The 113,327-nt window shown below is 59.0% G+C and carries 116 protein-coding genes, 2 tRNA genes, 1 other RNA gene and 2 riboswitches (2 of these 121 running past the window's edge); of the genes, 73 read left to right on the top strand and 46 right to left on the bottom strand.

What is annotated here, in order from left to right; all coding sequences use genetic code 11:
* The 9 genes from J9789_RS10260 to J9789_RS10220 form a co-directional block, all read right to left on the bottom strand.
* Positions 1-571, bottom strand: the beginning of a protein-coding gene (locus tag J9789_RS10260) for an NADH-quinone oxidoreductase subunit NuoF (protein ID WP_209345052.1). The gene continues 1,232 nt to the left of window position 1, outside the view; 571 of the gene's 1,803 nt are visible here — the first part of the coding sequence; its start codon is at positions 569-571; its stop codon lies beyond the left edge, outside the window.
* 15 nt (positions 572-586) lie between these two features.
* Entirely contained in the window at positions 587-955 is a 369-nt protein-coding gene (locus tag J9789_RS10255) for a (2Fe-2S) ferredoxin domain-containing protein (protein WP_209345050.1), read from the bottom strand.
* On the bottom strand, positions 952-1,509 hold the full coding sequence (locus J9789_RS10250) for an ATP-binding protein (RefSeq protein WP_209345049.1): 558 nt from the start codon (positions 1,507-1,509) through the stop codon (positions 952-954). Before J9789_RS10250 ends, J9789_RS10255 begins: the two co-directional genes overlap by 4 nt.
* Positions 1,510-1,540: 31 nt before the next feature.
* A complete protein-coding gene (nuoE, locus tag J9789_RS10245) occupies positions 1,541-2,035 on the bottom strand; it encodes an NADH-quinone oxidoreductase subunit NuoE (protein WP_087187457.1) in 495 nt (164 codons plus the stop codon).
* A gap of 274 nt (positions 2,036-2,309) precedes the next feature.
* Positions 2,310-3,029 (bottom strand): PHP domain-containing protein, encoded by a 720-nt coding sequence (locus J9789_RS10240; protein WP_209345047.1) that lies wholly within the window; start codon positions 3,027-3,029, stop codon positions 2,310-2,312.
* Positions 3,030-3,067: 38 nt separating this feature from the next.
* On the bottom strand, positions 3,068-3,397 hold the full coding sequence (locus J9789_RS10235; protein ID WP_209345045.1) for a DRTGG domain-containing protein: 330 nt from the start codon (positions 3,395-3,397) through the stop codon (positions 3,068-3,070).
* 74 nt (positions 3,398-3,471) lie between these two features.
* Positions 3,472-4,797: a [Fe-Fe] hydrogenase large subunit C-terminal domain-containing protein gene (locus J9789_RS10230; protein WP_209345043.1), complete on the bottom strand. Its 1,326-nt coding sequence runs from the start codon at positions 4,795-4,797 to the stop codon at positions 3,472-3,474.
* A gap of 35 nt (positions 4,798-4,832) precedes the next feature.
* Positions 4,833-5,258, bottom strand: coding sequence for an ATP-binding protein (locus tag J9789_RS10225; RefSeq protein WP_209345041.1), 426 nt, complete (start codon positions 5,256-5,258; stop codon positions 4,833-4,835).
* Positions 5,245-5,601, bottom strand: a complete 357-nt coding sequence (locus J9789_RS10220) for a DRTGG domain-containing protein (protein WP_209345039.1) — start codon at positions 5,599-5,601, stop codon at positions 5,245-5,247. Before J9789_RS10220 ends, J9789_RS10225 begins: the two co-directional genes overlap by 14 nt.
* A 268-nt stretch (positions 5,602-5,869) precedes the next feature.
* Between J9789_RS10220 and serC the strand changes: the two genes are divergently transcribed.
* The 11 genes from serC (at position 5,870) to J9789_RS10165 (ending at position 15,044) form a co-directional block, all read left to right on the top strand.
* Entirely contained in the window at positions 5,870-6,955 is a 1,086-nt protein-coding gene (gene serC, locus J9789_RS10215) for a 3-phosphoserine/phosphohydroxythreonine transaminase (RefSeq protein ID WP_209345037.1), read from the top strand.
* A 17-nt stretch (positions 6,956-6,972) separates the two neighbouring features.
* On the top strand, positions 6,973-8,142 hold the full coding sequence (locus J9789_RS10210; protein ID WP_209345035.1) for a phosphoglycerate dehydrogenase: 1,170 nt from the start codon (positions 6,973-6,975) through the stop codon (positions 8,140-8,142).
* A 31-nt stretch (positions 8,143-8,173) separates the two neighbouring features.
* Positions 8,174-8,280, top strand: a riboswitch (TPP riboswitch).
* Between the two features lie 112 nt (positions 8,281-8,392).
* A complete protein-coding gene (thiD, locus tag J9789_RS10205) occupies positions 8,393-9,211 on the top strand; it encodes a bifunctional hydroxymethylpyrimidine kinase/phosphomethylpyrimidine kinase (protein ID WP_209345033.1) in 819 nt (272 codons plus the stop codon).
* Positions 9,208-9,720: an energy coupling factor transporter S component ThiW gene (thiW, locus tag J9789_RS10200; RefSeq protein WP_209345031.1), complete on the top strand. Its 513-nt coding sequence runs from the start codon at positions 9,208-9,210 to the stop codon at positions 9,718-9,720. Before thiD ends, thiW begins: the two co-directional genes overlap by 4 nt.
* 5 nt (positions 9,721-9,725) lie before the next feature.
* The gene (gene thiM, locus J9789_RS10195; protein ID WP_209345029.1) at positions 9,726-10,562 is read left to right on the top strand and encodes a hydroxyethylthiazole kinase; all 837 of its coding nucleotides are present in this window, start codon (positions 9,726-9,728) and stop codon (positions 10,560-10,562) included.
* Entirely contained in the window at positions 10,543-11,202 is a 660-nt protein-coding gene (gene thiE, locus J9789_RS10190) for a thiamine phosphate synthase (RefSeq protein ID WP_209345027.1), read from the top strand. The genes thiM and thiE overlap by 20 nt, the downstream gene beginning before the upstream one ends.
* On the top strand, positions 11,195-11,833 hold the full coding sequence (locus J9789_RS10185) for an HAD family phosphatase (protein ID WP_209345025.1): 639 nt from the start codon (positions 11,195-11,197) through the stop codon (positions 11,831-11,833). Before thiE ends, J9789_RS10185 begins: the two co-directional genes overlap by 8 nt.
* Positions 11,830-12,489, top strand: a complete 660-nt coding sequence (tenA, locus tag J9789_RS10180) for a thiaminase II (RefSeq protein ID WP_209345023.1) — start codon at positions 11,830-11,832, stop codon at positions 12,487-12,489. Before J9789_RS10185 ends, tenA begins: the two co-directional genes overlap by 4 nt.
* Positions 12,486-13,247, top strand: coding sequence for an ABC transporter ATP-binding protein (locus J9789_RS10175; RefSeq protein ID WP_209345021.1), 762 nt, complete (start codon positions 12,486-12,488; stop codon positions 13,245-13,247). Before tenA ends, J9789_RS10175 begins: the two co-directional genes overlap by 4 nt.
* A complete protein-coding gene (locus J9789_RS10170; RefSeq protein WP_209345018.1) occupies positions 13,244-13,999 on the top strand; it encodes an ABC transporter permease in 756 nt (251 codons plus the stop codon). Before J9789_RS10175 ends, J9789_RS10170 begins: the two co-directional genes overlap by 4 nt.
* Before the next feature lie 25 nt (positions 14,000-14,024).
* Positions 14,025-15,044 carry an ABC transporter substrate-binding protein gene (locus tag J9789_RS10165; RefSeq protein ID WP_348633672.1) on the top strand — a complete coding sequence of 340 codons (1,020 nt, stop codon included), beginning with the start codon at positions 14,025-14,027 and terminating at the stop codon, positions 15,042-15,044.
* Positions 15,045-15,083: 39 nt separating this feature from the next.
* Here J9789_RS10165 and J9789_RS10160 read toward each other — a convergent pair whose 3' ends face one another.
* Positions 15,084-16,472: a D-alanyl-D-alanine carboxypeptidase family protein gene (locus J9789_RS10160; protein WP_209345015.1), complete on the bottom strand. Its 1,389-nt coding sequence runs from the start codon at positions 16,470-16,472 to the stop codon at positions 15,084-15,086.
* Between the two features lie 90 nt (positions 16,473-16,562).
* Here J9789_RS10160 and J9789_RS10155 point away from each other — a divergent pair, with 90 nt between their 5' ends.
* The 8 genes from J9789_RS10155 to J9789_RS10120 all read left to right on the top strand — a co-directional run bounded on the left by J9789_RS10155 (position 16,563) and on the right by J9789_RS10120 (position 25,010).
* Complete coding sequence (locus J9789_RS10155) at positions 16,563-16,976, top strand: ComEA family DNA-binding protein (protein WP_209345013.1); 414 nt, start codon at positions 16,563-16,565, stop codon at positions 16,974-16,976.
* A 26-nt stretch (positions 16,977-17,002) separates the two neighbouring features.
* Positions 17,003-17,689: a response regulator transcription factor gene (locus tag J9789_RS10150; protein ID WP_209345010.1), complete on the top strand. Its 687-nt coding sequence runs from the start codon at positions 17,003-17,005 to the stop codon at positions 17,687-17,689.
* Positions 17,682-19,154: a HAMP domain-containing sensor histidine kinase gene (locus J9789_RS10145; protein ID WP_209345008.1), complete on the top strand. Its 1,473-nt coding sequence runs from the start codon at positions 17,682-17,684 to the stop codon at positions 19,152-19,154. Before J9789_RS10150 ends, J9789_RS10145 begins: the two co-directional genes overlap by 8 nt.
* On the top strand, positions 19,147-20,064 hold the full coding sequence (locus J9789_RS10140; protein WP_209345006.1) for a GerMN domain-containing protein: 918 nt from the start codon (positions 19,147-19,149) through the stop codon (positions 20,062-20,064). Before J9789_RS10145 ends, J9789_RS10140 begins: the two co-directional genes overlap by 8 nt.
* Positions 20,065-20,173: 109 nt before the next feature.
* A complete protein-coding gene (locus tag J9789_RS10135) occupies positions 20,174-21,457 on the top strand; it encodes an O-acetylhomoserine aminocarboxypropyltransferase/cysteine synthase family protein (RefSeq protein ID WP_209345004.1) in 1,284 nt (427 codons plus the stop codon).
* A 3-nt stretch (positions 21,458-21,460) separates the two neighbouring features.
* Positions 21,461-22,018, top strand: a complete 558-nt coding sequence (locus tag J9789_RS10130) for a prolyl-tRNA synthetase associated domain-containing protein (RefSeq protein ID WP_209345002.1) — start codon at positions 21,461-21,463, stop codon at positions 22,016-22,018.
* 12 nt (positions 22,019-22,030) lie between these two features.
* Positions 22,031-23,068 (top strand): alcohol dehydrogenase, encoded by a 1,038-nt coding sequence (locus tag J9789_RS10125; RefSeq protein WP_209344999.1) that lies wholly within the window; start codon positions 22,031-22,033, stop codon positions 23,066-23,068.
* A gap of 133 nt (positions 23,069-23,201) precedes the next feature.
* Complete coding sequence (locus J9789_RS10120; protein ID WP_209344998.1) at positions 23,202-25,010, top strand: substrate-binding domain-containing protein; 1,809 nt, start codon at positions 23,202-23,204, stop codon at positions 25,008-25,010.
* Positions 25,011-25,129: 119 nt separating this feature from the next.
* Here J9789_RS10120 and J9789_RS10115 read toward each other — a convergent pair whose 3' ends face one another.
* From J9789_RS10115 to ilvA, 6 genes are all read right to left on the bottom strand, one after another.
* On the bottom strand, positions 25,130-26,128 hold the full coding sequence (locus tag J9789_RS10115; protein ID WP_209344996.1) for a hypothetical protein: 999 nt from the start codon (positions 26,126-26,128) through the stop codon (positions 25,130-25,132).
* Positions 26,121-26,603, bottom strand: coding sequence for a sigma-70 family RNA polymerase sigma factor (locus J9789_RS10110; RefSeq protein WP_209344994.1), 483 nt, complete (start codon positions 26,601-26,603; stop codon positions 26,121-26,123). The genes J9789_RS10115 and J9789_RS10110 overlap by 8 nt, the downstream gene beginning before the upstream one ends.
* Positions 26,604-26,728: 125 nt before the next feature.
* Positions 26,729-27,331 carry a recombination mediator RecR gene (gene recR / locus J9789_RS10105; RefSeq protein ID WP_209344992.1) on the bottom strand — a complete coding sequence of 201 codons (603 nt, stop codon included), beginning with the start codon at positions 27,329-27,331 and terminating at the stop codon, positions 26,729-26,731.
* Positions 27,332-27,355: 24 nt separating this feature from the next.
* Positions 27,356-27,817: a cupin domain-containing protein gene (locus J9789_RS10100; protein WP_209344990.1), complete on the bottom strand. Its 462-nt coding sequence runs from the start codon at positions 27,815-27,817 to the stop codon at positions 27,356-27,358.
* 2 nt (positions 27,818-27,819) lie between these two features.
* On the bottom strand, positions 27,820-28,467 hold the full coding sequence (gene rpe / locus J9789_RS10095) for a ribulose-phosphate 3-epimerase (RefSeq protein ID WP_209345500.1): 648 nt from the start codon (positions 28,465-28,467) through the stop codon (positions 27,820-27,822).
* Between the two features lie 257 nt (positions 28,468-28,724).
* Positions 28,725-29,945, bottom strand: coding sequence for a threonine ammonia-lyase (gene ilvA, locus J9789_RS10090; protein ID WP_209344988.1), 1,221 nt, complete (start codon positions 29,943-29,945; stop codon positions 28,725-28,727).
* 160 nt (positions 29,946-30,105) lie between these two features.
* Between ilvA and J9789_RS10085 the strand changes: the two genes are divergently transcribed.
* The 4 genes from J9789_RS10085 (at position 30,106) to J9789_RS10070 (ending at position 34,555) form a co-directional block, all read left to right on the top strand.
* Entirely contained in the window at positions 30,106-31,269 is a 1,164-nt protein-coding gene (locus J9789_RS10085; RefSeq protein ID WP_209344986.1) for a toxic anion resistance protein, read from the top strand.
* Positions 31,270-31,371: 102 nt separating this feature from the next.
* Positions 31,372-32,043 carry a response regulator transcription factor gene (locus J9789_RS10080; protein ID WP_209344984.1) on the top strand — a complete coding sequence of 224 codons (672 nt, stop codon included), beginning with the start codon at positions 31,372-31,374 and terminating at the stop codon, positions 32,041-32,043.
* A gap of 1 nt (position 32,044) precedes the next feature.
* Positions 32,045-33,676: a HAMP domain-containing sensor histidine kinase gene (locus J9789_RS10075; protein ID WP_209344982.1), complete on the top strand. Its 1,632-nt coding sequence runs from the start codon at positions 32,045-32,047 to the stop codon at positions 33,674-33,676.
* Positions 33,677-33,730: 54 nt separating this feature from the next.
* Complete coding sequence (locus J9789_RS10070) at positions 33,731-34,555, top strand: DUF975 family protein (RefSeq protein WP_209344980.1); 825 nt, start codon at positions 33,731-33,733, stop codon at positions 34,553-34,555.
* Positions 34,556-34,638: 83 nt separating this feature from the next.
* Here J9789_RS10070 and J9789_RS10065 read toward each other — a convergent pair whose 3' ends face one another.
* From J9789_RS10065 to J9789_RS10055, 3 genes are read right to left on the bottom strand one after another with little or no spacing between them, the layout of a single operon-like run.
* Positions 34,639-36,273 carry a carbohydrate-binding domain-containing protein gene (locus J9789_RS10065; protein ID WP_209344979.1) on the bottom strand — a complete coding sequence of 545 codons (1,635 nt, stop codon included), beginning with the start codon at positions 36,271-36,273 and terminating at the stop codon, positions 34,639-34,641.
* 12 nt (positions 36,274-36,285) lie between these two features.
* A complete protein-coding gene (locus tag J9789_RS10060; RefSeq protein ID WP_209344977.1) occupies positions 36,286-36,981 on the bottom strand; it encodes a DUF4956 domain-containing protein in 696 nt (231 codons plus the stop codon).
* Entirely contained in the window at positions 36,974-37,690 is a 717-nt protein-coding gene (locus tag J9789_RS10055; protein ID WP_209344975.1) for a polyphosphate polymerase domain-containing protein, read from the bottom strand. The genes J9789_RS10060 and J9789_RS10055 overlap by 8 nt, the downstream gene beginning before the upstream one ends.
* Before the next feature lie 202 nt (positions 37,691-37,892).
* On the opposite strand from J9789_RS10055, the gene J9789_RS10050 reads away from it, so the two are divergent.
* The 4 genes from J9789_RS10050 to J9789_RS10035 all read left to right on the top strand — a co-directional run bounded on the left by J9789_RS10050 (position 37,893) and on the right by J9789_RS10035 (position 41,226).
* Entirely contained in the window at positions 37,893-38,567 is a 675-nt protein-coding gene (locus J9789_RS10050; RefSeq protein ID WP_209344973.1) for a response regulator transcription factor, read from the top strand.
* The gene (locus J9789_RS10045; protein ID WP_209344971.1) at positions 38,564-39,820 is read left to right on the top strand and encodes a HAMP domain-containing sensor histidine kinase; all 1,257 of its coding nucleotides are present in this window, start codon (positions 38,564-38,566) and stop codon (positions 39,818-39,820) included. Before J9789_RS10050 ends, J9789_RS10045 begins: the two co-directional genes overlap by 4 nt.
* Positions 39,821-39,989: 169 nt before the next feature.
* Complete coding sequence (locus J9789_RS10040) at positions 39,990-40,322, top strand: hypothetical protein (RefSeq protein ID WP_209344969.1); 333 nt, start codon at positions 39,990-39,992, stop codon at positions 40,320-40,322.
* Positions 40,323-40,449: 127 nt separating this feature from the next.
* Positions 40,450-41,226, top strand: a complete 777-nt coding sequence (locus J9789_RS10035) for a sulfite exporter TauE/SafE family protein (RefSeq protein ID WP_209344967.1) — start codon at positions 40,450-40,452, stop codon at positions 41,224-41,226.
* 42 nt (positions 41,227-41,268) lie between these two features.
* Here J9789_RS10035 and J9789_RS10030 read toward each other — a convergent pair whose 3' ends face one another.
* Positions 41,269-41,646, bottom strand: coding sequence for a hypothetical protein (locus J9789_RS10030; RefSeq protein WP_209344965.1), 378 nt, complete (start codon positions 41,644-41,646; stop codon positions 41,269-41,271).
* A gap of 214 nt (positions 41,647-41,860) precedes the next feature.
* Here J9789_RS10030 and J9789_RS10025 point away from each other — a divergent pair, with 214 nt between their 5' ends.
* The 4 genes from J9789_RS10025 to J9789_RS10010 all read left to right on the top strand — a co-directional run bounded on the left by J9789_RS10025 (position 41,861) and on the right by J9789_RS10010 (position 46,257).
* Positions 41,861-42,244, top strand: a complete 384-nt coding sequence (locus tag J9789_RS10025; RefSeq protein WP_209344963.1) for a RidA family protein — start codon at positions 41,861-41,863, stop codon at positions 42,242-42,244.
* Positions 42,245-42,420: 176 nt separating this feature from the next.
* Entirely contained in the window at positions 42,421-43,092 is a 672-nt protein-coding gene (locus tag J9789_RS10020) for a response regulator transcription factor (RefSeq protein WP_209344961.1), read from the top strand.
* Between the two features lie 2 nt (positions 43,093-43,094).
* Positions 43,095-45,080 (top strand): HAMP domain-containing sensor histidine kinase, encoded by a 1,986-nt coding sequence (locus J9789_RS10015; protein WP_209344959.1) that lies wholly within the window; start codon positions 43,095-43,097, stop codon positions 45,078-45,080.
* 283 nt (positions 45,081-45,363) lie between these two features.
* Complete coding sequence (locus J9789_RS10010) at positions 45,364-46,257, top strand: LysR family transcriptional regulator (protein WP_209344957.1); 894 nt, start codon at positions 45,364-45,366, stop codon at positions 46,255-46,257.
* A 61-nt stretch (positions 46,258-46,318) separates the two neighbouring features.
* Here J9789_RS10010 and catA read toward each other — a convergent pair whose 3' ends face one another.
* Positions 46,319-46,957 (bottom strand): type A chloramphenicol O-acetyltransferase, encoded by a 639-nt coding sequence (gene catA / locus J9789_RS10005; protein ID WP_209344955.1) that lies wholly within the window; start codon positions 46,955-46,957, stop codon positions 46,319-46,321.
* Between the two features lie 163 nt (positions 46,958-47,120).
* Here catA and J9789_RS10000 point away from each other — a divergent pair, with 163 nt between their 5' ends.
* From J9789_RS10000 to J9789_RS09985, 5 genes are all read left to right on the top strand, one after another.
* Positions 47,121-47,966 (top strand): tyrosine-type recombinase/integrase, encoded by an 846-nt coding sequence (locus J9789_RS10000; protein ID WP_209344953.1) that lies wholly within the window; start codon positions 47,121-47,123, stop codon positions 47,964-47,966.
* A gap of 271 nt (positions 47,967-48,237) precedes the next feature.
* A complete protein-coding gene (locus J9789_RS17070) occupies positions 48,238-48,603 on the top strand; it encodes a zinc-ribbon domain-containing protein (protein WP_348633677.1) in 366 nt (121 codons plus the stop codon).
* A gap of 120 nt (positions 48,604-48,723) precedes the next feature.
* Positions 48,724-49,161, top strand: a complete 438-nt coding sequence (locus J9789_RS17065) for a zinc-ribbon domain-containing protein (protein WP_348633671.1) — start codon at positions 48,724-48,726, stop codon at positions 49,159-49,161.
* The gene (locus J9789_RS09990; protein WP_209344951.1) at positions 49,130-49,384 is read left to right on the top strand and encodes a hypothetical protein; all 255 of its coding nucleotides are present in this window, start codon (positions 49,130-49,132) and stop codon (positions 49,382-49,384) included. Before J9789_RS17065 ends, J9789_RS09990 begins: the two co-directional genes overlap by 32 nt.
* The gene (locus J9789_RS09985) at positions 49,384-50,847 is read left to right on the top strand and encodes an NlpC/P60 family protein (RefSeq protein ID WP_245185219.1); all 1,464 of its coding nucleotides are present in this window, start codon (positions 49,384-49,386) and stop codon (positions 50,845-50,847) included. Before J9789_RS09990 ends, J9789_RS09985 begins: the two co-directional genes overlap by 1 nt.
* A gap of 250 nt (positions 50,848-51,097) precedes the next feature.
* On the opposite strand, the gene J9789_RS09980 is transcribed toward J9789_RS09985, so the two are convergent.
* From J9789_RS09980 to J9789_RS09970, 3 genes are all read right to left on the bottom strand, one after another.
* Complete coding sequence (locus tag J9789_RS09980) at positions 51,098-51,886, bottom strand: type II toxin-antitoxin system PemK/MazF family toxin (protein WP_209344949.1); 789 nt, start codon at positions 51,884-51,886, stop codon at positions 51,098-51,100.
* Positions 51,887-52,125: 239 nt separating this feature from the next.
* Positions 52,126-52,323 (bottom strand): helix-turn-helix transcriptional regulator, encoded by a 198-nt coding sequence (locus J9789_RS09975; RefSeq protein ID WP_245185200.1) that lies wholly within the window; start codon positions 52,321-52,323, stop codon positions 52,126-52,128.
* 158 nt (positions 52,324-52,481) lie between these two features.
* Positions 52,482-52,754: a helix-turn-helix transcriptional regulator gene (locus tag J9789_RS09970; RefSeq protein WP_209344947.1), complete on the bottom strand. Its 273-nt coding sequence runs from the start codon at positions 52,752-52,754 to the stop codon at positions 52,482-52,484.
* Positions 52,755-52,912: 158 nt separating this feature from the next.
* Between J9789_RS09970 and J9789_RS09965 the strand changes: the two genes are divergently transcribed.
* The 3 genes from J9789_RS09965 (at position 52,913) to J9789_RS09955 (ending at position 58,230) form a co-directional block, all read left to right on the top strand.
* Positions 52,913-53,464: an SLOG family protein gene (locus J9789_RS09965; RefSeq protein ID WP_209344946.1), complete on the top strand. Its 552-nt coding sequence runs from the start codon at positions 52,913-52,915 to the stop codon at positions 53,462-53,464.
* Positions 53,465-53,693: 229 nt separating this feature from the next.
* Entirely contained in the window at positions 53,694-56,165 is a 2,472-nt protein-coding gene (locus tag J9789_RS09960; protein WP_209344944.1) for an S-layer homology domain-containing protein, read from the top strand.
* Positions 56,166-56,577: 412 nt separating this feature from the next.
* Entirely contained in the window at positions 56,578-58,230 is a 1,653-nt protein-coding gene (locus J9789_RS09955) for a recombinase family protein (RefSeq protein WP_245185199.1), read from the top strand.
* A 26-nt stretch (positions 58,231-58,256) separates the two neighbouring features.
* Here J9789_RS09955 and J9789_RS09950 read toward each other — a convergent pair.
* Positions 58,257-58,333, bottom strand: a tRNA-Ala gene (locus tag J9789_RS09950).
* Between the two features lie 290 nt (positions 58,334-58,623).
* Between J9789_RS09950 and ffs the strand changes: the two genes are divergently transcribed.
* From ffs to J9789_RS09870, 16 genes are all read left to right on the top strand, one after another.
* Positions 58,624-58,888: signal recognition particle sRNA large type (gene ffs, locus J9789_RS09945), an RNA gene on the top strand.
* A 97-nt stretch (positions 58,889-58,985) separates the two neighbouring features.
* Positions 58,986-60,698 carry a DNA polymerase III subunit gamma/tau gene (dnaX, locus tag J9789_RS09940; protein ID WP_209344939.1) on the top strand — a complete coding sequence of 571 codons (1,713 nt, stop codon included), beginning with the start codon at positions 58,986-58,988 and terminating at the stop codon, positions 60,696-60,698.
* A gap of 15 nt (positions 60,699-60,713) precedes the next feature.
* Positions 60,714-61,061 (top strand): YbaB/EbfC family nucleoid-associated protein, encoded by a 348-nt coding sequence (locus tag J9789_RS09935; protein ID WP_087337609.1) that lies wholly within the window; start codon positions 60,714-60,716, stop codon positions 61,059-61,061.
* Between the two features lie 91 nt (positions 61,062-61,152).
* Entirely contained in the window at positions 61,153-61,821 is a 669-nt protein-coding gene (locus J9789_RS09930; protein WP_245185198.1) for a YoaK family protein, read from the top strand.
* 82 nt (positions 61,822-61,903) lie between these two features.
* Positions 61,904-61,979 (top strand) — tRNA-Ala (locus J9789_RS09925).
* A 318-nt stretch (positions 61,980-62,297) separates the two neighbouring features.
* Complete coding sequence (locus J9789_RS09920) at positions 62,298-62,978, top strand: hypothetical protein (RefSeq protein ID WP_087187188.1); 681 nt, start codon at positions 62,298-62,300, stop codon at positions 62,976-62,978.
* Positions 62,975-64,312 carry a DNA adenine methylase gene (locus tag J9789_RS09915; protein WP_087187187.1) on the top strand — a complete coding sequence of 446 codons (1,338 nt, stop codon included), beginning with the start codon at positions 62,975-62,977 and terminating at the stop codon, positions 64,310-64,312. Before J9789_RS09920 ends, J9789_RS09915 begins: the two co-directional genes overlap by 4 nt.
* A gap of 267 nt (positions 64,313-64,579) precedes the next feature.
* Positions 64,580-65,047 (top strand): hypothetical protein, encoded by a 468-nt coding sequence (locus tag J9789_RS09910; RefSeq protein ID WP_087187186.1) that lies wholly within the window; start codon positions 64,580-64,582, stop codon positions 65,045-65,047.
* A 63-nt stretch (positions 65,048-65,110) separates the two neighbouring features.
* Positions 65,111-65,296, top strand: a complete 186-nt coding sequence (locus J9789_RS09905) for a hypothetical protein (RefSeq protein WP_087187185.1) — start codon at positions 65,111-65,113, stop codon at positions 65,294-65,296.
* A gap of 284 nt (positions 65,297-65,580) precedes the next feature.
* Positions 65,581-65,922 carry a sigma factor-like helix-turn-helix DNA-binding protein gene (locus J9789_RS09900; protein ID WP_087187184.1) on the top strand — a complete coding sequence of 114 codons (342 nt, stop codon included), beginning with the start codon at positions 65,581-65,583 and terminating at the stop codon, positions 65,920-65,922.
* Between the two features lie 596 nt (positions 65,923-66,518).
* The gene (locus J9789_RS09895) at positions 66,519-67,247 is read left to right on the top strand and encodes an SH3 domain-containing protein (protein WP_209344937.1); all 729 of its coding nucleotides are present in this window, start codon (positions 66,519-66,521) and stop codon (positions 67,245-67,247) included.
* Between the two features lie 70 nt (positions 67,248-67,317).
* Positions 67,318-67,980: a hypothetical protein gene (locus J9789_RS09890; protein WP_209344935.1), complete on the top strand. Its 663-nt coding sequence runs from the start codon at positions 67,318-67,320 to the stop codon at positions 67,978-67,980.
* Between the two features lie 25 nt (positions 67,981-68,005).
* Positions 68,006-69,544 carry a hypothetical protein gene (locus tag J9789_RS09885; protein WP_209344933.1) on the top strand — a complete coding sequence of 513 codons (1,539 nt, stop codon included), beginning with the start codon at positions 68,006-68,008 and terminating at the stop codon, positions 69,542-69,544.
* Between the two features lie 51 nt (positions 69,545-69,595).
* Positions 69,596-69,775: a hypothetical protein gene (locus J9789_RS09880; RefSeq protein WP_209344931.1), complete on the top strand. Its 180-nt coding sequence runs from the start codon at positions 69,596-69,598 to the stop codon at positions 69,773-69,775.
* Between the two features lie 748 nt (positions 69,776-70,523).
* Positions 70,524-70,811 carry a hypothetical protein gene (locus J9789_RS09875; protein ID WP_209344929.1) on the top strand — a complete coding sequence of 96 codons (288 nt, stop codon included), beginning with the start codon at positions 70,524-70,526 and terminating at the stop codon, positions 70,809-70,811.
* 13 nt (positions 70,812-70,824) lie between these two features.
* Positions 70,825-72,057 (top strand): site-specific integrase, encoded by a 1,233-nt coding sequence (locus J9789_RS09870; protein ID WP_209344927.1) that lies wholly within the window; start codon positions 70,825-70,827, stop codon positions 72,055-72,057.
* Positions 72,058-72,296: 239 nt separating this feature from the next.
* Here the strand turns inward: J9789_RS09870 and J9789_RS09865 are convergent, their stop codons facing one another.
* Positions 72,297-73,046 carry a carboxymuconolactone decarboxylase family protein gene (locus J9789_RS09865; RefSeq protein WP_209344925.1) on the bottom strand — a complete coding sequence of 250 codons (750 nt, stop codon included), beginning with the start codon at positions 73,044-73,046 and terminating at the stop codon, positions 72,297-72,299.
* Between the two features lie 191 nt (positions 73,047-73,237).
* Here J9789_RS09865 and J9789_RS09860 point away from each other — a divergent pair, with 191 nt between their 5' ends.
* From J9789_RS09860 to J9789_RS09845, 4 genes are all read left to right on the top strand, one after another.
* A complete protein-coding gene (locus J9789_RS09860) occupies positions 73,238-74,107 on the top strand; it encodes a radical SAM protein (protein WP_209344923.1) in 870 nt (289 codons plus the stop codon).
* 79 nt (positions 74,108-74,186) lie between these two features.
* On the top strand, positions 74,187-74,807 hold the full coding sequence (locus J9789_RS09855; protein ID WP_209344922.1) for a TetR/AcrR family transcriptional regulator: 621 nt from the start codon (positions 74,187-74,189) through the stop codon (positions 74,805-74,807).
* Positions 74,808-74,966: 159 nt separating this feature from the next.
* On the top strand, positions 74,967-75,452 hold the full coding sequence (locus J9789_RS09850) for a hypothetical protein (protein ID WP_209344919.1): 486 nt from the start codon (positions 74,967-74,969) through the stop codon (positions 75,450-75,452).
* A 40-nt stretch (positions 75,453-75,492) separates the two neighbouring features.
* The gene (locus J9789_RS09845; RefSeq protein WP_348633670.1) at positions 75,493-75,642 is read left to right on the top strand and encodes a hypothetical protein; all 150 of its coding nucleotides are present in this window, start codon (positions 75,493-75,495) and stop codon (positions 75,640-75,642) included.
* Positions 75,643-75,708: 66 nt separating this feature from the next.
* Here J9789_RS09845 and J9789_RS09840 read toward each other — a convergent pair whose 3' ends face one another.
* Positions 75,709-78,165, bottom strand: a complete 2,457-nt coding sequence (locus J9789_RS09840) for an S-layer homology domain-containing protein (RefSeq protein ID WP_209344916.1) — start codon at positions 78,163-78,165, stop codon at positions 75,709-75,711.
* A gap of 201 nt (positions 78,166-78,366) precedes the next feature.
* Here J9789_RS09840 and J9789_RS09835 point away from each other — a divergent pair, with 201 nt between their 5' ends.
* The gene (locus J9789_RS09835) at positions 78,367-78,990 is read left to right on the top strand and encodes a TetR/AcrR family transcriptional regulator (RefSeq protein ID WP_209344914.1); all 624 of its coding nucleotides are present in this window, start codon (positions 78,367-78,369) and stop codon (positions 78,988-78,990) included.
* 53 nt (positions 78,991-79,043) lie between these two features.
* Here the strand turns inward: J9789_RS09835 and J9789_RS09830 are convergent, their stop codons facing one another.
* The 8 genes from J9789_RS09830 to J9789_RS09795 form a co-directional block, all read right to left on the bottom strand.
* Positions 79,044-81,485 (bottom strand): transglutaminase domain-containing protein, encoded by a 2,442-nt coding sequence (locus tag J9789_RS09830; RefSeq protein ID WP_209344912.1) that lies wholly within the window; start codon positions 81,483-81,485, stop codon positions 79,044-79,046.
* Between the two features lies 1 nt (position 81,486).
* On the bottom strand, positions 81,487-82,851 hold the full coding sequence (locus J9789_RS09825; protein ID WP_245185197.1) for a leucyl aminopeptidase: 1,365 nt from the start codon (positions 82,849-82,851) through the stop codon (positions 81,487-81,489).
* Between the two features lie 280 nt (positions 82,852-83,131).
* A complete protein-coding gene (locus J9789_RS09820) occupies positions 83,132-84,100 on the bottom strand; it encodes an ABC transporter ATP-binding protein (RefSeq protein ID WP_209344911.1) in 969 nt (322 codons plus the stop codon).
* Positions 84,093-85,094 carry an ABC transporter ATP-binding protein gene (locus tag J9789_RS09815; protein ID WP_245185196.1) on the bottom strand — a complete coding sequence of 334 codons (1,002 nt, stop codon included), beginning with the start codon at positions 85,092-85,094 and terminating at the stop codon, positions 84,093-84,095. Before J9789_RS09815 ends, J9789_RS09820 begins: the two co-directional genes overlap by 8 nt.
* Positions 85,095-85,103: 9 nt before the next feature.
* The gene (locus J9789_RS09810; protein WP_209344907.1) at positions 85,104-86,045 is read right to left on the bottom strand and encodes an ABC transporter permease; all 942 of its coding nucleotides are present in this window, start codon (positions 86,043-86,045) and stop codon (positions 85,104-85,106) included.
* Between the two features lie 2 nt (positions 86,046-86,047).
* Complete coding sequence (locus tag J9789_RS09805; protein ID WP_209344905.1) at positions 86,048-86,986, bottom strand: ABC transporter permease; 939 nt, start codon at positions 86,984-86,986, stop codon at positions 86,048-86,050.
* A 167-nt stretch (positions 86,987-87,153) separates the two neighbouring features.
* The gene (locus J9789_RS09800; RefSeq protein ID WP_209344903.1) at positions 87,154-88,815 is read right to left on the bottom strand and encodes a peptide ABC transporter substrate-binding protein; all 1,662 of its coding nucleotides are present in this window, start codon (positions 88,813-88,815) and stop codon (positions 87,154-87,156) included.
* A 75-nt stretch (positions 88,816-88,890) separates the two neighbouring features.
* Positions 88,891-90,060 (bottom strand): ROK family protein, encoded by a 1,170-nt coding sequence (locus J9789_RS09795; protein WP_209344901.1) that lies wholly within the window; start codon positions 90,058-90,060, stop codon positions 88,891-88,893.
* Between the two features lie 178 nt (positions 90,061-90,238).
* On the opposite strand from J9789_RS09795, the gene J9789_RS09790 reads away from it, so the two are divergent.
* From J9789_RS09790 to J9789_RS09780, 3 genes are all read left to right on the top strand, one after another.
* On the top strand, positions 90,239-90,991 hold the full coding sequence (locus J9789_RS09790; protein WP_209344899.1) for a copper homeostasis protein CutC: 753 nt from the start codon (positions 90,239-90,241) through the stop codon (positions 90,989-90,991).
* 149 nt (positions 90,992-91,140) lie between these two features.
* Positions 91,141-92,271 (top strand): aldo/keto reductase, encoded by a 1,131-nt coding sequence (locus J9789_RS09785; RefSeq protein ID WP_209344897.1) that lies wholly within the window; start codon positions 91,141-91,143, stop codon positions 92,269-92,271.
* Positions 92,272-92,317: 46 nt separating this feature from the next.
* A riboswitch (cobalamin riboswitch) is annotated at positions 92,318-92,509 on the top strand.
* A 146-nt stretch (positions 92,510-92,655) separates the two neighbouring features.
* Entirely contained in the window at positions 92,656-93,303 is a 648-nt protein-coding gene (locus J9789_RS09780) for a hypothetical protein (RefSeq protein WP_209344895.1), read from the top strand.
* Between the two features lie 40 nt (positions 93,304-93,343).
* Here the strand turns inward: J9789_RS09780 and J9789_RS09775 are convergent, their stop codons facing one another.
* Both J9789_RS09775 and J9789_RS09770 read right to left on the bottom strand, forming a co-directional pair.
* Positions 93,344-95,098 carry an aryl-sulfate sulfotransferase gene (locus J9789_RS09775; protein WP_348633669.1) on the bottom strand — a complete coding sequence of 585 codons (1,755 nt, stop codon included), beginning with the start codon at positions 95,096-95,098 and terminating at the stop codon, positions 93,344-93,346.
* A 214-nt stretch (positions 95,099-95,312) separates the two neighbouring features.
* Positions 95,313-96,101 (bottom strand): hypothetical protein, encoded by a 789-nt coding sequence (locus J9789_RS09770; RefSeq protein WP_209344893.1) that lies wholly within the window; start codon positions 96,099-96,101, stop codon positions 95,313-95,315.
* Between the two features lie 220 nt (positions 96,102-96,321).
* On the opposite strand from J9789_RS09770, the gene J9789_RS09765 reads away from it, so the two are divergent.
* The 8 genes from J9789_RS09765 (at position 96,322) to tsaD (ending at position 103,275) form a co-directional block, all read left to right on the top strand.
* A complete protein-coding gene (locus J9789_RS09765) occupies positions 96,322-97,182 on the top strand; it encodes a carboxypeptidase-like regulatory domain-containing protein (protein ID WP_209344891.1) in 861 nt (286 codons plus the stop codon).
* Positions 97,183-97,271: 89 nt separating this feature from the next.
* The gene (locus tag J9789_RS09760; protein ID WP_209344889.1) at positions 97,272-97,544 is read left to right on the top strand and encodes a hypothetical protein; all 273 of its coding nucleotides are present in this window, start codon (positions 97,272-97,274) and stop codon (positions 97,542-97,544) included.
* A 122-nt stretch (positions 97,545-97,666) separates the two neighbouring features.
* Positions 97,667-100,327, top strand: a complete 2,661-nt coding sequence (polA, locus tag J9789_RS09755; RefSeq protein WP_209344887.1) for a DNA polymerase I — start codon at positions 97,667-97,669, stop codon at positions 100,325-100,327.
* Positions 100,328-100,339: 12 nt separating this feature from the next.
* Positions 100,340-100,936, top strand: coding sequence for a GNAT family N-acetyltransferase (locus J9789_RS09750; RefSeq protein WP_209344885.1), 597 nt, complete (start codon positions 100,340-100,342; stop codon positions 100,934-100,936).
* A 40-nt stretch (positions 100,937-100,976) separates the two neighbouring features.
* Positions 100,977-101,210, top strand: coding sequence for a DUF6199 family natural product biosynthesis protein (locus J9789_RS09745; protein ID WP_209344883.1), 234 nt, complete (start codon positions 100,977-100,979; stop codon positions 101,208-101,210).
* A 12-nt stretch (positions 101,211-101,222) separates the two neighbouring features.
* Positions 101,223-101,675, top strand: coding sequence for a ribosomal protein S18-alanine N-acetyltransferase (gene rimI / locus J9789_RS09740; protein WP_209344881.1), 453 nt, complete (start codon positions 101,223-101,225; stop codon positions 101,673-101,675).
* Positions 101,668-102,261, top strand: coding sequence for a GNAT family N-acetyltransferase (locus J9789_RS09735; RefSeq protein WP_209344879.1), 594 nt, complete (start codon positions 101,668-101,670; stop codon positions 102,259-102,261). Before rimI ends, J9789_RS09735 begins: the two co-directional genes overlap by 8 nt.
* 3 nt (positions 102,262-102,264) lie before the next feature.
* On the top strand, positions 102,265-103,275 hold the full coding sequence (gene tsaD / locus J9789_RS09730; protein ID WP_209344877.1) for a tRNA (adenosine(37)-N6)-threonylcarbamoyltransferase complex transferase subunit TsaD: 1,011 nt from the start codon (positions 102,265-102,267) through the stop codon (positions 103,273-103,275).
* A gap of 55 nt (positions 103,276-103,330) precedes the next feature.
* Here the strand turns inward: tsaD and J9789_RS09725 are convergent, their stop codons facing one another.
* The 5 genes from J9789_RS09725 to hpdB form a co-directional block, all read right to left on the bottom strand.
* Positions 103,331-104,371, bottom strand: a complete 1,041-nt coding sequence (locus J9789_RS09725) for a hypothetical protein (protein WP_209344875.1) — start codon at positions 104,369-104,371, stop codon at positions 103,331-103,333.
* A gap of 13 nt (positions 104,372-104,384) precedes the next feature.
* Complete coding sequence (locus J9789_RS09720) at positions 104,385-105,494, bottom strand: hypothetical protein (RefSeq protein ID WP_209344873.1); 1,110 nt, start codon at positions 105,492-105,494, stop codon at positions 104,385-104,387.
* A gap of 191 nt (positions 105,495-105,685) precedes the next feature.
* Positions 105,686-106,624 carry a 4-hydroxyphenylacetate decarboxylase activase gene (gene hpdA / locus J9789_RS09715; RefSeq protein WP_209344870.1) on the bottom strand — a complete coding sequence of 313 codons (939 nt, stop codon included), beginning with the start codon at positions 106,622-106,624 and terminating at the stop codon, positions 105,686-105,688.
* Between the two features lie 3 nt (positions 106,625-106,627).
* Positions 106,628-106,894 (bottom strand): 4-hydroxyphenylacetate decarboxylase small subunit, encoded by a 267-nt coding sequence (gene hpdC, locus J9789_RS09710; protein ID WP_209344868.1) that lies wholly within the window; start codon positions 106,892-106,894, stop codon positions 106,628-106,630.
* A gap of 15 nt (positions 106,895-106,909) precedes the next feature.
* The gene (hpdB, locus tag J9789_RS09705) at positions 106,910-109,612 is read right to left on the bottom strand and encodes a 4-hydroxyphenylacetate decarboxylase large subunit (RefSeq protein ID WP_348633668.1); all 2,703 of its coding nucleotides are present in this window, start codon (positions 109,610-109,612) and stop codon (positions 106,910-106,912) included.
* A gap of 171 nt (positions 109,613-109,783) precedes the next feature.
* Between hpdB and J9789_RS09700 the strand changes: the two genes are divergently transcribed.
* Together J9789_RS09700 and J9789_RS09695 are read left to right on the top strand one after the other, a co-directional pair.
* Positions 109,784-110,485 (top strand): Crp/Fnr family transcriptional regulator, encoded by a 702-nt coding sequence (locus J9789_RS09700; RefSeq protein WP_209344864.1) that lies wholly within the window; start codon positions 109,784-109,786, stop codon positions 110,483-110,485.
* Positions 110,486-110,499: 14 nt separating this feature from the next.
* Positions 110,500-111,159, top strand: a complete 660-nt coding sequence (locus J9789_RS09695; RefSeq protein ID WP_209344862.1) for a DUF6198 family protein — start codon at positions 110,500-110,502, stop codon at positions 111,157-111,159.
* A gap of 73 nt (positions 111,160-111,232) precedes the next feature.
* Here J9789_RS09695 and J9789_RS09690 read toward each other — a convergent pair whose 3' ends face one another.
* The 4 genes in view from J9789_RS09690 to J9789_RS09675 are tightly spaced (at most 48 nt apart) and all read right to left on the bottom strand, a layout consistent with a single transcriptional unit that may run on beyond the window.
* Positions 111,233-111,436 carry a hypothetical protein gene (locus J9789_RS09690; protein ID WP_209344860.1) on the bottom strand — a complete coding sequence of 68 codons (204 nt, stop codon included), beginning with the start codon at positions 111,434-111,436 and terminating at the stop codon, positions 111,233-111,235.
* 28 nt (positions 111,437-111,464) lie between these two features.
* Positions 111,465-111,971, bottom strand: coding sequence for a nucleoside recognition domain-containing protein (locus tag J9789_RS09685; RefSeq protein ID WP_209344859.1), 507 nt, complete (start codon positions 111,969-111,971; stop codon positions 111,465-111,467).
* A 6-nt stretch (positions 111,972-111,977) separates the two neighbouring features.
* Positions 111,978-112,634, bottom strand: a complete 657-nt coding sequence (locus tag J9789_RS09680; protein ID WP_209344857.1) for a nucleoside recognition domain-containing protein — start codon at positions 112,632-112,634, stop codon at positions 111,978-111,980.
* Between the two features lie 48 nt (positions 112,635-112,682).
* Positions 112,683-113,327: the 3' portion of a M20 family metallopeptidase gene (locus J9789_RS09675; RefSeq protein ID WP_209344855.1), read on the bottom strand. 534 nt of this gene lie beyond the right edge of the window; only the last 645 of its 1,179 coding nucleotides appear in the window; its start codon lies off the right edge, out of view; its stop codon occupies positions 112,683-112,685.

Below are 113,327 nucleotides of genomic sequence, written 5' to 3'. Positions count from 1 at the left end.
CGCCGTCGGGGCTCACCGCGTCATGGGTGAACTGCCACTTCAGGCCGGTGGGGAAGCCGGCACCGCCGCGGCCCCGGAGGCCGGAGGCCAGCACGGTGTCGATGACCTTCTGGGGCGGGATCTGCTCGGTGAGGATCTTGCCAAGGGCGGCGTAGCCGTCCACGCCGATGTATTCGTCGATGCTCTCGGGGTTGATGACGCCGCAGTTGCGCAGGGCGATGCGCTGCTGGTGCTTGTAGAACGGGGTGTCGGTGAGAGAGGTGACCGCGCCCTCCTCGCCGGTGTTCTTGTTGAGCAGGCGCTTGACGATGCGGCCCTTGACGATGTGCTCGGAGACGATCTCCTCCACGTCGTCCACGGTGACGTGGGTGTAGCAGGCACCCTCGGGATAGATGGTGACAATGGGACCCAGCGCGCACAGGCCGAAGCAGCCGGTACGTACCACCTTGGCCTCCTTGTCCATGCCCTGAGCCACCAGCTGCTTCTCAAACTCCTCAATGACCTTCTGGCTGTTGGAGGAGGAACAGCCGGTGCCGGTGCAGACCAGAATGTGGGAACGGATAAAACTCATCTTGTTTCCCTCCCTTTATTCCGCCGCGCCGATGGTGTACTCTTCCACCACCCGGCCGTTGACCAGATGCTCACTGACGATGGAGGCAACCTTGTCGGGGGTCATCTTCACATAGGTGACCTTCTCCTGACCGGGCACATAGACCTCTACAATGGGCTCCAGACGGCACACGCCGATGCAACCGGTCTGGGACACCGTGACGTTCTTCAGATCACGCTTGTTGACTTCTTCCAGCAGGGCGTTGAGGACCGGGCGGGCGCCGGCGGCGATGCCGCAAGTGGCCATGCCTACCACCACACGGATGCGGTCGTCCCCGGCATCCCGGAGATCGATCTGGCTGCGCATCCGGTCCCGGATGGCCTGCAGTTCTGCAAGAGTTTTCATGCTTTCATCCCCTTATGTTCTCGTAACAGCGTTTCTTGTTCCTGTAAATACTCCCGGAGCCAGAGAATGATCTCCGGTTCTGCCAGGGAGATCTCGGGTCCCAGCTGGGCCCGGATTTCTTCTGTGGTCAGTTGGAAAGAGGCCCCGTCCACGGTGCAGGTATAGTGCAGCTCCAGCTGAGGGGCCCCCTGCAGCAGGAGGGTGATGGTACCGGCCATGTCGCCCACCGGGGGACAGTCGATGTGGCCGGCACAGAAGCGGGCGGTGACGGTGGTGCCCACCCCTTCGGTGCTCTCAATGGTCAGGCTGCCGCCGGTCTGCTCCACTGCCATGCGCAGCAGCGGGATACCCAGACCCATCTTCCGGGTGGTGCGGGTGGTGGTGAAGGGATCGCTGACCCGGGCCAGCAGTTCAGGGCTCATTCCCTTCCCGTTGTCCGCGATGGTAAAGACGATGGTTTCTGCCGTCTCCGACAGGGCGATCTCCAGCACCGAGGCGTTGGCGGTGATGGAGTTCTGAACGATGTCTAAAACATAGAGCGCGATCTCTTTCACATTCCTTCACCTCTTAACGGGCTGCCGGAAATTATTTATACATATCCAGAATGGGACCCACCTGGTCGGGGGTAAGGCGGCCGTAGACGTCGTTGTTGATCATCATGACCGGGGCCAGGCCGCAGGCGCCCACGCAGCGGCAGGAGTCCAGCGAGAACTTGCCGTCGGCGGTGATGGAGCCGGGGACGATGCCCAGCTTCTGCTCCACCGCGTTCAGAATGGCGGCGGCGCCCTTGACGTAGCAGGCGGTGCCCAGACAGACCGAGATCTGGTACTTACCCTTGGGGTTCAGGGTGAACTGGGCATAAAAAGAGGCCACCCCGTACACCTCGGACAGAGGGATCTCCAGACCTTCCGCCACAATGATCTGCACTTCTTCCGGCAGATAACCAAAAATCTCTTGGGCGGCTTGGAGAACAGGCATGGTAGCGCCTGGCTGTCCTTTGTGCTCGGCGATGACCTTCCGCAGGCGTTCTTCCTGCTCAGGGGTCCCACGGTAGGGAACCACAGTCTTGCAGTTTGGCATGGATGCGTCCTTCCTTTCTGGAACGATTAGTTTAGTTTCACTTTCTTAAGGCACTATTATAGTCAAAAAAGAAGATTTGTAAAGACTTTCCATTGTTAAAAATATAAAACTATATAGTTTAAATTGAAGTATTGCACAAAGTGGGCGGGTGTAAAAAAGACCCTGTTGACACATCAGTGCTTTTTCGCGGAATGGGAAAAGACGGATGGAACCAACAGGGAGGGTAGTTACTTTGTGGAAAGTATAGCACATCTAACTTTGTTTGTAAAGAAAGTTATCCCATGGAGGGGTGGCAGGCCAGGTGCCGGATGACCTCCTGAGGGGTACATTCCGGCAGATCCAGGGTGCGCTCTGCGCCCCAGACCTGGTCCAGATAGTGGGCGTCTGAGCAGGTCAGCAGCTTCAGTCCGGCCAGATCGGGCCGATGGGCGAACTCCGGCGGACAGCGGTGGGACAGCTCGGCGGCGGTAAAGCCCAGGTCGGGGTCCCACAGGCCCAGTACCCCCAGCAGGGAGAAGGAGGGGCGGTCGATGTGGGCGGGGAAGGCCGCCCCACCCCAGCGGGTGACCAGCTGGGGCACCTGGGCCAGAGGAATGTCCGTGGAGCCCGCCAGGAAGGCGGTCTCCTCGCCCAGAATCCCGTCGCCGTCGTCCATCCGCAGCTGCCGGCCGAAGCGTTCCGGGTTGTTTGGGATAGGGGGAAGGTGGCGGGCAATTTCCCGGGAAAAGTCCTCGGCGTTTTCCGGATCGGCAAAGAGACAGACCACATGGATCTCCTCCTGGGTACACAGCTCCATGCCGGACAAGGCAATCAGGCCGTTGGCCTGAGCCGCTCGGCAGAAGGCGGCGCAGTTGCCGCAGGTGTTGTGGTCGGTGAGGGCCACGATCTGGAGCCCGGCCAGGGCGCACATGGCGGCCAGATTGGCGGGGGTCATCTCGTCGCTGCCACAGGGCGATAAACAGGAGTGAAGGTGAAGATCATAGTAAAACTGCAAGGAGACAACCCCCTTTCCTCAAAAATTGTTTGATAAACTCAGGCCAGCACCTTTCCCAGCTGGCAGGCGGCGGAGAAGGTATCTGAACCAATCCCCAGCAGATTGACCTCCTTGTCCTGAGCGCGGCGGAGCAGGTCGGCGTCCGGCTGGACGCCCTCGGTGAGGATCACGCAGGATACGTCCGCCATCAGGGCTACGGCGGCCACATTCTGATTGGACATGATGGTGAGCCAGGCGCAGTCCTGCCCGGCCCGGCCCATGACCCAGCTCAGCAGGTCGCCTACGTAGCAGCCGGAGATGGGCCGTTCCGGCTGGGCCAGGTGAAAGACCGTCAGATCCATGGCTGAAATCAATTCTTGTACCGTCATTGTTGTCTCCTCCTCAGCAGATTGAAACAAAGGGCGCGTCACAGACTTTGAGTTCTGCAACGCGCCCAACAGGCTTACTTTTTGACGGGATCGCTCTGACAGCGGCGGAAGGGGGGCGGCAGATAGTCGTCGGCCTCTTCCTTGCCGGCCATGGAGCGCATACGCTCCCGCACTTTGAAGATGCAGTCGTCCACCGAAGCCCGGCCCAGTATCACATCCTCCGCAAAGGCGTGACAGGAGGGGGCGCCGCAGGAGCCGCAGTGGAGCCCGGGCAGATGGGATTCCAGCTCCTGAATGCGCAGCTGCTTGTTCAGCGCGGCCCCCAAGTCCTGGTCCAGCACAAAGGTGGGTAAGTACTGTAGTTCCTTATCCCGGCGTACCACATCCCGGGCCTCGCCCTGAAGCTGGAAGCGGTTGCGGGAAACCGGCTGCCCCTTCATCAGGCTCTTCAGCCGCATCTTGGCGGCGTATGGATTTTCCACGGTGAAGCAGCCGCCCACGCACCCCTGGGTGCAGGCGGAGAGCTCCAGGAAATCCGCCTCCGGAAGGCGGCCGTCTTCGATCTCCTCCAGCATGCGGATGACGTTGTTGATGCCGTCCACCGAGACGCAGCGGTTGCCCAGACGGGCAGCGCTCTCGCCACCGCAGGAGGCCCACCCCATACCGATAATACCGGCGGAGGACATGGGCTCCACATTTTCCAGGTGCTTCATGGGACTGAGCAGCCGCAGATAGATGTCCCGGATGGCAAAGGCACCGTCCAGCACGGTGTGGTTCAGTCCCTCGGACTCCCGGGCAGCCGTCACCTTGGAGGAGCAGGGGACAATGGCAAAGACGCCGATCTTCTCCGGAGGCAGGCCGGTTTCCTCCATCGCCTCCCGGCGGGCCAGAATGGCCGCCAGTTCCATGGGCAGGATGGTGCATGCCACGTGGCCCATCAGCTTGGGAAAACGCATGCGGATAAGCCGGAGCACGGTGGGACAGGAGGACGAGATCTGCGGGGTGACCTCAGGGGGGCCCGAGCAGATACACTGCCGCTCAAAGTCAGAGAGCATTTCGGCGGCCTTGGCCACCTCAAAAACCTTATGGAAGCCGATCTCCAAAAGCGCGTTGAGGATGATGTCGATGTTGTCCAGATTGTGGAACTGGCCGTAGAGGGCCGGTTCCGGCAGGGCAACGCAGTACTCATACCGGGTCAGCACGTCCAGCCCGTCGCCCACCGACTTGATGGCCTTGTGGGGGCAGATGCGGATACATTCGCCGCAGTCGATGCATCGGTCGGGCAGAATGGTGGCCTTGCGGCCCCGGACGCGGATGGCCTCAGTGGGACAGCACTTGATGCAGGAGGTACAGCCCCGGCAGCGCCGGCTGTCCAGTACCACGGAATGCCTCATAGCCATGGGACTTTCCTACCTCCCTTCGCCAGAGACAGGGCTCATTGGGGAACCTTGATCTTGACCGTAACGGTAGTGCCCTTGCCCACCTCGGTGTCGATGGTCATTTCGTCGGAGTAGCGCTTCATGTTGGGCAGACCCATACCGGCGCCGAAGCCCAGTTCACGGGCGGTGGAACCGGCGGTGGAGTAGCCCTCCTGCATGGCCTGCTCCACATCGGGGATGCCGGGGCCGGTGTCGATCATGCGGATGACGATCTGATCGGCCTCAACCTCCACCTCGGCCTGACCGCCGTCGGCGTGGATGACCATGTTGATCTCGCCTTCATACATACAGATGGAGGCTCTGCGGATCACGTCCTGGGGCAGACCCAACTTTTTCAGGGTCAGCTTCATTTTGCTGGAGGCTTCACCGGCTTCAATGAGGTCGCCGCCCTCCACAGGGTACACAAGTCTAATCGTTTCCATCGCAATTCCCTCGCAATCCATTGTAATAAAGCAGACCACAGGCCTCATACATACGCTTGGGGCAGGTCATGACCACGATATCCCGCTCCTCAGCCAGGTTCAGGATATCTTGTCCGGGTACTTTGCCCCGGACAAAGACGATGCATTTCATCTCCACCATGTCTGCCGTGCGCACCACCTGGGGATTGACCAATCCGGTGAGCAGCAGGGCCTGATTTTTGACAAAGGCCAGCACGTCACTCATGAAGTCGCTGCCGCAGGCGGACATGACCTCACGGTCCAGGTGCTCCTCCCCCCACAGTACTGTGGCGTTCAGAATCTTCTTGATGTCGGAAAGCAGCATTGCCTTCTCCCCTTCCGTGGGAAAACTAAACTCTCAGTTTATGGGCATTGTACCACAAAACAGGCTGAAGTGCAAAGGGTTCCTTGAAACATTCACAAACTTTTTCTGACCGACCAGTCGGTTTTGGTCATTACACGCTATTGACATTTTGGGTGGTTCATGGCTATAATGTGCTTTATTAAGATAAAGCATTTAAGCGCTACAGTGCGCGTAAAGTGCTTTATCCTGAGGGTTTATTTTAAAATTGGAATCAAGGAGGCCATCTATCATGGGTAACGAGCGAGTGTACAATTTCTCCGCGGGCCCGTCCATGCTGCCGCTGGAAGTACTGGAGCGCGCCGGATCTGAAATCACCAACTATCAGGGTTCCGGTATGTCAGTCATGGAGATGAGTCACCGATCTAAGGTATTCCAGAAGATTTTTGACGATACCCAGGCCAAGTTCCGCAAGCTGATGAACGTGCCTGAGGGATATAAGATCCTGTTCCTGCAGGGCGGCGCCTCCACCCAGTTCTCCATGGCGCCCCTGAACCTGATCGGCAAGACCGGCAAGGCCGACTATGCCGTCACCGGCAACTTCTCCAACATTGCATATAAGGAGGCCAAGAAGTACGGCGAGATCAATCTGGCCGCCTCCTCTGCCGATAAGAACCACACCTACATCCCCACCCAGGACCAGCTGAAGCTGGATCCTGAGGCCAGCTACTTCTATTACTGCGCCAACAATACCATTTACGGCACCGAGTGGCAGTATGTCCCCGAGACCAACGGGGTGCCCATCGTGTGCGATATGTCCTCGGACATCCTGTCCCGTCCGGTGGACGTGAGCAAGTACGGCATCATTTTTGCCGGCGCCCAGAAGAACATGGCGCCCGCCGGTCTGACCGTGGTCATCATCAAGGAGGAGCTGGCCGGCAACGAGCTGCCCTACACCCCCCTCATGATGAACTACAAGACCATGATCGACAAGGATTCCATGTACAACACCCCGCCCTGCTGGTGCATCTACATGCTGGGCCTGGTGCTGGACTGGCTGGAGTCCAAGGGCGGCATCCCCGGCATGGAGGCCATCAAGCACGCCAAGGCCCAGATGCTGTATGGTGTCATTGACAACTCCAAGCTGTTTACCTGCGCCGTGGAGCCCGGCTCCCGTTCCGACATGAACGTGGTGTTCCGTACCGGCAACGACGAGCTGGACGCCAAGTTTGTGAAGGAGAGCGTGGAGGCCGGCTTCACCAACCTGAAGGGCCACCGCTCCGTGGGCGGTATGCGCGCTTCCATCTACAACGCCATGCCCACCGAGGGTGTGGAGAAGCTGTGCGACTTCATCAAGGCCTTTGACAAGAACAACTGACAGGAGGCAATATTGACATGTTTCGTATTAAAACATTGAATAAAATTTCCCCCGCCGGCCTGTCCGTGCTGGATCAGACCCGTTTCTCCGTCAGCGAGGATGTGGAGAACGAGGACGGTATCCTGGTCCGCTCCGCCGACATGCACGAGTATCAGTTCCCCGACTCCCTGCGGGCCATTGCCCGGGCGGGTGCCGGTACCAATAACATCCCCATCGACCGCTGCTCCGAGGCAGGCATCGTGGTCTTCAACACCCCCGGCGCCAACGCCAATGCGGTGAAGGAGCTGGCCCTGTGCGCCCTGCTGCTGGCCTCCCGTAAGATAACTGCTGGTGCTGAGTGGGTCAAGGCCCAGGCGGGCGCCGGTGCCGACGTGGAGAAGGTGGTAGAGAAGGGTAAGAGCCAGTTTGTGGGTCCCGAGATCGCCGGTAAGACCTTGGGCGTCATCGGCCTGGGCGCCATCGGTGTGCAGGTGGCCAATATCGCCACCAAGCTGGGCATGACCGTGTATGGCTACGATCCCTTCCTGTCCGTGGATGCCGCTCTGTCCCTGTCCCGCATGGTCCACCGGGCCATGGATCTGGAGACCATTTATAAAAACTGCGATTACATCACCCTCCATGTGCCCCAGACCCCCGAGACCCGGGGCATGATCAACGAGGATGCCATCCACATGATGAAGGGCGGCGTGCGCATCCTCAACCTAGCTCGCGGCGGCCTGGTCAACGACGACGATATGCTGGCGGCTCTGGATACCGGCAAGGTGGCCGCCTATGTCACCGACTTCCCCAACAACAAGATCCTTCAGGGCAAGAATGTCATTGCCATCCCCCATCTGGGCGCCTCCACTCCCGAGAGCGAGGAGAACTGCGCCGTCATGGCCGCCCAGGAGCTGAAGGACTACCTGGAGAACGGCAACATCAAGAACTCCGTCAACCTGCCCACCCTGGTGCAGGAGTGGAGCGGTGTGGCCCGTCTGTGCATCATCCACCGGAACGTCCCCGGCGCCATCGCCAATATCACTGGTCTGCTGTCCAAGGACGGGGTCAACGTGGAGAACATGACCAACAAGTCCAAGAAGGACTACGCCTACACCGTGGTGGACGTGGGCAGCCGCATCAGCGAGGCGGTGGCCGACGAGATCCGCGGCCTGGACGGTGTGTTCCGGGTGCGGGTGCTCAATCATTAAGGATTGACAATCCCGTCGAATGGGAATAAAATGAAGCGTGCAAGGGAGCTCCCGCGAGGGGGCTGAGAGGAGGGGCCAGTCCCTCGACCTTACCTGATTTGGGTAATGCCAACGTAGGGACGCAGCACCATTTCCGTGCGGAGTCTCCTCCGGACGGAGGAGTATCTTTGACGTACAGAGAAGCGGCAGGTCCCGTTGGGACCTGCCGCTTTTTGCGTGCCTACCCACCAAGAGAAAGAAGGAACAGAACATGAAATGTGTATTGACCATCGCCGGCAGTGACTCTAGCGGCGGCGCCGGGATCCAGGCGGACCTGAAGACCATGACCTGTCTGGGCGTGTACGGCATGAGCGCCATCACCGCGCTCACCGCCCAGAACACCACCGGCGTCCGGGACGTGCTGGAGGCCACCCCGGAGTTTGTAGGGGAGCAGCTGGACTGCATCTTTGAGGATATCCGGCCCCAGGCCGTCAAGATCGGCATGGTGTCCTCCGCCCCTATCATCAAGGTCATCGGCGCCAAGCTGCGGCAGTACGGAGCTGAGAATATCGTGGTGGACCCGGTGATGGTGTCCACCAGCGGCTCCGCCCTCATGCAGGACAGTGCCCTCACCGCCCTGATGGAGGAACTCTTCCCCCTGGCCGCCATCATCACCCCCAACATTCCGGAGGCCCAGCGGTTGTGCGGCTTTGCCATTGAGACCGAGGACGACATGCTGCGGGCCGCCGAGACCATCGGCAAGACCATGCAGGGTGCCGTGCTGGTAAAGGGCGGACACCGGACCGACAACGCCGACGACCTGCTGTGGCAGAATGGTCAGGCTCACTGGTTCCATGCCCCCCGGGTGGACAACCCTAACAACCACGGCTCCGGCTGCACCCTGTCCTCCGCCATCGCCTCCTTCCTGGCCCTGGGTGAGGATCTGCCCGGCGCGGTGGTCAAGGCCAAGGGCTATATTACCGCCGCCATGGAGGCCAAGCTGGATCTGGGCCAGGGCAGCGGCCCCCTGTGGCACAACTACGCCGTCCCGGCGGGCGGCGGTTTCTGCCAGGGGAGGGAAGAGGCATGAAACAGCAGACCGCAGTGAAAAAGCTGGCCATCGCCAGCCTGCTCACCGCCGTGGCGGTGGTGGGCAGTCTCTTCTCCTTTCCCATCCTGGGTTCCCGGTGCTCCCCGGTGCAGCACATGGTGAATATCCTGTGCGCTGTCTTCCTGGGTCCCTGGTACGGCGTGGCCTGCGCCTTTGCCGCCAGCCTGCTGCGCAACCTGCTAGGCCTGGGTACCCTGCTGGCCTTCCCCGGCAGTATGGTTGGAGCCCTGCTGTGCGGCCTGACCTATTGGGGCACTCGCAATCTGGGGGCCACCTGTGTGGGTGAGGTCTTTGGTACCGGTATCCTGGGCGGCCTGGCCGCCTGGCCCATCGCTACCCTGATCCTGGGTCAGACCGCGGCGGTGTACGCCTACATGGGTCCCTTCCTGGTCTCCACCATCGGCGGCTCTATCATTGCCGGTGTGGTGCTCTTTGCCCTGAAGCGCTCCGGCGGCCTGGATGTGATGCAGACCGTGGTCAGGCGGTGAGGGACATGGAACGGATGGAATTTGCCGCCATGCTGGGCGCGGTGCGGGAAAAAGCGCCGCTGGTCCAGTGCATTACCAACATCGTCACCGTCAACGACTGCGCCAATATTCTGCTGGCGGCGGGAGCTTCCGCCACCATGGCCCACCACCCTCTGGAGGTGGCCGACGCGGTGGCCGGGGTCCAGGCCCTGGTCCTCAACCTGGGGGCCGTGGGGGACCGGGAGGCCATGCTCATCGCCGGAAAAGAGGCCAATAAGCTGGGCGTGCCGGTGGTGTTTGACCCGGTGGCCGCCGGTTTTACCGGCCTGCGGCGGGAGACCGCCCGCAAATTGCTGGAAGAGGTTCAGTTTGCCGTGATCCGGGGCAACGCCTCCGAGATTCGGGCCCTCACTGAGGACAAGGAGGGGGGCAGCGGAGTGGACGTGGCACAGGCCGACGCGGTTACCGAGTCCGGCCTGCCCCGCGCGGCGGAGCTGGCCCGCACCCTGTCCAAGCGGACGGGGGCGGCGGTGACCCTCTCCGGGGCGGTGGACGTTATTGCCCAGGGGGAGTGGGTGCTCTTCCTCCGCAACGGCAGCCCCACCATGGCCCGGATCACCGGCAGCGGATGCATGCTGTCCGCCCTCACCGGTGCCTTCTGCGGGGCCAGCCCGGACAAGCCTTTTGAGGCGGCGGCGGCCGCCGCCGCGTCCATCGCCCTGGCGGGCGAGCGGGCGGAGGAGCTGCGCCTTCAGAAGGGGACGGGGAGCGGCACCTTCCGGGTGGACCTCATCGACAGCGTGTTCAACCTGACGGAGGAACAGCTGATGCAAGGAGTGCGTTATGAAATTTACCAGGGATGAGATCAGGCGGGGCATGACCCTGTACGCCGTGACCGACCGGAGCTGGCTGGGGGAGCGCACCCTGCCCCAGGCGGTGGAGGCGGTGCTGAAAGGCGGGGCGACCTTCCTCCAGCTGCGGGAAAAAGAGCTGGATCAGGGGGCGCTCCTGGCGGAGGCCAGGGAGCTGCGGGCCATCGCCGGGCGGTATCATGTGCCCTTTGTGGTCAACGACAGCGTGGAAGCGGCTCTGGCCTGCGGCGCCGACGGAGTCCACGTGGGGCAGAAGGACCTGATGGGCCGGGACGTGCGGGCGATCATCGGCCCGGACAAGATCCTGGGCATCACCGCCAACACCGTGGAGCTGGCTGTGGCGGCGGAGCGGGCCGGAGCCGACTACATCGGCGCGGGGGCGGTGTTTGGCACCACCACCAAGCAGGACGCCAAAAACCTGAGCCTGGAGCGGCTGGGGGAGATCTGCCGGGCGGTGAGCATCCCGGTGGTGGCCATCGGCGGGGTCAACGCCGACAACCTGCCCCGGCTGGCGGGGACGGGCGCGGCGGGCGCCGCCGTGGTGTCCGCCCTCTTCGCCCAGCCGGACCCGGAGGACGCCGCCCGGCATCTCCGGGCCCTGGCGGACCAGATGGTGGCCGCCCGTGGATAAACGCTTCTGTATTTTTGACATGGACGGCACCCTGGTGGACTCCATGCACTACTGGAAGGGGCTGGGCCGGGCTTATCTGGAGCGCCGCGGCATCCGCCCGGACCGGCGGCTGCTGTGGATGGTGCAGGCCATGACCATGCTGGAGGGGGCGGCCTATTTCATGGACGCCTTCTCCATCCCGGGTCCGCCGGAGCGGATCGTGGCGGAGATGGAGGAGATGATGGCCGGACACTACCGCGCCGACGTCCCCCTGAAGCCGGGAGTCCAGGACTATCTGGAGCGCCTGCGGGCGAAGGGGGTCCGGATGTGCGTGGCCACCGCCACGGCGGAGCCGCTGGCCCGGGCCTGCCTGGAGCGGCTGGGGGTGGCGGGATATTTTGCGTGCATCCTCAGCTGCGAGAGCCTGGGGCGCAGCAAGGACAGCCCGGAGATCTATCTGGAGGCGGCCCGCCGCCTGGGGAGCGCCCCGGGGGAGACCGCCGTATTTGAAGACGCGCTCTATGCCGCCCGCACCGCCAAAGCGGCGGGCTTTTATACCGTAGGCATACCGGAGGCGGCCTATGCAGAGGACTGGCCCGCCCTGTCCGCCCTGGCGGATGAAACCATATTGGATTGGAGGAACGCCTTATGACCGTGACCCAGCGGCTTTATGAAGCGGCAAAGCCCATCTGGCAGGCCTGCCACGACCACCCCTTTGTGAAAGGCATCGGGGACGGCACCCTGGACCAGGAAAAGTTTCAGTATTTTCTGCTCCAGGACTATCTGTATCTCTTTGACTATGCCAAGGTATTTGCCTGGGGCGTGGTGAAGGCCAAGAATCCGGAACTGATGCGCTTCTTCTCCGCCAACGTGGACGCCATCCTGGGCGGCGAGATGAAGACCCACCGGGCCTATATGGCCAAGCTGGGCATCACCGAGGAGCAGGTATTCCAGGTGAAGCCTGCCCTGTCCAACCTGTCCTACACCCACTATATGCTGGCGGTGGCCGCCGCCGGCAGCCCGGCGGAGATCGTGGCCTCCATCCTGGCCTGTTCCTGGAGCTACGCCGAAATCGGCACCCGGCTGGCCCAGATTCCCGGCGCGGCGGACCACCCCTTCTACGGGGAATGGGTGCGGGGCTACTCCAGCGAGGAGTACCAGAGCACCAATGACGCCCTGGTGGCCCGGATGGACCAACTGGCCCAGGGCTGCATCGAGGAGGAGTACCAGCGGCTGGAGGACATCTTCGTGGCCTGCAGCAAGTACGAGCTGGGCTTCTGGGAGATGGCGTGGAGGCTGGAACCGTGAGCGCCCTGGAATTTCGTCAGGTGTCCTACCAGTACCCCTCGGAGGACTTTGACATCATCGACAAGCTGTCCTTCCAGGTGGAGCCGGGCTCCTTCCACTGCGTGCTGGGGGTGAGCGGCTGCGGCAAGAGCACCATCTTCCGCATGACCAACGGCCTGCTCCAGCCCAAGGGCGGGGAGATCCTGGTGGACGGCGCGCCCATCGGCGGGCGGAAACGGTACTGCGGCTATATGCCCCAGAAGGACCTGCTCTTCCCCTGGCGTACCGTGGGGGAGAACGTGGCCCTGCCCCTGGAGATCGCCGGAGGGATGTCCAGGGAGCAGCGGCGGCAGAAGGCCGAGGAGGCCCTGGCCGACGTGGGATTGGAGGGTTGCTGCGACAAGATGCCGGACGAGCTGTCCGGCGGCATGCGCCAGCGGGCCGCCTTTGCCCGCACCATGCTGACGGGCAGCGACCTGCTGCTGCTGGACGAGCCTTTCTCCGCCCTGGACTTCCTGACCCGCATCTCCATGCAGGAGTGGCTGCTGGACCAGTGGCAGCGGCACAAGAAGACCATCCTCTTCATCACCCACGACGTGGAGGAGGCGGTGTTCCTCTCCTCCAGCGTGCTGGTGGTGGAGTCCACCCCCATCCACACCCTGACGGAGATCCCGGTGCCCGCGGCCTTTCCCCGGGACCGGTCCTGCCTGAAGCAGCCGGAGATGGTAGAGCTGAAGGAGCGGCTGATCACGCTGCTGAGAAAGCAGGTGACGGTATGAAGAAAGCCTGCAAAGCCAATCTGCCCGCCCTCATTTTCCTGCTGGCCTTAATCATGATTTGGCAGGCGGGGGCCATGGGCATGAACGCCTCCTACATCCTGCCCACACCCATCCAGATCCTTCAGCGGATGTGGGAGCTGCGGGAGCCCCTCTTTACCGTCCATCTGCCCGCCACCATGACGGTGACCGGCATCGGCCTGGTCATCTCCCTGGTGCTGGGCCTGGCCCTGGCAGTGGCCATGGATGCCAGCGATATGGTGCGGCGGATGCTCTATCCCGTGGTAGTGGTGTCCCAGACCATTCCCACCACCGCCATTGCGCCGCTGTTTGTGCTGTGGTTCGGCTACGGCATCTGGAGTAAGGTGCTGGTGACGGTGCTCATCACCTTTTTCCCCATTACCATTACGGTGTACGACGGCCTGCGCTCTGCCAAGACCGAGATGGCCGAACTGCTCCAGACCTACGGCGCCACCCGCCGGGAGATTTTCTGGAAGATCAAGGCCCCCTGCGCCCTGCCTTACTTCTTCTCGGCCATCAAAATGGCGGTGCCCATGAGCATCATCGGCGCGGCCATCGGCGAGTGGCTGGGGGCCCAGAGCGGTTTGGGCTACTTCTCCCGCCGGATGATGACCCAGCTGGACGGCGCAGGTGTCTTTGCCCCCATTGTGATCCTGTCGGTCACCGCCATGGTGGCTGTGGGGATCGTAGCCCTGCTGGAGCGGAAGTTTGTCCGCTGGCGGGGAGAGTCCTAATAAAGAGATCAACAGGAAAGGAAAGATGGATATGAAGCGAATTGCTACCCTTGCCCTGGCCGGTGCCCTGCTGCTGGCCGGCTGCTCCGCTCCCGCCTCCGACGAACAGGAGACCACCACCGGCGGCCAGGAACTGCGGGAGATCAGCGTGGTGCTGGACTGGTACCCCAACGCCCTCCACGCCTTCCTCTACGACGCCATCGAGAAGGGCTATTTTGAGGAGGAGGGTCTGAAGGTCAACATTCAGTTCCCCTCCAACGCCAACGATGCCATTTCCCTGGTGGCTGCCGGACAGGCGGAGATCGGCCTGTACTACCAGCAGGACGTGATCATGGCCCGTGCCAACCAGGATGTGCCGGTGAAGTCCATCGGCGCGGTGGTCCAGGGCCCCCTGAACATCGTCCTCTCCCTGAAGGATAAGAACATCACCTCCCCGGACGATCTGGTGGGCAAGACCATTGGCTACGCGGGCACCGAGCTGTCCGAGGCCCTGATCCGCTCCATCATGGCCAACGTGGGGGCGGACTCCAGCGACGTGACCATGATCGACGTGGGCTTTGATCTCATGAGCTCCATGACCACCGGCAATGTGGACGCTACCATCGGCTGTCTGGTGAACCACGAGGTGCCCCAGATGGAGGAAGAGGGCTTTGAGGTCAACTACTTTGAGCTGGACGACTACGGCGTGCCCACCTACTACGAGGGCGTGTTCCTGGCCAACGACACCATGATCGAAGAGGAGCCCGAGGTGCTGAAGGGCTTCCTGCGGGCCTGCGAGAAGGGCTTTGACGACATGCAGGCCGACCCGGACGGCGTGCTCCAGATCCTGCTGGACAACCAGAACGAGGAGAACTTCCCCCTGTCCCAGACGGTGGAGCAGAAGAGCATGGCCACCCTGCTGCCCATGATGGAGACGGAGGATGCCCCCTTCCTGTCCCAGACGGCGGAGTGCTGGCAGGAGAATGTGGACTGGCTGCTCAGCGAGGGCCTGATCGACGAAGCTCCCGCTCTGGATCAGCTGTATGTGGATCTGCTGAGTGAGTAAACAAAAACGCCTGCTGCGCAAGCAGCAGGCGTTTTTTTCTTATCTTCTTCTGCGGCGTCCGCTGTAGTGGGAACCACCGCTGTAGGAGTAGCCGCCCCTGCGGCTTCTCCGCCGCCCGCCGAAGAGACGGCGGACGATGAGCAGTACAATGACCACCAGAAGGATCACCAGAATGATCTTGACCCACAGCTGGGAGAAGAACTTCTGGATGCGGTCTACGTAGTAGAGAAGGGGATCCGCCTCCACGTTGATGCTGGCCACCAGGGGAAGGGAGCCGTACTCCTTGTCGTTAAAGGTGGCGGTGATGGTGCCCAGCACCTGGCCCTTTTCCACGGGAGCCTCCACCGTGTCGGCGTTCAGGGTGTAGGAGAACTCAAAGTCCTCGGGGGAGACGTCGTTGGGCAGCAGGGCGGTGATCTCGCCCTGAGGTTCCAGGGTCACATAATTGGTGCCCTTGCCCAGAGTGACCTCGATCTCAGGGATGTCCCGCTTGGTGGAGTCCAGAATGGTCTGGGTGGAGAAGTTCTTGAAGCCCCACTCAAACATGCGGATGGTTTCCTTGAAGTAGATGAAGCCGTTGCTGCCGGTGGTGCCCGGCTCACGCTCACAGCCCATGACCACGGAGATAAGGCTGCGGTCGTCCTTGGTGGCGGAGGCCGCCAGGCAGTAGCCGGACTCGTTGGTGTGGCCGGTCTTGATGCCGGTGGCGTAGGAGTAGAGGTAGCCGGCCACGTTCCAGTTGGAGATCAGGGCGTTGGTGGAGTGGACGGTGCGCACCTCGGGATGCATGTTGGTGGCGGGCATATCGTAGCTCTTGGAGGAGACGATGGTGCGGAAGGTCTCGTGCTTCATGGCCTCCTGGCACATGAGGAAGATGTCATAGGCGGAGGTGTAGTGATCGTCGTCATGGTAGCCGTGGGTGTTGGCAAAGTGGGTGTCCGCCATGCCCAGTTCGGAGGCCCGCTGGTTCATCAGCTCCACAAAGCTGGCCACGTCACCGGCCACCGCCTCGGCCATCACGTTGCAGGCCTCGTTGGCGGAGGGGATGAGGGCGGCATAGAGCAGGTCGATGATGCGGATCTGCTCCCCCTCCTTGATGTCGGCGGTGGAGGCGCCGGCGCCGATGCCGGTATGGAGGGCGCTGCTGGCAGTGACGGTCTGCTCCAGGGTGAGCTTGCCTTCATCCACCGCCTCCAAGGTGAGCAGACAGGTCATCACCTTGGTGATGGAGGCGGGATACATCTTCTCGTGGGCGTTCTTCTCGTAGAGGACCTCGTTGGTATTGGGGTCCACCAGGACAGCGGCCTTGGCGTTGACGTCCATCTCGTCCAGAATGGCGCTGCCGCTGCTGGCAGATGCGAAGGTGGTGAGCAGGCCGGCGATCAGTGCCAGAGCCAGCATCCAGGAGAGCAGGCGTGATTTTTTCATAGGAAACTCCCTTTTTCTATGGTATAATAAATGCAAAACCATTATAGCAAACCCTACACCTGGAAGCAACGGGAAGGCGGTTACAAAATCATGAAGATTTCCAAACTGGAACTGATCTCACTGCTGCTGGCCGCCGCCTTTGCAGCTTTCGCGGCTGGCTGGTTCCTCCGGGGCGCCTCCAGTGCTCAGCCGGTGCGGGTGGAGACGGAGGATCTGCTGGCCCAGAATACCGCGGTGGTGGTCCAGACCGTCCCGTCGGTAGAGCCGACGCCCCAGACCTCTCCGGAGGCGGCTACGCCGTCGGCGGAAGGAAAGATCGATCTGAACACGGCCACCAAGGAGGAGCTGATGACCCTGCCCGGTATCGGAGAGAAGCGGGCGGAGGATATCATCGCGGACCGGGAGGCCAACGGCCCCTTCCGCATCCCAGAGGATCTGACCCGGGTGAGCGGCATTGGCGAGGGTATCCTGGAGGGGCTCATCGATCTGGTGACGGTTTCTTGAAGTATGGACGCAAAGGAGGATATACCTTGAAGATACTGGTTGTAGACGACGAAAAAGTACTGGTCAAGGGCATCAAGTTCAACCTGGAGAGCGAGGGCTACCAGGTGGAGGCCGGCTATGACGGGGAGGAGGCGGTGGAGCTGGCCCGCAGCGGCAGCTTCGACCTCATCATTCTGGACCTGATGATGCCCAAGATCGATGGCCTGCAGGCCTGCATGCGCATCCGGGAGTTTTCCAACGTGCCCATCATCATGCTTACCGCCCGCAGCGAGGATACCGACAAGATCATCGGCTTTGAGTGCGGCGCCGACGACTATATTACCAAGCCCTTCAACATTCTGGAGCTGAAGGCCCGGGTGCGGGCCCTGCTCCGCCGGGCCGGCATGGCGGCCCAGCAGAAGGGGGGCAGCGGCAAGCTGGTCATGGGCCACATCACCCTGGACCCCGACGCCCGTGCCGCCTGGAAGGACGGCAAGAGCGTGGATCTGACGGCCAAGGAATTTGACCTGATGGAGCTGCTCATGCGCAACCCCGGACGGGTGTACAGCCGGGAAAACCTGCTCAACGTGGTGTGGGGCTATGAATACGCCGGTGACTACCGGACAGTGGACGTCCATGTCCGCCGCCTGCGGGAGAAGCTGGAGCTGGACCCGGCCAACCCCCAGTATATCCTCACCAAGTGGGGCGTGGGCTATTATCTGAAGAATGGATAAGAGAGAAAAGGAGGAGCAGGTCCGCCGTGTGCCCTTCTGGCGGTCTTTGCAGACCAAGTACGCCCTGACCTATCTGGTTATTGTGGCGGCAGTGGTGGTGCTGCTCAACACCTACCCGCTGAAGGTGTCCCAGACCCTGGCCTACCAGTCCAAGCAGACCTCCCTGCAAAATCAGGCCTCGGTGCTGGCCTCCGCGCTGGCCACCGGGCCGGAGGCCCTGACCCAGGAGGGCGCCACCCGGACGGTGAGCCTGCTGCTGGGCAGCCTGGGCGTGACCCGGGTGGTGGTCACCGATACCAACGGCATGGTGCTGTGCGACTTCCAGGAGGGCAGCCAGCGCTCCGACACCGTGGGCCAGTACGCCATGATCTGGGAGATCGTCACCGCTTTGCAGGGCAACGATGTGTTCCGGTCGGAGTATACCGGCGGTGCCCTGTGCAGCCGGGCGGCGGTTCCCGTCACCTACCGCTCCATGACCCAGGGTGCGGTCTACCTCTATGAGTACGACGCGGAACAGGGGGCGCTGCTCCAGGGCATCCAGACCAATCTGCGTACCCTCTCCATCGTGATCTGTGTGGTGACGGCGGCCATGGGTATTGTGTTCTCCAAGGCCCTCACCCGGCGGATCGCCCAGCTGCTGCGGGGCATCCATACGGTGCGCCAGGGCGAGTACAGTCACCGGGTCACCGTCAGGGGCGGGGACGAGCTCAGCCGCCTGGCCGACGAGTTCAACGAGCTCACCGGCCGCCTTCAGACCACGGAGGAGGTGCGCCGCCGCTTCGTGTCCGATGCCTCCCACGAGCTGAAAACCCCGCTGGCCTCCATCCGCCTGCTCACCGACTCCATCCTTCAGGCCGACCATATGGACAGCGAGACGGCCCGGGAGTTTTTGACCGACATCGGAGATGAGGCCGAGCGGCTGACCCGCATCACCGAGAAGCTGCTCACCCTCACCCGATTGGATACCGCCCATGAGCTCCACACCAGTCCGGTGGACGTAAAGGCCGTGGTGGAGCGGGTGGAGCATATGCTTTCCCCCCTGGCCCGGGCGGCCAATGTGTCCCTGGAGATGGCTCTGCAGCCCGGCTGCATCATCAGGGCCACCGAGGACGATCTGTATCAGGTGGCCTTCAACCTGATGGAGAACGCGGTCAAATACAACCTGCCCGGCGGAACGGTGACCGTGACCCTGAAGCGGACGGCGGAGCAGGTCATTCTGCTGGTGGAGGACACCGGTGTAGGTATCCCGGAGGACGACCTGCCTAAGATCTTCGACCGCTTCTACCGGGTGGACAAGGCCCGCTCCCGGGCCGCCGGCGGTACCGGCCTGGGCCTGTCCATCGTGCGGGATACGGTGCGCCAGCACGGCGGCTCCGTGACCGCTACGCGGCGGGAGCAGGGTGGGACCTGCTTTACCGTCACATTCCCGCTTTGGACGGAGAAGGGAGGGGCAGACCATGGGTAAACGAGGCGCTGTGCTGCTGCTGTGCGCCGCCCTGCTGGCGGCAGGGGGGTGTGCCTCCCGGGAGAGCAGCGGAGGAACGGGCCAGACCTACCTGGTCTATTATTCTGCCCTCTCCAACCAGCAAAGCGAGTCGGCGGTAGCGGGAGAACGCCGTACCCTGTCCGGCGGGCAGGAGGCCGTGACCGCTTTGATGGACCTGCTGCTGTCCCAGCCCCAGTCTGCCGGGCTGACCTCCCCCTTTCCCAGCGGCCTTCAGCTGCTGGAGTGGCAGCTGGAGGAGGGACGGCTCCACCTGGATCTGTCCGACCACTACTACAGCCTGTCCGGCGTGGACCTGACCCTGGCCGATGCCTGTCTGGCCCTGACTTTCTGCCAGCTGGAGGATGTGGACTCGGTCTACGTCACCGTGGAGGGTCATGAGCTGCCCTACCGCACCACCCAGCAGCTGTCGATGGAAAATATTCTGCTGGCCGGCGGGGCCGATGAGCCTATGTCGCTGGGCGTGGACCTCTGGTACCTGAAGCCCGGCGGCCGCGCGCTGAGCGTGGAGCGGCGGCAGATCGTCAAGACCGTGGACCAGACCCTGGTGCAGGCCGTTCTGGCGGCCTGGGCCGACGGACCGGAGGGCGAGCTGCTCTCCTGCCTGCCCGAGGGCAGCCAGATCCGCTCGGTGGAGCTCCAGGACGGGGTCTGCGTGGTGGACCTGTCCCAGGAGTACATCGACGGCCTGCCCAGGTCGGAACAGACTGCCGCCCTCACCGTGTACGCCATGGTGAACACCCTGTGCGAGCTGGACGGGGTGGAGGCGGTACAGCTCTACATTGACGGGGAGCCCGCCCCGGCGGTGGGCGGCCTGCCCCTGGACCGGGCGCTCATCCCGGACACCTCCCTGTCGGAGACCGGTTCTTGACAACCGGACCGGCCGGGTGTAACATACCACATATTGTTTCACACGTTATAGCATTACAGCGATACAGGCATCCTTGCCCGCCCCTCGCAAAGAAAGGAAGAATCACGCCATGAGCCAGCACCGTATCAGTACCCAGTGTATCCACGCCGGCTATACCCCCGGAAACGGAGAGCCCCGGAATATCCCAATCGTCCAGTCCACCACCTTCCGGTACGCCACCGGCGAGCAGATGGGGGCCCTCTTTGATCTGGAGGCCAGCGGCTATTTCTATACCCGCCTGCAGAACCCCACCAACGACCACGTGGCCGCCAAGATCTGCGCCCTGGAGGGCGGCACCGCGGCCATGCTCACCTCCTCCGGACAGGCGGCTTCCTTCTATGCCATCTTCAACATCGTCTCCTGCGGCGAGCATGTGGTGTGCTCCTCCTCCATCTACGGCGGCACCTACAACCTGTTTGCCGTCACCATGAAGCGGATGGGCATCGACTTCACCTTCGTGGACCCGGACTGCACCGAGGAGGAGCTGAACGCGGCCTTCCGGCCCGAGACCCGGGCGGTGTTCGGTGAGACCATTGCCAACCCGGCCCTCACCGTGCTGGATATTGAGAAGTTTGCCAAGGCGGCCCACGCCCACGGCGTGCCCCTCATTGTGGACAACACCTTCGCCACCCCGGTGAACTGCCGGCCCTTTGAGTGGGGCGCCGACATCATCACCCACTCCACCACCAAGTACATGGACGGCCACGCCAACGCGGTGGGCGGCGCCATTGTGGACTCCGGCAAGTTCGACTGGAACGCTCACGCCGACAAGTTCCCTGGCCTGACCACCCCCGACGAGAGCTACCACGGCGTCACCTACACCGAGCGCTTCGGCCTGGAGGGGGCCTACATCACCAAGGCCACCGTTCAGCTCATGCGTGACCTGGGCGCTATCCCCTCTCCCCAGAACTGCTACTACCTGAACATCGGCCTGGAGACCCTGCCCCTGCGGGTGGCCCGGCACTGTGAGAACGGCCTGGCTGTGGCCAAGTTCCTGAAGGATCATCCCAAGGTGGCCTGGGTGCGCTATCCTGGCCTGGAGGGTGATCCCTACTATGAGCGGGCCCAGAAGTACATGCCCAACGGCACCTGCGGCGTGGTGTCCTTCGGCGTGAAGGGCGGCCGTGAGGCGGCCTCCAGGTTCATGGCCGGTCTGGAACTGGCCTCCATCGCCACCCACGTGGCCGATGCCAAGACCTGCACCCTGCACCCCGCCTCCACCACCCACCGCCAGATGACCGACGAGGAGCTGGCCGCCGCCGGCGTCTCTCCCGATCTGGTGCGCCTCAGTGTGGGCATCGAGGATATCAACGACATTCTGGAGGACGTGGCCCACGCCCTGGAGCAAGTGTAAGCGATGGTGGTGGATCCTAACGTATACAGCGGCCCGCCGGCGGAGGAGCGCCACCCCAACGAGATGGCGGTCTACGCCTTCCTGGACCAGCTGGGCATCTCCTACCAGCGGTGCGACCATGAGTACGCCAATACCATGGAGGACTGCAAGGCGGTGGAGCAGGTGCTGGGCGCCCCCATCTGCAAGAACCTGCTGCTGACCAACCGGAAGCAGACCGACTTCTATCTGCTGATGATGCCGGGAGACAAGCCCTTCAAGACCAAGGATGTGACCGCCCAGCTGGGCTGCGCCCGGCTGTCCTTTGCCACGCCGGAGCACATGATGGACCTGCTGGGGGCAGCCCCCGGCTCGGCCAGCGCCTTTGAGCTGATACATGACAAAGAGGGCAGGGTACAGCTGGTGATGGATCGGGAACTGCTGGAGGGGGAGTTTATCAGCGGACACCCCTGCTTCTCCACCACCACCCTGAAGCTGACCCGGTCTGATTTTCTGGACCGCTTCCTGCCGGCGGTGGATCACAAGCCCATTCTGGTGGATCTGCCCTGGCCGGAGGCCGAATAAGGAGGGAGGGCCATGCTGGCCTATACCTATGTGGAGCGGGGAAAGTTTGCCCTGCAGAACAAGCCAAAGCCCCAGCTGCTGGACGACGGGGATGCCATCGTCAGGGTCACCCTGTCCAGCATCTGTACCAGCGACCTGCACATCAAGCACGGTTCGGTGCCCCGGGCGGTGCCCGGTATCACCGTGGGCCATGAGATGGTGGGCGTGGTGGAGCAGGTGGGGGCCGGGGTGTCCACGGTAAAACCCGGAGACCGGGTGACCGTCAACGTGGAGACCTTCTGCGGCCACTGCTTCTTCTGCCAGCACGGCTGGGTGAACAACTGCACCGACCCCAACGGCGGCTGGGCCCTGGGCTGCCGCATTGATGGCGGACAGGCCGAGTATGTCCGGGTGCCCTATGCCGACCAGGGCCTGGACAAGATCCCGGATGGGGTATCTGACCGGCAGGTCCTCTTCGTAGGGGATATCCTGGCCACCGGCTACTGGGCAGCAGATATCTCCAACATCACAGCGGAGGACACGGTGCTCATCATCGGCGGCGGGCCCACCGGCCTGTGTACCCTCCAGTGTGTCCAGCTCCAGAGCCCCCGGCGGATCATCCTCTGCGAGCGGGCCCCCCTGCGCCGGGCCTTTGTGGAGGCCCATTACCCCGGCGTGCTGACGGTGGGGCCGGAGGAGGCGGAGGCCTTCGTGCTGGCCCACAGCGACCACGGCGGCGCCGATGTGGTGCTGGAGGTGGCGGGAGGACCAGATACCTTCCGCCTGGCCTGGCAGTGCGCCCGACCCAACGCCGTGGTGACGGTTGTAGCCCTGTATGACGACGACCAGGTGCTGCCCCTGCCCCAGATGTACGGCAAGAACCTGACCTTCAAGACCGGCGGCGTGGATGGCTGCAACTGTGCCCGCACCCTGGAGCTCATCGGCCAGGGCAGGCTGGACACTACCGCTCTCATCACCCACACCTATCCCCTGGACCGCATTGAGGAGGCCTACGACCTCTTTGAACACCGGCGGGACGGGGTCATCAAGGTGGCGGTCACAGGTCTGTAAAAAGATGGAAAATCTCCGGGAGATGGATTTCTCCCGGAGCTTTTGTTACCTTTGGATCTGTTTTGTGATAAAACTGTCACTTCTTTTCCTAATGCCTGTGCTATGATGAAACTATGGAAAGGAAGTGGAGCAAATGAAACGACTGCTTGCGCTGACCCTTTGTCTGGCGCTGCTCTGCCCCGCTGCCCTGGCTGCGGAGGGAGAGGAGACGTGGAGACGGACTGAGCCGGGCGGACATTATGTAACCATCCGCCTGGACTATACCCGGGATGACAACATGGACTGGACCATGCTCCGCAGAGTGGGCGTGCGGTACGCCGACACCAAGGAGCCGGTGCCCCTCAGCAGCGACCTAATATGGGGGGATGCGCTCTATGCCACGGTGCCTGCGGATGATGCAGACCGGCCCCTGGAGGTTTTCCTGGGAGAGGAGCACCGGTTCCCAGACTGCGTTGAGGTCTGGCAGGGCCATTCCTACTATTATCCCCCCGGCGGTACGGAGGAACTCTATTTGCGTGGTGTGGTCAAGGGGGATGGAGCCGGTAACCTGAACCCAGACCAGACCATCACCCGGGCGGAGGCCTTTACCATGGTGTGCCGTCTGCTGAGCCTGAAATCTGCCGGTGACCCTGGCTATGAGGACGTGTCCCCCGATGACTGGTACTATGATGCCGCTTCTGCCGCCAGGGCGGCCGGCCTTGCTGCGGCGGATACCAACTTCAACCCCACCCGCATGGTGACCCGGGGAGAGTTTACCGTCATGCTGGCCCGAGCCATGGAGTATGTGGGCTGGGTCACCATTCCGGAGAATGGGAACCGGTCCCAGCTGACACTGGGGGACGCGGACCAGATCCCCGACTGGGCTCTGGGGGCCTACCTGGCCTTTGAGGACGAGTATTCCAACGGGATTTATACCATCCAGGGCACCGGGGAGACCGACGAGCTGTATGGAGAGGAGAAGACCGAGCGGCTGGCCCAGTGGGACCTGGGGGCCACCCGGGGCGAGGTCATTACCTTTATGGACAACGTCCGCCAGTGGACCACTTGGTACCCCAAACAGACCGCCATCGACCTGGGCTTTGACCGGGAGATGCCGGTGGTGGATGGGTCCACCTCCACCTATCCCTATACCACCACCCTGTACGGGGCCCTGTTCACTAACTATGAGCGCCATCCCCAGTTCCCGGAGAGCCACTCCAAGAGCCATGAGTCCTATGAGCGGCTTATCAGCGGGGAGGTGGACGCCCTCTTTGCTGCCACCCTGCCCTCGGAGGATCTGAAGGACCTGGCCAAAGAGGCCGGGGTGGAGCTGACGTGCATCCCCATTGCCTACGATGCCATGGTGTTCTTCACCAATGCGGAGAACAGCATCACCGGCCTTACCCGCCAGCAGATCCAGGACATCTATGTCTGGGGCAAGTACGACAACTGGAGCCAGGTGGGCGGTCCGGACGCCGGACTGCTGCCCTACCGCCGCAACGTGGACAGCGGCTCCCACGCCCTGATGGAGCAGTATTTCCTGGAGGGGGGCAAGCTGTCCCTCAGCCCCGACGTGCACAATGTACTTACCTCCTATGCCATGTCCTCCGCCCTTACCGATGTGGCCGAGGCCAAGACGGCCGATCCGCTGGCCTATGCCATGGGCTACAGTGTGTACTACTATTATGTAAACAGCTATTGGCTGCTGCTGGATTCCAGCGGCGGGGACCTGAAGCTGCTGGCGGTGGACGGCGTAGCGCCTTCGGAGGAAACGATTGCCGATGGCAGCTACCCTCTGGCAGGGTACAACTACCTGGTATTCTGCTCCGATGAACCGGCAGATTCTCCTGCCCGTAAGCTGGCCGCCTTCCTGCTTACCGAGGAGGGCCAGACCCTGGTGACCAACGCCGGTTTCGGTGCCCTGAGCCAGAGCGATCTGGCCAAGGCCAAAGATCTGCTGTAACAGAGAAATAGGTTTTGCTGCAGCTATTATGTAAAAATGGCCGCCCAATGGGCGGCCATTTTTTATGACGATCTATCCTTATCAGCTTCAGAAGCCGGTCAGGTTCTGACCACTTCGACTCACTCATACATCACGCCGTTGATTTCTACGGATGCAATGCTGTTTGTATCCACGATCCGGTTGAAGGTATAGGTGAGGATGCTGCCTTCCAGGTCGAGCAAGCCGTAGGTTTGGTTCGAAACAAAGTCGGCCTCGTTCTCCACCACATATTTGGAGCCGTCCACATAATACAGTGTGACGCTGTCAATGGAATCACCGTCCACCCCAAGGGAAGCCAGATCCATTTGAATGCTGACGGGGGAGATGTAAACCGCACCGTCGGCCAACTCAACGCCTGCGATGCCTATGTCGCCGGGCAATTCCATGGAAATGTCATTCCTTTTGGTCCAGTCATCCCCTGAGCCGATCCCCACACAGATGGTTTTCTGAGACGGGTCTGCAATAAAATAGGTGCAGATGTATAACTTTGTTTTACTGCTCATGGCCGTATCCAGATAGTCGCGGCTGGCGCTCTGCACGATTGTAAAAACAGGTGTCTCCGCAGGCCACCACAGCTCCCCGTTGGGAGATACTTCATAACCGCTGACCCCATTGCTGTTTTCCACCGTGTAATAGAGCATCCCTGCCCGTGTTGCGGCGTCATATAGGAGCGCTTCCACGTTTAACGTGTAGTCGCCGCATGCCGTACTTTCCCCTACGGCAAAAATGTACGGTGCGATCAATTCCTGGGCCAGGGTCTCATCCACCGGCACCCGCTCCCAGGCGGGGAGGTTTGTTATCAGTTTTCCATACTCGTTATACTCCACGATGCCGTTTCCGGAGCTTACATTTTCCCCAAACAGCGCACGCAGCATGGCCGCTGGGTTTTCATAACGGAGAAAGCCTACCGCAGCGGCGGCTGTGACGATGCCGCACAAAACAGCAGCTGCTACGGCAGCGGTTCTGGACCATTTTGCACGTTTTCTGCTCTTGTGTGTCATATTCATTACCTCCACAAGCACATCTTCGGAGGCGTGAAGGGAGGAAAAGGTCTCCTGATAGGTTTTTTGATCAAACATGACTGTCTGCCTCCTGAAGATTGGATTTAAGAATCTCCCGTCCGCGTCTTAATCTGGTGCGGACAGTTGCGTTGGGAATTTTGAGGAGTTTGGAGATTTCCTCGCAGGAGTACTCCTCGTAGTAGTGCAAAAAGATTGGAACACGGTACTTTTGAGGCAGCTCCATGACCGCATAGAACAGCTCGCTATGCTCCGGGGATGGAAAAGAGAGTGTCGAAGCATAATCCTCAATGGGCTCCGTTCGTTTCCACGGAGATAAAAATGCTTTTTTACATTCGTTGATGGTAACACGAATCAGCCAATGCTTGATATGCGCCTCACTGTCAAACACTTTATCCACGCGATAGAGCTTAATGAGCACATCCTGCGTGATGTCATCTGCCTCTGATCGGCTTTTTGTGTAGTTGAACGCCAATCGGAATACCATATCCATATACAATTTTGCAAGGCAGCTAAATTGTTCATCATTCAACATAGTTTGTACTCCCTGAAAAGCTTTTCACTAATAATATCATTGAATGATCAAAATTGTTTCACCGATTGCAAAAAAACGGCCGCCCACTGGGCGGCCGTTTTCCTTAGAATAACATGGTTTTGTACTCAGATCTCCCGGCGGCCCTCCAGGGCACGCATCAGGGTGGCGTCGTCGGCGTACTCCAGGTGGCTGCCCACCGGGATGCCGTAGGCTAGCCGGGTTACCTTCACGCCGAAGGGACGCAGCATGCGGGAGAGGTACATGGCGGTAGCCTCACCCTCGGTGTCCGGGTTGGTGGCCATAATGACCTCGCTGACGCCGCCGGCCGCCACACGGCTCACCAGCTCCTTCACCCGCAGCTCGTCGGGGCCCACGTGGTTCATGGGGGAGATGACGCCGTGGAGGACGTGGTACACACCGGGATATTCCCGGGAGCGCTCCATGGCCGCTACATCCTTGGGATCGGCCACCACACAGATCACCGACTGGTCCCGCTTGGGGTCCTGGCAGATGGGGCACAGCCCGTCCCCCTGGGAGAAATTCTGGCACACGGGGCAGCAGTGGATGGCGGCCTTGGCCTCGGTGATGGCCTGAGCAAAGGCGGCGGCGTCCTCCTCCGGCAGGGAGAGGACGTAGAAAGCCAGCCGCTGGGCGCTCTTCCGGCCAATGCCGGGCAGCCGGGCAAACTGCTCCACCAGCTGCTCCAGGGCGGGGGGAAAGTATTGCATAAATGAAACATCCCTTCTTAGAGATCAATCCCCTGGGTGCGGGGTGGGGGAACACGCCTGGATGAGGGCCTCCACATTCAGGGCGCGGCAGCGTGGGTCCAGCTGCGGACAGGCGACCCAGTCCACGTCGGGGAGAGCCTGTCCATATTTTACCGTGTGGGCCACCGTGCCCGGCAGCATGTAGGAATTGTGGGGCACGTTCAGCGGGCAGAGGTAGAAGTCACCGGTGCGGAGCACCCGGGGAACCAGGGCCCCATCCCGCTCCTCCACCACCAACATGGTACCCTGCTGGATGACGTTCAGCTCATGGACGTACCGGTGGAGGTGGCTGTTCTGCCAGCCGCTTTGGTCGCTGGCCTCGGTACGGATGTAGGAGCTTCCGTCGGAGGCGCACAGGCGGAACCGCAGCTCACCGTTGTCCATCCGTTCATGGCGGGTGGTGACACCCAACTCTTTTGCCTGCTGGTCGGTGATGGGTGCAGGCATGCTTACTCCTCCCGCAGGGCGGCAATGGTGGCGGCGGGGTCGGCCGCGCCGTACACCGCAGAACCGGCCACCAGGGTATCAGCACCGGCGGCAATGACCTTGCCGGCGGTCTTGGGGCTGACGCCACCGTCCACCTCCAGCCGGCAGGCGGGATTGTACTTGTCAATGATGGCGCGCACCTGGCGGATGGTGTCCAGCTGGTGCTCCATAAAGGCCTGGCCGCCGAAGCCGGGCTCCACGGTCATCACCAGCACCATGTCCAGATCCTCAATATAGGGCAGAACGGCGTTGGCCGAGGTGATGGGGCGCAGGGCCACCGCCTTCTGTACGCCGCACTCGCCCATAAGGCGGAGCGCCTCAGCGATGCGGGTGGGGTGGTCGGCCTCCAGATGGACGCTCAGCAGGTCGGCGCCTGCCTTGGCAAAGGCCTCGATGTAGCGCACCGGCTTGTCGATCATCAGGTGGACGTCCAGGAACATGTCGGTACACTTGCGGATGGATTGCACCACAGGTACGCCGATGGTAATGTTGGGCACAAAGCAGCCGTCCATTACGTCCACATGGAGCCAGTCGGCGGAGGACACTCGCTTGATGTCCCGCTCCAGGTTTACAAAATCAGCAGAGAGGATGGAAGGGGCGATTTTGATCATCATTTACCACTCCATAGTCAAAAAGATAGGCCGAACCGGTACAGGAGCCTGTCCGGGGCCGCATTGGGGACCGGGGCAAAGTGGGAGGCGGACACATAAGATACAGCAAGCGGATGTCGCCCGGGGCCCCGCCGCTCCCTCAACGCGCCCACGGGCTGCCGGCCCGGCGGTCCATGCCCTGGAATCGCGTGCCGCATCATATAGTGTCCGGGGGAGAGCTTCTCCCCCGGACACAGCTGGTTTACAGGAAAGTCCGCTTAGTTGTAGAAGTCGTTGGTGTGGCACTCCCGGGCCTGATAGCCGGCGGAGCACATGGCGTCCAGAATGGCCCGCTTGTGGGTGTGGCCGAAGGCCTCCAGGGTGACCCGCAGCTCCACGCCGCTCTGGCGGTTGATGTTGATGAACTGGTTGTGCTCCAGCTTGATGATGTTGCCGTTGGCTTCGGCCACGATCTGGGCCACCCGCAGCAGCTCGCCGGGGCGGTCTGGCAGCTGCACAGAGAAGGTGAACACCCGGCCCCGGTTGATGAGGCCGTGCTGCACCAGGCTGGCCACGGTGATCACATCCATGTTGCCGCCGGAGAGGACAGGAACCACGTTCTTGCCCTTGCACTTCAGGTGGCTCAGGGCGGCGATGGGCAGCAGACCGGCGTTCTCCACGATCATCTTGTGCTTCTCCATCATATCCAGGAAGGCGTCCACCAACTCATCGTCGTCGATGGTGATGATGTCGTCGATGTTCTGCTGGATGTAGGGGAAGATCTGGTCGCCGGGGGTCTTGACCGCCACACCGTCGGCAATGGTCTCCACCTTGTCCAGGGTGACCACGTGTCCGGCCTCCAGGCTGGCCTTCATGGAGGCGGCGCCGGTGGGCTCCACGCCGATGACTGTGACGTTGGAGTTGAGGAGCTTGGCCAGGGTGGACACGCCGGTGGCCAGTCCGCCGCCGCCAATGGGCACCAGAATTACGTCCACGTCGGGCAGGTCCTGGAAGATTTCGTAGGAGATGGTGCCCTGGCCGGTGGCAATGGCGGGGTCGTTGAAGGGGTGGACGTAGGTCAGGCCTTCCTCCGCGGACAGCTTGGCAGCCAGCTCGGCGGCATCGTCGAAGGTCTCGCCATGCAGCACCACCTTGGCGCCGTAATCCTTGGTGTTGTTCACCTTCACCAGGGGGGTGGTGGTGGGCATGACGATGGTGGCGGCCACACCGGCCTGCTGGGCGGCGTAGGCCACGCCTTGAGCGTGGTTGCCGGCGGAGGCGGTGACCAGACCTTTGGCCTTCTCCTCCTCGGAGAGGGTGCTGATCTTATAGTAGGCGCCGCGAATCTTGTAGGCGCCGGTCACCTGCATATTTTCCGGCTTAATGTACACGTGGTTGCCGGTGGCCTTGGAGAAGGCGGAGCTGTAGACCAGATTGGTGTTGCGCAGGACGCCGGACAGTACGCTGCGGGCCTCCTTAAACTCTTTCAGGGTGAGCATGGAACAGACTTCCTCTCTTTTCTGGGATACATACTTTATTATCATAATGAGTTTTTGCGCTAAAGTCAACGTGTTCTTGACATGGGAAGGAGGGGGGCGGTACAATGATTTGGAAAGAACGCTCCGGCGCTGCCGGCGTGAACGATGGAGGAATACAGGTATGGCTGACAACATGGACTTTACTCCGGAGCTGACCCTGACCCCGGATTTAGGCGCCGCCGCCGCGGAGGCCCCTGCCGCGCCCCAGCTGAATACAGACCCCGCCGTCAGTGAGGAGGCCAAGGCCATCCAGCTGGACGAGAGCAAGCTCACTGAGGCCGAGCGCAAGATGGTGGACGACTTTGCCCAGAAGATCGACCTGACCGATACCAACCTCGTGCTCCAGTACGGCGCGGCGGCTCAGAAGAACATCGCCGGCTTCTCGGAGAGCACCCTGAACTCCGTGCGCACCAAGGATCTGGGTGAGGTGGGAGATGCCCTGTCCGCTCTGGTGGTGGAGCTGAAGGGCTTTGGCGGCGAAGAGGAGGAGAAGGGCCTCTTCGGCTTCTTCAAGAAGAAGCGCAACCAGCTGGAGGCCATGAAGACTTCCTACGCCAAGGCCGAGACCAACGTGAACAAGATCGTGGAGGTACTGGAGGCCCACCAGGTGACCCTGATGAAGGACATCGCCATGCTGGACCAGATGTACGACCTCAACACCAAATATTATAAGGAACTGACCATGTATATCCTGGCGGGCAAGAAGCGCCTGCACCAGGTGCGCACCGGTGAGCTGGAGCAGCTGCGGCAGAAAGCCGCCCAGAGCGGGACCCAGGAGGACGCCCAGGCCTACAACGATCTGGCCAACATGTGCACCCGTTTTGAGAAGAAGATCCACGATCTGGAGCTGACCCGGATGATCTCCATCCAGATGGGTCCCCAGACCCGCATGATCCAGAACAACGACTCCCTGATGCTGGAGAAGATCCAGTCCTCCCTGGTGAATACTATCCCCCTGTGGAAGAGCCAGATGGTGCTGGCTCTGGGTCTGGAGCACTCCCGTCAGGCCACCGCTGCCCAGAACGCGGTGACCAACATGACCAACGAGCTGCTGCAGAAGAATGCCGACATGCTGAAGATGGGCACGGTGGAGACCGCCCGGGAGGCCGAGCGCTCTGTGGTGGATCTGGAGACCCTCCAGCACACCAACCAGCAGCTCATTTCCACCCTGGATGAGGTCATGCACATCCAGCAGGAGGGCGCCCAGAAGCGCCGGGAGGCCGAAGTGGAGCTGGGCCGCATCGAGGGCGAGCTGAAGCAGAAGCTGCTGGAGCTGCGGGGCTGATCAAGAAAAGCCAAAGGGCGCTGCAATACCATTGCAGCGCCCTTTTTGACATCAGACGGACACAACTTTCTGCTATTCTGTGTGTGAAAGGAGGGGAGGACCATGTCGGACCGCATTCTGGTGGTGGAGGACGAGGACCGCATCCGCAACATCGTCCGGGACTATTTGACTGCCCACGGCCTGGACTGCGACCTGGCCCGGGACGGGGAGGAGGCTCTGGACCTGCTGCGGGACCACGACTACGATGCCATTTTGCTGGATGTGCTCATGCCTAACCTGGACGGCTTTTCGGTGTGCCGGGCGGTGCGGGCCAAAAGCCGGGTGCCCATCCTCTTCCTCACCGCCCTGGGAAGCGAGGAAGACGTACTCCAGGGCTATGCCTTAGGGGCGGATGACTATGTGACCAAGCCCTTCTCTCTGGCGGTGCTGCTGGCCAAGACAAAGGCGGTGATCCGCCGCAGCCGGGGCGAGGGAGGGGGCGACACCCTTACCTGCGGGGCTATCTCTCTGGATACGTCAGGGCGCACCTGCACCGTAGGGGGAAAGCCGGTGGATTTGACGCCCCGGGAGTACGACCTGCTGCTCTGTCTCATCCGCAACAGGGGCCAGGTGCTCAGCCGGTACCAGCTGCTGGACAAGGTGTGGGGCATCGACTTTGAGGGCGGTCAGCGGGCGGTGGATGTGCGCATCAAAAGTTTGCGGGCGGCCCTGGGAGGCGCCGGAAAGCAGATCAAGACGGTGTTCAAGGCGGGCTATCGGATGGAGGGCGGCTGATATGAAAGATAGACGGCTGTTTTTCGGATGTTTTGCCAAGTCGCTGCTGATTTCCGTATTGCTTTGGGGGGCGGCTGTGGGGGCTATGCTATGGCTCAATTACCGCTGGAGCCAGGAGGATATCATCAGACAGCAGAATGAACTGCCCAATGCCATCGTCCAGGGTGAGACGAAGTTTACTTTTCCCACGCCGTCAGAGGAGGGATATTCGACCTGGGAGAAGGATGAAACCTCTGTTATGTTAACCATGAACAGCTGCGATACCCTGAAGGACTACGGCGGGCAGCTCTTTGTGCGGGTGTATGATGAGAAGGGAGAACGGCTGGGGCAGAGTCAGATGCTGGCGGGCTGCAGCTCGATCTTCCAGGAGAACGGGACAGCGGATGGCTGCTTTCTGGTGTTTGATCCGGCGCTGACGGATGACCAGCAGGCGGAGGCTGCCCGTATCCTGAACCGCTATTCCGACCATTGCTTCTGGATCGGCGAAGAAAAGAACGGTGTCCAGCTGGACGAGATCGAACTGACCGGCTGGAAGGAGGGGGAGGTGATCTATGTCCGGATGCTGACCCTTCTCTACGGAGAAGAACGGGTGGTGCTGGTGGATTCCGATGCAGACCTCTTTCCCGGCAGGTCCCCACAGGAATTCCGTGCCTACGATGTGGAATTTTTCTCCACGCTGACGGGCCGGGGTGGGCCGGAGAAGCGGCTGGAGCAGTACCGGGGCTTGGAGGCAGGGGTGGATGCCGTAGAAGCGGACAATCCACAGTGGATGCTGGGACAGTCCAGCATCATCTATTGTGGAACGGACAATGCCCGTCTGCGGGATTATGGGGAACATCCCGTTGCGTCCAACGATTACCTGCCCGGTGATTATCTCCTGGCCGGTCTGGAACCCGCGGCCTTGGCGACCCTGGCGGCAGCGGTGGCCCTGGCGCTGTTTACCGCCTGGCTGGAGACCCGGGCCATCCGGCGGGAGCGGGCCTTCACCCGGGCGGCCGCCCATGAGCTGAAAACCCCGCTGGCGGTGCTGCGCACCCACGCCGAGGCCCTGCGGGAGGACATCGACCCGGACAGACGGCAGGAATACCTGGGTATCGTGGTGGAGGAGAGCGACCGGATGGCGGCCCTGGTGGGCAGTCTGATGGACCTGTCCCGTCTGGAGAACGGCGGAGTGCTCCAGCGGGAGCCGCTGGACCTGACTGTCCTGGTGGAAAACTGCGCCGCCCGGCTGACACTTCCGGCGGAGCAGAAGGGACTCCGGCTGGTCACCCGGCTGGACCCGGCGGCTGTACTGGGGGATCAACTGCGGCTGGAGGAGGCGGTGGACAATCTGCTGGACAACGCCCTGCGCCACTGCACACCCTACGGCACGGTGACCATCACCCTGACCCGGAAGGGGCGGGGCATCCAACTGACGGTGGACAACGACGGTGAACCCATCCCGCCGGAGCAGCTGGACCGCCTGTTTGAGCCCTTCTACCGGGGAGACCAGGGCCGCAGCCGATCGGACGGCGGCACAGGCCTGGGCCTGGCTATCGTCCGGGCGGTGACAGAGGCCCACGGTGGACGCTGCTGGGCGGTCAACCGCACGGGGGGCGTGGCCTTCACGGTTCAACTGCCCGGCTTGCAATGAACAAAGTGATGTGGTATGATTTCCTCAATAATCGAACGAATGTGAGGGAATATTATGGGCTATAACCGTCCGGAGGCCAAATGGCTGGCCCGGGATTCCATGCGGGGGGCGTATCCCCACCCCATGCTGGTTTCGCTGGTGTATATACTGATGACCAGCGTACTCAGCACCGTCATCATGAACTATGTGGCCGATCCGTTTCAATCGGCCTATTACTACCTGACTCATACCGATTACGGGGTGGAGGAGATCCTGAGCGCCTTTTTTACCCCCTCTCAGATCATGATTATTCTGGTGATGGAGCTGCTGACCAACCTCTACTACTGGGTGGTAAACTACGGCTACACCTCCTACTGCCTGCGGCTGTCCCGGCGAGAGGGTCCTGGTTATCGCAACCTGCTGGATGGCTTTTATAACATCGGCCGGGCGCTGGCAGTGAACTTCCTGGTAAGCCTGTTCACCGTCCTGTGGAGCCTGATCGGCATTGTGGTCTATGTGGCTGCGGTGTTCCTGGCGGTGATCAGCGGGCTGACGGTGCTGATTATCCTTGGCGCGATCTTCATGGCGGCTTGGACCATCGCCGTGTCCTACCGGTACCGGCTGTCGGTCTACTTCCTGCTGGATCACCCGGAGATGGGGGCTCTGGAGGCCATTGGCCACAGCAAGGCCGCCATGCGGGGGCACATCATGGACCTGTTTGTGCAGGACCTGTCCTTCCTGGGCTGGGCGCTGCTCTCCGTCTTTACCTTTGGTATCCTGGGTCTTTGGCTGAACCCCTACATGGGAGCGGCGGAGGCCAACTTCTACCACTGGGTGGTGTACGGGACCTTCCCCGGCGCGCCCACCGGTGGTTGGAAGGCGCCCTATGGCGATCTGTAAGAAGCGTTGAATGAAAAAGCGGGAGCACAGTCCGCCGATGGTGCGGAACTGTGCTCCCGTTTTTGTATATTAGGGTAAGCGGCTCATGCCGCGGGGGGTGTCTCCTCAGGCATGGAAGGAGGCTGCCCGCTGCCCCGGTCAGGGCGTTGACCGCCCATTCCGCCACCGCCGCCGCCCGTCATACCGCCGGGATTGGATTCGGAGCCGTCGTTGGTGGTGACATCGCCGCCGTTGTTGGTGTAGGTGCCGTCGCAGTCCAGGGCGGTGTCGCCGTTGCCGTTGCAGGTCAAGTTCAGGGTGCCGCCGTTGATGGTCAGATCGCCGTTGGAGTCCACGCTGTCACCGCCGGATACGATGGTAATGGTGCCGCCGTTGATGATGATAAAGCTATCGGAGTCGGAGGCAAAGGTGTCCTGGGGGCGGCCGCCGAAGCCGCCGAAACCGGAACTGTCGGCCCCACCAGCGGCATTCAAACCGTCATCGTTGGAGGTGATGTCAAATACGCCGTCCTCAATGGTGATGGACAGACCCTCGATACCCTCGTAGCAGTAGGGGATGGTGAAGGTGCCGCTCTGGATGGTGAGGGCATCGTCACAGTGGACGGCGTCGTCGCCGCTGCTCAGATCGAATTCACCAGCGGCCAGGACCATGACGCCCCCGGCGTGGAGACAGTCGTCGGCGCTGTCGATGGTAAAGGTGCCGCCGTTGATGGTGTAGGAGCTCTCACCCTTGATGCCCTTCTGGCTGGTGGTGTCCTCCTCAGTGGAGGTAGTCTCCTGGGTGGCGGTAGTGCCGGGGCGGCCGGGCGCAAAGCTGTCGCTGGTGGTCATGTCCACGCTGGCGCTTCCGTCACCGGTGGTCAGATCAAAGGTGCCGCCGTCGATCTGGAGGGTGCCGCTGGCGCTGATGGCGTCGCCCTGGGCGTGGATGGTATAGGTGCCGTCAGCGATGTAGAGGGCACCCAGAGTGGTGTCCTCCGTGTTTTCCGCATGGATGCCGTCCTTGCCCGAGGTGATGGCAAAGGTGCCGCCGGCAATGGCCGCGCTGTCTTTGCCGGTCATGCCGTGGCTGGCGGCGGTGATGGTGTAGCTGCCGCCGGTCACCACCAGATCGTCCTTGGACACTACGCCATGTCCAGCCTCAGCCTGGATGGTCAGGCTGCCGGAGCCGTTGAGGGTCAGGTCGGTTTTGGCGAAGATCACCGAGTCGATGTTGTTGTCGTCAATGGCCACATAGGAGCCGCCGTTGGATAGGGTGTTTTCAGATCCCTCCGCCAGAGTGACAAAGACCTTGTCGGCCTCCAGTGCGTAGATGGCGGCGGAGGTGGCACTGTGGATGGTCACGCCGTCCAGCACCAGCTGGACCTTGTCCGTATCGGCGGCGTTGACCACGATCTGGCCGTCCTCCAGGGCGCCGGAGAGCCGGTAGATCCCCTCGGCGGAGATGACCACCTGACTGCCGCTGATGGCCACCCCGTCGGCGTCACAGGAAGCGGAGGTGCCATTGAGGGTGATGTCGATGGCCTGGCTCTCGTCGTAGCTGCCCTCCAGGTCCCGGTCGCTGAACCAGGTGGAACTGGCCTGGGTGATGGATGTGTCCGTCTGAGCCGGTGTGGCACTGGCGGTGGCGGAACTGTCGGGGCTGGCGGTGCAGCCGCTGAGCAGGAGCAGGCCGCAGAGCAGCAGGGCACAGGGGCCCGATGTGTGGATATGGTTCATAGGGATTCTCCTTTACAGTGTGGCTGCGGTGGTGTCCTGGTGGCAGAGGGAGATCTCCAGGTTTCCGTTCCGGAGCCGCAGCGCGTCGATCAGGCCCTTTTCCTGGGCCGAGGCCTTTAGGGTCAGGTCGTAGGTCAGCTTGAACAGGCTGCCCATATTGGTGGTCTTGACCTGGGTGAGGGAATACTGGGTGGTGTAGCTCTCCAGCACCGGGTCAAAGACACCGGCGTAGTCCAGGTCCTCCGGGATGGTGATGTGCAGGGTACGGAACCGGGCGGAACGGGAGCCGCCGCCCAGCCGCAGGGCGGTGTAGAGCATGATGGCGGCTCCCAGGATCAGGGCGAAGAGCAGAGCATAGGCCAGATAGCCCATACCGGCCATAAGCACCGTACCCATGGCCACGAAGATGGCGCCGATCTCCCGGGCAGAGCCGGGGGCGGAGCGGAAACGCACCAGGTTGAAGGCGCCTGCCACCGCCACGCCGGTGCCCACATTGCCGTTGACCATCAGGATGACCACGCACACCACGGCGGGCAGAATGGCCAGGGTGACGGCAAAGCTCCTGGTGCAGTTGGAACGCCACAGGGTCATAGCGCACAGCAAAAGTCCGATGAGCAGGGACACCCCCACACATAATACAAAGGCGCCGGGGGTGATGGCAGTAGTCAGGGCGGTGTCAAAGAGACCGCGAAACAGAGTATCAAGCATAGCGAAGCATACCTCCTTGGGTTGTGGTCAGCATGATTTGATAGGCGCTGCCGTATTTGGAGAAGGAGGTTTTGAACAGCTTCTGCTCTGACAGGACCCGCGCCATCCAGAGGGGGAGACCGCCGGAGACCTTCAGCTCCATCAGCACCTGGTCCGGACCCAGCAGGGGGATGCCACTGGTGTCCGAGTCCAGCGTGAGCCGATCCCGGCGGAAACGGATGTCCGTGTCAAAAGTCACCCGGAAGTCACCGGCCTCTCCGTCGTGGTAGGCGTCCCGCTCATAGGAGAGGAAGACTGCGGGAGACAGGGAGCCGTAGTATGCCATGGTATAGGCCAGCTCCCGACCGATCTGGCTGTCCGGCCAGGCTTGGCTGCCGGACACGCAGGCCAGGGCCTGGGACTGGGGCAGGGACAGGCGGCGCTTGTAGACCACCGAGCGGTATTTCTTTTTCAGTTCCGCAAAGACCGGGCTGTCCATGCCGGCCCGGCCGTAGCTGCGGATGCGTACCTTCTCCTTATAGACCGGTTTGTCCAGACTGCGGCGGATGAGCAGGAACTGAGGGGTATCCAGGTAGAGATTGCGAATGGAGCTGTGGCTGTAGTCGTCGGCCACCATATAGGGCTCCATGGCCCGCAGAACGGCTTCCTGCTGTCGGCGGGTCATCAGGTACTTAAATTCATAGCGTTGAAACACCATTTGAGCGTTCACGGTGCTGTGCCTCCTTGTCGGGAATGTAAGCATACTGTAAAGGCTCAAACATAATTGAACTTAAAAGAGCCGCAAAATTCCAGCTATTTCATATTGGACGGCTGACAATCCACCGGAGGCGTGGTATTCTTTTAATTAAAATTAAGGTGACGACCGCAAAATAGAGCGCAGATTGGAACCCTAAGAAAGGAGGGAGTCAGCCTTGCGCATTTTATTGGCCGAGGACGAACGCTCCCTGTCCCGGGCCCTGGTGGCCCTTCTGGAGCGCAGTAACTACTCCGCAGATGCGGTTTATGACGGGGAAGAGGCGCTGGCCTACCTGGAGGCAGGCAATTATGACGCGCTCATCCTGGATATCATGATGCCCAAGGTGGATGGCCTTACGGTATTGCGACGGCTGCGGGAGAAAGGCAATCCCATTCCGGTGCTGCTGCTCACCGCCAAATCGGAGGTGAGCGACAAGGTGCTGGGTCTGGATACCGGGGCAAACGACTACCTGACCAAGCCCTTTTCCACCCAGGAGCTGATGGCCCGCATCCGGGCCATGACCCGTACCCAAACCGGCCAGGTCAGCAGCCGCATCACCTTTGGCAACATCACCCTGGATCAGGCCACTTTTGAGCTGTCCTCTCCCACGGGCAGCTTCCGGCTGGCCAACAAGGAGTATCAGATGATGGAGCTGCTCATATGCAATCCACGGCAGCTCATTCCCACCGAGCGGTTTCTCGAGCGGATCTGGGGCTATGACAGCGATGTGGAACTCAACGTGGTGTGGGTGTACATCTCCTATCTGCGGAAAAAGCTGACCGCCCTCCACGCCGACATTCAGATCAAGGTGACCCGCAACGCGGGCTATTCTCTGGAGGGACTGTCATGATCAAGTCTCTGCGGCGCAAGCTGATCGCGGCATCCATGTTTTCTCTGGCGGTGGTGCTCTTCCTGATCCTGGGGGGCGTCAACCTGATGAGCTACCACAAGGTGGTGACCGATGCCGATTCCATTCTCACCGTGCTGGGGGACAACGACGGTGGCTTTCCCATGCGGGAGCCGCCTGACGGACCGCAGCCGACCAGACCCCAGGCGGAAAGCGGAGGAAAACGGATGCCCGGCCTGTCCCCCGAGACCCCCTATGAATCCCGGTACTTCTCGGTGCTGGTGGATGACAGCGGCCAGGTGATCCAGTCGGACACAGGACAAATCGCCGCCATTGATGAAGAAGAAGCGGCGAACTATGCCCTGGCGGTGTGGAACGCAGGCCGTGAGCGTGGATTTCTGGGCAGCTACCGCTACCTGCGCTGTGAGGAGGCGGAGGGTACCCGCATCATCTTTCTGGACTGCAGCCGGAGCCTGTCCGGCTTTTACAATACTCTGTTTGCCAGCGTGGCTTTGGCGCTGCTGGGACTGGCTTCGGTGCTGGTCCTGCTGCTCCTGCTCTCCCGGCGGATCGTCCGCCCGGTGGCGGAGAGCTATGAAAAGCAGAAGCGGTTCATTACCGACGCGGGTCATGAACTAAAAACACCCCTGACCATCATCAGCGCTGACGCGGATCTGGTGGAGCTGGAGTGCGGGGAAAATCAGTGGCTGACCGACATCCGCCGCCAGGCGGAGCGGCTGACGAGGTTGACCAACGATCTTATCTATCTCTCCCGCATGGAGGAGGAGAATCCCAACTTGCAGCCCATTGAATTTCCCATCTCCGACGTGGTGGAGGAGATGGTCCAGTCCTTCCAGGCACCGGCCAAGAGTCAGGAGAAGGAGCTGACGGTCTCCATCCAGCCCATGCTCTCCTACACGGGGGATGAGAAGCCTATCCGTCAGCTGGTCTCCATCCTGATGGACAACGCTCTGAAATACTCGCCCCCGGGCGGAACCCTGTCCGTTCAACTGGAGCGGCGGGGACGGGCCGTGCAGCTGACCGTGTCCAACACCACGGCGCAGCCCATGGAGAAGGATCGGTTGGAGCATCTGTTTGACCGTTTCTACCGCATAGACCAGTCCCGCAGTACCCAGACCGGCGGTTATGGGCTGGGGCTGTCCATCGCCAGGAGTGTGGTGGCGGCCCACAAGGGCAAGGTCCGAGCGGAGAGCCCGGACGGTAAATCTTTGACCATTATAGCAGTTCTTCCATAAACGAGGAAAGACCCATGGCTCTGGAAACACCTTGCCGGAGCCATGGGTCTTGTTGGCAAAAAAGATTCTTTATCTTAAGATTTTTTAATGTTACAACTATTTGAGGCGGTCGTGAGTCTTATATAGGAGCAAGGGCGGTAAGCCCGCTGCATAGAAAGGAAGAACGACTATGAAACGTATGGTATGCTTTGTGATGGCTGTGATGCTGGCGGCCTTGAGTTTGACGGCCTGCGGCACGACCGGGGGCGGCAAGGTGGACAGCAAGCCTGGTGCCAGTACAGCGGCTCAGGCGGAAGGAAAGACCGTCCACGGCGTGATCAACCGGAAGGGCGACTTCCTGGTGCTGCTGACCGATGATGGTGATTATCAGATCATGGACTACGGCAAGGGCGTCAATGCGGATGATTTTGCCGAGGGTGACAAGGTCAATATTACTTATACCGGCGAGCTGGGTGTGGAGGGGTCCACCCCGGTGATCGTGGCGATTTCCAAGGCGGAGTAAGTCTGTGATCGTCCAGGGGCCGCGGCAGATACTGCCGCGGCCCCTGCTGCATTTGGAAACAAAATCAAAAAAAGGTACCCGAAGTGCGCCAAATGTTATATAATGGGCAGCATGGAGGTGCACCCTGTTGGAAGAAATAGCCTTTCGGATCTTGATTTGTTTTCTGGCCAGCGCAGGGGCAGGCCTCGGAACCGGTTTTGCCGGTATGAGCGCCGCCACCGTGATCAGCCCCATGCTGGTGACCTTTTTGGACCTGCCCGCCTACGATGCCATCGGCATCGCATTGGCCAGTGATGTGCTGGCCAGCGCGGTCAGCGCCCGTACCTACGCCAAAAGCGGAGCCATTGACCTGAAAAACGGCTTCGTTATGATGTGCGGCGTGCTGAGCATGACCCTGGTGGGCAGCTGGCTGTCCTCTTTCGTGCCCGACGGCACCTTGGGCGGCTTTTCGGTGTTCATGACCTTGGTGCTGGGCCTGAAGTTTCTGCTGCTTCCGTCGGTCAAGCCCAGGCATACCATGCAGGACAGCAGCCGGGTGATGCAGATCGTCAAGGGTGCGGCGGGTGGCTGCTGCATCGGTTTGATCTGCGGCTTTTTCGGCGCCGGTGGCGGCATGATGATGCTGATGGTGCTCACTATGGTGCTGGGCTACGAACTGAAGACGGCCGTGGGTACCAGCGTGTTTGTCATGACCTTCTCCGCCCTCACCGGAGCGGCCAGCCACTTTGCCCTGGGCAATATGCCCAGCCTGGACCTGCTGCTGCTCTGTGTGGTGTTCACTTTGATCTGGGCCCAGATCGCGGCTCGGATTGCCACCCAGGCGACTCCGGAACTGCTCAACCGCCTGACCGGTTTGATCCTGACGATCATCGGCATTGTGCTGGTGACCATATCCCTGCTGTAAAGAAAACCCCCGAGGAAATGCTCCTCGGGGGTTCTTACTGTACTACGGGTTGCAGCGGCCGCAGGGGGAGTAGCCCCGGGCGATTACGTCCTCCCGCAGGCCGGTGTAGGCCTGCTTGTTGGACTCCTTCATCTGATCTACGCTGGAGCAGCCGGGCTTGTGGAATTTCCCGGTGTTGGTGTTGAGAATGTAGTCGTTCAGTTCCACATCCTGTGTCACAGGCTGGACGCTAGGCTTCGGCGTGGAGGTTGGGACCGCTGTGGGAGTGGGTGTAGGCGTAGGTGTGGGGGTGGCAGTGGGTGAGGGGCTGGGTGCCTCCACCACATAGGGCGAAGGGGATGGGGTGACCTGCGGGGCGGGGGCTGCTCCGCAGCCTGCCAGCAGCAGCGCCAGGCCCAGTGCCAAAAGCTTTTGTTTCATGTGATCTGACCTCCTGCTCACCGGATAGGTGCAAATTCGGGCTTTTTTCTCATTGTATCCCGCCCGGCGAAAGAAAGCGGGCGAATCTAGTCGAATGGGGGAGGGCGGGGACACAAACTGGCGATTGATTCCGAGGTAGCCTTGTGAGATAATAGCGGTGACTCCAAAGAGGGGCAGGAAGCTGCCCAATGAAAAAACAGATGAGGTGGACCAAATGGCAAACGAGTACATTCGCTTTACCGACGATATGAGCGCTCCCTATTCCGATCTGGTGGTGGTGGACGGGAAGTTCCTCTTCCTCTCCGGCCTGGTGTCGGAGGACCTGAACACCGGGGATCTGGTGTGCGGCACCATCACCGAGGAGACCCGCCAGGTACTGGACAACCTGAAGGTTCTGTTGGAGCGCCACGGCTCCGACATGGACCACGTGGTGCGCATCGACGTGCTGCTGCGGGACTTTGCCGAGCGGGACGAGATGAACGCCGAGTATGTGCGTCACTTTGATCCCAAGCTCATGCCCGCCCGGCTGTGCTATGGCAACGTGGGCCTGGCGGACCAGTGCAAGATCGAGATCGCCGTCACCGCTGTCAAGGCGTAAGAGCATAAAGCGCTGAAAGGGGCGCGCCGCATGGGGCGGCGCGCCCTTTTTTCAGACCAAAAGTGTGGTGACATCCCGGCCCGCCCATGCTAAACTGGAATTACAGAAATCCTTCGGAATGACACAGAACGTACACATGCCCGCGGTAGGATAGGGGCGAAAGGGAGGGAGCGGCCATGAACAGCAGGGTACTGATCGTGGAGGATGAGGCCAGACTGCGGGAGGTGCTGTGCGACTATTTCTCCAGCAAGGGGGAACTGCCAGTGGAGGCGGAAAACGGGGTGCAGGCCCTGGCCCGTCTGGAGGAGGAGCCCTTTGACGCCGTACTCATGGACATTATGATGCCCGAGCTGGACGGACTGTCGGTATGCCGGGCGGTGCGCAGGACCAGCGATGTGCCCATCCTCTTTCTCACTGCCCTCTCCGACGAGGAGGACAAGCTGCTGGGCTATGAGCTGGGGGCAGACGACTATATCACCAAGCCCTTTACCCTGTCGGTGCTATACGCCAAGACCATGGCCCTCATCCGGCGCAGCCGGGGTACCATGCGTTCCGGCGACCGGCTGGAGGTGGGCGGCATCGCCCTGGAGCTGTCGGCTCAGAAAGTTTATGTCAACCGGAAAGAGGTGGCCCTGACCCCCAAGGAGTTTGCCCTGCTGCGCTGCCTGATGCAGAACAAGAACATGGTCATGAGCCGGGAGCAGCTGCTGGTGAAGTGCTGGGGCTATGACTACGAGGGGGAGTCTAGGGCGGTGGACACCCACATCCGACGCCTGCGGGACAAGCTGGGAGAGGAGGCCGGACGGATCAAGACTGTCATCAAGGCGGGATACCGACTGGAGGGGTGAGCATGAAAAAGCCGTTTCGGATCAAATCCCTGACTGCCGTTACCCTGCTGTTGGCCGGGCTGGCCCTCATCCTCTGGCTGGTGGGCATGTATCTGCTCACTGCCCTGACGGCAGAGCTGGCGGCTGACCGCTATTTGGAAGACAGTGAGGACCGGGCGGTGCTTTTGGCCGGAAACGCCAGGCTCTCCCAGGCCTGGAAAGATCCGGACCGTGACCAGAACTTCTGGGAGCGAGCGGTGTGGGAAACGGTAGCTATAGGAGAATTTGCCTTAGGTGACCCCATTATCAGCGGGAACAGCGGATTTCTCCAGCGGCGCAATAACGAAGAGATCTTTTGGGCCAACGCCGTTTATGACGCTCAGGGCAACTGCCTGGCCGGCAGCTGGGAGGACTTCTTCTATTTCACCGTTTTGACCGAGGACCAGTGGAAGGCGGGGGAGGAGCTGTCCAGATACTCTGCCAGGGCACCGTTCCGGCGGGACAAGCTGGTGGAGGGTGGGCTGGAACTGGTCAAGTATGGGTTCCACTTTGATGCAGCCGCCATGCGATTTACCGGTACCTTTGCCGGGACGGAGATGACCCTGACCCGGGCGGAATATATCTCCCGGGATGAGCTTTGGGACGTGCTGCCCCGGAACAGTTCCTATACGGTGTCCAATTTGGTGGAGGAGGCGGGCCTGACCTGGCACCTGCTCTATGAGGACCCGGAGGCCGTGCCTGCCGGGACGGAGCTGGTGACACTCTACACTGACAACTTTGATGTATGCTGTCAGGATCGGTCTCCCTCCTTCTCCTACCGGGGGAACCGGTATGACAGTGTGGCCGGCCTGGTGGAGGAGGTGGGCCCAACGCTGGCGGAGAGCAGCCAGAACCTCAGCCGGTACGAGGGAGGGGACCTGCTTATCGTCAGTACCGCTTATTATGAGAAACATGAGAGTGAGAACTATCTTGTTGATTACCATTATGAGGCGGATGTATATGCGGGGGATCAGCTGGAGCTGCAATTCTATGTGGTCAGTGCGGTGTGGTGCTCCCCTTGGGATACCGCCATGGGGGAACTGCGGAACATTTATCTGATCACCTTTGGCCTTGCGGTCCTGCTGGTGCTCTGTGTGCGGGCCATCCTGAACCGGCAGCTCATCCGTCCGCTGCGTGAGGTGAGCCGGGGGCTCAACCACCCGGAGGAGCTGGTGGATGCGCCCCGGGCGGGAGCCGGCTGGCTGGAGCCCACGGAGTTGTGCCGGGGCTTTAATGACCGGATGGAACAGATCCGGCTGACCCGGAACGAGCTGACCCGGCTCAAGACCGCCCTGGATTACGCCAAAACGGCGGAGGCCAACCGGCGGCAGATGACCTCCAACATCGCCCATGAACTGAAGACTCCCCTGGCGGTGATCCACAGCTATGCCGAGGGACTGAAGGAGCACATCGCCGAGGAGAAGCGAGACAAGTACCTGGACGTGATCCTGGCCGAGACCGGGCGGGTGGACGCCATGGTGCTGGAGATGCTGGACCTGTCCCGGCTGGAGGCGGGCAAGGTCAAGCTGGCCCGGGACACCTTCTCTTTGACCAAGCTGACCCAATCCATCTTTGACCGGCTGGAACGGGCGGCGGAGGAAAAGAATCTCAAGCTGACTCTGGATCTGAAAGAAGAGTGTATTGTCAACGCCGACGAGAGCCGCATGGCCCAGGTGGTGGAGAACCTGGCCAGTAACGCGGTAAAATACACCCCGGAGGGAGGCTCCATCTGGGTACAGATGTGGACCAGCCAGGGAGCCACCTGGTTTACCATTGAAAATACCTGTACCCCCCTGTCCCAGGAGGAGCTGGACCACGTGTGGGATACCTTTTTCCGGGGGGATCAGGCCCGCTCCGGCGGTGGTACCGGCCTGGGTCTGGCCATTGTGAAAAACATTGTGGAGCTCCACGGAGGGAAATGCTTTGCACGCAGTACCAGCAGCGGTGTGGTATTTTCCTTCTGGATCTGATCACCCAAAACGACGATAGGACCGATCTGACGGCTATTTTAGATGTAAAGTGAATCTACTGTTCATCACTCGGGCTCGACAAGGAAATTTGCTATACATATATTCTGCTGCAAGGGAAAGCTGGAGATACCTATAGGCGCCTGCGCAATGCCAATCCTATGGTTGATGCCCGCCTGTGATACGTGAGTCAAGCGGCTGTCGGTCTTGTGCAGAACCCTTCCTTCCGGTACAATAAAAGAAATCAGACCTATCAAAGATGGACAAAAATGGAAAGGAAGTGCCTATGGAGCTGCGTGTGTTGCGGTATTTTCTTGCGGTAGCCCGGGAGGGGAGCATCTCTGGAGCGGCCAATTACCTGCACCTGTCTCAGCCGACTTTATCCCGCCAGCTGATGGAGCTGGAGGAGGAGCTGGGCAAGAAGCTGTTTGTGCGGGGGAGCCGCAAGGTCACCCTGACCGAGGAGGGACGTCTGCTGCGCAAGCGGGCGGACGAGATCCTGGCACTGGTGGACAAGACCCAGGCGGAGCTCCACAGCGAGGATCACATGATCTCCGGCGACATCTATATCGGCGGCGGTGAGACGGAGGCCATGCGTCTGCTGGCCAGGACGGCCCGCAAGCTGCGCAGCCGGTGTCCCGGTGTCCGCTACCACCTGTACAGCGGAAACGGAGACGCGGTCTCGGAGCGGCTGGACAAGGGACTGCTGGACTTTGGCGTGGTCATTGAGCCCTTTGACCGCCGGAAGTACGACTTCCTCCGCCTGCCCCATACGGACCGGTGGGGCGTGCTGATGCGTCGGGATAGCCCACTGGCCAATCGGGAGCAGATATACCCCGAGGACCTGCGGGACCAGCCCATCCTTCACTCGGGGCAGTCCAGGATCCGAGAGAGCCTTCAGGCCTGGTTTGGGTGTGATGTCAATCAGCTGAACATTGTGGGCACCTACAATCTGGTCTACAATGCCTCCCTTATGGTAGAGGAGGGGCTGGGATATGCTCTTTGCCTGGACGGCCTCATTAACACCACGGGAGACAGCCTCTTGTGCTTCCGGCCGCTGGCCCATCAAGAGACGGCGGAACTGGACCTTGTGTGGAAGAAATACCAGGTATTCTCCAAAGCGGCGGAGCGTTTCCTGGAGCTGCTGCGGGAGGAGATAGCCAATGAGAATGAAAAGTAACTGTAGTAAAAAACACCCGGTCTCTCCGGAAAAACGGAGGGGCCGGGTGTTTTTTCGTATTTCAGGTGTTGTCGCTCAGCTTGTCCACCAGCTCCTGCACTTCATTGACCAGCCGGCACAGATGAAAGCCGTCGCATACGGCGTGGTGGGCCTGTACGGCCAGAGGCAGCAGGATCTTGCCGTTGTCCTCATAAAACTTTCCCATGGTGAAAATAGGGGGGAGGTAGTCATAGCCCTTTTGCAGGTTCAGGTTGAAGCCCTCAAAGCTGGCCCAGGGGACCATGGACACGGGGAAGGTGTTTTCAGGGGTGTCCGGCCGGGAAATCAGACCCTGATGGTCTCCGTAGGCGACCATATCGTGCTCAAAGCCTGCGCGGAAGGCGGCGTAATCAGGGGTGTAGGCGGTCCACAGGTTGGAAAAGGTCTCGGTGTCCCGGTGGAAAATGGTATAGCAGGGATGGACCTGATCGTAAAAACCAAGTTCGCCCGCCTCGTTGATGGCCATACGGAACTCTTGGTGGCGGTTTACCACCGTGGAGAGGGCATACAGCATGGCGGGATACAGCTTCTGCCCGCTTTGCCGCAGCTTGGTGATATCCAGCTTGAACACCGCACTGTAGGTGCAGGGTACCTGAGTAAAGTAGTGGTCAAAATAGGCTCTGCGCGGCCAGTTTTCAAGGTCGATCTTGGTGAAGGTCATAGCCCATTGTCCTCCTTTGCCTGTGTCAAAAAGCATTATACAGGAGGAAGGCAGACCGGTCAACGGATAAGGAACGGTCAGGCCACGGCTTTTTGTGCACTGCATAGTATGCCTGATCCAAGGTAAAATATTGTCATTCTCTTTTAAAACGGGGGTATGACGGATGAAGCAATATAGATTGACGTCACAACAGATTTTGGATTATGGAAACTATCTGCGAGGAGAAGAGAGAAGCACCGGGACCATCGACAAATATCTGCGGGATACGACGGCTTTTGCATGTTGGCTGAACGGAAGAAATGTGACAAAGGAACGAGCGGCGGAATGGAAGGCCTACCTTTTGGAGCAAGACTACGCGCCAGTCACAGTCAATGCCATGCTTTCCGCAGTGAACGGACTGTTCCGGTTTCTGGGTTGGGATGAATGCAGGGTCAAGTTTTTGAAGATTCAGCGAAAGCTGTTCCGCGATGTAAGCCGCGAATTGACCAGAGGGGAGTATGAGCGGTTGCTGACCAGTGCGAAGGAGCAGGGACGGGAACGGCTGGCATTGCTGATGGAGACCATCTGTGCTACCGGCATCCGGGTCTCCGAAGTGCAATATATCACCGTGGAGGCGGCTCAGCAGGGCAAGGCGGAGATTTCATTAAAGGGGAAGATTCGGGTAATTCTGCTGTCGTCCAAGCTCTGCCGCAAGCTGCAAAAATATGCGAAAAAACAAAAGGTCGCTTCCGGCGCAATTTTTCGTACCAGAAGCGGAAAGAAGATCAGCCGTCGCCAGATCTGGGCAGAGCTGAAGGGATTGTGCAGGCAGGCTGGTGTGGAACCTACCAAGGTGTTCCCACACAACCTGCGGCATCTATTTGCCACACTTTTTTATAAGGCATGCAAAGACATTGTCCGGCTGGCCGATGTACTGGGCCATTCCAGTATTGAAACTACCCGCATCTATCTGATTACCTCCGGTGAGGAGCACCAGCGACAGATCGAGAGCTTAGGTCTGGTGTCATAGACAAAATCAACATTTTGCCTCAGAAATCAGTCTGGGCAAGCTCCCTTGTCTACATAATATATAGAAATTATATCATAGGATTGCCAAAAAAGCAATGTAGATTCCGATTTTTGGGTGCAAAAAGTCAGACCGCAAAGAATGATATTTTTGCGGTCTGGTTTTGTGCGCCCTGATACGCTTATTTTTAGTCAGAAACAAGGGCATTCCATGCTTCTGATCCCTTAACGATACTCAATATAAGTTTTCGAGGAGACGAAATGTTGATTTTGTGATGGAAGGTGACAGGGTGCGGGAATCGTTGAAAGCCTATTGTGAGCGGATGGACATGGGCGAATTGCTGAAGCAGTGGGATGATCAACGGAATGCGTTACTGACTCCAGAGCAGGTCTCTTACGGGAGTAAACGCAAAATCTGGTGGTGCTGTGAAAAGGGGCACGAATGGCGGGCAGCGGTGTATACCCGTACAGGCAGCGGGACCCACTGCCCGGTGTGTGCCGGGAGGACTGCACAGGCAGGTGAGAATGACCTTGGAACGTGCTGCCCTGAGCTTGCAAAGCAATGGCATCCGGTCAAAAACGCGCCTTTGACTCCGGAACAGGTGTTGCCTGGCAGCCACAAAATGGTCTGGTGGATCTGAGAAAAAGGTCATGAATGGCGGACCCAGATCAAATCCAGGGCTGCCGGCTGCGGTTGCCCCGTCTGCGCTAACCGCGAGGTCCGCCCGACTCAAAATGATTTGGCGGCCCACTTTCCTGAAGTGGCCAGGCAATGGCATCCTTACAGAAACGGAAGTATAACGCCAGATAAGGTGGCACCGGGCAGCAACCGTAAAGTATGGTGGCGCTGTGAAAAGGGGCACGAATGGCAGGCGGCAGTGGCATCGCGGGTCTCGGGTGGAAATGGCTGCCCAGTCTGTGCGGGGAAAAAGGTAGTGCCTGGGGAAAATGATCTGGCCACCCGGTTTCCAGATATTGCGGCCCAGTGGCATCCGGACAGAAATGGTACACTCACGCCCCAGGAGGTGACGTCTTACTCCAACCGAAAGGTTTGGTGGCAGTGCAGAAAGGGACACAGCTATCAGGCCGCGGTAGGAGCCAGGACTATGCAGGGAAGTGGCTGTCCCTACCGGCGCGGAAAATGCCGAGGCGCAGGCGGTCAGCCGCGTGGAATCCGCTGCGGAATGGGCAGCCGATGAGCTGCGGGAGCGTGTGCCGCAGGCACCGAAGAAAAAGCTGCCGGTCAAGGAAAGACCTTCGACCTATGATGAGGCCGGGCATGAAACGGAGTCACCGTCAGAGCGGCGGGAAAAGACGCCTGCGGAGCGTGCTGCTCAGAACGGCACCGGCACGGAGCAGGCAGTTGACCACATCGCGTGCCAACAGAGAAGCAGCAGCTTGAGGCCCGCCGTCAATTCGTGATGGACAAGCAGGAAAAGAAGTGGAGGGCAGAGCGGCAGGCTCCGCCATCCGCCGCAGACCCGCTTGCGGTCTATGAAGCAGATTGGGAGCCTGTGTCCCCTCCGCGCTCAGAAGTGCAGAGCAAAAGTCCATTCAAAGAGCGCAGGCCGCGCTCTTTGCAGAGATATGGCGGACAGGGCAAAACGGAAAAGCCGCCCAATGCGCCCAAGGTCAGACGCACCTTTTCCAAGGCGGCAAAGCCTGTACCGTCAGCCGTAAAACCTTCCCAGCAGGCGCTTCAGCAAAGGATAGTGCAGACGAAAAAAACTGCAAAGACGGCGTTTGAGGCGTTCAAGCGTACTGCCGTGATGGTACGCCGTGCGGCTGCCACGCTGATTTCTGCTGTGACCGGCTTGATCGGCGGCACAACGCTTTTGCTTGCGCTTGCGATCATCATCGTCATCGCAGCTGTGGCCAGCTCACCCTTCGGCCTGTTTTTCGCCGCGGAGCGCAATGCTCCCGATACCGTGTCGGTGGCAGAGGCCGTAACGCAGGTGAATATCGCCTATAATACAAAGCTGGAAGAATTGCAGACCGGGAACTATGACAGCATCCAGATCCACGGACAGGCCCCGGACTGGCCGGAGGTGCTGGCCGTGTTTGCCGCAAAAACCGCAGGAGCAGACGATGGCGTGGATGTGGCCACACTGGACGCTGACCGGGTAAGCCGTCTGACTGCGGTGTTCTGGGATATGACCGAGATCACAACGGAAGTGGAAACGATAGAGCATTCTGGAAGTGGAGACGATGATGGCTGGACGGAGTACATTTTGCACATCACCATCACGCCAAAAACAGCGGATGATATGCGGACGGCCTATGCCTTCACCCGTTATCAAAACGATGCTCTGGACGAGCTGTTGGCTGACCGTGCGGCGCTGGCTTCACTGGCCTCCAGTCTGACGATCACCAATGCGGATGCGGCGGAAGTCCTTCAGAACCTCCCGGATGACCTCTCACCGGAGCGTCGCGCCGTGGTGCAGAACGCGCTGACGCTCTACGGCAAGGTCTCCTACTTTTGGGGCGGCAAGAGCCTTGTTCTCGGCTGGGACTCCCGCTGGGGACAGCTGCGGCAGGTCACGGCGGCGGGCAACTCCACCACCGGCACCTACCGGCCCTACGGGTTGGACTGCTCTGGCTTTGTCGATTGGGCCTTTTACAATGCCACAGGCGGAAGCTATATCATCGGACATGGTGGCGGGGCCACCATGCAGCACGGCTATTGTACTGATATAAGCTGGCAGGATGCCCAGCCCGGTGACTTGGTATTTTACCCGGACAATTCTCATGTTGGCATCATCTGTGGACGAGACGAAACCGGAAATCTGCTGGTGATTCACTGCGCCAGCGGCGCGAACAATGTGGTCATCACCGGGACAAGCGGCTTTGTGTCCGTTGCCAGACCGGAGTATTACGGAGAATAACCCACTGTCGAAATGTGTCTCAAATTGAGCCACATTATTATTCAGGCCCACACTGCCTTTCCTGGCGGTGTGGGCCTGCTTTTTTATAAAAAGATGGAGACGGAACATAAAATGCTCCGTCTCCGCAGTTTAAGCATAAAGTTGAGTGTCTCACTCTTTCGAGCTGACAAGATAGACCTTTTTGCTAATTGTATTTTAGCAAATTCTCTATGCCATGTCAATGTCTATCCGCAAATATTATATGCAGAGTTCAATCGTTCTGACATTGCTTTTCGGAAGAAGTTTTTTCAAGCTGAGCGGTCAGTTCCGCAATTTTCTGCTGAGCGGCTTCAAGAGCGGTTTGCAGTTGGCTGATTTGCTGGCGTCCGTTCAGTATCTCTGTATTCTTAGACTGTATTTGAGGGACCGCGAGGATATATGCCAGCTTTGTTCGGATGCAGTCCAGCAAATCCATGCCATCTGTAAAGGTATCTGCACCGTGGATTGCATTTTGCCGTGCAATTTCCTGCCTGTCCACGATATAGCTTTTTACATTGCAGCGCAGATTGCTGATGATACGGTCTTTGTGTACGGATTTGATTTGATGGAGATTGATGATCGTGTCTTTCGGAAATACGGTGCCGTCTCTTTTGGCTTTGATGATGACCTCTTCAATGTCGGCAGAAAAGCTATTGGGGCTGTCGTCAGAGGTGGTCGGTGCAACGATCACTGTGTTTGCAAAGTTGTAAAGAACAATGGCTGGGTGTGGGAAGGATAGCTCCGTCTGGATATTGCCGCAACCGAAGTCCACAAAGACTTTATCTCCCCACTTATAACGGTAAGATTTCTTCTTGCTTTTAGGAGCAAGGATGCCGGCAGAATTATAAAAGTCGTTCCAAAGTATAAATGGAATTGCCTGAACATTCTGGCAGGATCGAACCAGCGACTCCGTATCTGACAATGTAGAGCCTAACTCAGCGGCGCTGTCCGGGCTATCCGCACATTTCTTGAATTTTTCAGTGGCTAACAGCTGCCTCAGTAATTGCTTATCAATCGGCATAACAGCACCTTCCTTTGTGCTTTGTTTGCATTATTATATGGAAAACTGTCTGCTATGTAAAGGCATTTGGAGGTATTGTCGAGGATTGTAGAAAATAGTAAGAGAACAACCCACTGTCGAAATGTGTCTCAAATTGAGCCACATTATTATTCAGGCCCACACTGCCTTTTCGGGTGGTGTGGGCCTGCTTTTTTGCGCTCAAAAGAAACAGCGGCCACCGGCACAGACGCCAGCAGCCACTATTTGAACTCGATCACATCATTGGGCGTACAGCCAATGATCTTGCACAGCTTCTCCAAGGTAAGCATAGTAATGTTTCGATTTTTCTTGAGGGAATCCAGCGTGTGATTATCAATGCCGCTCTGCAAAAGCTGGTATTGCGTCACATTGTTTCTCTTCATGGTTTCCCACAACGGCCCGTAATCGACTATCTCCATCACCACATTTCCTGTCTGATAAAGAAATTATATGTGGTATTCTGAGAAAACCATATTGTGATTATACCCACAATGCAGTAAAATGAGAGGTAAGTCAGATACGGGGCTTGGCGCACAAATCGTCGAAAAATGCGTCTCAGTTTGAGACGCATTAAAAGCTATTTCGATTTTATGATCCTGTCCGGGAATACGGAAGCGTTGATAAGGTCAGCGGGATCGACCTCCAGCGCATCGGCAATATCGAAGAACACATCCAGCGAGAAGCTGTGAGCCATGTTCGGCGCTTCAATCGTGCTGATGAGTGAGCGGCTGACACCGGCCTTCTCGGCCAGCTTCTCCTGTGACAGACCACGCATTTTACGGAGCGCCGCAATGGCGATCCCAAGCTGTACGAAACGGTCACGATTTTTGAAGGAAACTTCTTTGCTCATGCGGTGTCCTGCCTTTCTGATGATAAGCAAATTATACGGTTTCCCAAATCTCTTTTCTGTATGCATCAGAGTGCTATTGATTTAATTAGTGAGCAATATTATAGTATAGGAAAGCATATGACGGAATTTGTGAGTTGCAAGATAGAGAGGGCACAGTCATGGAGAACTATCGTTGTGCGATTATAGGCCAGCATCCCATGCGGTTTCCGTGGGGCTTTGACGAGGAAGATACCCAATGCCGTCGAATGAAACTGGAACTGGCTCAGTGTATTATGGAACTGCGTCAATGTGGAGTGACAGAATTTCAAGTTGCCTGTGACCCCGGCGTGGGACTGTACGCCGGAGAGATCGTCAATATCACAAAGCAGAATGACGAGGCCATGCGCCTTGTTTGCGTAACCCCTTTTGAAGAACAGGCTACCAAGTGGACGCCGCAGCTGCGTGAACGCTATTTCGATATGCTGGCGGACTGCACCGACCTTTCCTGTGTAGACTATCAGGAGACACCCAACGCACAGCTTATGGCCTATCGGCGGATCGTCAAGCAGTCTGATATGCTGGTGGCCGTATATGACCCTGAACTTGCCAGCGGTAGCGCAGAGGACAAGGCTATGGCCTATGCCCTTGCGTTGGGGAAGCCAACCCTGCTGATCCACCCTAATACATGGAAAAAGAAATGGCTGAATGTTGTAAAACGTGAAGGCGAGTAGCATATTCAAAAATTTTATCCATCCTCATACTTTAGAACGATTTACATTTCGTAAAGTTGCGGATATAATTATTATGAATCAGTATGAAGCGAAAAACTTATGATGAGGGGCGCGCCCCTCATCCCGTGGGTACCCACGGGATGATACCTCTCTGTGACCTGTGGACTTTGCCCGCTGCGGTCAGGCGGGCATGAACAAAACCTGACCACCATATAGAGGAGGATATACCATGAAAAAACGCATCGGAAGTTTGCTTCTTATTTTGGCATTGTGCTTTACGCTGCTGCCCACGGCGGCTTTTGCCGCAGAGGACAGCGGCAATACCGCTTCCACCAAAAAAATATCTGTTAGAATGAATGCGAAAAATGGCACTTTTACAGATTCTGTGTCTGGCGGAGTCCCAACAGCGTATGGAACGACCCATACGCTTACTGTTACACCCCAGACAGGGCGTTATGTAATTGCCGGATATTTTGCCGGAACAGATTATTACAAAACAAATCCAGCGAAGTATCAGTACAGTAACATGACTTTGGATAAAATTAGTGAAGCCGATCCGCAAACGGGAGCCGTTCAATACCAATTTACTGCAACAGAGGTTATTCCCATCAGCAATGATCCGAACTATGATTATATTTGCCTGTATTTCCACTGTGCCAAACTACCTACGCTCCTCTGGACATTGGGAAATATTAGTGGGGAGGCAACGGCTCCTTCGACCGATGGAAATACAGCAGCAATACCGTATGTCAGCCAAAAAGAACTTTGCGGTGATCCCAATGAATATACGGGTTATTATAGCTTGGCTGATAAAAAGGACAGGCCGTATCTTGACTGGCAAGTTATCTCTATTACTGATAAAGAAGGAAAAACAGCGGGCGGCACTGTTGCTTTCGATAATAACCACCTGACATACACGCCAACAGCCGATGAAGCTGGAAAGACCGTAACCATTACAATTCGACCCAAATTAGGCTATGTAGAAGAGGCAAACACACCGCTGTCTTTTGAGATCGAAGTTAAGAAACCCGTAGTAGAACAGAGTGAGTTTAATGTAACAATGGTGATAGACGGTTATGGAAATGCTGTTGCAAGACCAAATTCGGCAAAAGAAGGAGAAGAAATACAACTGACCGCAATACCAGATAAAGGACACCACTTCAAGGAATGGCAGGCCACTTCGGGTAACATAAGGATCACCAATGATAAATTTACCATGCCAGCCGGAAATGTGACTGTGAAAGCAATCTTTGAAGCCAACACCTACACCGTGAAACTGTATGCTAATGGCGGCACGATTGCCAGCGGACAAGATGTGACCAGCTATACCTACGGCGTGGGCGCAACGCTTCCGACAGCCGACGATATGACCTATACAGGCCACACGTTCAAGGGCTGGTATGGCAACGAAAATCTGACTGGCTCTCCCATTGCGGCAATCGGCGGTGCAGAAACGGGTAATAAAGAGTATTGGGCGAAGTGGGAGATCAATCAATATACCATCACTGTCAAACCCGAAAACGGCAAAGCGGATATTACCATAACGCAGGATTACGGCACACCAATTACCGCTCCGACCCTGACAAGAGAGGGCTATCAGTTCAACGGTTGGGATAAAACATTCCCGACAACCATGCCTGCCGGGGATATGACCATCACGGCACAGTGGACGCTCAATCGGTACACCATTTCCTACAACCTGAACAACGGTACAGCGACCGGGAACCCGGATTCCTATACCGTTGAATCGGATGCCATCACCCTCAATACCCCCACACGCCCCGGTTACACCTTCACCGGTTGGAGCGGCACAGGGCTTGACGGCGAGAATAATATGACCGTCACCATCCCAACGGGCAGCACTGGCGAGCGCAGCTATACGGCACACTGGCGCTACAATGGTGGAGGCTCCGGCGGCTCGTCCAGCTATCCCATCACCATCCCCGGCAAGACCGAGAACGGCACTGTGACCGTTAGCCCGCGTTCTGCGGAAAAGGGCGATACTGTGACCATCACTGCTAAGCCTGACAGCGGCTATCAGTTGGATGACCTTACCGTGACCGACAAGAATGGTAAGGAACTGAAACTGACCGATAAGGGCAACGGCAAATATACCTTTACCATGCCCGCCAGCAAGGTCGAGGTTAATGCTACCTTTGTCAAGGAAGTTGAGACAAGCCCGTTCAGCGATGTGTCCACCAGCGCCTATTACTATGAGGCTGTGAAGTGGGCGCAGGAAAAGGGCATCACCGGCGGTATCGGCAACGGCCTCTTTGGGCCGAACCAGCCTTGCACCCGTGCGCAGATCGTCACCTTCCTGTGGCGTGCTGCCGGTTCTCCCGAACCCAAGGCTATGAGCAGTTTCGCCGATGTGTCCACTGATGCCTATTATGCAAAGGCGGTTGCATGGGCGGTAGAAAACGGTATCACCACAGGAACGGGCGATGGCAAATTCAGTCCTGACGCCACCTGCACCCGTGCCCAGAGCGTGACTTTCCTGTTCCGTGCCATTGGTAAGCTGGTCGATAGCAAGGCAGAGTTCAGCGATGTTCTTACCGATAGCTACTATGCAAACGCTGTGGCATGGGCGGTGGAGAACGGCGTCACAAACGGCATTGGTGATGGCCTGTTCGGGCCGGACAATAGCTGCACAAGAGCGCAGATCGTGACCTTCCTGTATCGAACCTATCAAGGAAAGTAAAAAACAGGACGGTAACGAGCCGTCATCAAAGAATTTATAACAGAAACCGCAAGGCGGCTCCTTCACGGAGTTTCCTTGCGGTTTTCTTATATACAAGTCGGTCATAAAGTTGCAAAAGGCGACATTTAATGGCATTATGCGGCATTTATCGTATCGACGCACGAAACGGCGCAAACGCAGACGATCTATGTAGATGGCTGCAAGGTTACAGTCCGGTATTCCGGCCATAAAAACCCCGATGCCATCCGCGGAATCAAGGAAATCCTCCTCACAAATATTGCGAAAAAGGCGTAAAATTTTGCACTATTTGATGAAATATGAGATAATAATGGTGTAGAGATGCACCTTGATAATTGAAACAAGGCCATATACACCGTTCCAAAGATTGTTAAGAACAACAGGAGTGATGTATATGTTAGAAAACTTGATGGCTGATTTGCGGCGTGTTTATTGCCTGTACCGTGTTTCGACGCTGGGACAGGTTGAGAAAGATGATATTCCCATGCAGAAGCAGTATTGCCGCGAGTTCGTCGGGCAGCATCCTGGTTGGGAAATCATCAAGGAATTTTCGGAAAAAGGCGTTTCCGGTTTTAAGGTCTCAGCAAAAGACCGGGATGCCATTCAGGAAATTCAGCGTGATGCCTTGCAGAACAAATTCGATATTCTGCTGGTATTTATGTTTGACCGACTGGGGCGCAGAGAGGACGAAACGCCTTTTGTTGTGGAGTGGTTTGTCAAAAACGGCATTGAGGTGTGGAGCGCCAAGGAAGGGCAGCAGCGGTTTGATACTCATGTGGACAAGCTGCTGAATTATATCCGTTACTGGCAGGCGTCCGGCGAAAGCATCAAAACCTCTGTCCGCACCAAGACCCGAATGGAGCAGCTGACACAGGAAGGTCATTTTACCGGCGGCTGTGTTCCATTTGGTTATCGTCTGGAGCATAAAGGACGCACTAATAAGCGAAATCAGGATGTGGGCGACCTTGTGATCGACCCGGACGAAGCGGAGATCGTGAAACTGATTTTTCAGAAATATCTCTGCGAAGGGTATGGAGCGCAGCGCCTTTGCCGGTATCTTGCCGAACAGGGGATTACAAACCGAAAAGGGCGCAACATACCAACTACTTCGATCAACCGCATCATCAAGAATCCCATTTACACTGGAGTCATCCGGAATGGAGAAAGCCAATCAGAGGTGCTGCCGGAGCTTCAGATCATTGATACTGAGACTTATGAACGGGCACAGCAAATGATGGAGAAGCGTGTGACACATCACGGCGATGTACCGCTCAACACCAAGGGACGGTCTTTGCTGGTAGGCAATGTCTACTGCGGACACTGCGGAGGCCGCCTGACGCTGACCACCAGCGGACGAAAGCGTGTCCGAAAAGACGGGACTATCGTGCGGGAAACGAGAGCAAGGTATCAATGCCATTACAATGTCAGGCATCCCTGCGAATGCGACGGCCAATCTGGATATGGCGTAGAAAAGCTGGATAAATTGGTAGACCAAATCATTCGTATCCAGCTTGGGCGCATTCAGAACTCACCATCTCAAGAACTGATCGAAAAGCAGCAGGCCAAGGAGGTTGAACTCGTCAAGTCCAGACTAAACCTCTTAAATGAGCAGTATCGGCAGAAGCAGCGGGAGTATCAAGACCTGCGCGCTGAGACGATCAAGGTCATCCAAGGCACCAGCCGCTTGAATGCAGACCTGCTGAACAGCCTTGTCAGCGAGACTACGGAACAAATCAAACAGCTGGGAGTACAAATTCAGACCACCACAGCCGAGTTGGAAGAAACCGTACAGACGGCCAGCCAAGTGTTGCGGGAATATGATCAGCTGATAAGCTGGGCCGAGATGTATGACCACTGCACCTTTGAGGCAAAGAAAATGATCGTAGCCAAGTTTGTCAAGGCCGTTCGTGTGCGGCGTGATTATGAGATTGACATAGAGTTCAATGTGTCGTTTGAGGAATTTCAAGCATTGTATCTGGAGGGGGAGCCGGAAGAGGCAAAAAGGCCCGGAACAAATACAATTCTGGCAATGGAAACAAAAAAGTAAGGCAAGCATGACGCTTGCCTTACTGCTGGTGGACTCGAAGGGGATCGAACCCTCGACCTTACGGATGCGAACCGTACGCTCTCCCAAACTGAGCTACGAGCCCGGATATGAAATTTTTGAGATGGGAACCGCTTGCGGGCAACTGAGTTAGACTACCGAAAAAGAGGGGCTATAAGCAACCCGCTTCTCCTCCCAACTGCGCTACAGGCCCATATATGAAGTTTTCTGTGGGTATCATGCCCAACACTCAAGTATTATAGCATAATTCGGAGCGTTGTAAAGAGGTTTTTGAAAAAAAGTGAAAAGTGATATTGATAATTTGCCGGAAATGATGTATGATATCAAATACAGCCTTCCAGCGGACGGCGCTGACGCGTCCGGTCCGAGGCAAGGCCGCACTAGTCGGGGAGTTAGCGGTGCCCTGTACCTGCAACCCGCTACAGCAGGGATGAATCCCGGCCCCCGGATCTGCGTTGTGTCGTCTGACCCTGGTAAGTAGTGATGATGGATCGGTCCCGCGCAAGGTTGCACCGTGAACCGTGTCAGGCGGGGAACCGAGCAGCACTAAGCGGACCGTGATCTGTGCCGCGGGGGTCCCGCTCCTGAGCCGGCTGCCGGGGTAACGGACGTAGCGCTGATTCCAAAGGCCGGTGTGCGGTCTTGCCATGTGCCGGACAATTAAGGGAGGGGTGAAGCGACGCGGCTTTCCGCATCCTCCGCCCCTCCTTTTTCATTTTTATGGCGAGGTGACCGGTGTGTATCAGGCACTGTACCGAAAATGGCGGCCCCGTACCTTTGACGACGTGGTGGGGCAGGCCCATATCACCGATACATTGAAGCGGCAGGTGGAGACCGGACGGCTCTCCCATGCGTATCTGTTTACCGGTACCCGGGGGACCGGAAAGACCACCTGCGCCAAGATCCTGTCCCGGGCGGTCAACTGTGAGCACCCGGTGAACGGCAACCCCTGCAACCAGTGCCTCTCCTGCCTGGGCATTGAGAACGGCTCCATCCTGGATGTGCTGGAGCTGGACGCCGCCTCTAACAACGGCGTGGACCAGGTCCGCGCCCTGCGGGACGAGGCGGTCTATACCCCGGCGGCGGTGCGCAAGCGGGTGTACATCGTGGACGAGGTCCACATGCTTTCCACGGCGGCCTTTAACGCCCTGCTGAAGATCCTGGAGGAGCCGCCCGCCCATCTGATGTTCATTCTGGCCACCACCGAGCTCCACAAGGTGCCGGCCACCATCAAGTCCCGGTGCCAGCAGTTTTCCTTCAAGCGGATTTTGCCGGGAGACATCGCTGCCCGGCTGGCCTATGTGGCCCGCCAGGAGGGTCTGGAGCTGAGAGGGGAGGGGGCCGAGCTGCTGGCCCGGCTGGCCGACGGCGGTATGCGAGACGCCCTGTCCCTGCTGGATCAGTGCGCCATCCCCGATGGCCCCATCGGCGCTCAGGAGGTGCTGGACGCCCTGGGCCTGGCGGGTAACCTGGAGACCGCCCGCCTGATGGAGCAGATCGGAGCGGGGGATACCGCCGCCGCGCTGGAGACCCTGGCCCGGCTGTATGGCGCGGGCAAAGAGGTGGGCAGCCTGCTGGGCGAGCTGTCCGCCCTGGTGCGGGATCTGCTGGTACGCAAGACGGCACCCAAGGGCGGAGCGGCCCTGCTCACCGGCGGCTATGATGAGAATACCATGCGGAAACTGTCCAATCTGTTCCAGACGCCCCGCCTGGCCCAGATGCTGGGCGTACTTCAGTCCACCATTGCGGACCTCTCCCGCAGCGGCAACCGCCGCACTGACGCGGAGCTCTGCCTGATCCGGCTGTGCGACCCGGCGCTGGATGAGAGCCTGGCCGGACTCAATGCCCGACTGGCCCGGGTGGAGGAACTGGTGGCCGGTGGAATCCCCGCCGCCTGTTCGGTGCCGCCTGTGGCTCAGAAGCGGGTCCAGGAGAAGCCTCCGGTACAGCAGAAGCAGCCGGTGGATATCCCCCCCTGGGAGGAGGAACGGCCTCCTCTGCCCGAGGAGCCCGGCGAGCCGGTGGGCTACGACATGGAGCCTGCCCCCGCTGTGACGGAGCCTCCGGTGCGGGAAGCGCCCGCCCCTGCGCCTGCGGCGGCCCCGGCGGCGGATCTGTGGCCGGGTCTTGTGGCGGGACTGCGCAGCCGGTTCCCGGCGGTGTATCCCTTCCTGAGCAATCCCTCCGCGGTGCAAGGCGTGCTGGAGAACGGCACCTTGACTCTGTGGGTGGATACGGAGTTCACCAAGAGCATGGTAGGCACGGCCGCCCTGCTGTCTGCGCTGGAACAGATGGCCGGCAACCAGACCGGCGGTCCAGTGCACTGCGCGGTCAAGGTAGGCACGCCGCCCAAGGCGGCGGAGCGGCCCCAGGCACCTGCCGAGCACGACAATTTAGACGATCTGCTGGCCATGGGTCAGCAGTTTGACAACATTATTATTCAGGAATAAAAGGAGTTGCGACCTATGGCAAAAGGATTTAACAGCCGCGGATTTGGCGGCATGGGCGGCGGCATGAACATGAATATGATGAAGCAGGTCCAGAAGATGCAGCAGGACATGATGAAGATGCAGCAGGAGCTGGAGAACAAGACCTATACGGCTGCCGCCGGCGGCGGTGCGGTGAGCGCCACCGTGACTGGTAAGCGGGTGCTGGAGAGCGTCACCATCGACCCTGACGCTGTGGACCCCGAGGACGTGGAGATGCTGCAGGATATGATCGTGGCGGCTGTGAACGAGGCGCTGCGGGCCGCGGAGAGCGATTCCGCCTCCTCCATGCAGCAGCTGACCGGCGGTCTGAACCTGCCCTTCTAAAATAATCAACTGACAGGGACTGGCAGCATACGCGGCCAGTCCCTGTGTTGCGGTATACGGAAGATCAGAATGCTGGATGGAAGGTGACACTATGGCGACGGAAAAATCTGTCCAGATGTCCGAGCGATTCCGCATCGGCGCCCTGCTGGCGCTGACCGGTGGCCTGCTGGACGCCTATACTTATGTGATGCGGGGCGGTGTCTTTGCCAACGCCCAGACCGGTAATATTGTGCTGCTGGGTGTGCGGATGATCGAGGGGGATTGGGGCGGCATGGCCCACAGCTTTCTCCCCATTGTGGCCTTTGTGGCAGGGGTGATCGCGGCGGAGTTTATCCGGGCCCGCTATCAGCAGGGCCACGAGGTGCACTGGCGTCAAGTCACCGTGGGGCTGGAGCTGGCAGTGCTGCTGGCGGTCTCCTTTTTGCCGCAGTCGCTGAATGCAGTGGCCAATGTGGCGGTCTCTTTTGTGTGCGCGGTGCAGGTGGAGAGTTTCCGAAAGGTGCGGGGCAGTGCCTTTGCTACCACCATGTGTACAGGCAATCTGCGCAGCGGAACAGAGCAGTTTTATCAGTTCCTGCGTACGTCCCAACGGGAGCATCTTGTACGGGCCATGCGGTACGGCGGCGTGATCCTGTTCTTCATTGCCGGAGCGGCGCTGGGTGCCTGGTGCAGCCGGACGCTGGGCCTGTATGCGGCCGCGGTGGGATGCGTGCCTCTTCTCATTGCGCTGTTTCTGATGTGTGTTCAGGAAAAATCCTGAGAATAACGAAAAAAGTGCTTGACAATTATAGATGTGTCTGATACAATACAATGCGTTCGGTCGAGAAAACCGCAACGCATATGGGGGTATAGCTCAGCTGGGAGAGCGCTTGAATGGCATTCAAGAGGTCAGCGGTTCGATCCCGCTTATCTCCACCATGAAAGTACTGGGAAAGTACACGAGAAAGCCTTGAACCCGTAAGGGTTCAGGGCTTTCCTTGTTACTTGGCTAAGTGTCGTGAGGTATTGGCTTTGTAGCCAATACCTCGTGTCTTTTCGTGCCTAATCTTGGCTTTTGATGGGGAGTTCGGAGCGTTGGCTATGGATTTGGCTCCTGGCTACGAGCCAAAAATCGGGGAAATTCCTCATTTTTTAAGTTCATTTGACAACCGTGGACAAAGTTTCTGACCTGTGATAAAGTGTAACTAATCTAGCGGTGATGATTTTGACAAAAAATAGTCACAGGGGGAAATGACCATGGCAGCACCAGTATGGAGCATAGATAACAAAGAGCTGGCAGAACAGCACGTAATAGAAGGCAACAGCTTTCGGCTGGAAGTCGAGCGACTGAAGGATAGATGGAATAACGAAGAAAAAGTTTCAGTCACGGCGTATCGTTTGGGAAACGCTGAACCTGCCCTTTTGGGGACGACACAGCTGGAACCAGTAGACCTTGAGGGCGGCTTGGCAGCGTTTAAGAAATACGGTGTCATGCTCTCCCGATCTGATTGTATCGAAATCGCAAAGTGTATTCGGGAAAACTATTATAGTTTCCATCCCCTCCCCTGCTACGATGGCAGTACCATTGACGAGAGCTGCTTACAGGATATTCTTGAACTGCTGGGCAACATGATTGAGGGCAACCATATTGAAGCTGCCACCGTAAAGCCCCGGCATCTGCCTGACAGCTGCATCATATACCCTATTCCCGTCAAACTCTTTAATGAGGAGATACAGCGGAGCCAGTTTCAAGCGATCACCCCGAAAGCAATCCAGGAGTACCTATATCAAGGCGGATTTACACTGGTAAACCGGGGCAGCTTGGATTATGTGGCCTCCACAGGAGACGGAAAAAGCAAGCAAAAGTGTGTTTGCCTGTATAAAGAAAAAATGAAAGATTTCGTCGAACAAGCTGGGCAAGAAGGGCCGCAGGCATGAGAAACCAGACATTGAGCGCCTTTCCCTACTACGGCGGGAAAGCGGCCCTGGCCCCTGTCATCTGTGATATGCTGGACTACACCAACACAGAAATATTTATTGAGCCCTTTGGGGGCGGCGCCCGTGTCCTGCTCAATAAGCCGAGGCACCCTGTTGAAATTTATAATGACGCCAGCGCCGGTCTCTGTGCGTTTATGCGGTGCATGAGCGACCCTCAGAAAGCTCAGGAGGTCATTTACCGGCTTTATGATACCGACTATACCCCTGAGACCTTCTATGCCGCTGTGAAGCTCAGAAACGAGGAAGAGGACGACTATTTTTCCGAGTTAAAACGCCAGTTCAAACAATATCTGAGCCTGCTAGGCAAGAAATATACAGCTACGGATATGGTTGAAAACTTCCAGTTGCTTCGACAAAGCATAAATAAATGTACGGTACAAATGGACTGGTCACCCCTCCAGCGGCTAAAGTTGAGAGGGACACTGACAGAAACAGAAGTTGCCCAGCTTACCCAGTTTCAGAAGGAGACTGAGGATTTTTTGACACTACTCCGCCCCATCTATGCGGATGTACTACGGGAGCAAAGCGATGAGCTTGCGCCTGAGGCTGTCCATACTTATATTCAAAGACTGTCGGCCCAGGTGAAAAAGTTATCAGCCGAGGTAGAACCTGAAAAGCTTGCCCGGAAAGCTGCATTGGAAAAGAGAATACAAACAATTCAGCATGGGAAGCCAAACCGGATTGACGCAAAGCGGATAGAGGAACAATTCAGACAGCAGCTCTATCAGTCTGCCTACTTCCATACACTTAACAATCATGAATTCAGTTTTGCGGATGATGTTAGTTTAGCGGTTGCAACATGGATCGTTTATACCATGAGCCGTGACGGAATGGGGACTGCATTCAGCCCTCAGAAATTCAAAACCAATGAACAATACCATGCACAAATCAGCAGACTGTATGATGTGGCAGAGCGTATGAATGGCGTACAGGTCAGCCAGTCAGGTGCATTGATGTATCTGATGGAATGTAGTTACTTAAATGACAAAACCGCTTGCTTTTACCTGGATCCTTCCTACCTAGATCCGGAAGATGAGCAAAAGAATTTGGGGAGTGTATATAAACTCTCCTCCGATTACGCAAACCATGAATTGCTGCTCAAAACCATTTGTAACGCAAAGGCAAAAATTGTAATCAGTAACTATGATGTTCCACTATACAACGCATATCTCCAAGCGCCCCAATGGAAGAAATACGAGGTTGATACCAAGACAAGCGTGGGAGGTAAGGCCGACAACTATCGGACGGAAGTAATCTGGAAGAATTTCGATTGACTTTGAACGGCAAGTGTAGTATTCTGATTATGATAATAGTAGCTTTAAGAAAGTTACCGAGTTACTAAGTTACAGATAATCAACACAAAATCCTGTACTCATTTATATGGGTACAGGACTTTCTGCTTTTACCCCTCCCATCTCACCAATCCATAGGTGCATATTCCGGCTATTTCGTCAGCATTCAAGAGGGCTGTGTCAGCGTTATAGTTTAGTTGTGGTTGAGAGATAGAACTTGACCGATAACTAATTTAAGGAGTGTGTACTATGGATAAGAAGTTCATCATTAACCGGGTTGACCTGGGGCAGAGAGTGACTGGGTATGAGGTCTTTAACCCCGGTGTGAATGGCGGCGAGGTGATTGGTATGACCGCCAAGCAGTTGAGTGAGGCGGTCAAGTCCGGTGAGGTGCTGGGGATGGTGCTGGACGGTAGCGGGGCCTTGAAGCTGGACGAGGCCAAGGGGTTCCGGGCCATCATGGTCAAGACGGGCGTGGGGACTCTGACCAGCACCGACCCGGCAGCGGTGGCAAATCTGATGTACACGGTGTACCACCGGGACGGAGAGAACTACAAGGTAATTTCCTCCCGGTTTGGCCGTCAGACCTTCTGCGCCGATAAGATCAAGGCTCTGCTTGACCTGGGAGCTGTGAATGGTGTGGTGCTGGACGGTGACACCATCAAGTGTGCCTGGGAGTGGGAGGAAATGCCCCAGGGCAAGACAGTGAAAAAATAAGGAAACAGTAAGCGGGTCACCCGGTCAGGGTGGCCCGCTCAGTTTAAAAGGGAGGTGAAGCAGATGTGCCATATTGCAGAGCTGGTGATTGGGGGTTGTGTACTGATTGCCATGACCACCCTGGGAGTGGTGGCGATCCTGGGGGTTCTGGGGGTGCTGGAGAGGACTTTTGGGGTGCTGGGGGGTATGTGGTATGCAGAGGAGGAAAAGGGGGTGAAACAAGCCCCAGAGGGTGAGGAAAAGATGTAAGGGGGCCTTTGGAGCGGCGTAGCCCGGCAGTGAGCAAAAAATAGGGATACTCTGCTGTTCCCAGCATTTTTATATTATAATATTGAGGAGGTGAACAAGTACAAAAGATAAGAAAACTGGTTTTTACATTTGAAAATTAGGATAGACAGTAAGCGATACATGGCTTAGAAGAGTGGGGATACAGTAGAGGCGGTTTGACCAAATTACCAAATTACCAAAAATTTTGTGATAAGAGAGGCGTAGAAAGATAGTGACAACAAGTTTTATGGAAAGGGGGTGTGAAAATGTTTGAAAATTATATTGATAGTAATGAGCCATGGGGAATTTCCAGTACCCAAGAAGATAGTTGGGACCCCAATGCACCGGAAGAGGTGCAGGATGATCTCGAAGACCGTTATGCTAGGATGCTTGATGAACTGGAAAAGAAGGAGCGACTTGAACAGGAGCGGCGGGCATTTGAGGGGAAACGCTTGCAAGGGAAAAATGCCCATGCATATAAGCACGGCTTAGATAATCAAAAAATATACAGTTTAAAAGTAGAAGGAAAATCATACCGTGAAATTGGGCGGCTATTGGGGTGTTCTCCTAATACCGTAAGAAATCGGCTCAATAAGTTTCGCAAGTAAATAGAACATAGGTCCCGAATCTGCACAGACGTATTTTGCACAGGAAATACATAGGTATTTTCAAAGAGAACAAGGCTATATAGAAGAGTTTACAACTAAAAAAATTCTTCTACCGCTACGCCTACATTGGAAATATGGGAGATAGGGATGCACACAGATGTACCCTTCAAATATAAAAAAAGAAAGGAGACTTGATGTTAAATTTAAAAACAGATGTTAATGCCTTGGCTTGCATTTTCTACCTATATGGTTTAGAATGAGGTTACGAGGCAAAAAAATAGTGCGGCAGGGATAGAGGGCGGCAACCCTCTATCCCCTGTACAGGTGTCGTGACCACCATGCACAACTGCGTCAGCAGTACCACATCCACAGTATAATGCAATCTTGTTGAATTAGCAAGGTGCGTTATACGAGTTGTGTAAAGCACATAGCAAGATCATTTCGTGCGTGCATGGGTATCTTTATACCTGTGTGCGCTCTTTTTGTCTCGGCGGCAGAAGCTCAAGGGGAGACAGATTGGCTCTGTCCCCCTTGGGTGGAAGCTGTTGAGAGTCAATAAAAAAGCCGTCACTGTGACGGCACGGGAGGAAAACGTAATGAAAAAGGCGATCATATATGGTATGTCCCTGGCCCTGATTTTATCCATGACAGCCTGCGGTGGTTCCAATGAAAACGCCGCTGATAAGAGCCAGGAAACCAGCACCCCCGAAGTCTCCCAGTCCATGGAGAGCAGTACCCCCACCCCAGAGCAGACCACCCAGACCGCACCCGAAACCACCCCCACCCCGGAGAGCGTTTCCACTCCTGCCCGGGATGATACCACGGAACAGGAGCAGCTTTTCACCGATTGTAGCGAGACCATGTATGCAACCACCACAGTCAATGTACGTTCCAGTTATAGCACCAACAGCGATAAGTTGGGTAGCTTAACCAAGGCTCAGTCCGTTAAGCGCACTGGTATTGGTACTGGAGCTGCAGCAGGATGGAGTAGAATAGAGTTTAATGGTAAGGTAGCCTATGTATCTAGTGACTATCTCAGTGCAACCAAGCCACAAGTAAGCACTGGAAGTAATGGTGGTAGTTCTAGTGGTCAGACCAGCAAGCCCAGCACAGGTGGTTCTGGTGGTAGTTCTGGCGGTCAAACCAGCAAGCCAAGCACCTCAACAGGCGGAAGCACATCTAGCGGAGGTAGTGATCAGGTAGGTCAACCACCGGCTAGCGGTGGGTTAGGTGGTCTTATAAACAGAGAACCACCTTCTAATTCTAATCCAGACGCATTTAATGATACTAGTGTTAAAGAGAACGCAGGCATCAATGTAAATTAAATATACAGTACATGAAGAGGTGGCTAAATGCCATCTCTTCAGCACTTATTAGGGTTAATTGGAGGTTGAAATGATGAATATACCAAGTTATTCAAATCAAGACACTAGTAAAAGTGCTAATAACAAGAATAAGATAGTAATTATTGCTGGAGTTGCAATTGCTGTTGTGATAATTGGTGCAGTGATAGCTGCTATTTTACTGGGATCAAGTGATAATAGTATTAATCAACCAACAAATACTGCTAATACAGAAGATAATGAAATATATGCACCAGAATTTGATTCTAGTGGACCAGAAATAGAAATAGACGAATCTCCTATTTTAGATGTACCACCTGAGGTTGATTGGGAGGAGCCACCAGTTTTAACTTACTATAATGAAGATGCTGACACAAACTCTGATGGTCATGTAGACAAGGCTGAGTGGGAAGTATGGGTATCCGAGCATACTGAGGACCTCAACCAAGATATGATTATATCTGATGAAGAAAAATCCGTTTATGAGTCTAACGACGAAGAGGCTAAAGAAGAATACCAGCCAACTAAGGCTGAGGATATAAAGGAGCCAACAGAGGAAGAGTTAGATGCAATCAATGAAGCAGGCAGAGAAGCAGCCGAGGCAGCTGGACAGGGTTTGGCAGGTCTTATAAACAGAGAACCACCTTCTAATTCTAATCCAGACGCATTTAATGATACTAGTGTTAAAGAGAACGCAGGCATCAATGTAAATTAAATACTAAACATTGGAGGTGATAAGCATGAAAGTAGCTTTGAAATCTAGGCTATTAGCTTTTTTATTAACTATTGTAACAATAATGTCATTATTAAGTACAACTGCAAGCGCTGTTGATTATGTAGATGTTTGGCAGTCTGCAGGTGGATCTGGTGCAAATAATGCTTCTGTTACTTCAGGAGGAGTTTGGGCACCAAGATACCAAGGATTTAGAATAGCTATACTAGACTATGCAGGAAAACCAGCGTTTACGTTTGCTGGGAAAGATTACTTAGACTTGTTATTTTCTTACCCATATAATTGTAGCTACTATGGGTTGGAGAATAAGACAGATGGATATAGAAAAGCTAGTATATATAGATCTGACTGGGAGTCTAAGTGTTATGCAGTTACAATAAGTGACTTATATTCAGCTATCAATTCGGGGCAACTTGGATTTAATACAAACGGAACAATGGCTGAGACTAACTCAAATTTAAAGAACATACCTTATCATCTAGATAGGCAAAACGGATACTGGTACAAACAAGGGACAAAAGTTAAAGCAAAGATGTATGGTGCATCTGATGATAAAATAGATATAAATGCAGCTCTATTTGCTATACTAAACTTAAGAGATGAATATTCATATTTTTGGCAGCCTAAAAGTGATATATTTGTTGGTCAACCCTATTCAAGTGCAGAGCTTAATGCTTTAGCAAATAATCAAACAACTCCAATGGACCTTATGGGTTCTAGGAAGCTAGTAATATCAGTAGAGCCAATAATATGGAACCAGTTAAGAATAAGTGCATCACAATTCAGCAGATATTCAGTTTATGGAACTCAAACAGACATAGGGTTTATATGCAAAAAGTTGATTGAGTGGGGAACTGACTTTGCTGGGTCAGATGGTGGTGGAAAGAATGGTGGTTACGACTGGTCTCTATTCGGTAAAGTAGGTCGTAAAGCAATGGTCTTAACTAAAGGTATAAGAATACACTATTATCATAATGGAACTGAAGATATTCAACAAACTTGGGTTATAGACCCACCAGTAGATAACGGAAAAGCAGTTGACAATGACACTGTTGCTGCTATGCAGCCTGGATGGTCACTTCATCTTTACCAATTAAGAGGTAGTGACGACCAAACTCATACTTATGATAGCCATAATTATCCAATAACTGATCCTGGGCCTCATGGAGATAATCCAAACTATAAAGAGCATCCAGCACCAGATCCAAAGACAGACCCATGCACATCTGACAAAATAAACAGTCTATTAGATAAAGCACATTACAGAATAGTAAAAGTATATGACCAAGAAGTCCTATATGTGCATTATGATGATGAAGGATACCCTTATTTTGAAAAGGGGGTTGAGCATATATCAACCCATGTAAGAGAGCAAACACTTCCAAAAATAGAAGTGCAAGATGAGATGCCAGAGTATAAGCTGGTTGAGTGGAAATACACTTATGACCAATATGTCCCAGTAACAGAGGGTGGAACAGAGAGTACAAAGTGGGAAGATGAGCCAATAGCAGGTAGAACAGTTGTTAATAGTGATATAGCCGCTTGATATACTCCATTTACAGATGGAGTATATTTTTTATTGGGAGGGAATTTAGCCATGATGAGTGGTATGTATGTGGTTCAGCGGGGTCAGCAGTATGCAATATTCACGCCCCAGGGAATACAGATCGGTCTTCTGTTCTTGGGACAGGATGGCCAGTACGCCAAGGATGTGGCCACTCTTGGCCCCATTACCAAGGCACTGGCGAAGCGTTGGGGTGTGAATCCAAAGGATTAAAAACACATCCGACCAGGGGGGCAGCGTATTGTGCTGCTCCCCTACTTTTTGTGCTTTTTCAAGCACTTTTTTTGATACGTAAGTTAGGCTAGTTGTAATGATGTATTTGACCTATTTTATAAATTTGCTGTTTTAGTTGCTGGAAAAGCAAGAACGGGCAGAGGGCTAGTTGAGATCGAGAAAGATACACGCACTATTAAATACGTGGATGAGTTGATGGTTTATCTAGGATGTTTCAATAAAAAATGACACAAGAAATGATACAGACAACGATAAATCTTATTGTTTGAAGGTGTTTGAAAGAAAAATATCTAGGTCAAGACGAAAAAAGGAAGTAGAGAATTTTTCCTTGTGAGAGTAGGTAAAATGGATGGATTTTTAAAATAGAAAAATCGAGTAGGGAGAGTTAGAAAAAATAGGAATCTTACATGAAATAGGCTAGTTGAGAATGTGGGCGGGAAATGTTCCAAATGTTCCCAAGTGCCTGAAATGACACAGATAAAAGCATAAACGCTCAGACCTGTTTCATTGAACTTAACTATCATATAGGGCTTGAATGAGTTTATTGGGTTCCGGCCCATTCTGGATAATCGTCTAATTACAAGGGAGATATTCTGGCTATTCTCGCCGCTGACACCCATATTTCATGGCGTTATAATGTTCAAAAATTAGATCGTGTATGAAAGGACTTAGTATTTAAGCAGTTTTGTATTCCATGGTGAAAGACATATCTAGGGAGGTTTTTACCATGGATCGCATTTATACAGGGGTGCTTTTCAACAAGAAGAAACATGAAGAAATTGGCCAACCTCAGCAGATAGATGTTGGCCGTTTAGTTGAAATTCAAGCCAGGCAACTCCGTGATACTTATAAGGTGGACTGCCTAGACGCAAAGCAGTTGCAGGCTGTCCTCAATGTCGGGGAGAGCAATGTCTACGACTGGCTGAAGAAGTGCCGCTTTGTGCGGACAATAGGCCGCCGCAAAGTGGTGCCAATTATAGCGGTTGCCAATTATTTAGTTACCGGAATTTGTTAAGGAGGGCATAAAAATGAGTAAGAGTAAGAAAATTGTTAGACGGCCAAACGGTGAGGGCAGCGTTTACCGGATGAAAGACGGGCGGTACGGTGCGGCTTACAGTCTTGGAAAAGATGAAGGCGGCAAGCGGCTCCGTCATGTGGAGACAGGTAAAACGGAGCAAGAAGCCCTGGACAAAATGCACCTCTGGCTCAGTAAGAATGGGTACTTAGAGGAGGAAAAGGTGGTTATTAACGGACAGGCCACTGTGGAGGAATTTGTGGAGGAGTTCAAAAAATATGGTTTGAAGGACAGCGGCATTTCTGATGTGACCTATGATAACTACTGTAATATGTTGCGTCCCTTTGCTTCTGCTTTTACTGGGTGGCATATAGGTGAGATAGACACTGACGAGATAAACAAGTTTTTTGCTCGCATGTCAAATGAAACGGTAAATGGGCATTATCAGTATGGGCAGACGAGCTTAAAACGCACTGCATATTTGGTCGGCAGAATGTTTAAGAGGGCTGTTCGTAAGAACTATCTGCCACATAATCCAATGGACAATGGTGAGTTCAAAAAGCCTAAGGCAAAAAAGGTTTCTAAGGAGATTACGGCTTTAGCTGCTGATGAACTGTCCGAGATCATGTCTGCATTGAAACAGCATGACACAATATATCCTGTTGTAAATGTTATGATTCATACAGGTATGAGAACACAGGAGGCATTAGCGCTTAAATGGGGAGATATAGATTTTGAAAGTGCTTGTATTAGCATTAGCCGTGCCCTTACAAAAAAGATGGTGTTTGATGAACACGGCAATCGAACATCTGCGGAAACAGTAGTTGGCTTGCCGAAAACTAAGGCGGGTACAAGAGAAATTCTTGTACCTGATAGTTTAATTGAGTATCTGATGGAGTGGAGAAAAAAAGCACCTACAGTTAGCAAAACAAAAACCTCTGATGAAGATTTTGTTTTTGGAACGGTTAAGGGGCCATCGTGGACTTGTGACGGCTTCCGAACTGCTCTTAATCGTTATTTGAAGAAGTCAGGAACTGGAGTGGATAGGTTACGGCCTCACCGTCTGCGGCACACCGCTGCAACCTTGTTAAGTAATCAGCCTGATGCTACGGTCTTTCATGTTATGCAACTATTGGGCCATGAGGATAGTCGTATGGCTCAGAAGTATGTAGATAAACAGAGAGAAGAGAGGGCAAAAAAGAATAAAGAGATGTTGGAGCAGATTTCAAAAGGGTTAGTCTTTTAAATGGCTAATTGGGGGTGGCTCCCGATTTGGCTAAAATTTATCTAATTAAAGTGAATGGGATTTGGGTAGCATAGTTTAGTTTTGATGTGGCATTTTTGCTTTTTTGGTGGTACATAAAGTAATGTTGAAATTGGGGTAAAATTCAAATTATTTCCATGGCATTCAAGAGGTCAGCGGTTCGATCCCGCTTATCTCCACCAAAAAGACCTGAAATCATAAGATTTCAGGTCTTTTTTCTTTTATTTGGCAGCTTCGTTGACGCAGCGCAGGGCATTCAGGCTGCGGGGGTAGCCGATGTAGGGCAGACACTGGGAGATCACATCGATGAGGAAGAGCTTGTCGTTGCCGATGCGCAGGTTGGCGGCGGCGTGGCTGATCAGCTGGGGCTCGCACCCGCCCTGAGCGGCCAGAAAGCAGAAGGTGATCAGCTCCCGCTGGCAATAGTCCAGTCCGCCTCGAGTGTAATAGTCGCCGAAGCAGTTACCGGCCAGCCAGCGGTTGATGTGGCGGCTCTCCTCCGGGCCGCTGTCCTGGAAGCCCCGCATCTGGTCGCCGAAGATATCCACCTGAGCCTGGTTGCCTGCCTTGATCCGGGTATCCGGCGTGGTGGTGCCCTGCTCCGGAAGGGGAATGGACATGCCCTGCTCCTGCAAGACCGCATTGGTTGCATACAGGAAGGGGAGCGTCCGGCCAAGGCCCAGATAGGCGGTTCCCTGGTAGACCACTTCCCGGAGTTCCACAGGCGTCATACCGCTTTTGAGGGCGCCCGGTACCATGGCACGGAAGGTGTCCAGCCCCTGACAGCCCATAAGGGCGGCCAGAATAGCCATAAAACGGGTTTTGTCGTCCAGTTTGCTCTGACGAATTACTTCATCGAAGGCAAAGTTGGAAAAGAACACGGAAAATTCCGAGGCGCTCTGTGCCAGCCCGAAGGGGTCTTGGTCAAAATGCGCCTCACAATATTCCTTTGTAGACAGAGATACTTCCATAGGATGACCTCCCATAAGAGACTCTTTTATGGCACTATTGTAGACCCAGTTTTCGTCCCTGTCTAATGCCTGTTTGCTTCCGGTAAAAATGCCTTTTGTGCATAGATGGATGTAGCCGGTTGTGCCTGTTCAAAACGTGGGAAACATGCTATGATAAATTCACGGTCCATAAAAAGAAATGGGGAAGACAAATGCGATACGAGGGTACCATTTACCGCCCGCCGGGAGAGCGGCACAGCTATCTGCTCCAGGTGACGGTGGGCTGCTCCCACAATGCCTGTACCTTTTGCGGGATGTATAAGGATAAAGTGTTCCATGTGCGGGATATGGCGGATATTCTGGAGGATATCCGCATGGCCAAAGCCTATTACGGAGATGTGACACGGGTTTTTCTGTGCGACGGCGACGCCATCGGCATGGAGACGGAGGACCTGCTGCGCATACTCCGGGCGCTCTATGAGGCCTTTCCGTCCCTGACCAAGGTGGGCGTCTATGCTGGTCCCCGCTCCACTTTGAGTAAGACGCCGGAGGAGCTGCGGGCCCTGCGGGTGGCGGGCCTGACCCGGGCCTACCTGGGGGTGGAGACGGGCAGCGATGCGCTGCTGAAGCAGATCGGAAAAGGGGTGGATGCCTCGCAGATGCTCCAGGCGGGGACCATGCTGAGGGAGGCCGGACTGGACCTGTGGGCCATGGTGTTGCTGGGGCTGGCGGGCAGCGGAACCGGCCTGGTCCACGCCCGGGATACCGCGGAACTCATTAACCGCATGAAGCCCCGCCATCTCTCTCTGCTGACCCTGGTGCTGGAGCCGGGTACCAAGCTGTATGCTGACTGGAGACAGGGAAAGTTTGTCCCCTGCACGCCGGAGGAAATCTTGCGTGAGGTGCGTTATCTGGTGGCCAACCTGACGGTGGACCCGCTGCATTTCACCTGCGACCACGCCTCCAACTACCTTCCCCTGAAGGGGACCCTAGGGGAGGAGCGGGAGCGGTTCCTAGCTGCCCTTGACGCTGCGCTGGAAGGGAAGCGGCGCATTCGTCCGGAGAACAGTCGCCGGGTGTGAGCCAAGATTGACTTCCAGGCCAGGCTTATGGTAAAATAAATACAAGATAGTAAATTTATCTTTATTTTGGGAGGGCACAATGCCGAAGGTCGCCTATTCAGAGGAGGAGCGGGAACAGATCCGGGGCAGGCTGATGACCACAGCCCTGGAGCTGATGGCCAAGCAGGGGATCCAGCACACCACGGTGGAGCAGGTCTACACCGCGGTAGGGATCTCGCGCACCTTTTTTTACTCCTTCTTTGCCAGCAAGGAGGACTTGATCGTGGAGGCCCTCTACCTTCAGCAGTCCAGGGTGGTGGCCTATGCCCGCCGCCTGATGGAGGACCCCGCCCTCAGCTGGCGGGAGGGGGTGCGGCAGTTTCTCCATGCCTGCTGCTATGGCGAGCGCAGCGGCATTGCGGTCATGAACATGGAGGAGCAGAAGCAGCTTTTTCGGCGGATGTCTCCCGAGAGCTATCAGACCTTTCGGGAGAAGCAGGCCCTGCTCTTTGGCCGTCTGCTGGAGTGCTTCGGCGTTCCGGCAGATGCGGCCAATATCCAGCTGTTTACCAACCTCAGCCTGGCAGCCATTATCATCCGTCGGGCGATTCCGGAAAGTCTGCCTATGCTGGTACCGGAGGCGGTGGACCGCACCGTGGAGGTTCAGATCAACGCCATTGTGGACTGCCTGGCGGATATGCGCCGGGAAACGTCCCAATAATCCGTCCGAATGCAACGGTTTTGCCCTGGATTCAGACGGATTTCTTTTTCCATATAATAAAAACAAAATTAGAAAATTATCTTTATTTTGTGCTGGGGATTGCGGTCTGCCTGAGGGCGGAGCGAACCACATACAATCATCAAACAGGAGGAAGCAGGTATGGGTATTTTCAGCAAGCTGTTCAAGGGTCCGGAAGTGGACGTGGAGAAGAGTAACGCCAACGCCAGAAAGATGCGGCTGCTCTTTGATCAGGTGGTGGAGAACGGCGGGGATTACCGCATCATTTTCGGCTACACCGAGGACGTGGCGCGGTTCAACTACGGCTTTGTCCACGGCAGCAAGACCAGGATCGGGAACCTGATCGTGGGATGGAATGAGGCCCCCCAGACCATCGTGGTGGTGCCCACGGTGCCCGACCTCTCCGGCTGCGGCGATCCTACTTACTACCGCCGGTCCGAGATTTTGAAGGCCTACCGCAACAAGTACCCCACTGATGCCTTCATCATCTATCCGGACAAGAAGAGCTATATCGGCATCAATGCTTACGACTGGCTGGAGGACGAGAGCCTGTACGTCTATGTGTCCCAGGAGGGAGAGCTGTCGGCCTTTACCGAGTTCTTCATGAACCAGTTTGCCAAGAAGTGAGGGAGCGGACATGTCCCTTGGCACCATAGGAGCCTTTTTGGTGGTCCTGCTCCTGGTATTTGTGGTGGGTAACCTGTGGTTCCACCTGGTGGAGGGGGTACTGAAGTGGCTTAAAGGTCTGTTCCGGGGCCGTAAGGAGCCCCCGGCGTGGCATCCTCTGCCCCCGGAGCAGGAGGACGATAACTCCTGAAACAGAACACTCCCCCGGTGCCGCTGTCTGTTCCAGCGGTGCCGGGGGAGTTTCCTTGGGAAAGGGTTATGCCTCAAAGCTCTGGCAGAAGCGCATCAGAATGGTAGCTACCTCAGCGCGGGTGGCGCTGCTGGCAGGGGAGAGGGTAGATGTACCGGTGCCCTGGATCAGGCCCTGGGCCACCGCCCAGGCCATGGCCTCCTGGGCAAAGGAGCTGATGGAGCCGCTGTCGCTGTAGCCGGACAGATCGGCGGCGGAGGTGGTGTCCCAGCCCTTGTACGCGGCGTAGCGGTAAAGAAGGGTGGCCAGTTGCTCCCGGGTGATAAGGTCGTCGGGACCGAAGGTACCGTTGCCGTAGCCCAGCAGAAGCCCCTCCTGAGAGGCCCAGAGGATGGCCTCGGTGTCATACCGGCCCTCCGCCACATCGGAGAAGGAGATGGTACCGTCCACAGCGGGGGAGCCCTCCATCCGGTAAAGAGTGGTGGCCATCATGCCGCGGGTGGAGGTGGTGGACGGGCTGAAGGTGGTGGTAGAGGTACCGGTCATCAGCCCCTTCTCATAGACGTAGTGCACGGCGCTGTCGTACCAGGACCCTGCCTCCACGTCGGTGAAGAGCGTGGTGGACTGACTGTCGTAATCGGACACGCCGGAGAAGTCGTTGACCTTATCGGTCATGGTAAAGTAGATGGAGGCGGTCTGATTGGTCTGTTCACCGGAGCCGCCCATGGCGCCGGGATCAAAGCCGCCCGGCCGTTCCATCTGGGAGGGATCGAAATCCTCCGGAAGCTCCGGGCGGTCCTGGCCGTCCTCCGGAGGCTGGCCGGGTGTCATACCGTCAGCAGGAGGCGCACCGGGGAAATCACCCTCCGTGGGCGGTTCGCCGGGCATGGTGCCGTCGTCCGGTCTGCCGCCGGGTCGGCCAAAGCCTACGTCAGTGCCGGTGTAGCACTGCTGCTTGGCCTCATCGGTGAAGCCGGTGACGGTGGTGATGTCATAGACACCGGCGGTCTCCGCACCGGTCACATCGCCGCCCACGTAGACGAAGTACTGCTCACCCACCGTCAGATCGGCGCAGGAGAGGACCGCGCCCTGGTACCAACGGGCATTGGAGCCGGCCACTTCATCCTTGTCCGGGTCGTAGGCAAAGACCACATTGCCGTCGGTGTCGGTGACGATGATGGCCTCGTCGGCACTCTGAGAGGAGGAGAACTGCAGGTTCATGGTGACCTGGTTGGAGTCATTGGAGTCATCAGCCTCTGCCCAGTCCATGGTGGAGCCCAGAGCCAGCACGGTGCCCCCGTTCACATAGGAGCCCCGGTCGGAATCCAGGCCGGAGTCAGAATTGGGATTGGCCATAGCCACCACGGTACCCCCGTTGATGACCAGATAGCCGTTGGAGTCGATGCCGTCGCCCTCATTGCCCAGGCCGGCCAGGATATGGAGGGAGCCGCCGTTGATGGTGACCACAGAGACCCCGTCCTCATTGACGTTGATGCCGTCGTTCTGGGAGTAAATGTTGACCTGGCCGCCGTTGATGGTCAAATGGAGTTCGGTGTCCAGACCCTCATAGCCGGCGGTGATGTTGAGCACGCCGGTGCCCTCCTCCTGGCCGTCGATGTTCATAGACTGGTAGGAGTAGAACGCGCCATCGATTTTCATCCGCTTTTTCTGAAGGGCCACGCTCTGGGAACTGCTGCTCTCACCGCTCTTGTACTTGGCCTCCAGCATGCGGTAGATGTTTTCACCGCTGAAGTTGTTTACGGTACCGTCTGCCAGAATCACGTTGGCGCCTGCGTCGGCGGTGTCTACCGTGTGGGACCAGGCGGTCTGGTCCTCCCAGGTGTTGTCGCATTCATACACGCTGTAGAACACCAGGGCGGGGGCCACGGTGCAGGTCACGTCCACCCCGTTGAGAATCAGGGTGACTTTGGCGTCAGGGTCGGTAAAGGTATCGTTGGAATCCCCCAGATCGATCCAGATCTGACCGTACCATTCTCCCTCCAGCACATAGGTGCCCGGCTGGGTGATGTGGAGGACCGCGTTCTCATAAGCCTCCTCCGCCGTGTGCATCATGTCGGTGGGTACGCTGCTGCCGCTGACGGGGAGGGTGGCAAAGATGTAGTCCTCATAGCCCTCAGCAGTGTAGTAGTAGGCCCACTCCTGGTCGCCGTCGTAGTTGACCTTGACGAACTGGTCCGGGTCCAGCTCCGGATAGTAGTAGATGTCGTGGGCAATGTAGACGGCCTCGTCTCCCGGCTGGGTGCCGGTGTAGTATTCGGCGGGGGCGTCATCCACCTCGTCGTGGACCTGGCTGGGGTCGGCGTGCCAGGTGTAATCGTATTCGTTCACTGCCGCCCCGTCCAGGGAGGCGGAGTGGCTGTAGGTCCCGTCGTCCTGCTGAACGGAGTCCAGCACGATCACATGGGTGTCTTCATCCTCGTCCGCCGCCGACGCCGCCGGCGCTATGGCGGCCAGCAGACAGAATGCCAGCAGCGGGGATAAAAACCGATGGAACTGTTTCATCAATCGTATGCCTTCTTTCCAAGTGATTTGGATAGGGAATCATCCATCCTGTCTCAGCATACGCCCCCAACCTAAAGCCAACTTAAAGAACCGGCCAAATCCGGCAGCCCTCCCTTTGTGGATTGCATTTTTGCGGGCCCACCTTTATAATTGAGATAAATACTGATTTTCTTTTTCGGTTTTATAATGATGGTGGTTACTATGGCGCGAAAATCTTATTCGGATGAGGAGCGGGAGCGCATCCGGGAGGCATTACTGACCACGGTGCTCCAGTGCATCGCGGATCGTGGACTGACCCACAGCAGCATTAACGTGCTGTGCCGGAAGGTGGGTATCTCCAAGACCTTCTTCTACAGCTTCTTTTCTTCCAAGGAGGAGCTGGTGCTGCAGGCCCTCCGCTGCCAGCAGCCCAAGCTGCTGGCCTATGCCAGGGAGCTGATGGAGGACCCCGCCCTCAGCTGGCGGGAGGGGGTGCAGATCTTTCTCAGCACCTGCTGCTATGGCGACAGAAGCGGTGTCGCCGTCCTGTCCCTGGAGGAGGAGCAGGAGGTCTACCGCTGCCTCTCCCCGGAAAGCGTTCAGGCCTTCCGGCAGGAGCAGGTGGACTTCTATGCGCAGCTGCTGTCCATCTTCGGGGTTCCCGCAGGGAGCATTGACCCGCGGCTGTTCGGCAATCTGGCGCTGGCCATGATGATGGTCCACAGAGCCATCCCTGATACCATGCCCTTTCTGTTCCCCGAGGTAGCCGACAGCATGGTGGAGTTCCAGATCCAGGCCATGCTGAACGAGATGCAGCGGGTACGGGACGCGGCAAGGATGGTGTAAATTCACAAAAAAGCAAAAAGGACCCGCTGTGTTTGCCACAGCGGGTCCTTTTGTTATGCGTTTTGTTCCACCAGATGGGCGGCAATGCGGGTGAGCAGCTCCACCGAGCCCACATGGTAGCCGCTGACGCCGTAGACGGCATGGCCCTTGCCGGTGCACACCACCGCCAGCGGGGGGCGGTCCGGGTCACAGGCCAGGTGGCGGGCGGCGGTCTCCAGGTCGAAGCTCCAGTCGTCCAGCAGCACGTGGATCTCCGGCCAGCTGTTGAGCACCCCGGCCATGGTGCGCTGGTTCAGGCTTTCACGGCTGCGCACCAGGAACACCAGGTTCACCGGCAGGGCCTGGAGGGCCTCCTTACCGGCGGCCAGCTCGTTGAGCACGTGCTCGGTGGGCTCGTTGCCCTCCTCCATCCAGAAGAGCAGGGAGGGACGGCCGTCCAGCCGGCAGAAGTCGGGGATCTCCTTGCCGTCCAGGGTGCGGGCGGACATGACTGGCATGTCCTGGCAGCCCAGCAGGTCCTCCAGGGCGTAGGACCGCAGCCGTAGGTCGGACTGGACGGTCTCCCCGGCCTTCACCAGCACCACCCGGCTGGAGGCAAACTGGTTGCCGTTGGGCATCCGCACCGAGGTGGTGAGCCGGTACTGCCCGGCGGGGAGGGAGAGGGTGCGCACGCCGTCCTGCCAGCCCTCGTCGGACAGCTGGAGCAGTTTCCAGCTGCCGCCGTTCCACAGAGACAGGGACCAGTTCTGGCGGTACAGAGGATTCTGGTCACACCGGAGGGTCAGCTGGCCCTCCGCCTGGGGATGGAGGGGACGGAACGCGCCGTTCTGCCAGAACTCCGGCATGCCGTCCAGCGTCCGCAGGCGAGCGGGCACGTCCAGGGTACGCAGCAGGGCCACGTACAGGATGCGCAGGCTGCGCTCGTCGCACCGCCCGGCCTGCCAGGCCTCCACAGGGGGCCACACCAGACCGGTGATCTGCCCGGCGTACACCCGGGACAGGTTGGTGTCCATCCGGCGGCACAGGGCGTCCCACAGGGCGGCGGGGTTGGCCCGATAGGCCTCCTGCTCCGCCGGGGTAAGGGCCTGACCCAGGGCCTGCCGCCAGGGGGTGAGCAGCTCCAGCTCGATGCGGGGGCAGAGCACCCAGGCGGTGTAGACCTCCTGAGGCAGCTCAGGCAGCAGGGGAGTGTGGGTCAGGTGGTCGTTGAGCACCTCCAGCGTCACGTCCCGCAGGTCCTTCTGGGTGATGGAGCGAAGGATGGCCTCCCGGCGGGGGTCATCGTCATGGGCCAGGAAGGAAGCAATGAGGGCGCTGTTGCCACGGGCGGCCTTGATGAGGTCACGCCAGGACTCCTGCATCTGGGCGGAGCAGTCCAGGCCGTCCAGCTTGCCCTCCCGGTGGGCGGTGCCGGAAGCCAGCACGGCGGCCCGCTCCTCCTTCTGGCCGGGATTGAGCACAGCGGGGTGGATGGGGGCGTCCTTGGGAGCCACCATGTCAAAGTCCTGCCAGTCCGTGTCGGTCTGACCGGGCCGTTCCAGGGTCAGGGTGAGGGAAGGAGCGGAACAGTCGGCCTCCGCCGTCAGGCCATCCAGCTGGACCAGCACATGGAACAGCCCCAGGCCCAGCTCCGCCTGAGCCATGCCCTTCTCATCGGTAGTGAGGGTGGCAATGGTGTGGAAGCTGGCCTCGTTGAGGACCTGGATGTGGACCGCAGCCCCGGCGGCGGGGACGCCCTCCCGCAGGACCTGGAAGGTGTAGGTCTGGGTGTGGGCGTAGCGGCTGGTCTGGTTGTACCAGCACACCGCCCCGGTGCGGCCCAGCAGGGTGCCGTGGAGGGGGGAGGTGCCCACGCCGAAGAGTCGGGAGTGGACCAGGATGGCCCGGGAGGCGGCGGTGTTGAACCAGCCCCGGTCCAGGATGGGCTCGGGCTCGCAGGCGCCCAGGAAGCGCCACTGGCCGTTGCACAGGGCCTCCACCCAGGCGTGGTTGTCGTCGCAGTGGGCCCAACGGGGGGAGTAGACCTGCCGGGCGGCGATACCTACGCTGCGCAGGGCGGACACCAGGAAGGCGGACTCCTCGCCGCAGCGGCCGCTGCCGTTGCGGAAGACGGTGAGGGGGGAGGCGGTGCGGTCGTCCTGGAACTGATAGGAGGCCTCCTCATGGCACCAGCGGTTGACCTCCAGCACCATCTCCTCCTGGGAGGGGAGAGCGGCGATCCGGTCCCACAGGGCGTCGTGGAAGAGGACTCGGTGGAAGGACAGGTCCTCGTCGTTGACCCGGGGGAAGAGAACGTAGTGGAGGAAGATCTCCTCGTCCAGCTCCTTGCACCAGGGGGCCTGCTGACGCAGGGCCAGGGCGTGGTCAACAAACTGGAGGAAGAGGGAGAAGGGGTAGCAGTCCAGATCGCTCTCAGGCAGGTGGGTCAGCAGAAATTCCATGGCCTGCCGGCGGTCGGGGGAGAGTTGTTCCAGTTCCGTGGTCCAGTGTTCCATGTCAGTCCTCCTTGGCGTAGCCCTTGCACAGCTCATACAGGGTGGTGACGCCGGCGCCGGTGGCCCCCTTGGTCTGGTACTCGAACCGGGGAGAGTCCACCCAGGCGGTGCCGGCGATGTCGATGTGGATCCAGGGCTTGTCCTCGGCAAAGGCACCGATGAACAGCCCGGCGGTGATGGTACCGCAGCCGTCGCTGGAGGTGTTGGACAGATCGGCCAGAGGGCTGTCGATCATCTTGCGGTACTCAGGGAAGACGGGCAGGGGCCAGTACTGCTCGCCGCTGTGGCCGTAGGCGGCCTGGAAGGCGGCGGAGAAGCCGTCGTCGTTGGACAGGTATCCGGCGGTGGTGAAGCCGAACATACCTACCACGGCCCCGGTGAGGGTGGCGATGTCCACGATCTTGGCGGCGTGCTCCTTGCGCACGGCGTAGGTCACCGCGTCGGCCAGGATCAGGCGGCCCTCGGCGTCGGTGTTGCCCACCTCAATGGTCTTGCCGGACATGGAGCCGATGACGTCGCCGGGAATGTAGCTGTCGGGGGAGATGCGGTTTTCCACGGAGGGGATGACGGCGGTGACATTCACCGGCACGTGGTTGGCCGCCAGGGCCAGCACCGCGCCGAACACGGCGGCGGCGCCCGCCATGTCGCCCTTGATGCCCTTCATAGAGGAGGCGGCCTTCAGGCAGTAGCCGCCGGTGTCGCAGGTGACGCCCTTGCCCACCAGGCAGATGGGATCGGCGTTGCCGCCGCCCTGATAGCGCAGCACGATGAGGCGGGGAGGATGGAGAGCGCTGCTTCCCACGGTCAGGAAGGCCTCCATGCCCAGGGCACGGGCTTCGTTTTCGTCCAGCACCTGGCACTGAATGCCCAGAGCCTCCGCCTCCCGGGTCATCTCCGCCGCCATGTCAGAGGGGGTCAGCTTGTTGGCGGGGCAGTTTACCAGATCCCGGGCCAGGCAGATGGACCGGGTCACGGCCTCGTTCTCCCGGAGGGCCTCCTCCAGCCCGTCGCAACTGCCGTCCAGCCAGAGGGTGATGGGCTCCTTGGGGTTTCCGGTGGCGTAGGAGGGGGCCTCATGGAGGGCCAGCTCCGCGCCCTGGACCAGAGCGGCCCCGGCGGCGGGTCCCAGGATGGGCAGTACGGCGGCGGCATCCAGTACGCCGGTCTTGCCGCCCAGGTCCTTCATGGTCTTGACCGCCTTGCCGGCGGCCCGGCGGAGCCGCTCCGGAGTCAGGTCCTTGGCGTCGCCCACGTGGACGGTCCAGGCACAGGGACCGTCGCCGGGGGTGAGGGTCATGGCTTTCTCGGAATCAGATACAAAGGTCAGCCGCCATTGGGCCTGCTGTCCCTGATAAGGTTGGATCATGAGTGTAACCTCCTGATGAAAAATGCCCCGCCCGCCTGGGCCCTTATTGAAAAGGACTGGACGGACGGGGCTTGCTTGTGTCAGAACTCCCCGATGGGGGGCCTCGCAGAGTTCCGGCCTCCGCAGAGGCCGGAATCAAATTGAGAGCTGTCCTTTCCGAGGACATGTGCCTCGGAAAGGACACTTCTCATGGGGGATGGCGGGACAATTTCGTAAGAAATCGAGCGCCATCCCCCATGTAGCCTTTTTCCTCAAAAGGCCTTGGCTTTTTGAGGAGGCGTTAGCCCACCTGGTGGCAGGCCACAAAATGACCGGGAGCCACTTCCTTGAACGCCGGGCTTTCCTGGCGGCAGCGGTCGGTGGCGTAGGGGCAGCGGCCAGCGAACCGGCAGCCGGGGCCCAGATTCACCGGGCTGGGAATGCTGCCGTGGAGCATGATGCGCTGGCGGCTGTTTTCCAGCTCGGGGTCGGCCAGAGGAATGGCCGAGAACATGGCCTGGGTGTAGGGGTGGAGGGGATGGGCGAAGATCTCGTCGCTGGTGGTAAGCTCCACCAGGCTGCCCAGGTACATGACGCCCACGCGGTCGGAGATGTGCTTGATCATGGACAGGTCGTGGGCGATGAAGAGATAGGTCAGGCCCCGCTCCTTCTGCAGGTCCTGGAACAGGTTGATGACCTGAGCCTGGATGGACACATCCAGAGCGGAGATGGGCTCGTCGGCGATGATGAAGTCGGGGTTGAGGGCCAGGGCGCGGGCGATGCCTACGCGCTGACGCTGGCCGCCGGAGAACTCGTGGGGGAAGCGGTTGGCGTGCTCCTGCTGCAGACCCACGGTCTCCAGCAGGTCGATCACCATCTGGTCCCGCTCCTTGCGGCTCTTGGCCAGACCGTGGTTGTCGATGCCCTCGGCCACAATGTCCATCACCTTCATCCGGGGGTTCAGGGAGGCGTAGGGGTCCTGGAACACCATCTGCACACGGCGGGTGAACTCCTTGTGGACGGCGGCAGACTGCTTGCCGTCCATCACCTGGCCGTCAAAGACCACATGGCCCTCGGTAGGGGGGTAGAGGCCGATGATGGTGCGGCCCAGGGTGGACTTGCCGCAGCCGGACTCGCCCACCAGACCCAGGGTCTCACCCTTGTAGATGTCGAAGGTCACGTCGTCCACGGCCTTCAGGGTCTGCTTCTTCCCCACGGGGAAGTACTTCTTCAAATGCTGGACGGAAACCAGCACCTTCTGCTCACTCATGGCTGTTTCCCTCCTCAAGATGGCATCTGGAGTCGTGGAGCCAGCAGGCCGAGGTGTGGCCCTCCTCAAACTGGGTGAAGGGCGGCTGATACTGCTGGCACACCTTCATGGTGTGGGAACACCGGGCGGCGAAGGGGCAGCCCTGGGGGGGGGTCATCAGATCGGGGGGCGTTCCCAGGATGGTGTGGAGCTTGTCGGTCTTCTCATGGAGCTTTGGGACAGCGGCCAGCAGGCCCTTGGTGTAGGGATGCTGAGGCCGGTAGAAGATGTCGGCCACGCTGCCGGTCTCCACCACCTGGCCGCCGTACATGACGCACACCCGCTTGGCGATGTTGGCCACCACACCCAGGTTGTGGGTGATGATGATGATGGAGGTGTCAATCTTATTCTGCAGGTCTTTCATCAGGTCCAGGATCTGGGCCTGGATGGTCACGTCCAGAGCGGTGGTGGGCTCATCGGCGATGAGCACCTTGGGGTCGCAGGCCAAGGCGATGGCGATAACCACGCGCTGGCGCATACCGCCAGACAGCTCGTGAGGGTACTGCTTGTAGCGCATCTCCGGGTTGGAGATACCCACCAGCTCCAGCAGCTCCACGGCCCGCTTCTTCATGTCGGCGGCGCTCATGTCCTTACGGTGGGCCTTGAGCATTTCCACGATCTGCTTGCCCACCGTCATGGTGGGGTTCAGGCTGGTCATGGGGTCCTGGAAGATCATGGCGATGTCGGAGCCACGGATCTTCAGCATCTCGCGCTCGGAGAGGGAGGTCAGCTCCCGGCCCTCCAGCTGGACGCTGCCCTTGGAGATGCGGCCGTTGGAGGGGAGCAGGCGCATGGTGGCCTTGACGCTGATGGACTTGCCGCAGCCGGACTCGCCCACGATGGCCAGGGTCTCCTTGGGGGCCAGGTTGAAGCTGACGCCCCGCACGGCCTTTACGATGCCGTGATGGGTCTTGATCTCCACATGGAGATCTTGTACTTTCAAAATATCATCCATGTGAATCACCTACTTACTCATTCTGGGGTCCAGAGCGTCCCGCAGACCGTCGCCCAGGATGCTGAAGCACACCATGATCAGTACGATCACGATGGCGGGGCAGATGAGCAGGTAGGGGGAGTTCTGGAGGACGGAATAGCCGTTGTTGATCAGCACGCCCAGGGAGGCCTTGGGTTCGCTGAGGCCGATGCCGATGAAGCTCAGGAAGGCCTCGGTGAAGATGGCGCTGGGGATGGTGAACATGGCGTTGATGACGATAACGCCCACGGTGTTGGGGATCAGGTGGCGCAGGATGATGTTCTTCTGGGAGGTGCCCAGGACCTGGGCGGCCATGACGAACTCCTGGCCCTTCAGCTGGAGGATGCGGGCGCGGACCAGACGGGCCATATTGACCCAGCCGGTGATGGCCAGCGCCACGATGATGGTGCCCACGCCGGCGGGCAGCACCATCATCAGCAGGATGACGATGATCAGATGGGGGATACCCACCAGCACCTCAATGATACGCTGCATGATGGCGTCCACCTTGCCGCCCATCAGGGCGGAGACGGCGCCGTAGGTGACGCCCACGAACAGGTCCAGGCAGGCGGCCACGAAGCCGATCAGCAGGGAGATGCGGGTACCGTACCAGATACGGGTGAACTGGTCGCGGCCGAAGCCGTCGGTACCGAAGAGGTGGGCGGCGCTGGGGGGCTGATAGATGGCGCTGTAGTCGGTCTGGGCAAAGTCATAGGGGCTGAAGATGGGGGCCAGCAGGGCCAGAGCCACGATGACGATGATGATGAACAGGCTGACCACGGCGGCCTTGTTCTGCTTCAGGCGGAGCCAGCCGTCCTGCCAGGCAGTGAGGCTGGGCCGGCTGATCCGTTCCCGTTCGCCCAGGTCCACCTGAGCGGGGACAAAGAGCTCCTGAGGGATATCGGCATAATTTTTGTTTTCTTTTGCGTTCATGCTTATCCCTCCTTAGTGCCCTGGATCCGGATCCGGGGATCGATCACGCAGTAGAGAATGTCCACCACCAGGATGACGAAGATATAGAAGGCGCTGTAGAAAATGGTGATGCCCATGATGGTGGAGTAGTCGTTGTTCTTGATGCAGTCCACAAACAGGGAGCCGATGCCGGGCACCGAGTAGATGCTCTCAACGGCCAGGGAGCCGGTGAGCAGGTTGACCACCACGGGGCCCAGAATGGTGACCACCGGGATGATGGAGTTGCGCACGGCGTGGACCATCAGCACCTTGAACTGGCTCAGGCCCTTGGCCCGGGCGGTGGTGATGTAGTCCTGCTCCAGCACGTCCAGCATCTCGGTACGGATGAACCGGGCGAACATGGCGGTGGCGCTGAAGGACAGGGCGATGGAGGGCAGCACGGAGCAGGCCCAGCTGGTCCAGAAGGCCACCGGCAGGATACCCCACTTCAGACCCACGAAGTACTGCAGCAGGGCGGCCACCACAAAGTTGGGTACACTGACGCCCAGCACGGCAATGACCATGGTGAAATAGTCAATGCCGCTGTTATGCTTCCAGGCGGCTATGATACCCAACGTCAGGCCCACCAGAAGTCCCAGCAGCACCGCCTGAATACCAATGAGCAGGGAGGGACCTAGCCGGCTGAAGATGACGTCGGACACCGGACGGCCGGTGTAGAGGAAAGAGGTACCCAGGTCACCCCGGATCAGGTTGCCCAGGTACTTGACATACTGTACCGGAACAGGATCATTGAGGCCGTACTTTTCCAGCATCTGTTCCTGCTGCTCGGGGGATAGATTGTTGAAGCGCTCGGTATCGAAGGGGGTACCGGGGAGCTGCTTCATCAGGAAGAAGGTGACGGTGACGATAATGAGGAGAGTGAGAACGAGATATATCAGACGTTTGCCGATATATTTCAGCATTCTGATTCCTCCTTTCCTTTTGAGTGGTTGATCCTTTTCCGGGCTGCATCTGGACAGCGGCGCGGGGTCGAACCGGAGTTCGGCCTCCTGCCGCGGTCCAGATCTCCATCAAAGGACAGGAAGAAATGCGCGGGGCCAAGCCGTGCCCGGCCCCGCGCATGACAGAGTTACTCAGCAGTGGAGAAGCTGGCGTACTTGAACTCCACGGGATTGCCCAGAGGATGCACGATCAGATCCTGCACGTCGCTGCGCTGCAGGTAGGCAAAGCCCTTGAAGTACAGGGGGGAGATGACCGCGTCGGTGTCCACCAGGAGCTTCTCGGCGTCCAGCAGGCTCTGCAGACGGGTCTCAGAGTTGGCGTCGGCCTTGGCGGAGGTGATCAGGTCGGTGTAAGCGGGGTTGGCGTAGTTGCCGCGGTAAGGAGTGCTCTTGCCGGTGTCGGCGCTGGCGATCCACAGATCCAGGAAGGTCATGGCGTCGTCGTAGTCAGCGCCCCAGGCGGTGATGGCGAACTGGTAGTTGTTGTTGTCCATCAGCTCGTTGCGGGCCTTGCTGGTCTTGGAGTCGATGGCGACCTCAATGCCCAGGTTGTCCCGGAACTGGCTCTGCACGAAGGTGGCGATCTGCTTGGTAGCGGAGTCGTCGGCGATCAGCATGGACAGCTCAGGCTCGTAGCCCAGCTCCTCCACGCCCTTGGCCCAGTACTCCTTGGCCAGGTCGGCGTCGAAGGGAGACAGGTTGCCGTTGAGCTCACGGAAGGTCTCGGTGCCGTTGCCGGACACGCCGAAGGAAACCAGACCCTCAGCAGCGGTGGAACCGTCGGCCAGGATGGTGTCAGCCAGGATGGAGCGGTCGATGGCGTAGCCCAGAGCCTTGCGGATGTTCAGGTTGGCCATGGCGGGATCATCCAGGTTGAACTGCAGGTAGGTGGAGCGGAACTCGGTCACAGTGTGGAACTCGGGGTTGCTCTCATAGGTGGGCACGTCGGCGGAGGACAGGTTGACCTTGTCCAGATCGCCGGCCAGATAGGTGTTCAGAGCGGAGGACTGATCCTTGATGATCTTCACTTCCACCTTGGGGATGGACACGCTGGCGGCATCCCAGTAGGTCTCGTTCTTGGCCATGCTGGTGCCCACGGCGGGGTCATAGCTGGTGATGACATAGGGGCCGCAGTAGATCATGTTGTCGGCGGTGATGCCGTAGTTGTCGCCCTGCTCGGTGACGTACTCCTCATTCAGGGGGAAGTACATGCTCAGGGTGGTCAGGTACAGGAAGTAGGGGGTGGGGTTCTTGATGGTGACCTCCAGGGTGCGGTCATCCAGAGCCTTGACGCCCACCTGGTCGGCGGTGGCGGTGCCCTCGCCGTACTCCAGACCGTTGACGATATAGTCGGTCATGATGAAGTTATAGCCGTTGGTGGCGTCGGCGCTCATCTGCTTCAGCCAGGCGAACACGAAGTCGTTGGCAGTCAGAGCAGTGCCGTTGGACCACTGCAGGCCCCCACGCAGGGTGAAGGTGTAAACCAGGCCGTCGTCGGACACGGTGTAGCTCTCAGCCAGAGCGGGCTGGGGCTCGTGGTTGGCGTCCAGACGGAACAGGCCCTCAAAGGCGTTGTTCAGAATGGTGAAGGACTGGGTGTCGGAAGCAGCCCACTGGACCAGCGTACGAATCTCGTTGCTGTCGTAGTAGACCAGGGTGTCCCGGGTGGAGCCGCCGGACTCGCCCTCGCCGCCGCTGGGGGATTGCGTGCTCGAGCCGGTAAAGCCGCAGCCAGTCAGGACAGCGAGAAGAAGTGCGGAAGCAAGGAACATGGACATTAGCTTCTTCATGTTTCATTCTCCTATCTTTTCTTGATTTGTTAAAATGCGCACGCGCATCATAACCGAAGGGAATGCCCGGGCCGGTTACCGGCACAGGTCGTCCAGCACCTGGTGGAGGGCCGCCGCGCCGCCGCCGATGAGGCTGCCGGTGACGCCGAAGGACTCCAGCTGGAGCTGGAAGGTGTTCTGCATGTACTCGCTCAGACTGTCCCGGCAGCTGTCGGTGAGCAGCCGGGGGATCAGGGGATGAGCCCGCAGCAGACTGCCGCACAGCAGGATCACGTCCGGCGCGTAGGTATTGGCCAGCAGATTGATGGCGATGGAGGTGTAGGAGGTCAGCTGCCGGATTACGCCCACCGCGAAGGGGTCCCCCTGCCGGTAGTACTCCAGCAGCTCGGGAAGGGTGACGCCGGGATAGACCGTGCCTGCCTCCGCCAGAATGGCCCGGTGGGACAGATGGGTCTGGAGACAGCCCACCTTGCCGCACTCGCAGATCTTGCCTGCCGGGTTTAAGGTAATGTGGCCGATCTCGCCGGCCATGTTGTCCTTGCCCCGGTAGATCTCACCGTTGAGAATGACCGCCGCGCCGATGCCGTCGCCCAGGTTGAGCACCACCATGTTCCGGCAGCCAGAGCAGGCGCCGAAGCTGTGCTCGGCCAGAGCGATGGCCTTGGAGTCGTTCTCCAGTACAAAGGAGTAGTCGGGCAGGGCCTGCTCCAGCTGGCGCACCACCGGTACGGCCCGCCAGCGGAAGTTGGCGGAGAACTCCAGTTCGCCCCGGCTGATGTCCACAATGCCGGGGATGACCACGCCTACGGTACGCTGAAAGCGTACGCCGGTGAGAGAACGCAGGAAATCCTGCAGCTGCTCGATCATCCAAGGGACAATCCGTTCTGAGGTAAAGGGTCCCTCGGGGACCGGATACGAGACCTGTCGGCAGAGCTGACCGGTGGGGGAGACCAGCCCCAGATAGAGCTGCTCCCGAGACAGGAAAGCGCTGGGACACAACAGATGGTCGCCGTTGAGGGAGAGCACCCGGGGCGGGCGGCCGACACAGCCGTCCTTTTCCTGCTCCCGCAGGACGCCCCGCTCAATGAGCTCGTCGGCGATCCGGCCCACGGTGACGATGCTCATGCCGGTGGCCTCAGCAGCCTGGGCACGGGACATTTCACCGGCGGTACGGATGGTATTGAGCACGAAACGGGTGTTATTTTGGCGCATCAGGACCTTATCTACCTTTTTTTCCGCAACCAAAATAAGCGCCTCCTGAATTACTAATATGAAGTAAAAAATACCATTTCGTTCACTTTCCGTTGATATTTCATATTATACGCAAAAAGTGTGTAAAAATCAAGACGCGATTGACAATATCAACAAAAAATATTATAATATAAAAAACAAACGCGAAGTAATTATTAAGGTGATGATAAAAATGAACAGTGTGATTCTGGAGGTCTGCTGCGGCAGCGCGGACGACGTCATTCAGGCCCATAAGGCGGGCGCCCATCGGGTGGAGCTCAACAGCAATCTCTTCCACGGCGGCCTGACTCCCACCATCGGCGAGCTGGTGGTGGCCAAGCGGGAGACCGGCATGAAGATCATGACCATGGTGCGGCCCCGTGAGGGTGGCTTCTGCTACACCGACGCGGAGTTTGCCACCGCCATCGAGGACGCCAAGCAGCTGCTGGCCAACGGCACCGACGGCCTGGTGTTCGGCTTCCTCCATCAGGACGGCACTCTGGACTTCGAGCGCACCAAGATCCTGGCCCAGCTGGCTCAGGAGGCGGGCAAGGAGACCGTGTTCCACCGGGCCATCGACGTGGTGCCCGACTGGAAGGAGACCCTGGACGCCCTCATCGAGCTGGGCATCACCCGTGTGCTCACCAGCGGTCAGGAGCCCGACGTGTCCCTGGGCACCCAAACCGTCCGTGAGATGATCGAGTATGCCGCCGGCCGCATCCAGATCCTGCCCGGCGCCGGTATTACCGCCCGGAACATGGAACGGGTCATTGCCGAGACCGGCTGTGACCAGATCCACCTGGCTGCCCACAAGGCCCAGTATGACACCTCCGTCAACAACAACCGGGCCATCTACTACGGCGGCGCCCTCTATCCCCCCGAGGATCGCTTCAATGTCATTGACAGCGACTACATCGGCGGCATGGTGAGCCGTCTGCCCGGCTGAGTCAAGAAACGCAAAGCCCTCGCCTAATCTCAGGCGGGGGCTTCTTTTTGTCTCCAGGCAGACGAAAAAAGGCTTGACATGGAGTGCACTCCAAGTGGTAGGGTAGCATGGAAGGTACGATCCGTTTACAGGAAAGGATGGAACAAACCATGATCTATAAAGCGTTTCAGGATCTGAAGCTGTCCGCCCTGGGTATGGGCTGCATGCGCCTGCCAGTGGTGGATGGGAAGGACGATCAGGTGAACCAGGCGGCGGTGGAGGAGATGGTGGCCTACGCCATGTCCCACGGCGTCAACTACTACGACACCGCCTGGGGCTACCACAGCGGCAACTCGGAGCTGGCCATCGGCAAGGCGCTGGTCGCCTATCCCCGGGAGAGCTTCTATCTGGCCGACAAATTCCCCGGCTACGACCTGTCAAACATGGACAAGGTGGCGGAGATCTTCGAGGCCCAGCTGAAGAAATGCCAGGTGGAGTACTTTGACTTCTACCTCTTCCATAATGTGTGCGAAATGAACATCGACGCCTACCTGGACCCCAAGTACGGCATTCTGGACTATCTGCTGGAGCAGAAGAAAAACGGGCGCATCAAGCACCTGGGCTTCTCCTGCCACGGGGCCATGCCGGTACTCAAGCGGTTCCTGGAGGCCTACGGGGCGCACATGGAGTTCTGCCAGCTCCAGCTCAACTATGTGGACTGGACCTTCCAGGGCTGCAAGGAGAAGGTGGAGCTGCTGGAGGAATACCACATCCCGGTGTGGGTGATGGAGCCTCTGCGGGGCGGCCGTCTGGCCCGGCTCACCGAAGGGGAGGGGGCTGTGCTGAAGGAGCTGCGTCCCCAGGAGAGCATTCCCGCCTGGGCCTTCCGATTCCTCCAGACCATCCCCAGCGTGGTGGTGACCCTCTCCGGCATGTCCGACCTGGAGCAGACCAAGGCCAATCTGGAGACCTTCTCCACCGAGGCTCCCCTCAGCGACATGGAGTGGGAGGCTGTGCTGGCTCTGGGCCGCCGCATGACCGGGCCTGCCGCCCTGGCCTGCACCGCCTGCCGGTACTGCGTCAGCCACTGTCCCCAGGGGCTGGACATTCCGGACCTGCTGGCCCTGTACAACGAGCACCGCTTCACCGGCGGCGGCTTCATCGCCCCCATGGCCCTGTCCGCCATCCCCAAGGAAAAGCAGCCCTCCGCCTGTATCGGCTGCCGCAGCTGTGAGGCAGTGTGCCCCCAGCAGCTGAAGATCTCCGAGGCCATGGCAGACTTTACCGCCCGGCTGAAATAAAATCCCCTTGAGAAGTGGGAAAAAAGCTGCTATAATAAGTTCACAAGTGAATGATACAGCGGTCGGTAGCCATCCCCACGGGGAGGCTTTCAATGGGAATGCGGTGCAAATCCGCAGCAGCCCTCTCTACTGTAAGGAGGACGAGCGCTCAGAAGGTCACTGTCCGGCAAGCCGGATGGGAAGACGAGCGTGAGGCAGAATCCAAGCCAGGAGACCAGCCAGCCGCGGTGGGTGCGCATTTTCGGCGGGGAAATGGTGCACATGGGCCGCCCTGCGGTCCGCCAGCAGAGAAAAAAGCGCTTCCCGTCCGGGAAGCGCTTTTTGGTTTGTCATGCCCCGCCGGCAAAGCAGACGCACAGCATAGGGCAGGAGGTTGGCAGACAGATGAACACCATGAAGCAGACGAGACTGTCGGAGCGGGAGCTGGCGGGGTACCGCCAGTGGCTGACGGAGCTGGAAGAGGAAATGGAGGAGGTCCCCGGGCTGTCCGCGGGGCTGGACGGAGACCTGAACGGGTATTTCGCCCCAGAGTCTCCCATCGGACGGCAGGTGTATGCCAGCTTCTCCAACGAAGAGCTGCTGGAACCCCTGGTGGCCACCATGGAGGGATGGGACGGCTCGCCCCAGCCGGACCGGCTTCTGTGCGTTTACCGCTGGTATCTGGAGAAGCGGTTTGGATCCCTCCACCGGGCCTGCTGGTGCGCCCGGGGACGCAGCCGCCAGCAGCAGGCGGAGCGGAGGTGGCCGGCGGACTGGCCGGAGCGGGTGGACGCCAAGCCTTTCTTCCAACGGTGCGCCAGCCGGGGCCTGACCCTGGATGAGGGGACCCGGGCGGCGGTGCAGGCCTACTGCGTGGCGGTGAGCCGCCGGGGCCAACCCCCCTGTGAGAGCGAGCTGCCGGAGCAGCTGCGGACCCTGTTTGCTCGGACCGGATGCACCTGGCGCACCGGGCTGGAGCTGCTGGGCATCCCCGCCCTGAGCAAGGCGGTGCGCCGCCATATGCGGCGCTACTGGGCAGGCGCGGAAGGATAATAAAAACCCCCGGAGAGAGAATCTCCGGGGGTTTTGCTGTTTACTGGAACCAGAAGCCCTTCATGTCCAGCTTGAAGGTGCGGTAGCCCTGCATGGTGCAGTCGTAGTCGAACTGGCGGATGAGGACGCCGTCGTCGTCGTACTCACCAAATACGTTGGCCACGCCGCTGTTCACCACCCAGTTGCCCTCCGAGCCGGCGGGAGCGGCGTTGGAGACAATGCTGGAGTAGGGGACGGAGAAGGACTCCACCAGGGTAAAGGTGCCCTGATTTTCATCCACCTCGTAGACGTAGACCCAGCTGTTGTCCTCGCTGCCGCCGTAGAGGTCCCGGCAGACACTGTCCTCCAGCTCGGGGTCGTAATCCCGGGTATTGAGGGACCAATAGTTGTTGTTGAACAGGGAGAGGTAGTAGACGCCGTCCTCGTCGCCGGCTCCGGCGTACTCCACGCTGTGCTGGCCGTACTGGAACACGAAGTCTCCCACCGGCGTCAGAGACAGATCGGCGTAGGCGGTATCCTCCCAGAAGTCGGGGTTGCCCAGCAGCCAAGTCAGCTGGGGGTCGCTGTGGACCTGTTCCACCTTGATAATGGTGGAGGTCTCACGGGAGGAGACGATCAGACTGTCCTCCTCCTCCAGGTACTGTACCGTGTTCAGATGGAGCCAGTCCCAGTTTCCGGCCTCCCAGAAAAAGTCGGAGGTGATGGAGATGGGATGGGTCTGCTCTTCGCAGTAGGCGGCCATCAGTTCAGAGAAGTCCACCAGCTCGGTGACCTCACCGCTCTCCAGGTCCACCTGGATGACCACGTCCTCGGTGGTGTCGCTGTCCAGCTTGTTCACCAGAGCCACCACGGTGTTGTCGGGGCCGTAGGTGATATCGTGGTGGAGCTCGTAGCCGTCCAGATCGTAGACCTGCAGCACCCGGCCCAGGCCGTCCATCCGGGCCAGCCGGGTGGAGGAGACACAGGTGACGATCTCATCGCCGTAGCTGAGGATCCGGTCCAGGCCGAAGCCCTCCAGTACCATCTCATAGCGCATGACGCCGCTGTTGTCAAAGAAAAAGCCGTAGCCCAGATAGCCGTTGGTGCGCATCATAGCGAACAGGCCGTCGGACAGCTCCGCGGTGCTTTCTCCGTCGGTGTAGTCCAACTGGGTGGGGTAGCCCGAGTGAGTCTCCGGCATGGTGATGGAGAAGGTGATCTGCTGACGTACATTGCCCCAGGAGCCGGTGAGGGTGAGGGTGACCTGATTGGTCTTTCCGGGTACCAGACCGATCATCTGGAACTCGTGCTCCTTGGTGTAGGTCTGCTGGCCGGAATTGGCGGTGGCAGTGTAGTCGGGAATGGACTCATCGTCCACATGGATGGTGTAGGACACCTGGGTAGGCAGCGTGGTTTCAAAGTATAAGTACAGGCCGTTGCTGCCGGTGCCGAAGGGGTTGAGAATGGCAAGGGGGGCCTCTGCCGTCCACCCGCTGCCCATCTGCTTGGCGTTGTCCAGCGCCTTGGCCAGCCGGTCCTGAACGCCGGTATCGTAGTAGGTGAAGCCTTCCTGGTCCACCTCGGAGGGAACCAGCTGGATCACTGACAGGTCGGACTCCAGAGCCGCCTGGCAGATCTCCAGTTCCAGCGTCTCGTCCTTGCCCAGCATTTCGCCTACGTCTACCTGCCAGACCGAGCGCACTTCATGCTCCTGGGCCACAAAGTTCCTGGCTACGGCGAAGACGATCACCAGCGCGGCCACAATCAAAAGGGCCACCAGCGCCAAAATCAAACATACTTTCTTTCTGCGTGTCACGATAGGCCACTCCCTGTTTCAAAAGAATCAAACGCGGGGGATGCCGGGGAAGTACTCCGGGCGGATACAAGGCCATCCGGTCCCATACCCGTAACAAGAGCGGGGAGGGCCCCGCTCTTGTCATGGACGAAACTGTGCTGCGGTTTCGTCAGTAAATGCTATTATAGCAGAATCTGACTGGAATGGAAAGAGATCGTTCCGCCCTGGAACGAACTTATACGGAGCCGGTGGTGTCGGCGCCCTGGATCACCACGATCTGCATGGGCGTGTCGTCGGCGGACAGGGAGACCACCAGGGTGTCGCCCACGGTGAGATCAGACAGGGCAGCCTGGGTCAGCACGCCGTCCTCCAGCCGGTACACCGGGGTGGTGTCGTCGGCGGCCAGGGCCTGGGACTCGGCGCTCAGGGCGTAGAGGTCCAGGTTCACGTTGGTGTAGCTGGTGACCACGCTCTCCGGGTCATCGGACTGGTACCAGGCCACTTCCAGGCCGCTCTCAGAATTGGCGGTGACCTGAGCCAGCTTGTCGGCGGACAGGTCGCCGGCGTTCTGGACCACCACGTCGGTGAGGGAGCCGTCGTCGGCATTCTGCTTGACCAGCAGGATGGTGCCCGGCTTCAGGTCGGCCAGCATCAGGGCGCTGTCGTCGGTGCTGTGCAGCACGCTCTCGTCATCCACAGCCACCAGCATGGTGTCCTGAGAGAGGGTGTAGTTTGCCAGGTCGAACTCGGCGGGGTCGGCGATGCCCTGGGCGGTGGACTCGTCCGCCGGTGTGTAGAGCTGAAGGGTCAGCTGGGTTCCGTCCACGGACAGGACCATGGCGGCGGTATAGGCCTCGTCCGAGCTGCCGGAGTCGGTCTCAACGGCGGGGCTCTCCTGGGCCGGAGTGGGGGAGGGGCTTTCGGTCAGCTCGTCACTGTCGTTGGCTTTGGAGCCGCAGCCGCTGAGGAGACCTACCGATAAAAGACCAACCAGGGTCAAGGCAAGATATCGATTCTGTTTCATGACTAAGACCTCCAATAGGGAAATTCTCAGGCGGGAGCGCCGCCTGATGGACATAGAGTACCAGATTTACTTGAAAGGGTGCTTAAAAATCCGTGAACAATTTGAGAATTTCGTTCCGGGCGGAACCATTTGGCGGCCCCGTGGATAGTATGGTATGCGCTCTGTCCCCGGGACGGGCGCAGGCTGAGCTTATCAGACCAACACTTCAGGAGGAACGATTATGGCGGATATCAAGCAGGACCTTCTTGGCCTGGAGTATAGCCCCAGTTTTGAGCTGCAGGGCATTCAGGAGGCGGACGTCAATCTGGAGCTGCCTCCCGCTCCAGGCGGCACCGCCACCGTATACGGCACCGTGACCGACGGCACGGCCCCTCTGGCCGACGCCACCGTCAAGCTGTTTGACAGCACCGGCGCTCCCTTCCAACACACCATGACTGACGCTGCCGGCCAGTACTCCCTCAGCGGAGTGCCTGCTGGCACCTATACCATCAGCGCCGTCAAGGACGGCTATCGTCTCAGCGATGCCATGGGCGTGACTCTGGCGGTCAGCGATACCACCCAGATGAACCTGGTGTGCACCGCCGACGCCACCCTGGCCCTGGGCGCCATCGCCGGTGTGCTCACCACCCTGGTGGGTACCGATGTGACTCCCCTGGCAGGGGCCAAGATCACCCTCAAGGATCAGACCGATGCGGTGGTTGCCTCCACCTATTCGGCGGACGACGGCGAGTTTCTGTTCTACGATGTGGCCGACGGTGTTTACACCATGCTGGCTTCCGCCGAGGGCTACCTGACCTCGGCTCCCATGGTGGTGACCATCACCGGCGGCTCCATCGCCAACGTGACCATGTCCCTGACGGTGGATGCCCGCACCTACAACGGCACCGTCAGCGGTATCATCCGGGACAAGAACGGTACCGCCGTGGCCGGATGTTTTGTGGGTTTGTATCAGGTGACCGGCACCGGCGCCACTGCCACCGAGACCCTGATCGCCACCACCAAGACCAACACCGAGGGGAAGTATCTCTTCGGCGGCGTCATCGGCGGCCAGTATCTGGTCAAGGCAAAGATGGAGCAGTAACCACAGGAACCCTCTTCTGCCTGCGGGGGGAGGGGGAGTACTGCCAGAATTTCTGTGTCCTGCCCCGGTATACCTGCTGCGGCATCCGCGTGTGGGTGTGCCGCCCGGACCCCTGGGACCAGCTGACCCTGTGCCCCCGGACGGGGTGCAGCTGCTGGACCCGGCGGCCCTGGTGGGGCGGGGCCCTCTTCGGCTTTCTGGAGCCGGGGGAGTACCTGCTCACCCTGCGGCGGGGGACGCTGTGCTGCCGGCTGCTGCTGCGGCTGCCGCCGGGGGCCAATGTGGACGTGGTCCTGGACATGGAAAACCGGACCTGGACCTGGCGGCGGGACCTGTTCCACTGCTTCTATAACCAGAAATAGCATCGGCCCGTCAGGTCCCACAGGACCTGGCGGGCTTTTCTCTTGTATGGGGCGGAGAAAACTGGTATACTATATCCTGAGATTTTATGTCCGGCCGAAACCGGACAGCAGGAGGTCCTTTCATGAAGCTCATGGTCATCGACGGCAATTCCATCATCAACCGGGCTTTTTACGGCATCCGGCTGCTCACCACCAAGGACGGGCAGCCCACCAACGCGGTCTACGGCTTTGTGAACATCCTCCTCAAGCTGATCGACGAGGAAAAGCCCGACGCCCTATGCGTTACCTTTGACCGAAAAGCCCCCACCTTCCGCCACCTGGCCTACGAGGGCTATAAGGCCCAGCGGAAGGGGATGCCAGAGGAGCTGGCCGCCCAGCTGCCGGTGCTCAAGGACGTGCTGGAGGCCATGAACATCCCCCGCTATGAGATGGACGGCTGGGAGGCAGACGACCTCATCGGTACCATTTCGGTGAAGGACACCGCCGCTGGGTGGGACACCGTCATCGTCACCGGCGACAAGGACTCCCTCCAGCTGGTCACCGACACCACCCATGTGAAGCTGGTGTCTACCCGCATGGGTCAGACCACCACCAAGGAGATGACCCCCGAGGCCTTCCGGGAGGCCTACGGCTTTGACCCCATCCACATGGTGGACCTGAAGGCCCTGATGGGAGACACCAGCGACAACATCCCCGGCGTCAAGGGCATCGGGGAGAAGACCGCCATGGACCTGATCCAGCGCTACCACAGCGTGGAGGCCATCTATCAGGACCTGGACCAGGTGGAGGCCAAGCCCGCCGTGATGAAAAAGCTGAAGGAGGGGGCCGACCAGGCCAAGATGTCCTATGACCTGGCCCTTATCCACTGCGACGCCCCCATCGACTTCACCCCCGAGGCCAACCTGCGGAAGGAACCCAACGCCCCCGTCCTCTATGAGCTGTTCCTCAAGCTGGAGTTCAACAAGCTCATCGACAAGCTGGGCCTCAGCGCCCCCCAGGGGGAGGTACAGCAGGAGGAGGAATTTACCGGCACCTGCACCAGTGAGGAGGTCACCGACCGCGCCCGGGCGGAGGAGCTGCTGGCCATCTGGCGGACAAAGGACAGCGTGAATGTGCTGGCCCTGCCCTCCCTGGACGTGGTGGTGGTGGAGCACTGGGAGACCGAGCGGGACAGCCACGCCGCCATTCTCCGGGCCGACCGGCTGGAGGGGTATAACGACGTCCTCAAGGCCCTCTTTGCCCCCGATATCAAGAAGAACGCCCACGACGTAAAGACCCTGCTGTCCCGTCTGCTGGACGAGGGCATCCAGGGCGGCGGCTTCGTTTTTGATACCGCCATCGCCGCCTATCTGCTGGCTCCCACCGACGGCAGCTATGAGCTGGAGACCCTGGGCATGCGGTGGCTCAACCATGAATTTCTCAAGGCCAAGGACACCTATCTGGCCAAGGACGCCTTCAGCCCTCTGGGTGATTCCGCCGAGGCCCTGGGCGTCATGCTGTCCCACTGTGCCCTCATCGACGCGCTGAAGGACCCCATGGCCGCCCGTCTGCACGAACTGGGTATGGACAAGCTCTACTATGAGGTGGAACTCCCCCTGTGTCCCGTGCTGGCCGAGATGGAGCACGCCGGTGTACTGGTGGACCGGGGAGCCCTCACCGCCTTTGGCGAGATGCTGGACGGGCGCATCAAGGCCGACGAGGCCCTGATCTATGAGCTGGCAGGGGAGCAGTTCAACATCAACTCCACCCAGCAGTTCGGAAAGATTTTGTTTGAAAAGCTGGGCCTGCCCCCGGTAAAGAAGACCAAGACGGGCTACTCCACCAACGCCGAGGTGCTGGAGAAGCTGCGGGACAAGCACCCCATCGTGGAGGCGGTGCTGGACTACCGGCAGCTGGCCAAGCTGAAGTCCACCTATGTGGACGGCCTGACCAAGGTGATCGCCGCCGACGGGCGCATCCACACCTCCTTCCAGAACACTGTCACCGCCACCGGGCGGCTCAGTTCCACCGAGCCCAACCTGCAAAACATTCCGGTGCGCACCGAGCTGGGGGCCGAGCTGCGGAAGATGTTTGTGGCCCCGGCGGGCAAGATGCTGGTGGATGCCGACTACTCCCAGATCGAGCTGCGGCTGCTGGCCCACATCGCAGGGGACGAGCACATGATCGCCGCTTTCCGGAGCGGGGAGGATATCCACACCGTCACCGCCTCCCAGGTGTTCGGGGTGGCGCCGGAAGACGTGACCCACGAGATGCGCCGCCGGGCCAAGGCGGTGAACTTCGGCATCGTTTACGGCATCTCTGACTTCTCCCTGTCCCAGGATATCGGGGTCACCCGTGCCGAGGCCAAGGAGTATATGGAGAAATACTTTGAGAAGTACTCCGGCGTCCACGCCTATATGACCCAGGTGGTGGAGAAGGCCAAGGCCGACGGCTATGTGTCCACCCTCATGGGCCGCCGTCGCTGGCTGCCCGAGCTGAAATCTTCCAACTTCAATATGCGCTCCTTCGGGGAGCGGGTGGCCCTGAATATGCCCATCCAGGGCACCGCCGCCGACATCATCAAGCTGGCCATGATCCGGGTGGCGGACAAGCTGCGCTCCGAGGGCCTGGAGGCCAGACTGATTCTCCAGGTCCACGACGAACTGATCGTGGAGTGCCCGGAAGGGGAGACCGACCGGGTCAAGACCCTGCTGGAGACCGAGATGGAGCAGGTGGTGGAGCTGGCCCTGCCCCTCATCGCCGAGGCCCACGCCGGAAAGAGCTGGGCAGAGGCCAAGGGCTGAAAGGAGATCTCGATGGAACTGCGACTCATCCCCGCCTCCGCACTGGAGGAGTGGTACCGGGAAGAGCTGACCCAGGCATTTCCCCCCAATGAATGCAAGCCGCTGGCCAATATCCGGGAGCTGATGGACCAGGGGCGATATGAGGTGTGGGGCCTCTTTGAGGGGGAGATCTTGCTGGGCTATGCCACACTGTGGATGGACCCGGAGGACAAACGCTGTATCCTGCTGGACTATCTGGGCGTCACCGCCGTCCGGCGGAACGGGGGCCTGGGGCAGAGGATGGTCCGGATGCTGGCGGAGCGGCTTGCGGGCAGGTCCCTGCTCCTCATTGAGGCGGAGCGACCGGTGGAGGGGGACGACCCGGTGGAGAACGCCCTCCGGCAGCGGCGGCTGGCCTTTTATGAGCGGTGCGGCTTTTTGCCCGCCTACGATATGGCCACCTGCGGCATGCGCTTCACCACGTTTCTGCCCTGCCTGCCGGACGACCTGGGCCCCGTCATGGCCCTCCACCGGGCGATCTACGGCCCGGAGCGGACCGATGTGCGGGTGCCGCTGGGGCCGGACGAACCGCCCCCCGGCCCGCCGGCCTGGATGGCGGGGGAGGTCTGAGAGATCCGCCCCGACCCGGGAAACAGAGAAAGAAGGATGTATGAAAGAACTGCTGTTTTGTCTGGCCGGACTGGCGCTGGCCGTTGTGGGAGCGTTGCTCCTGATCAAACCGGAATGGGCGTGGAAGCTGGAGCATTTCTGGTGTACCGAGGGGGGCCGCCCCTCGGAGTGGTATGAGACCGTGACCCGTCTGCTGGGGGTATTCTGCCTGCTGGCGGGGACGGTGCTCTTTCTGGTGATGCTGGTGTCGCTCATTCTCTATCTCGTATTTTAAGGAGGAAGCGCTGTGAATTATCAACTGGTCCCCATGGACAAGTCCCACCTGAGTCAGGTGGCGGCCATCGAGCGGGAGTGCTTCTCCCACCCCTGGTCGGAGGCCCTGCTGGAGCAGGAGCTGTACAACGATACGATCTCCCTGGTGGTGGCCGAGGGGGAGGATGGCACCGTGCTGGGCTACGGCGAGGTGCGGGCGATCCTGGACGAGGGCACTCTGGAAAAGATCGCGGTGGCCCCGGCCTACCGCCGCCAGGGGGTGGCCGAGGCCATCCTCAGCGCCTACATCCGGTTCGGACAGGCCCATCTGGCCTTCCTCACCCTGGAGGTGCGGGAGAGCAATTCCCCCGCCATCGCCCTGTATGAGAAGCTGGGCTTCCAGGTGGTGGGCCGCCGGAAGAACTACTATCGGGAGCTGAACGAAGATGCCCTGCTCATGACGGTGGAGTTTGGGGACCATGCCTGAGCTGCGCCTGCTCACCGACCGTCAGCTGCGGCAGGTCTACCGGACCTTTGTGCGGGCAGATTTTCCGCCCAGCGAACGCCGGTCTCTGGCGTCTATCGAGTCCCTGCGGCGGACAGGGCGGTACGATACCTGGGGCGTTTTTGCGGGTGAAAAGCTGCTGGCCTATGCCTTTCTTTGGAGAACGGCGGAGGGACACTGCGCCCTGCTGGACTACCTGGCTGTGTGCCCCGACGGCCGGGGCCGGGGACTGGGTACCCAGGCTCTGGAGCTGCTCAAGGAGCAGTATGGTCCGTCGTGTGCCCTGCTGGTGGAGGCGGAAGCGCCCGAGCCGGGGCTCCCGCCGGAGGAGGACCGGCTGCGCCGGCGGCGGATCGCCTTTTACCAGCGGGCGGGATTCCGCCTGTTGGACTATCAGTCGGATATTTTTCAGGTGCGCTATGCCATGCTGGCATGGCCGGGAGCGCTGCCGCTAAGCGGGGCGGAGCTCCAGAAGGCCCACCGGGGATTGTATCAGAGCCATATGCCCCCTCTATTGTTTCGCCGGATGATCCACATCCCGGCGGCTCACTGCGGAAAGAAGGAATGAACCATGCTTATTCTTGCCATTGAATCCTCCTGCGACGAGACGGCGGTGGCGGTGGTAAAGGACGGCCGCACCGTCCTGTCCGACGCCATTGCCTCCCAGGCCGACATGCACGCCCTCTACGGCGGCGTGGTGCCTGAGATCGCCTCCCGCAAGCACATCGAGGCCATCGCCGGCCTGGCCGACCAGGCCCTCCAGCAGGCGGGGGTGACCCGGAGCGACATCGACGCGGTGGCGGTGACCTACGCCCCCGGCCTCATCGGGGCCCTGCTGGTGGGGGTCAACTTTGCCAAGTCGGTGGCCTACGGCCTGGACGTGCCCATCGTGCCCGTCCACCACGTCCGGGGCCACATCGCCGCCAACTACATCGCCCATCCCGACCTGGAGCCCCCCTTTGTGTGCCTGTGCGTGTCGGGCGGCAATACCATGATCGTGGATGTGAAGGGCTACACCGACATGGAGATCCTGGGGGCCACCCGGGACGACGCGGCGGGGGAGTGCTTTGACAAGGTGGCCCGGGTGCTGGGCATCGGCTATCCCGGCGGCGCACCCATGGACAAGCTGGCCCAGGGGGGCGACGACAAGCGGTACGACCTGCCTCGGGCCCACGTGGCCGACGCGCCCCTGGATATGTCCTTCTCGGGGCTGAAGACAGCAGTGCTCAACTTGGCCCACAACGCCCAGCAGAAGGGGGAGCAGCTGGACATGAAGGGGCTGGCGGCCTCCTTTGCCGCCGCCGTCAGCGATACCCTGGTGCCCCGCACCATGGAGGCGGCCAAGCGCTGCGGCTATGGCAAGATCGCTGTGGCCGGCGGTGTGGCGGCCAACTCCCGCATCCGGGCCGACCTGGAGGCGGCCTGCCGCAAGACGGGGGACGAGCTGTACCTGCCTCCCTTGTCCCTGTGCGGAGACAACGGCGCCATGATCGGCTGCCAGGGCTATTACGAGTACCTGGCGGGCAAGCGGGGCGGCATGGATCTCAACGCCTACGCCACCCGGGACATCAAAAAAGGATAAGAAAACAGAAAACGGCCGCCCGTTTGGGCGGCCGTTTTGTTTTGAGAAAGGGAAGTCAGAAGGAAATTTGGAGCAGGGGACCGTACTGCTCATCCAGGGTGACGGACAGGGTGGCTACCGGAACGCCTTCCAGGGAGACCAGAGTGGAGCCGTCGGACTGCTCCTCCAGGGTATAACCCAGCACATCGGAGAGGATGGTGCAGTACATCAGATACGCTTGATGGGCCTGGTTGGGACCGCCGGGGATGGTGGGCCGGTCATACGCCAGGAAACGGGAGACTGCGTCTCCGTCGGGCAGACAGTAGGTGTACGTATCGCTCTCCGGCCCGGCGGTGATAGTGTTGATACAGGAGTCGGGGGTGGGCAGACCCTCAGCCTCGGTAAAGCTGGTCCACTGATCTGCGGTCACCAGGGGGCTGTCGGTGCCGGTGGACAAAGTGAGCGTACCCGCCTCTCCATAGGTATAGGTGCGGCGCATGGAACCGGAGTCGCTGCCGATCAGCCGGCCGAAGCAGTCGTAGAAGGGGGTGATGAGGTAGGTGTTTTTCTGGCCGTACTCAGTCTCGGACACCACATAACCGGCGGCGTTGTACTCGAAGGTGAATTCCGAGGTGTAGTGATCGGGATCGGTGGTGTTGACGATGGTCAGCTTGGTTACCTGGCCGGCGTCATCCAGCACATACTGGTAGGAGAACACATTGCCGTCCCGGATCGAGTGGTCGGAATGCTCGCTTTCCGTATCCACCAGGCCGCTCTCCTGATAGGTGTAATCTGAGGTGTCGGTGCCGTAGTAGCCTACGTCGGTGAGCTGGGTCAGGCGGCCCTCCTGGTCGTAGGTATAGGTGATGTCGGAGTGGTTTTCCTGTTTGCTGGTCAGCCGGCCCTGGTCATTAAAGACAAAGTCCTGGATCTGCACATCCTCGGTGATGTCATAGGCGGTCAGGGCGTACAGCGGGACAGTGATGCTGTAGTCGGTGAGGGCGGGGGTGGGAGAAGGCGTGGGGGCGGTGCTGGGCTGGTCCGAGCCGCCGCCGGAGCAGGCGGTGAGGGAGAGGACCATGGCGCAGGTCAGTGTCAAAGCAAGGTTTCGTTTCATAGGAACCTCCAGCTCAGCGCATGGTGTACAGATAGGTGATGCCGTCGGACAGGGTGATCCCCACCACCAGGGGGTCGGAGCTGCTCTCCACCTCGTCGGGACACTCGATAAGGTAGTGGGCGTTGCAGCTCTGCAGGGGAGCGGCGGCGGACCAGGAGCTGGCGAAGTTGAAGGAGGAGCCGTCCTCCACCACGGCGAAGCCCTTGTAGGAGTAGCCGTCACCGTAAATGGCCTCTGCCGTCATGATCTCACCGATCTGGATGTCCCGCTTCATCAGGTTCTTCACCGTAGCGTCCACATGGATGTAGACGTTGCCGCTCTCCGGGCTGTAATAGCTGTAGTAGCCGGTGGTATCGGCGGGGAGGACCTCATAGGAGAATTCCACGGCGTTGAGGGTGAACTCATAGTCGTCGGTGGTGATGGTCTCACCGGCGGAGATGGTCTTGGTGCCGGAGTTTTCGCCCGATGCGGCCGCCGCCCCCTCCGCGGAGGCGGAGGAGGCGGTGTCGTCACCCTTGGTATAAGTAAACTCATAGAGGTTCTGGAAGTTCTCCAGAGCCAGTTCGTAGTTGAACTGCTCGTAATCATACTCGGCGAACTCGTCGTTGAAGCCGAACTGGATGGTCACGCTCTGGTAGCTGTCCAGCAGGGTCTTGGGCACCTCGGCGTAGATGAAGATGTGGTTCTGCACCAGGGGGTCCATGTCGACGGCGGTGAAGCACTGGACGTCGCCCTCATAGTTGTACTTGTCGTCAAACACCATCCGCACGTTCATGTTGTAGAGGGGGAAGGCCTGGCCGGCGGTGTTCATCAGGGTGGCATCCAGCCAGTAGTAGCCGTTGCTCTCGTTGGAGGTGACCAGAGAGCTGTTGCCCTCGGTCATCTTCGCGCCGGAGCCCACGTTGCCGATGGTCAGCTCCATGAAGTCCAGGGTGATGGTCTCACCGACAGACACGGGGGTGAACTCAGCGGCGGGAGCGGTGGATTCCTCTACGGGCGGGGTGCTCTCCGTGCCAGGATCAGTGGGGGGGACGGAGTTGTTGGCAGGCTGGCCGCCGCCTCCGCAGGCCGCCAGGGACAGGGCCATGGCAAGACACAGCAGCAGGGAAAGGAACTTTTTCATCTCTATGACCTCCTTGTTCACAGGGTGCGGCCCGGCGCCGCACCGGTGTGCTATACCTTAAATCTACAGGAATATAGGAGGCCATACAATATTCCAGCTGCATAGGATTGGAAATTTTCTTAAGAGAAAAGGGGTAAAAAAAGGACGTACCGCAGGCTGTGCGGTACGTCCTTTTACATAAACAGGGAAGATCAGAAAGCGGTGCGGTTGCCCACATAGCAGGCGATGCCCGCGTCCAGATAGAGGGCCTGGAGAGCCTGGAGGGTCTCGTCGGTAACGTCGCCCTTGCTGGCGTAGGCGTACTCCTTGCCCAGCTGCTCCCACTTGGTCTGGCCCATCCGGTGGAATTTCAGCAGGTTGATCTCGAAGAGGCCGTTTTCCTGCATGAAGGCAATGACCCTGCGGGCGTTTTCCTCGCTGTCATTGTAGCCGCCGATGGTGGGCTGGCGGAGCACCAGCCGCCCGGTCCAGCCGGACCGGACCAGGGCCCGGATGTTGTCCAGAATCTGCTGGTTGCCTACACCGGTGCCCGCCTTGTGGGCCTCGGGGTCCATGTGCTTGACGTCGATGAAGGCGAACTGGATGTACTGCATCACGTCCAGGAAGCGGGCGGTGTCGAAGTAGGCGCTGGTCTCAATGGCGGTGTGGATCTGGAGATCCCGGCAGCCCTTGAGTACCTCCACCAGGAAATCATGCTGGAGGATGGGGTCGCCGCCGCTGAAGGTGACGCCGCCGTTCTGGCCCCAGCTGCTGAAATCCCGGCGGAGGATCTTGAGCAGCTCCTCGCTGGTGTACTCCTTCACGCACTGCTTCAAGGCCCGGTTGGGGCAGATATCCACGCAGTCGAAGGTGGTGCAGCTGGCGCAGGTGGCCAGATCCACCACAGGGGCCTGCCCCTCGGGGAAGTGGATGGCGTGGGCGGGGCATACCGGCTCGCAGACCCGGCAGCCCTTGTCCCACTTGCATACGTTGGCGGCGTACATCAAGTGCTTGCCCGCCGTCCAGCTCTCCGGATTGGCGCACCACGCGCAGTGGAGGGGGCAGCCGGTGAGAAAGACGGTGGTGCGGCAGCCCGGTCCGTCGTGGACGGAGAAGGACTGGATATCAAAAACGGTTCCCTTGACGCCCATGGATCACCCCTGGGCGGCCTGATAGTGCTCGCAGCAGAAGGCGCCGCAGTTGGCGTAAGCCCAGTTCTCCTTCTCGAAGCCCTTGCAGGTGCCGATGCCGTGGTCGTCCGCGCCGGAGAAGCAGGCGCAGTTGCCGCACTTGGGGGCGGCCTTCCAGTTGGGGCAGCCCTCGCTGCCCGCGCCGTCGATGGGGACGATCTGCTTGGAGAGGGCGCACATGCCCTTCTCGCAGTCCAGATTGATATAGTTCACACAGTCTACATGTTTCATTTTGGTGCCTCCCAATTACGCTTCATCGTATTCGGTCCGGTAGATGACCTCGTCCTGGATGGGCTTGCCGATCTCGCACCAGTACTGGGTAAAGCCGGCCACACGCACCATCAAATCGCGGTACTTGTCGGGGGACTTCTGAGCGTCCCGCAGGGTGTCCGAGCTGACCACGTTGAACTGGACGTGGAAGCCGCCCTTGCGCATGTAGGTGCGCACCAGCTCCAGCAGCTTGCGGGTACCCTGGACGCCCTGGACGGCGGAGGGATGCAGCTTCAGGTTCATCTGGGCGTTCTGGTTCTGAGAGTGGTCGTACACCGTGGCCGACTCAAAGAGGGCGTACACGCCGTTCTTGTCGGTGCCGGCGGCGGCGGACACGGAGCCGTCGGAGTAGGTGGTGCCCGCCAGACGGCCGTCGGCGGTGGCCAGGGTGATGAAGCCCTGGGGACCGTGGGTGGACACGGAGATCTGGCACAGGTACTCCGGCTTGCCGAAGAAGGACTCGATGGTGGGCAGGTAGTGGAGCAGGTACATGTGGTAGTCCCGCAGCAGGCTGTCGGCGTAGGGGTCGGCGTTGCCGTACTTGGGGGCGTTGACGCAGTCGGCGAAGATGGCGGCGTACTTGCCGGCCTCCTCGGTGCTCTCGCGGTAGTCGGGGGAGTAGACGCCGGTTTCGTAGGCGGTACGGAAGCCGAAGTTGTGGAGCATGGCGTCGGTCATTTCCTCCAGGGTGTACTTCTTGTCGTCGAAGACATTCTTCTTGATGGACGCCAGAGAGTTGATGAAGGTGATGGTGCCGCAGGACTCGAAGTTGATGCAGGCGTTGTAGCGGGAGCCGCAGTTGCCGATGTGCTGGCCCTTCTTGAAGCAGTCGGGCTTCAGCAGGGAGTTGACAGCGGGCATGTTGTACTTGCGCCACACGTCCATCTGGATGTTGTTCACCTTGTTGACCACGCGGTTGCTGATATCCAGATACTTCTTCCACAGGTCCACCAGCTTCTCGAAGCTGTCGATGGTCTCATTGTGGGCGGGGAAGACCCGCTTGCCGGTACGCTGGTCCACGCCGTTGGTGAGCACCAGCTCCAGCACCTTGGGCAGGGCGGTGAAGTGGATGCCGGTACCGCAGGTGGGGGAGGCGCCGCCGGGGATCATGGTCACCTTGCCGTTGTACTCCAGGGGCAGGAAGCAGCCGGGAGCGGACTCCAGGCAGCCGCCCAGACACCAGGCCCGGGCGTCATACAGATCCATGCCCTCGGGGCCGTACTGGCGGAGCATGAAGTTCATGCCTACCTGGTTGTTCATCCAGGCGGGGTAGCCCATGCCCAGCTTGGTGCAGGCGGCGGCCTTCATCAGGAAGTCCTCGGGCATCTTCTCATCGTACAGCACGGAGAGGGTGGGCTGAGGGGTCTGGGCCCGCATGCCGGCCTCCACGATCAGGTACTCCAGAGGCGTGACAGCGGACAGTCCGTCGTAGTTCTGGCCGCCCAGGGACAGGTTGTTGAAGGTGTTGCCGGACAGCACGCCGCCGGACACACCGGCGGAGGCGAAGCACTCGATGCAGGTGATCTTGATGCGGTAGAGCTCCAGCAGCTCGATGACCTCCTCGTCGGTGGTGACGCCGTCCTGGATGTCCTTCTCGTAGAAGGGCTGGAGCACCTGGCCCAGACGGCCGATGGACTGGCCGGACTGAGGATCCTCGTTGACCACGCCCAGGTGGAGGCACAGGGTCAGCTGCAGGGCCTCACGGAAGGTGGAGGGCTGCTTGTGGGCGATGTTGTGCATGACCTGGGCGATCTCCAGGTAGTTCTTCTTGTACTTCTCGTCGGGCTCACGGGAGGCCAGGTCCTCGGCCTTGCGGGCGTAGTTCTCGCACCACTGGCTCAGGCCCTTGACGATCTCCTTCATGGCGGCGTAGTAGTAGCCGCGGCTCATGCCCAGCACGCCGTCGCCGCCGGCCTCGCCCATGGTCTCGGCCATCTTCTCGTCGCACAGCTCGATGATGCGGTCAAAGCCGTACTGCAGGGGCAGGTAGTAGTTCATGACCTCGCGGCCCTGGGGGATGGCGAAGGAGTCGAACATGACCAGCACGCTGTCCATGATGCTCTTGAACTGGTCGTAGCCGGGCAGGTTCTTGGCGTACTTGTCGGAGATGTCCTCCACGGAGATGCCGTCCCAGTACTTGGACACCTTCACCAGAACGGGGATGTCCTCCTTGCGCATGCCGAACTTCTTGGCGATGGAGATGACCTCGCCGTAGCTCTCGGTGACGTTGCCGCCGCCGTTGCCCACGATGGAGACGGAGTCGGCCTCGTTCTCGGCGGGGGCGTCCACCTCGTTCATCAGGGACTCCGCCATGGAGTTGAAGAAACTGGCGCACACCCAGGGGAAGGGGAAGGCGCCGCGGATGTGCTTGGTCTTGTTCATGACCAGCTTTTCATCGGGCAGGATGGTGGGGGTGCTGTGGGCCAGGGAGGCGGCCACCGCCTTGGCCCGGCGTACCTCGATCAGGTCGCCGTCGTTCTCCCACCAGACACGGTTGTACCAGTAGGCGCTCTCCATGTCCGCCGTGACCTTCAGGATGTAGTAAATATCCATAATCCGCTGGAAACTCTCCGCGGCGGCGGGAATTTCCTTTTCGCAGACCTCTTTCATTTGCTCGGCACCGATCCCACGGGCGTTCAGGATCTCCTGGAGCTTGGCTTCATTGGTTTCCAAAGTCACCAACCGTCCTTTCTTATATGATATAAGAAATATTATACCGGATCGAACTTCTGCTAAAGTGCACTTTGCACTGGCGCGGAGATTTTCTGGGCGGTTGCGGAAGAAAAATGACTGTGCTAAACTAAAGAGGATAAGACGGGCGGTTTGACTCCGGGAAGGACGGCGGACAGCATGATACAGACACTGCGGGGCGAGGTGGAGACGGGGATCCGGGAGCTAGAGATCTATCCCTTTATCGCCACCCACTACGAGGCGGGGCGTATTCCCCTGTGCCGGGCAGAGGCGGGGGACTGCATCGCCGACGCAGGCGGCAGCGGCTGCCATATCATCTATCTGCTGCGGGGGGATGTGAAGATTTTCAGCATCTCCTATAACGGCAGGCGGATGCTGCTGGACCAGGTGGGCCGGGGGGAGTTCTCCGGGCACATCAGCAAGCTGCGGGGGTTTAACTTCGACTCCACCATCCTGGCCCGCACCGAGTGTCTGTACCTGGAGTTCTCCGATCCGCTCTTTCAGGAGCTGATGGGCGACCCAACTTTCGCCCTGCTCTTTTACCGGTGTACCAGCAAGCGGACCTACCACATGTATCGCAAGACCCTGAGCCTCAACCTCTTCTCCCTGGAGGAGAACGCCGCTTTCTATTTTCTGCGGGGCGGCGGAGACCTGGTGTCGGCCACTCTGGAGACCATGAGCGAGGAGATCGGCATGAGCCGCCGGAGCTTATGCTACATTCTCAAGCGGTGGCGGCAGGCCGGGCTGCTGGAGCCCAAAGGGCGGGGCTACCGCATCCGGGACCGGCAGGCCCTGGAGCGGATGACCGAGGGCATCCGGCTCTTTTACGACTCGGTGAGCGGCACCGGGTCCATCCAGTGAGGAGTCAGAATGAAATGAACGAAGAAAAGCAGCGGCTGCGCCGGATCCCGGCCCGCCTGGTGATGCTGCTGGTGGGCTTTGGCGTCATGGCCTTTGGGGTGGCCTTTTCCATCAAAGGGGCCCTGGGCACCTCGCCTATCTCCAGCGTGCCCTATGTGACCAGCTATATCTCCGGCCTGTCGGTGGGTACCACCACTATTATCATGAATGGCATTTTTGTGCTGCTTCAAATTCTTATCCTGCGGCGGCGGTACCAGTGGGTGCAGCTGCTCCAGTTCCCGGCGGCCATTGTGTTCGGCCTGTTCATCGACGGGGCGGGCGTGGTGCTCCAGGGGATCCATTACAGCAACTACCTCCAGCAGTGGGTGCTGTGCGCCATCGGTATCGTGTTGGTGGGCCTGGGGGTGAGCATCGAGGTCACCGCCCGGCTGGTCACCACCGCCGGCGAGGGCGTGGTGCTGGCCATCTGCCAGGTGGCGCCGGTGAAGTTCGGCAACATGAAGGTGATCTTTGACGTGACCCTGGTGTGTATCTCCATCGTCACCGGGCTGGTCTTCCTGGGCCGCCTGGAGGGGGTGCGGGAGGGTACCGTTGCCGCCGCCATCTGCGTGGGCCTGCTGGCCAAGGCGTTCAGCAAGCCCCTGGCCAAATTTGAAAAGGCTTTTTTGTGCTGAAGAACGGACAGAGCGCCCTTCCGCGTAATGCGGAAGGGCGCTCTGCGTTTGAGAAGGAAGAAAGAGGTGGCATTTATGGATTTTGCCCTGCCTGCTCCTGCCGGATCTCGGCCAGCTTGACCATCCGGACCCCGGCGATCAGCAGGGCGGCGGACAGACAGGCCGCGGCCAGGATGAAGCCCTCCTGGATGGAGAAGAGGAAGTGATCCACCAGCATAACGGTGAGGATGAGCACGCAGCCCATGCCCTGCAGGCGCTGTCCCTGGCGTTTGCTCATATCTGTACGCTCCTTTCTGAAAAAACGATCAGGAAATACCCATGAAGGTCAGGATCACCCGCATGACCACCAGGGAGATGGCGGCGTCCAGCAGGGGGATGACCAGCAGCAGGGGGTGCCATTTCTTGTTGCTGTCGGTGACCAGCACGATGCGGGCATAGTGGCCGATGAGGGTGCCCATCAGGATACAGGCGGGCAGCAGCATGGAGGCCTGGCCCAGAGTCAGGGTACCGGCGGCATACATGGTGGCGGCGGTGGCGCAGCCGGAGGCCTTGGCGAAGAAGGCGGAGATGAGGACCGCGAAGGCCTCACCGGGCAGACCGAACAGGCCCATGACGGGTGCGAAGACGGTGCCCAGCAGGTCCATCAGGCCGGTGGCCTGGAGGATGTACACCAGGGTGTAGCCCAGGATCATGGCGGGGGTGATATTTTCAATGCCGACCTTGAAGCCACGGACACAGCCCTTCAGGAAGGTGTCCACCACGGAGGTCTTTTTGACGGGGGCGGCGGCGGCAACGGCGGTTTTTTCGCTCATTTCAGATTACTCCTTTCCTGCGCGCTTCTTGGACCGGAAGAAGAGGATCAGACGGACCACGTTGGCGCCGATCAGCTTGCAGAAGAACTCGATGACGATGACAGCGCCCAGGCTGACAGGGCAGATGGCCAGCAGCGGTGCGCCGCCGGTGATGGTGTTGTTGATACAGGCCGAACCGGCGTACTGGTAAGCCACGAAGATGGTGCGCTCGTCGTCGGTGATGCTGCCGCTCTCATACAGGTCCCGGGTCATGACGGCGGCCACATCGGAGCCGGTGAAGCTGCTGATGAAGGCTACGCCGGTGGAGCCGGGGATGCCCAGCAGGGGGCGCAGCAGGGGGCGGAACAGGATATCGGAGGCCTTGAAGGCGCCCAGCTGCTCAAAAACGCCCAGCAGGCCGCAGAAGAGCATGACGGCGGGGATCAGGTTCAGACCGGCCATGAAGCCGTCCTTGGCGCCCGAGCCGCCTGAGCCGATGAAGTTGGCGCCGGTGTCGCCGATGGTGCCGAAGGCGCCGCTCAGGTTGGTGAAGTCCAGTACCTTCAGCGGGGTGTCGCTGGTACGGAAGACGCCGGACAGGATGACGATCAGGACGACCAGCGCGATCCATGCGCCGATCCCGACCTTTTCTTTCTTGGGGGCTTGTGCTGTGGTTTGACTCATGTCGTTCCCTCCTTGTGTTCTCTCTGGTTCATCGGCACAGGAGCGCCGTTATCCAGCAAAGCTGTCCTGCAGGGTGGCGGCGGCGCAGGCGGCCAGCACGCAGCGGCTGTACAGGGACTCCACCTGAGCGCACTCGGTGGGGGTGTGGTTGCCCTCGCCCTTGACGCCCATACCGCACACGGTGGGCACACCGCTGGAGACGGTGAGGCCGGAGTCGGACAGGCCGCCCACCCGGCAGGAGGTGATGGGGCCGTAGCCGCAGTCCAGGGCGGTCTGCTTCAGGTGCTCAAACAGAGCGGTGACGCCGGGGGTGGTGTCCATGCACTCCATCAGGCGGCTGGTGTCCAGTTCGGACCAGGTGTCGGCCACGGTGTTGTTGGCGGCAGCCTGCTCCAGAGCGGCGATGAGCTCGTCCTTCTGGGCGGTGGTGTTGAAGCGCAGACCAATCTGCACCACGCACTGATCGGGGATGGTGTTCTCACCAATGCCGCCGGTGATCTTGCCGCAGTTGAGCAGGCGGCCGGCCTCCAGGTCGTTGCAGGCCTCCAGCTCCACCACCTTGCGGGCGGCCTCCAGAATGGCGGAGCGGCCCTTCTCCGGGGCGTTGCCCGAGTGGGCGGACACGCCGTGGACGGTGAGACGCACCGGTCCGCCGCCCTTGCGGCCCACCACGAAGCTGTCATCCAGGAAGCC

The sequence above is a fragment of the Flavonifractor sp. AGMB03687 genome (assembly GCF_017811815.1).
Lineage (GTDB): Bacteria > Bacillota > Clostridia > Oscillospirales > Oscillospiraceae > Flavonifractor.
Note: the sequence above shows the minus strand (reverse complement) of the source record. Positions and strands in the feature narration are given on the sequence as shown.

Coding starts and splice junctions, on each gene's coding strand:
- J9789_RS09855 (WP_209344922.1), top strand. CDS start 74,187: ATGCCGAAGGTCGCCTATTCAGAGGAGGAGCGGGAACAGATCCGGGGC.
- J9789_RS09815 (WP_245185196.1), bottom strand. CDS start 85,094: ATGGATGATATTTTGAAAGTACAAGATCTCCATGTGGAGATCAAGACC.
- J9789_RS09905 (WP_087187185.1), top strand. CDS start 65,111: ATGTGCCATATTGCAGAGCTGGTGATTGGGGGTTGTGTACTGATTGCC.
- J9789_RS10085 (WP_209344986.1), top strand. CDS start 30,106: ATGGCTGACAACATGGACTTTACTCCGGAGCTGACCCTGACCCCGGAT.
- J9789_RS10075 (WP_209344982.1), top strand. CDS start 32,045: ATGAAAGATAGACGGCTGTTTTTCGGATGTTTTGCCAAGTCGCTGCTG.
- J9789_RS09910 (WP_087187186.1), top strand. CDS start 64,580: ATGGATAAGAAGTTCATCATTAACCGGGTTGACCTGGGGCAGAGAGTG.
- J9789_RS09805 (WP_209344905.1), bottom strand. CDS start 86,986: ATGCTGAAATATATCGGCAAACGTCTGATATATCTCGTTCTCACTCTC.
- J9789_RS09930 (WP_245185198.1), top strand. CDS start 61,153: ATGGCGACGGAAAAATCTGTCCAGATGTCCGAGCGATTCCGCATCGGC.
- J9789_RS09770 (WP_209344893.1), bottom strand. CDS start 96,101: ATGAAACAGAATCGATATCTTGCCTTGACCCTGGTTGGTCTTTTATCG.
- J9789_RS09810 (WP_209344907.1), bottom strand. CDS start 86,045: ATGAACGCAAAAGAAAACAAAAATTATGCCGATATCCCTCAGGAGCTC.
- J9789_RS09825 (WP_245185197.1), bottom strand. CDS start 82,851: ATGATCCAACCTTATCAGGGACAGCAGGCCCAATGGCGGCTGACCTTT.
- J9789_RS09965 (WP_209344946.1), top strand. CDS start 52,913: ATGGAGAACTATCGTTGTGCGATTATAGGCCAGCATCCCATGCGGTTT.
- J9789_RS09975 (WP_245185200.1), bottom strand. CDS start 52,323: ATGGAGATAGTCGATTACGGGCCGTTGTGGGAAACCATGAAGAGAAAC.
- J9789_RS09685 (WP_209344859.1), bottom strand. CDS start 111,971: ATGAGCGAAAAAACCGCCGTTGCCGCCGCCGCCCCCGTCAAAAAGACC.
- J9789_RS09960 (WP_209344944.1), top strand. CDS start 53,694: ATGAAAAAACGCATCGGAAGTTTGCTTCTTATTTTGGCATTGTGCTTT.
- J9789_RS10045 (WP_209344971.1), top strand. CDS start 38,564: ATGATCAAGTCTCTGCGGCGCAAGCTGATCGCGGCATCCATGTTTTCT.
- J9789_RS10210 (WP_209345035.1), top strand. CDS start 6,973: ATGTTTCGTATTAAAACATTGAATAAAATTTCCCCCGCCGGCCTGTCC.
- J9789_RS09915 (WP_087187187.1), top strand. CDS start 62,975: ATGAGAAACCAGACATTGAGCGCCTTTCCCTACTACGGCGGGAAAGCG.
- J9789_RS09690 (WP_209344860.1), bottom strand. CDS start 111,436: ATGAGCAAACGCCAGGGACAGCGCCTGCAGGGCATGGGCTGCGTGCTC.
- catA (WP_209344955.1), bottom strand. CDS start 46,957: ATGACCTTCACCAAGATCGACCTTGAAAACTGGCCGCGCAGAGCCTAT.
- J9789_RS10015 (WP_209344959.1), top strand. CDS start 43,095: ATGAAAAAGCCGTTTCGGATCAAATCCCTGACTGCCGTTACCCTGCTG.
- J9789_RS10255 (WP_209345050.1), bottom strand. CDS start 955: ATGAAAACTCTTGCAGAACTGCAGGCCATCCGGGACCGGATGCGCAGC.
- J9789_RS09890 (WP_209344935.1), top strand. CDS start 67,318: ATGATGAATATACCAAGTTATTCAAATCAAGACACTAGTAAAAGTGCT.
- J9789_RS09900 (WP_087187184.1), top strand. CDS start 65,581: ATGTTTGAAAATTATATTGATAGTAATGAGCCATGGGGAATTTCCAGT.
- J9789_RS17070 (WP_348633677.1), top strand. CDS start 48,238: ATGGAAGGTGACAGGGTGCGGGAATCGTTGAAAGCCTATTGTGAGCGG.
- ilvA (WP_209344988.1), bottom strand. CDS start 29,945: ATGCTCACCCTGAAAGAGTTTAAGGAGGCCCGCAGCGTACTGTCCGGC.
- J9789_RS10155 (WP_209345013.1), top strand. CDS start 16,563: ATGAAGATTTCCAAACTGGAACTGATCTCACTGCTGCTGGCCGCCGCC.
- J9789_RS10060 (WP_209344977.1), bottom strand. CDS start 36,981: ATGCTTGATACTCTGTTTCGCGGTCTCTTTGACACCGCCCTGACTACT.
- J9789_RS10065 (WP_209344979.1), bottom strand. CDS start 36,273: ATGAACCATATCCACACATCGGGCCCCTGTGCCCTGCTGCTCTGCGGC.
- J9789_RS10000 (WP_209344953.1), top strand. CDS start 47,121: ATGAAGCAATATAGATTGACGTCACAACAGATTTTGGATTATGGAAAC.
- tsaD (WP_209344877.1), top strand. CDS start 102,265: ATGCTTATTCTTGCCATTGAATCCTCCTGCGACGAGACGGCGGTGGCG.
- J9789_RS10165 (WP_348633672.1), top strand. CDS start 14,025: ATGGATATGAAGCGAATTGCTACCCTTGCCCTGGCCGGTGCCCTGCTG.
- J9789_RS10025 (WP_209344963.1), top strand. CDS start 41,861: ATGGCAAACGAGTACATTCGCTTTACCGACGATATGAGCGCTCCCTAT.
- J9789_RS09800 (WP_209344903.1), bottom strand. CDS start 88,815: ATGAAGAAGCTAATGTCCATGTTCCTTGCTTCCGCACTTCTTCTCGCT.
- J9789_RS10135 (WP_209345004.1), top strand. CDS start 20,174: ATGAGCCAGCACCGTATCAGTACCCAGTGTATCCACGCCGGCTATACC.
- J9789_RS09840 (WP_209344916.1), bottom strand. CDS start 78,165: ATGAAACAGTTCCATCGGTTTTTATCCCCGCTGCTGGCATTCTGTCTG.
- J9789_RS09700 (WP_209344864.1), top strand. CDS start 109,784: ATGATACAGACACTGCGGGGCGAGGTGGAGACGGGGATCCGGGAGCTA.
- J9789_RS09790 (WP_209344899.1), top strand. CDS start 90,239: ATGAACAGTGTGATTCTGGAGGTCTGCTGCGGCAGCGCGGACGACGTC.
- J9789_RS09920 (WP_087187188.1), top strand. CDS start 62,298: ATGGCAGCACCAGTATGGAGCATAGATAACAAAGAGCTGGCAGAACAG.
- nuoE (WP_087187457.1), bottom strand. CDS start 2,035: ATGCCAAACTGCAAGACTGTGGTTCCCTACCGTGGGACCCCTGAGCAG.
- J9789_RS10170 (WP_209345018.1), top strand. CDS start 13,244: ATGAAGAAAGCCTGCAAAGCCAATCTGCCCGCCCTCATTTTCCTGCTG.
- thiE (WP_209345027.1), top strand. CDS start 10,543: ATGAAATTTACCAGGGATGAGATCAGGCGGGGCATGACCCTGTACGCC.
- J9789_RS09680 (WP_209344857.1), bottom strand. CDS start 112,634: ATGAGTCAAACCACAGCACAAGCCCCCAAGAAAGAAAAGGTCGGGATC.
- J9789_RS09880 (WP_209344931.1), top strand. CDS start 69,596: ATGATGAGTGGTATGTATGTGGTTCAGCGGGGTCAGCAGTATGCAATA.
- J9789_RS10140 (WP_209345006.1), top strand. CDS start 19,147: ATGGGTAAACGAGGCGCTGTGCTGCTGCTGTGCGCCGCCCTGCTGGCG.
- J9789_RS09820 (WP_209344911.1), bottom strand. CDS start 84,100: ATGAGTGAGCAGAAGGTGCTGGTTTCCGTCCAGCATTTGAAGAAGTAC.
- J9789_RS09860 (WP_209344923.1), top strand. CDS start 73,238: ATGCGATACGAGGGTACCATTTACCGCCCGCCGGGAGAGCGGCACAGC.
- J9789_RS09970 (WP_209344947.1), bottom strand. CDS start 52,754: ATGAGCAAAGAAGTTTCCTTCAAAAATCGTGACCGTTTCGTACAGCTT.
- J9789_RS09980 (WP_209344949.1), bottom strand. CDS start 51,886: ATGCCGATTGATAAGCAATTACTGAGGCAGCTGTTAGCCACTGAAAAA.
- recR (WP_209344992.1), bottom strand. CDS start 27,331: ATGCAATACTTTCCCCCCGCCCTGGAGCAGCTGGTGGAGCAGTTTGCC.
- J9789_RS10040 (WP_209344969.1), top strand. CDS start 39,990: ATGAAACGTATGGTATGCTTTGTGATGGCTGTGATGCTGGCGGCCTTG.
- thiD (WP_209345033.1), top strand. CDS start 8,393: ATGAAATGTGTATTGACCATCGCCGGCAGTGACTCTAGCGGCGGCGCC.
- J9789_RS09835 (WP_209344914.1), top strand. CDS start 78,367: ATGGCGCGAAAATCTTATTCGGATGAGGAGCGGGAGCGCATCCGGGAG.
- J9789_RS09765 (WP_209344891.1), top strand. CDS start 96,322: ATGGCGGATATCAAGCAGGACCTTCTTGGCCTGGAGTATAGCCCCAGT.
- serC (WP_209345037.1), top strand. CDS start 5,870: ATGGGTAACGAGCGAGTGTACAATTTCTCCGCGGGCCCGTCCATGCTG.
- J9789_RS10080 (WP_209344984.1), top strand. CDS start 31,372: ATGTCGGACCGCATTCTGGTGGTGGAGGACGAGGACCGCATCCGCAAC.
- J9789_RS10100 (WP_209344990.1), bottom strand. CDS start 27,817: ATGCCTGCACCCATCACCGACCAGCAGGCAAAAGAGTTGGGTGTCACC.
- J9789_RS09745 (WP_209344883.1), top strand. CDS start 100,977: ATGAAAGAACTGCTGTTTTGTCTGGCCGGACTGGCGCTGGCCGTTGTG.
- J9789_RS09895 (WP_209344937.1), top strand. CDS start 66,519: ATGAAAAAGGCGATCATATATGGTATGTCCCTGGCCCTGATTTTATCC.
- J9789_RS09875 (WP_209344929.1), top strand. CDS start 70,524: ATGGATCGCATTTATACAGGGGTGCTTTTCAACAAGAAGAAACATGAA.
- J9789_RS09785 (WP_209344897.1), top strand. CDS start 91,141: ATGATCTATAAAGCGTTTCAGGATCTGAAGCTGTCCGCCCTGGGTATG.
- thiW (WP_209345031.1), top strand. CDS start 9,208: ATGAAACAGCAGACCGCAGTGAAAAAGCTGGCCATCGCCAGCCTGCTC.
- J9789_RS10230 (WP_209345043.1), bottom strand. CDS start 4,797: ATGGCTATGAGGCATTCCGTGGTACTGGACAGCCGGCGCTGCCGGGGC.
- hpdC (WP_209344868.1), bottom strand. CDS start 106,894: ATGAAACATGTAGACTGTGTGAACTATATCAATCTGGACTGCGAGAAG.
- rpe (WP_209345500.1), bottom strand. CDS start 28,467: ATGATCAAAATCGCCCCTTCCATCCTCTCTGCTGATTTTGTAAACCTG.
- J9789_RS10120 (WP_209344998.1), top strand. CDS start 23,202: ATGAAACGACTGCTTGCGCTGACCCTTTGTCTGGCGCTGCTCTGCCCC.
- J9789_RS09935 (WP_087337609.1), top strand. CDS start 60,714: ATGGCAAAAGGATTTAACAGCCGCGGATTTGGCGGCATGGGCGGCGGC.
- J9789_RS10110 (WP_209344994.1), bottom strand. CDS start 26,603: ATGTTGAATGATGAACAATTTAGCTGCCTTGCAAAATTGTATATGGAT.
- thiM (WP_209345029.1), top strand. CDS start 9,726: ATGGAACGGATGGAATTTGCCGCCATGCTGGGCGCGGTGCGGGAAAAA.
- J9789_RS10030 (WP_209344965.1), bottom strand. CDS start 41,646: ATGAAACAAAAGCTTTTGGCACTGGGCCTGGCGCTGCTGCTGGCAGGC.
- J9789_RS10115 (WP_209344996.1), bottom strand. CDS start 26,128: ATGTTTGATCAAAAAACCTATCAGGAGACCTTTTCCTCCCTTCACGCC.
- J9789_RS09695 (WP_209344862.1), top strand. CDS start 110,500: ATGAACGAAGAAAAGCAGCGGCTGCGCCGGATCCCGGCCCGCCTGGTG.
- J9789_RS09780 (WP_209344895.1), top strand. CDS start 92,656: ATGAACACCATGAAGCAGACGAGACTGTCGGAGCGGGAGCTGGCGGGG.
- J9789_RS09955 (WP_245185199.1), top strand. CDS start 56,578: ATGTTAGAAAACTTGATGGCTGATTTGCGGCGTGTTTATTGCCTGTAC.
- J9789_RS10235 (WP_209345045.1), bottom strand. CDS start 3,397: ATGACGGTACAAGAATTGATTTCAGCCATGGATCTGACGGTCTTTCAC.
- J9789_RS10220 (WP_209345039.1), bottom strand. CDS start 5,601: ATGCTGCTTTCCGACATCAAGAAGATTCTGAACGCCACAGTACTGTGG.
- J9789_RS10070 (WP_209344980.1), top strand. CDS start 33,731: ATGGGCTATAACCGTCCGGAGGCCAAATGGCTGGCCCGGGATTCCATG.
- J9789_RS09870 (WP_209344927.1), top strand. CDS start 70,825: ATGAGTAAGAGTAAGAAAATTGTTAGACGGCCAAACGGTGAGGGCAGC.
- J9789_RS10010 (WP_209344957.1), top strand. CDS start 45,364: ATGGAGCTGCGTGTGTTGCGGTATTTTCTTGCGGTAGCCCGGGAGGGG.
- J9789_RS09735 (WP_209344879.1), top strand. CDS start 101,668: ATGCCTGAGCTGCGCCTGCTCACCGACCGTCAGCTGCGGCAGGTCTAC.
- J9789_RS10225 (WP_209345041.1), bottom strand. CDS start 5,258: ATGGAAACGATTAGACTTGTGTACCCTGTGGAGGGCGGCGACCTCATT.
- J9789_RS10020 (WP_209344961.1), top strand. CDS start 42,421: ATGAACAGCAGGGTACTGATCGTGGAGGATGAGGCCAGACTGCGGGAG.
- J9789_RS09725 (WP_209344875.1), bottom strand. CDS start 104,371: ATGAAACGAAACCTTGCTTTGACACTGACCTGCGCCATGGTCCTCTCC.
- J9789_RS10160 (WP_209345015.1), bottom strand. CDS start 16,472: ATGAAAAAATCACGCCTGCTCTCCTGGATGCTGGCTCTGGCACTGATC.
- J9789_RS10125 (WP_209344999.1), top strand. CDS start 22,031: ATGCTGGCCTATACCTATGTGGAGCGGGGAAAGTTTGCCCTGCAGAAC.
- hpdA (WP_209344870.1), bottom strand. CDS start 106,624: ATGGGCGTCAAGGGAACCGTTTTTGATATCCAGTCCTTCTCCGTCCAC.
- J9789_RS10130 (WP_209345002.1), top strand. CDS start 21,461: ATGGTGGTGGATCCTAACGTATACAGCGGCCCGCCGGCGGAGGAGCGC.
- J9789_RS10145 (WP_209345008.1), top strand. CDS start 17,682: ATGGATAAGAGAGAAAAGGAGGAGCAGGTCCGCCGTGTGCCCTTCTGG.
- J9789_RS09830 (WP_209344912.1), bottom strand. CDS start 81,485: ATGGAACACTGGACCACGGAACTGGAACAACTCTCCCCCGACCGCCGG.
- J9789_RS09750 (WP_209344885.1), top strand. CDS start 100,340: ATGGAACTGCGACTCATCCCCGCCTCCGCACTGGAGGAGTGGTACCGG.
- tenA (WP_209345023.1), top strand. CDS start 11,830: ATGACCGTGACCCAGCGGCTTTATGAAGCGGCAAAGCCCATCTGGCAG.
- J9789_RS09865 (WP_209344925.1), bottom strand. CDS start 73,046: ATGGAAGTATCTCTGTCTACAAAGGAATATTGTGAGGCGCATTTTGAC.
- J9789_RS09720 (WP_209344873.1), bottom strand. CDS start 105,494: ATGAAAAAGTTCCTTTCCCTGCTGCTGTGTCTTGCCATGGCCCTGTCC.
- polA (WP_209344887.1), top strand. CDS start 97,667: ATGAAGCTCATGGTCATCGACGGCAATTCCATCATCAACCGGGCTTTT.
- J9789_RS09885 (WP_209344933.1), top strand. CDS start 68,006: ATGAAAGTAGCTTTGAAATCTAGGCTATTAGCTTTTTTATTAACTATT.
- J9789_RS09850 (WP_209344919.1), top strand. CDS start 74,967: ATGGGTATTTTCAGCAAGCTGTTCAAGGGTCCGGAAGTGGACGTGGAG.
- J9789_RS09985 (WP_245185219.1), top strand. CDS start 49,384: ATGGACAAGCAGGAAAAGAAGTGGAGGGCAGAGCGGCAGGCTCCGCCA.